General features: G+C 42.6%; 100 protein-coding genes and 1 pseudogene (1 of these 101 running past the window's edge). 31 read left to right on the top strand and 70 right to left on the bottom strand.

The window, feature by feature from the left end; translation table 11 throughout:
* From mrdA to ACHUFI_RS14660, 5 genes are all read right to left on the bottom strand, one after another.
* Nucleotides 1-1550, bottom strand: the 5' portion of a protein-coding gene (gene mrdA, locus ACHUFI_RS14680; protein ID WP_394250376.1) for a penicillin-binding protein 2. 328 nt of this gene lie to the left of the window's left edge; the window shows 1550 of its 1878 coding nt (coding positions 1-1550); it begins with the start codon at nt 1548-1550; its stop codon lies beyond the left edge, outside the window.
* Nucleotides 1551-1773: 223 nt separating this feature from the next.
* Nucleotides 1774-3429: a P-loop domain-containing protein gene (locus tag ACHUFI_RS14675; protein WP_394250374.1), complete on the bottom strand. Its 1656-nt coding sequence runs from the start codon at nt 3427-3429 to the stop codon at nt 1774-1776.
* A gap of 85 nt (nt 3430-3514) precedes the next feature.
* On the bottom strand, nt 3515-5428 hold the full coding sequence (locus ACHUFI_RS14670; protein WP_394250372.1) for a sensor domain-containing phosphodiesterase: 1914 nt from the start codon (nt 5426-5428) through the stop codon (nt 3515-3517).
* 179 nt (nt 5429-5607) lie between these two features.
* Nucleotides 5608-6807 carry an enoyl-ACP reductase FabV gene (gene fabV, locus ACHUFI_RS14665; protein WP_394250370.1) on the bottom strand — a complete coding sequence of 400 codons (1200 nt, stop codon included), beginning with the start codon at nt 6805-6807 and terminating at the stop codon, nt 5608-5610.
* 82 nt (nt 6808-6889) lie between these two features.
* Entirely contained in the window at nt 6890-7495 is a 606-nt protein-coding gene (locus ACHUFI_RS14660) for an arylesterase (RefSeq protein ID WP_394250368.1), read from the bottom strand.
* Between ACHUFI_RS14660 and ACHUFI_RS14655 the strand changes: the two genes are divergently transcribed.
* From ACHUFI_RS14655 to ACHUFI_RS14645, 3 genes are all read left to right on the top strand, one after another.
* On the top strand, nt 7494-8168 hold the full coding sequence (locus ACHUFI_RS14655) for an ABC transporter ATP-binding protein (protein WP_394250366.1): 675 nt from the start codon (nt 7494-7496) through the stop codon (nt 8166-8168). The two genes, ACHUFI_RS14660 and ACHUFI_RS14655, sit on opposite strands and share 2 nt — an antisense overlap.
* A gap of 132 nt (nt 8169-8300) precedes the next feature.
* On the top strand, nt 8301-10601 hold the full coding sequence (locus tag ACHUFI_RS14650) for an ABC transporter permease (RefSeq protein ID WP_394250514.1): 2301 nt from the start codon (nt 8301-8303) through the stop codon (nt 10599-10601).
* A 295-nt stretch (nt 10602-10896) separates the two neighbouring features.
* Nucleotides 10897-12351 carry an FAD-dependent oxidoreductase gene (locus ACHUFI_RS14645; RefSeq protein ID WP_394250364.1) on the top strand — a complete coding sequence of 485 codons (1455 nt, stop codon included), beginning with the start codon at nt 10897-10899 and terminating at the stop codon, nt 12349-12351.
* Between the two features lie 63 nt (nt 12352-12414).
* Here the strand turns inward: ACHUFI_RS14645 and ACHUFI_RS14640 are convergent, their stop codons facing one another.
* Genes ACHUFI_RS14640 through ACHUFI_RS14630 form a run of 3 tightly spaced genes read right to left on the bottom strand, consistent with a single transcriptional unit; the run spans nt 12415 to nt 14836 of the window.
* Entirely contained in the window at nt 12415-13359 is a 945-nt protein-coding gene (locus ACHUFI_RS14640; protein ID WP_394250362.1) for a 5-oxoprolinase subunit C family protein, read from the bottom strand.
* Nucleotides 13352-14080, bottom strand: coding sequence for a 5-oxoprolinase subunit B family protein (locus ACHUFI_RS14635; protein ID WP_394250512.1), 729 nt, complete (start codon nt 14078-14080; stop codon nt 13352-13354). The genes ACHUFI_RS14640 and ACHUFI_RS14635 overlap by 8 nt, the downstream gene beginning before the upstream one ends.
* Nucleotides 14081-14092: 12 nt before the next feature.
* A complete protein-coding gene (locus tag ACHUFI_RS14630; RefSeq protein ID WP_394250360.1) occupies nt 14093-14836 on the bottom strand; it encodes a 5-oxoprolinase subunit PxpA in 744 nt (247 codons plus the stop codon).
* Between the two features lie 168 nt (nt 14837-15004).
* On the opposite strand from ACHUFI_RS14630, the gene ACHUFI_RS14625 reads away from it, so the two are divergent.
* The 4 genes from ACHUFI_RS14625 to galE are packed head-to-tail and all read left to right on the top strand — an operon-like array spanning nt 15005 to nt 20574.
* On the top strand, nt 15005-17020 hold the full coding sequence (locus tag ACHUFI_RS14625) for a TonB-dependent receptor plug domain-containing protein (protein WP_394250358.1): 2016 nt from the start codon (nt 15005-15007) through the stop codon (nt 17018-17020).
* Nucleotides 17010-17522: a YfiR family protein gene (locus tag ACHUFI_RS14620; protein WP_394250357.1), complete on the top strand. Its 513-nt coding sequence runs from the start codon at nt 17010-17012 to the stop codon at nt 17520-17522. The genes ACHUFI_RS14625 and ACHUFI_RS14620 overlap by 11 nt, the downstream gene beginning before the upstream one ends.
* On the top strand, nt 17522-19510 hold the full coding sequence (locus ACHUFI_RS14615; RefSeq protein ID WP_394250356.1) for a sensor domain-containing diguanylate cyclase: 1989 nt from the start codon (nt 17522-17524) through the stop codon (nt 19508-19510). Before ACHUFI_RS14620 ends, ACHUFI_RS14615 begins: the two co-directional genes overlap by 1 nt.
* 50 nt (nt 19511-19560) lie before the next feature.
* Nucleotides 19561-20574, top strand: a complete 1014-nt coding sequence (gene galE / locus ACHUFI_RS14610) for a UDP-glucose 4-epimerase GalE (RefSeq protein ID WP_394250354.1) — start codon at nt 19561-19563, stop codon at nt 20572-20574.
* A gap of 330 nt (nt 20575-20904) precedes the next feature.
* Here galE and ACHUFI_RS14605 read toward each other — a convergent pair whose 3' ends face one another.
* Nucleotides 20905-23034, bottom strand: coding sequence for a TonB-dependent hemoglobin/transferrin/lactoferrin family receptor (locus ACHUFI_RS14605; protein ID WP_394250352.1), 2130 nt, complete (start codon nt 23032-23034; stop codon nt 20905-20907).
* A gap of 239 nt (nt 23035-23273) precedes the next feature.
* Between ACHUFI_RS14605 and ACHUFI_RS14600 the strand changes: the two genes are divergently transcribed.
* Nucleotides 23274-24161 (top strand): LysR family transcriptional regulator, encoded by an 888-nt coding sequence (locus ACHUFI_RS14600; protein ID WP_394250350.1) that lies wholly within the window; start codon nt 23274-23276, stop codon nt 24159-24161.
* Nucleotides 24162-24167: 6 nt separating this feature from the next.
* Here the strand turns inward: ACHUFI_RS14600 and ACHUFI_RS14595 are convergent, their stop codons facing one another.
* A complete protein-coding gene (locus ACHUFI_RS14595; RefSeq protein WP_394250348.1) occupies nt 24168-26855 on the bottom strand; it encodes a bifunctional acetate--CoA ligase family protein/GNAT family N-acetyltransferase in 2688 nt (895 codons plus the stop codon).
* Nucleotides 26856-27072: 217 nt separating this feature from the next.
* Between ACHUFI_RS14595 and ACHUFI_RS14590 the strand changes: the two genes are divergently transcribed.
* Together ACHUFI_RS14590 and ACHUFI_RS14585 are read left to right on the top strand one after the other, a co-directional pair.
* Entirely contained in the window at nt 27073-27645 is a 573-nt protein-coding gene (locus ACHUFI_RS14590) for an SPOR domain-containing protein (protein ID WP_394250346.1), read from the top strand.
* A 166-nt stretch (nt 27646-27811) separates the two neighbouring features.
* Nucleotides 27812-28807 (top strand): D-alanine--D-alanine ligase, encoded by a 996-nt coding sequence (locus ACHUFI_RS14585; protein ID WP_394250344.1) that lies wholly within the window; start codon nt 27812-27814, stop codon nt 28805-28807.
* Here the strand turns inward: ACHUFI_RS14585 and ACHUFI_RS14580 are convergent.
* On the bottom strand, nt 28804-29769 hold the full coding sequence (locus ACHUFI_RS14580; RefSeq protein WP_394250342.1) for a tyrosine-type recombinase/integrase: 966 nt from the start codon (nt 29767-29769) through the stop codon (nt 28804-28806). The genes ACHUFI_RS14585 and ACHUFI_RS14580 overlap by 4 nt on opposite strands.
* Before the next feature lie 100 nt (nt 29770-29869).
* Between ACHUFI_RS14580 and ACHUFI_RS14575 the strand changes: the two genes are divergently transcribed.
* Together ACHUFI_RS14575 and yciH are read left to right on the top strand one after the other, a co-directional pair.
* On the top strand, nt 29870-30238 hold the full coding sequence (locus ACHUFI_RS14575; protein WP_394250340.1) for a DUF3319 domain-containing protein: 369 nt from the start codon (nt 29870-29872) through the stop codon (nt 30236-30238).
* 3 nt (nt 30239-30241) lie between these two features.
* On the top strand, nt 30242-30553 hold the full coding sequence (yciH, locus tag ACHUFI_RS14570) for a stress response translation initiation inhibitor YciH (protein WP_394250338.1): 312 nt from the start codon (nt 30242-30244) through the stop codon (nt 30551-30553).
* 145 nt (nt 30554-30698) lie between these two features.
* Here yciH and ACHUFI_RS14565 read toward each other — a convergent pair.
* Nucleotides 30699-30876: pseudogene (locus ACHUFI_RS14565) on the bottom strand (DUF3693 domain-containing protein); the annotation flags it as partial.
* A gap of 309 nt (nt 30877-31185) precedes the next feature.
* Here ACHUFI_RS14565 and ACHUFI_RS14560 point away from each other — a divergent pair.
* Complete coding sequence (locus ACHUFI_RS14560) at nt 31186-31500, top strand: hypothetical protein (protein WP_394250336.1); 315 nt, start codon at nt 31186-31188, stop codon at nt 31498-31500.
* A gap of 101 nt (nt 31501-31601) precedes the next feature.
* On the opposite strand, the gene ACHUFI_RS14555 is transcribed toward ACHUFI_RS14560, so the two are convergent.
* The 10 genes from ACHUFI_RS14555 to ACHUFI_RS14510 form a co-directional block, all read right to left on the bottom strand.
* Nucleotides 31602-32345 (bottom strand): substrate-binding periplasmic protein, encoded by a 744-nt coding sequence (locus ACHUFI_RS14555; RefSeq protein WP_394250334.1) that lies wholly within the window; start codon nt 32343-32345, stop codon nt 31602-31604.
* Nucleotides 32346-32861: 516 nt separating this feature from the next.
* Entirely contained in the window at nt 32862-33011 is a 150-nt protein-coding gene (locus tag ACHUFI_RS14550; protein WP_394250332.1) for a YoaH family protein, read from the bottom strand.
* 41 nt (nt 33012-33052) lie between these two features.
* Nucleotides 33053-34216 carry a conjugal transfer protein TraF gene (locus ACHUFI_RS14545; protein ID WP_394250331.1) on the bottom strand — a complete coding sequence of 388 codons (1164 nt, stop codon included), beginning with the start codon at nt 34214-34216 and terminating at the stop codon, nt 33053-33055.
* A gap of 51 nt (nt 34217-34267) precedes the next feature.
* Entirely contained in the window at nt 34268-35149 is an 882-nt protein-coding gene (locus ACHUFI_RS14540; protein ID WP_394250329.1) for a DUF2861 family protein, read from the bottom strand.
* Complete coding sequence (gene vxrB / locus ACHUFI_RS14535) at nt 35149-35808, bottom strand: response regulator transcription factor VxrB (protein WP_394250327.1); 660 nt, start codon at nt 35806-35808, stop codon at nt 35149-35151. The genes ACHUFI_RS14540 and vxrB overlap by 1 nt, the downstream gene beginning before the upstream one ends.
* Nucleotides 35783-37258, bottom strand: coding sequence for a sensor histidine kinase VxrA (gene vxrA / locus ACHUFI_RS14530; RefSeq protein ID WP_394250325.1), 1476 nt, complete (start codon nt 37256-37258; stop codon nt 35783-35785). Before vxrA ends, vxrB begins: the two co-directional genes overlap by 26 nt.
* A gap of 152 nt (nt 37259-37410) precedes the next feature.
* Nucleotides 37411-38808 carry a Re/Si-specific NAD(P)(+) transhydrogenase subunit beta gene (pntB, locus tag ACHUFI_RS14525; protein ID WP_394250323.1) on the bottom strand — a complete coding sequence of 466 codons (1398 nt, stop codon included), beginning with the start codon at nt 38806-38808 and terminating at the stop codon, nt 37411-37413.
* A gap of 12 nt (nt 38809-38820) precedes the next feature.
* On the bottom strand, nt 38821-40374 hold the full coding sequence (locus ACHUFI_RS14520; RefSeq protein WP_394250321.1) for a Re/Si-specific NAD(P)(+) transhydrogenase subunit alpha: 1554 nt from the start codon (nt 40372-40374) through the stop codon (nt 38821-38823).
* Between the two features lie 426 nt (nt 40375-40800).
* Nucleotides 40801-41085, bottom strand: coding sequence for an HlyU family transcriptional regulator (locus ACHUFI_RS14515; protein ID WP_394250319.1), 285 nt, complete (start codon nt 41083-41085; stop codon nt 40801-40803).
* Nucleotides 41086-41106: 21 nt separating this feature from the next.
* A complete protein-coding gene (locus tag ACHUFI_RS14510; RefSeq protein ID WP_394250317.1) occupies nt 41107-41475 on the bottom strand; it encodes a late competence development ComFB family protein in 369 nt (122 codons plus the stop codon).
* 229 nt (nt 41476-41704) lie between these two features.
* On the opposite strand from ACHUFI_RS14510, the gene ACHUFI_RS14505 reads away from it, so the two are divergent.
* Complete coding sequence (locus ACHUFI_RS14505) at nt 41705-42949, top strand: GGDEF domain-containing protein (protein ID WP_394250315.1); 1245 nt, start codon at nt 41705-41707, stop codon at nt 42947-42949.
* On the opposite strand, the gene ACHUFI_RS14500 is transcribed toward ACHUFI_RS14505, so the two are convergent.
* Both ACHUFI_RS14500 and ACHUFI_RS14495 read right to left on the bottom strand, forming a co-directional pair.
* Entirely contained in the window at nt 42940-43938 is a 999-nt protein-coding gene (locus ACHUFI_RS14500) for a Solitary outer membrane autotransporter beta-barrel domain (RefSeq protein ID WP_394250313.1), read from the bottom strand. The genes ACHUFI_RS14505 and ACHUFI_RS14500 overlap by 10 nt on opposite strands.
* Nucleotides 43939-43962: 24 nt before the next feature.
* A complete protein-coding gene (locus tag ACHUFI_RS14495) occupies nt 43963-44892 on the bottom strand; it encodes a GGDEF domain-containing response regulator (RefSeq protein WP_394250311.1) in 930 nt (309 codons plus the stop codon).
* A 155-nt stretch (nt 44893-45047) separates the two neighbouring features.
* On the opposite strand from ACHUFI_RS14495, the gene ACHUFI_RS14490 reads away from it, so the two are divergent.
* Nucleotides 45048-45485 carry a DUF3069 domain-containing protein gene (locus tag ACHUFI_RS14490; RefSeq protein WP_394250309.1) on the top strand — a complete coding sequence of 146 codons (438 nt, stop codon included), beginning with the start codon at nt 45048-45050 and terminating at the stop codon, nt 45483-45485.
* Between the two features lie 50 nt (nt 45486-45535).
* On the opposite strand, the gene modC is transcribed toward ACHUFI_RS14490, so the two are convergent.
* From modC to ACHUFI_RS14475, 3 genes are all read right to left on the bottom strand, one after another.
* Nucleotides 45536-46642, bottom strand: a complete 1107-nt coding sequence (gene modC / locus ACHUFI_RS14485) for a molybdenum ABC transporter ATP-binding protein ModC (RefSeq protein WP_394250307.1) — start codon at nt 46640-46642, stop codon at nt 45536-45538.
* Nucleotides 46639-47337, bottom strand: coding sequence for a molybdate ABC transporter permease subunit (gene modB, locus ACHUFI_RS14480; RefSeq protein ID WP_394250510.1), 699 nt, complete (start codon nt 47335-47337; stop codon nt 46639-46641). The genes modC and modB overlap by 4 nt, the downstream gene beginning before the upstream one ends.
* A gap of 95 nt (nt 47338-47432) precedes the next feature.
* Complete coding sequence (locus tag ACHUFI_RS14475) at nt 47433-48896, bottom strand: cobyric acid synthase (protein WP_394250305.1); 1464 nt, start codon at nt 48894-48896, stop codon at nt 47433-47435.
* Between the two features lie 162 nt (nt 48897-49058).
* On the opposite strand from ACHUFI_RS14475, the gene ACHUFI_RS14470 reads away from it, so the two are divergent.
* Nucleotides 49059-49436 carry a YgiW/YdeI family stress tolerance OB fold protein gene (locus ACHUFI_RS14470; RefSeq protein WP_394250303.1) on the top strand — a complete coding sequence of 126 codons (378 nt, stop codon included), beginning with the start codon at nt 49059-49061 and terminating at the stop codon, nt 49434-49436.
* Between the two features lie 105 nt (nt 49437-49541).
* A complete protein-coding gene (locus ACHUFI_RS14465) occupies nt 49542-50078 on the top strand; it encodes a hypothetical protein (protein WP_394250301.1) in 537 nt (178 codons plus the stop codon).
* A 154-nt stretch (nt 50079-50232) separates the two neighbouring features.
* Here the strand turns inward: ACHUFI_RS14465 and ACHUFI_RS14460 are convergent, their stop codons facing one another.
* From ACHUFI_RS14460 to ACHUFI_RS14450, 3 genes are all read right to left on the bottom strand, one after another.
* A complete protein-coding gene (locus ACHUFI_RS14460; protein ID WP_394250299.1) occupies nt 50233-50889 on the bottom strand; it encodes an ATP-dependent zinc protease family protein in 657 nt (218 codons plus the stop codon).
* 11 nt (nt 50890-50900) lie between these two features.
* Nucleotides 50901-52085 carry an amino acid aminotransferase gene (locus ACHUFI_RS14455; protein WP_394250297.1) on the bottom strand — a complete coding sequence of 395 codons (1185 nt, stop codon included), beginning with the start codon at nt 52083-52085 and terminating at the stop codon, nt 50901-50903.
* 168 nt (nt 52086-52253) lie between these two features.
* Nucleotides 52254-53093, bottom strand: a complete 840-nt coding sequence (locus tag ACHUFI_RS14450; protein ID WP_394250508.1) for an AraC family transcriptional regulator — start codon at nt 53091-53093, stop codon at nt 52254-52256.
* 95 nt (nt 53094-53188) lie between these two features.
* On the opposite strand from ACHUFI_RS14450, the gene ACHUFI_RS14445 reads away from it, so the two are divergent.
* The gene (locus tag ACHUFI_RS14445) at nt 53189-54580 is read left to right on the top strand and encodes an MATE family efflux transporter (RefSeq protein ID WP_394250295.1); all 1392 of its coding nucleotides are present in this window, start codon (nt 53189-53191) and stop codon (nt 54578-54580) included.
* A gap of 107 nt (nt 54581-54687) precedes the next feature.
* Here ACHUFI_RS14445 and nrdG read toward each other — a convergent pair whose 3' ends face one another.
* The gene (gene nrdG, locus ACHUFI_RS14440) at nt 54688-55158 is read right to left on the bottom strand and encodes an anaerobic ribonucleoside-triphosphate reductase-activating protein (protein WP_394250293.1); all 471 of its coding nucleotides are present in this window, start codon (nt 55156-55158) and stop codon (nt 54688-54690) included.
* Between the two features lie 16 nt (nt 55159-55174).
* Entirely contained in the window at nt 55175-57295 is a 2121-nt protein-coding gene (gene nrdD, locus ACHUFI_RS14435) for an anaerobic ribonucleoside-triphosphate reductase (RefSeq protein WP_394250291.1), read from the bottom strand.
* Nucleotides 57296-57589: 294 nt separating this feature from the next.
* Here nrdD and ACHUFI_RS14430 point away from each other — a divergent pair, with 294 nt between their 5' ends.
* Nucleotides 57590-58486 (top strand): endonuclease/exonuclease/phosphatase family protein, encoded by an 897-nt coding sequence (locus ACHUFI_RS14430; RefSeq protein WP_394250289.1) that lies wholly within the window; start codon nt 57590-57592, stop codon nt 58484-58486.
* Between the two features lie 84 nt (nt 58487-58570).
* Here ACHUFI_RS14430 and ACHUFI_RS14425 read toward each other — a convergent pair whose 3' ends face one another.
* The 3 genes from ACHUFI_RS14425 to ACHUFI_RS14415 are packed head-to-tail and all read right to left on the bottom strand — an operon-like array spanning nt 58571 to nt 59783.
* Entirely contained in the window at nt 58571-59032 is a 462-nt protein-coding gene (locus tag ACHUFI_RS14425; RefSeq protein ID WP_394250287.1) for a DUF6691 family protein, read from the bottom strand.
* Nucleotides 59033-59455 carry a YeeE/YedE family protein gene (locus ACHUFI_RS14420; protein WP_394250285.1) on the bottom strand — a complete coding sequence of 141 codons (423 nt, stop codon included), beginning with the start codon at nt 59453-59455 and terminating at the stop codon, nt 59033-59035. It lies immediately after the preceding gene.
* Nucleotides 59456-59471: 16 nt separating this feature from the next.
* On the bottom strand, nt 59472-59783 hold the full coding sequence (locus tag ACHUFI_RS14415) for an ArsR/SmtB family transcription factor (protein ID WP_394250283.1): 312 nt from the start codon (nt 59781-59783) through the stop codon (nt 59472-59474).
* A 193-nt stretch (nt 59784-59976) separates the two neighbouring features.
* Here ACHUFI_RS14415 and ACHUFI_RS14410 point away from each other — a divergent pair, with 193 nt between their 5' ends.
* On the top strand, nt 59977-61629 hold the full coding sequence (locus ACHUFI_RS14410; RefSeq protein ID WP_394250281.1) for an FAD-dependent oxidoreductase: 1653 nt from the start codon (nt 59977-59979) through the stop codon (nt 61627-61629).
* Between the two features lie 51 nt (nt 61630-61680).
* On the opposite strand, the gene ACHUFI_RS14405 is transcribed toward ACHUFI_RS14410, so the two are convergent.
* The 3 genes from ACHUFI_RS14405 to ACHUFI_RS14395 form a co-directional block, all read right to left on the bottom strand.
* The gene (locus ACHUFI_RS14405) at nt 61681-62913 is read right to left on the bottom strand and encodes a glycosyltransferase family 4 protein (protein ID WP_394250506.1); all 1233 of its coding nucleotides are present in this window, start codon (nt 62911-62913) and stop codon (nt 61681-61683) included.
* A 99-nt stretch (nt 62914-63012) separates the two neighbouring features.
* Nucleotides 63013-63813: a DsbC family protein gene (locus tag ACHUFI_RS14400; protein WP_394250279.1), complete on the bottom strand. Its 801-nt coding sequence runs from the start codon at nt 63811-63813 to the stop codon at nt 63013-63015.
* Nucleotides 63814-63861: 48 nt separating this feature from the next.
* A complete protein-coding gene (locus ACHUFI_RS14395) occupies nt 63862-64953 on the bottom strand; it encodes a ketoacyl-ACP synthase III (protein WP_394250277.1) in 1092 nt (363 codons plus the stop codon).
* A gap of 124 nt (nt 64954-65077) precedes the next feature.
* Between ACHUFI_RS14395 and trxC the strand changes: the two genes are divergently transcribed.
* Complete coding sequence (trxC, locus tag ACHUFI_RS14390) at nt 65078-65512, top strand: thioredoxin TrxC (protein WP_394250275.1); 435 nt, start codon at nt 65078-65080, stop codon at nt 65510-65512.
* A gap of 160 nt (nt 65513-65672) precedes the next feature.
* Nucleotides 65673-66824: an MFS transporter gene (locus tag ACHUFI_RS14385; RefSeq protein ID WP_394250274.1), complete on the top strand. Its 1152-nt coding sequence runs from the start codon at nt 65673-65675 to the stop codon at nt 66822-66824.
* Nucleotides 66825-66882: 58 nt separating this feature from the next.
* Here ACHUFI_RS14385 and ACHUFI_RS14380 read toward each other — a convergent pair whose 3' ends face one another.
* Together ACHUFI_RS14380 and ACHUFI_RS14375 are read right to left on the bottom strand one after the other, a co-directional pair.
* Nucleotides 66883-68274, bottom strand: coding sequence for a PAS domain-containing protein (locus tag ACHUFI_RS14380; protein ID WP_394250272.1), 1392 nt, complete (start codon nt 68272-68274; stop codon nt 66883-66885).
* Nucleotides 68271-72095, bottom strand: coding sequence for an ATP-binding protein (locus tag ACHUFI_RS14375; protein WP_394250270.1), 3825 nt, complete (start codon nt 72093-72095; stop codon nt 68271-68273). The genes ACHUFI_RS14380 and ACHUFI_RS14375 overlap by 4 nt, the downstream gene beginning before the upstream one ends.
* A 188-nt stretch (nt 72096-72283) precedes the next feature.
* On the opposite strand from ACHUFI_RS14375, the gene ACHUFI_RS14370 reads away from it, so the two are divergent.
* From ACHUFI_RS14370 to ACHUFI_RS14360, 3 genes are all read left to right on the top strand, one after another.
* Nucleotides 72284-73960 carry a response regulator gene (locus ACHUFI_RS14370; RefSeq protein ID WP_394250268.1) on the top strand — a complete coding sequence of 559 codons (1677 nt, stop codon included), beginning with the start codon at nt 72284-72286 and terminating at the stop codon, nt 73958-73960.
* Nucleotide 73961: 1 nt separating this feature from the next.
* Nucleotides 73962-75182 carry an EAL domain-containing response regulator gene (locus ACHUFI_RS14365; protein WP_394250266.1) on the top strand — a complete coding sequence of 407 codons (1221 nt, stop codon included), beginning with the start codon at nt 73962-73964 and terminating at the stop codon, nt 75180-75182.
* An 84-nt stretch (nt 75183-75266) separates the two neighbouring features.
* Nucleotides 75267-75953: a Crp/Fnr family transcriptional regulator gene (locus ACHUFI_RS14360; protein ID WP_394250265.1), complete on the top strand. Its 687-nt coding sequence runs from the start codon at nt 75267-75269 to the stop codon at nt 75951-75953.
* 15 nt (nt 75954-75968) lie between these two features.
* Here ACHUFI_RS14360 and ACHUFI_RS14355 read toward each other — a convergent pair whose 3' ends face one another.
* Nucleotides 75969-76868, bottom strand: a complete 900-nt coding sequence (locus ACHUFI_RS14355) for a helix-turn-helix transcriptional regulator (protein ID WP_394250504.1) — start codon at nt 76866-76868, stop codon at nt 75969-75971.
* Between the two features lie 51 nt (nt 76869-76919).
* Here ACHUFI_RS14355 and ACHUFI_RS14350 point away from each other — a divergent pair, with 51 nt between their 5' ends.
* Nucleotides 76920-78305: an MATE family efflux transporter gene (locus tag ACHUFI_RS14350; RefSeq protein WP_394250263.1), complete on the top strand. Its 1386-nt coding sequence runs from the start codon at nt 76920-76922 to the stop codon at nt 78303-78305.
* Nucleotides 78306-78308: 3 nt separating this feature from the next.
* Here ACHUFI_RS14350 and ACHUFI_RS14345 read toward each other — a convergent pair whose 3' ends face one another.
* Entirely contained in the window at nt 78309-78710 is a 402-nt protein-coding gene (locus tag ACHUFI_RS14345) for a nitrous oxide-stimulated promoter family protein (protein ID WP_394250261.1), read from the bottom strand.
* A complete protein-coding gene (locus ACHUFI_RS14340) occupies nt 78710-79228 on the bottom strand; it encodes a GNAT family N-acetyltransferase (RefSeq protein WP_394250259.1) in 519 nt (172 codons plus the stop codon). The genes ACHUFI_RS14345 and ACHUFI_RS14340 overlap by 1 nt, the downstream gene beginning before the upstream one ends.
* Nucleotides 79229-79324: 96 nt before the next feature.
* On the opposite strand from ACHUFI_RS14340, the gene ACHUFI_RS14335 reads away from it, so the two are divergent.
* Together ACHUFI_RS14335 and ACHUFI_RS14330 are read left to right on the top strand one after the other, a co-directional pair.
* Nucleotides 79325-79516: a DUF2986 domain-containing protein gene (locus tag ACHUFI_RS14335; RefSeq protein ID WP_394250257.1), complete on the top strand. Its 192-nt coding sequence runs from the start codon at nt 79325-79327 to the stop codon at nt 79514-79516.
* Nucleotides 79517-79958: 442 nt separating this feature from the next.
* Nucleotides 79959-80309: a DUF3316 domain-containing protein gene (locus ACHUFI_RS14330; protein WP_394250255.1), complete on the top strand. Its 351-nt coding sequence runs from the start codon at nt 79959-79961 to the stop codon at nt 80307-80309.
* A gap of 249 nt (nt 80310-80558) precedes the next feature.
* Here ACHUFI_RS14330 and nlpI read toward each other — a convergent pair whose 3' ends face one another.
* The 21 genes from nlpI to ACHUFI_RS14225 all read right to left on the bottom strand — a co-directional run bounded on the left by nlpI (nt 80559) and on the right by ACHUFI_RS14225 (nt 99305).
* Nucleotides 80559-81503: a lipoprotein NlpI gene (nlpI, locus tag ACHUFI_RS14325; RefSeq protein ID WP_394250502.1), complete on the bottom strand. Its 945-nt coding sequence runs from the start codon at nt 81501-81503 to the stop codon at nt 80559-80561.
* Nucleotides 81504-81716: 213 nt separating this feature from the next.
* Nucleotides 81717-82598, bottom strand: a complete 882-nt coding sequence (locus tag ACHUFI_RS14320; protein ID WP_394250253.1) for an ABC transporter substrate-binding protein — start codon at nt 82596-82598, stop codon at nt 81717-81719.
* Nucleotides 82599-82600: 2 nt separating this feature from the next.
* Entirely contained in the window at nt 82601-83476 is an 876-nt protein-coding gene (locus ACHUFI_RS14315) for a metal ABC transporter permease (protein ID WP_394250251.1), read from the bottom strand.
* The gene (locus tag ACHUFI_RS14310) at nt 83476-84204 is read right to left on the bottom strand and encodes a metal ABC transporter ATP-binding protein (RefSeq protein WP_394250249.1); all 729 of its coding nucleotides are present in this window, start codon (nt 84202-84204) and stop codon (nt 83476-83478) included. The genes ACHUFI_RS14315 and ACHUFI_RS14310 overlap by 1 nt, the downstream gene beginning before the upstream one ends.
* Nucleotides 84204-85124: a metal ABC transporter solute-binding protein, Zn/Mn family gene (locus tag ACHUFI_RS14305; protein ID WP_394250247.1), complete on the bottom strand. Its 921-nt coding sequence runs from the start codon at nt 85122-85124 to the stop codon at nt 84204-84206. The genes ACHUFI_RS14310 and ACHUFI_RS14305 overlap by 1 nt, the downstream gene beginning before the upstream one ends.
* Nucleotides 85125-85145: 21 nt before the next feature.
* Nucleotides 85146-85730 (bottom strand): DUF6162 family protein, encoded by a 585-nt coding sequence (locus ACHUFI_RS14300; RefSeq protein ID WP_394250245.1) that lies wholly within the window; start codon nt 85728-85730, stop codon nt 85146-85148.
* Nucleotides 85727-86059: a hypothetical protein gene (locus tag ACHUFI_RS14295; RefSeq protein WP_394250243.1), complete on the bottom strand. Its 333-nt coding sequence runs from the start codon at nt 86057-86059 to the stop codon at nt 85727-85729. Before ACHUFI_RS14295 ends, ACHUFI_RS14300 begins: the two co-directional genes overlap by 4 nt.
* Before the next feature lie 69 nt (nt 86060-86128).
* Nucleotides 86129-86965, bottom strand: a complete 837-nt coding sequence (locus tag ACHUFI_RS14290; RefSeq protein ID WP_394250242.1) for a DUF4198 domain-containing protein — start codon at nt 86963-86965, stop codon at nt 86129-86131.
* Between the two features lie 76 nt (nt 86966-87041).
* The gene (locus ACHUFI_RS14285; RefSeq protein ID WP_394250240.1) at nt 87042-87560 is read right to left on the bottom strand and encodes a DUF2271 domain-containing protein; all 519 of its coding nucleotides are present in this window, start codon (nt 87558-87560) and stop codon (nt 87042-87044) included.
* 30 nt (nt 87561-87590) lie between these two features.
* Nucleotides 87591-88217: a PepSY-associated TM helix domain-containing protein gene (locus tag ACHUFI_RS14280; protein WP_394250238.1), complete on the bottom strand. Its 627-nt coding sequence runs from the start codon at nt 88215-88217 to the stop codon at nt 87591-87593.
* 200 nt (nt 88218-88417) lie between these two features.
* On the bottom strand, nt 88418-89161 hold the full coding sequence (locus ACHUFI_RS14275) for a siderophore ferric iron reductase (protein WP_394250236.1): 744 nt from the start codon (nt 89159-89161) through the stop codon (nt 88418-88420).
* A gap of 133 nt (nt 89162-89294) precedes the next feature.
* A complete protein-coding gene (locus ACHUFI_RS14270; RefSeq protein ID WP_394250234.1) occupies nt 89295-90482 on the bottom strand; it encodes a tetratricopeptide repeat protein in 1188 nt (395 codons plus the stop codon).
* A complete protein-coding gene (locus ACHUFI_RS14265; protein ID WP_394250232.1) occupies nt 90479-91099 on the bottom strand; it encodes an energy transducer TonB in 621 nt (206 codons plus the stop codon). Before ACHUFI_RS14265 ends, ACHUFI_RS14270 begins: the two co-directional genes overlap by 4 nt.
* On the bottom strand, nt 91099-91503 hold the full coding sequence (locus tag ACHUFI_RS14260) for an ExbD/TolR family protein (RefSeq protein ID WP_394250230.1): 405 nt from the start codon (nt 91501-91503) through the stop codon (nt 91099-91101). The genes ACHUFI_RS14265 and ACHUFI_RS14260 overlap by 1 nt, the downstream gene beginning before the upstream one ends.
* Complete coding sequence (locus ACHUFI_RS14255; RefSeq protein WP_394250228.1) at nt 91500-92063, bottom strand: MotA/TolQ/ExbB proton channel family protein; 564 nt, start codon at nt 92061-92063, stop codon at nt 91500-91502. The genes ACHUFI_RS14260 and ACHUFI_RS14255 overlap by 4 nt, the downstream gene beginning before the upstream one ends.
* Complete coding sequence (locus ACHUFI_RS14250; RefSeq protein WP_394250226.1) at nt 92063-93427, bottom strand: MotA/TolQ/ExbB proton channel family protein; 1365 nt, start codon at nt 93425-93427, stop codon at nt 92063-92065. The genes ACHUFI_RS14255 and ACHUFI_RS14250 overlap by 1 nt, the downstream gene beginning before the upstream one ends.
* Nucleotides 93427-94194, bottom strand: a complete 768-nt coding sequence (locus ACHUFI_RS14245; RefSeq protein WP_394250224.1) for a DUF3450 domain-containing protein — start codon at nt 94192-94194, stop codon at nt 93427-93429. Before ACHUFI_RS14245 ends, ACHUFI_RS14250 begins: the two co-directional genes overlap by 1 nt.
* Nucleotides 94195-94352: 158 nt before the next feature.
* Nucleotides 94353-96473, bottom strand: a complete 2121-nt coding sequence (locus ACHUFI_RS14240) for a TonB-dependent siderophore receptor (RefSeq protein WP_394250222.1) — start codon at nt 96471-96473, stop codon at nt 94353-94355.
* A 232-nt stretch (nt 96474-96705) separates the two neighbouring features.
* The gene (locus tag ACHUFI_RS14235) at nt 96706-98085 is read right to left on the bottom strand and encodes a histidine kinase sensor domain-containing protein (RefSeq protein WP_394250220.1); all 1380 of its coding nucleotides are present in this window, start codon (nt 98083-98085) and stop codon (nt 96706-96708) included.
* Nucleotides 98086-98751 (bottom strand): response regulator transcription factor, encoded by a 666-nt coding sequence (locus ACHUFI_RS14230; protein ID WP_394250218.1) that lies wholly within the window; start codon nt 98749-98751, stop codon nt 98086-98088. It abuts the gene before it with no gap.
* Between the two features lie 80 nt (nt 98752-98831).
* A complete protein-coding gene (locus ACHUFI_RS14225) occupies nt 98832-99305 on the bottom strand; it encodes a LabA-like NYN domain-containing protein (RefSeq protein WP_394250216.1) in 474 nt (157 codons plus the stop codon).
* Nucleotides 99306-99441: 136 nt separating this feature from the next.
* On the opposite strand from ACHUFI_RS14225, the gene ACHUFI_RS14220 reads away from it, so the two are divergent.
* Nucleotides 99442-99882, top strand: a complete 441-nt coding sequence (locus tag ACHUFI_RS14220; RefSeq protein ID WP_394250214.1) for a DUF4174 domain-containing protein — start codon at nt 99442-99444, stop codon at nt 99880-99882.
* 8 nt (nt 99883-99890) lie between these two features.
* On the opposite strand, the gene cobA is transcribed toward ACHUFI_RS14220, so the two are convergent.
* The 5 genes from cobA to ACHUFI_RS14195 all read right to left on the bottom strand — a co-directional run bounded on the left by cobA (nt 99891) and on the right by ACHUFI_RS14195 (nt 106806).
* A complete protein-coding gene (gene cobA / locus ACHUFI_RS14215; RefSeq protein ID WP_394250212.1) occupies nt 99891-100661 on the bottom strand; it encodes a uroporphyrinogen-III C-methyltransferase in 771 nt (256 codons plus the stop codon).
* Nucleotides 100662-100956: 295 nt separating this feature from the next.
* Nucleotides 100957-101772, bottom strand: a complete 816-nt coding sequence (locus ACHUFI_RS14210; RefSeq protein WP_394250210.1) for a formate/nitrite transporter family protein — start codon at nt 101770-101772, stop codon at nt 100957-100959.
* A gap of 113 nt (nt 101773-101885) precedes the next feature.
* A complete protein-coding gene (gene nirD / locus ACHUFI_RS14205) occupies nt 101886-102209 on the bottom strand; it encodes a nitrite reductase small subunit NirD (RefSeq protein WP_394250208.1) in 324 nt (107 codons plus the stop codon).
* 15 nt (nt 102210-102224) lie between these two features.
* The gene (gene nirB / locus ACHUFI_RS14200) at nt 102225-104783 is read right to left on the bottom strand and encodes a nitrite reductase large subunit NirB (protein WP_394250206.1); all 2559 of its coding nucleotides are present in this window, start codon (nt 104781-104783) and stop codon (nt 102225-102227) included.
* A gap of 391 nt (nt 104784-105174) precedes the next feature.
* Nucleotides 105175-106806 (bottom strand): methyl-accepting chemotaxis protein, encoded by a 1632-nt coding sequence (locus ACHUFI_RS14195; RefSeq protein WP_394250204.1) that lies wholly within the window; start codon nt 106804-106806, stop codon nt 105175-105177.
* Between the two features lie 585 nt (nt 106807-107391).
* Between ACHUFI_RS14195 and ACHUFI_RS14190 the strand changes: the two genes are divergently transcribed.
* Nucleotides 107392-108948, top strand: a complete 1557-nt coding sequence (locus ACHUFI_RS14190; protein WP_394250202.1) for a methyl-accepting chemotaxis protein — start codon at nt 107392-107394, stop codon at nt 108946-108948.
* Nucleotides 108949-109014: 66 nt separating this feature from the next.
* On the opposite strand, the gene ACHUFI_RS14185 is transcribed toward ACHUFI_RS14190, so the two are convergent.
* Nucleotides 109015-111840, bottom strand: coding sequence for a hypothetical protein (locus tag ACHUFI_RS14185; protein ID WP_394250200.1), 2826 nt, complete (start codon nt 111838-111840; stop codon nt 109015-109017).
* 449 nt (nt 111841-112289) lie between these two features.
* On the opposite strand from ACHUFI_RS14185, the gene ACHUFI_RS14180 reads away from it, so the two are divergent.
* Nucleotides 112290-115073 (top strand): TapB family protein, encoded by a 2784-nt coding sequence (locus tag ACHUFI_RS14180; protein WP_394250198.1) that lies wholly within the window; start codon nt 112290-112292, stop codon nt 115071-115073.
* Nucleotides 115074-115343: the final 270 nt, after the last annotated feature.

The raw sequence follows: 115343 nt of genomic DNA, 5'->3' as shown, positions 1-115343 counted from the left end.
TCTTGCACCTCATGAATCGATGGCAGTGGATTAACGGGTATAGCGACCTGCTGATCAAAATCTTCGCCATGATCAAGCGTCGCCTTTAAGATATGTGGAGGCATCACTTTTCCATGATTCACCAGTACTGAAGTAGCTTTAGCTAGCTGCATTGGAGTGGCGGTCCAGTAACCTTGGCCTATCCCGATAGGTACCGTATCACCTTGATACCAAGGAGTTCGATAGCGTGACATTTTCCATTCACGAGTTGGCATGTTCGCATTGCTTTCTTCATAGATATCAATGCCTGTAGGCACACCAAAACCAAAACGATTCATCCACGTCGAAATACGATCAATACCGAGATCGAATGCGGTTTGATAGAAAAATGAGTCCACAGATTCTTCAATCGCCTTAGTCACGTCAACGGGGCCATGACCCCAACGCTTCCAATCCCGCCAAGCTTTAGAATTCGAACGAGAGCCTGGAATTCGCCACACTCCGTGATCGTTTCTTACCGTGCTCTTATCAATCACATGTTCCTGTAAGCCCGCTACCGCCATAAATGGCTTAATAGTTGAAGCTGGTGGGTAGACTCCCAAAGTCGTTCTATTGACTAGCGGCCTAGCAGGGTCATTCAACAAACGTTGATAGTTTCTACTCGAAATCCCATCTACAAATAGGTTTGGATCATAGCTCGGGCTCGAAGCCATTGCTAAAACACTATTATCCTTAGGATCTAATACGACCGCGCTACCAGTGCGATGGTCAAGTTGCTCAAACACATATTTTTGAAGCTCTAGATCAATATTGAGAACAATGTCTTTTCCCGCCACTGGTGGTACATACTCTAAGGTTCTGACGACACGGCCACGACTATTGACTTCAACTTCCTGATAGCCTTTTTGTCCATGGAGAACATCCTCATAATAACGTTCGACACCAAGTTTCCCGATGACTTGAGTTGCTTGATAATTAGCGTCTTTACCTTCTTCTATCAGTCGCTTTAAGTCTCTGTCATTAATGTGTGCGACGTAGCCAAGTACATGTGTGAGCACTTCACCATTTGGGTAAAAGCGCTTAAGGTTAGTATCGATTGACAGGCTAGGGAACTGGTACTGATGAACGGAAAACTTCGCGATTTCAACTTCCGTCAAGTTATCAAGAATAGTCACGGGCTTAAAACGTTTTACTTTACGATACGCACGTTTGAACTTTTTAACTTCGCTAGACGTTAGGGGAATGATGCGGTTCAATTTTTCAAGCATTTGTTCCACATCATGAGTCTGCTCGGGAATCATGGTGAGAGAATAAACAAGCTTATTTTCCGCCAAAAGTTTCCCATTTCGATCGTAAATAAGGCCCCGAGTAGGAGGGATGGGTAGCACTTTGATACGATTGCCGTCAGCACGCGTTTGATAGTTTTCAAAATTGTTAACTTGTAAACGATATAGATTACTAATAAGTACCAGCGTCAGTAATAAGATTCCTGAAAACGCGGCGACTACTCGACCTTTAAATAGCCTTACTTCGCTCTTATGATCACGTAGCTTTACACGTTGATGCTTCACCAGACTCCACCTTGTTACATTTAGTTACACTCGTGAGCCATGACTCTATCTGAATATTTTCAACAGATTGTAAAACTTATGTCAGGTTCACAAGTTTCCTTCCATCTCATCGGTACTAACTAAAAAATTCCAAGGTGTTCAGACAACTGCGGATACTATTATGATCGGTTTAGATACAAAAAAGCCTAGCATCGAGCTAGGCTTTGATAATCAAATCGGTAAATTAGATAGATGGCTTAAACTGAGACTTTCTCATGCGGTTTAAAGCAGCCATTACATCCAGTGTTCGAGGTTTGGCTAAGTCACCGTAGTTAGGCATTTTAGTGTGCCATTCAGTGTCTAACAGCGCTTCCATTTCTTTAGCTGGGTTATTCGACCAACCTGGTAGTTGAGCGAATTGGAACCAAGCCCAACCAATTGCGTTGACTTCAGATACCGATTCAAGCTGCTCTAACGCGGAAAGATCCGCAAATTCTTTACCAAAGCGCAGGGAATCTTTTCCTTTTGCACTGACACGGAACTTACCGTCAGTCAAAATATTCATCAACGCAGCACGGTTAAATGAACGCGGTACAAACGTGCTTAGCTCACTTTCACACTCATTGGTGCGTTGAGTAGGGTGCTGCAGGATCACTTCTTTTGCTTTTTCAGTGACATCTACCGCTTGATAGTCGTGCATTTGAATCACGGTATCAGCAACATCAAGGTAGTCACCAGAACCACCCATTACCACAAGTGTCGAGATTTCCATTGAGTCACGAAGTTGGCCGATACGATCAACAAGTGGAGTGATCGGTTCATCGCCTTTCGCTACCAGTGCTTGCATTCTCTCATCACGAATCATGAAGTTTGTCGCCGATGTATCTTCATCAATAAGTAAAGTTTGGACACCGGCTTCGATCGATTCTTGCAGCCATGCCGCTTGTGATGTTGAACCAGATGCATCTTGAGTCGTGAAGTCACTAGTATCTTTACCCATAGGCAAATGATTAATGTAGTTAGACAGGTTCAAATGGTGAACACAGCGACCATCTTCTGCACGGATCTTCATCGCGTTAATGTTGGTCACAATGCCTTCACGGCCATCGCCTGGAATATGGTTGTAGATAGAGCGCTCTACCGCATTAAGCAGCGTAGATTTGCCGTGGAAGCCACCACCAACAATCAAGGTAATACCTTTAGGAATACCCATGCCTTTAACTTCGCCTTTATTTGGCGCTTTCAAAGTAACAGTCAGTGATTCCGGCGCTTCAAATGCAACCGCATCCTTCATTGGAAGATCACAGTTACCGGCAATACGTGGAAGCACACTGCCATTCGACACAAATGCCGCAAGATTATGTTGTTCTAACTGAGCACGTAGCGCTTCTTGATCTTCAATAACTTGGCAATGTTCCACCAAAGCATCAAAATCCAGTTCTCTTTCCAATGTGGCACGACGAATAAACTTAGGTAGGTAGAAAGTGATAATGTTAATCGCTTTTTTTGCCAAGATGCTACGGCCGTCGGCAGGCAGGTTGATACGGAATCTCAGTTCAATGCCTTCGTCGGTGAAGACAACGGCGGTGTTGTCTAAAACCGTCTGACCGGTTAGAGCAATTGAGACTGTTGATTCTTGCTTGGCAAATTCGGCAAAACTGCGAGCAATAAAATCACGTGCGGCGACTTGATAAGCTTGAGATTTACCTCGAAGCCACTCTAAACCAGTCAGCGACCAAGCGCGCGTAGCACGGAAGCGAGAAGCAGATGCGTATGGGTCACCTTGAATATGGTCAACATGCAATTCGAAATCACCGAAGTCGTACTGACCTTTAATTTGTTGATATGCGCGGTAGTTCTGTTTTTCGAGCTTTTTAAGCTTTGCAGTCAACTGATCCATAACGATGTGTGCCTAATTATAAAAGAGAAAGGCGGCGATTATAGAAACCGCCACCTATAGAGTAAAGAGAAACTGAGGTTAATTTCTAAGTGTAGGCATATTGAGCAGTACCCAGGTAGTTTTGATTGATTAAACTATGCTCAAACTCTTGGCAGGGCATGGGTTTTCCATATAAATAGCCTTGTCCAACTTCACAGCCTTCTTCAATGATAAACTGCTCTTGAGACTCAGATTCAATCCCTTCGATAACTACTTTTAAATCCAGTTTTTTTGCAATTTGAATGATTGAGCGAACGATTTCTACATCATCATCAGATTTATGCATTTGGTCGATAAAGCTCTTATCAATTTTTATCGAATCAAAGGGGAATTTCTTAAGGTAACTAAAGGATGCATAGCCAGTCCCAAAATCATCAAGTGACAATGTCACCCCTATTTCGTGAAGATTTTCAAGCGTGTTCTTAGCGACGACTTCGTCAGCGATTAGGCCACTTTCCGTCACTTCAAGCTCTAAAAAATGAGGCGGTAAGTGATAGGTATCTAAAAGGTGGGTAACTTGTTCAGAGAACTGTGCGTTTTTCAGCTGAATCGCAGAAACGTTAACGGCCATTTTAAAATCATCAACATAATTCGACCACTCTTTGGCTTTTTCAATCGCCGCTCTTAGTACAAAGCTGCCCACTTCAAATATCAATCCATTTTGCTCCGCCATATGGATAAGTGTTTCATTAGAAATGTCGCCAAGTACTGGATGACGCCACCTCAAGAGCGCTTCTGCTCCGATCCACTTGTGAGAAACCGGGCAAACCTTGGGTTGGAAATACAGCATTAAGTCGTCATTTCTTACCGCTTGAAGTAAATAGCTCTCAAGCTGGTTAATATGACTTTGGTTTTCGGTGTGTGATTGAGAATAGTAGGCGTACTTCTGCCCTGAATCTTTGCAAGCAAGCATGGCTTCACTTGAGTTTTGCAGAAGTGATGAGGCTTCTTGCCCTTTATGGCTTACTGCAATGCCGATGAAAGCATGTAAGTGAACTTTGTCGTTATCAATTAAAAATTCAGAATGCCCAATTTCGACAAGATGTTTACATAGCTCATCAAGACGATGCTGTAGGTCTGGTGCGCTGAAGGCAATGGCTAAGTCTACCGAGGTTGGCCGGGCAGTAATGACTTCAATATCATCAATACAGCCTAGGCGTTCACGGTATTCTATCAGTACTTTATCTAGCCCTTCATAACCATACCGTGACTGGATACGTCGCCCATTTGTAAAGCCAATATGAACAACCGCTACTGAGCGATTCGATTTGGTTTGTGACGGTAAAAGCAAGTGATTAAGTTGGCTTTCAAACGCGTTTCGATTAAAAAAACCGGTGCCTAAATCGTGACTTTTTTGGTACGAGATTTTTTGTTCGGCCGCCTTACGTTTATCGATTTCTTGATTTAACGAATAGTTCAAACTGGCAAGATCTTTGGTTCTTGTGTGAACACGGCTTTTAAGTTCGTTATTTAGGTTCTGAAGCTTTGCGTGTTGATAGAGAGTAGTGAGTTGCGATTCTATTGAAATACGAAAGCTTTCAAGCAATTTGATGTAGGTTGGCGTGTAATGATTTTCTTTGTTATCCAAAATACATATGGTGCCAAATGATTCACCATTAGGCCAAAGCAGGGGAATACCACAATATGAAATCATTCCGAGTGCTATATCTGGATTATCTTCCCAATCAGGATCTGATAAAGCGTTAGGGACTTTAAGGCGACTTTTCTCTTCCAGTACGGTTTCACAATATAGACCATTGCCTAAACCTTCCGAATCACCTTGGCTATATGGGTTCCCTTCGCTATTACTTGTTGAAAAGACTTCGATGGACTCAGAATGAACACGCATGATCAATGCGGCTGGGACTTTCGTGATTTGTGCAAGTAAGTCGACAATATTTTCCCAACCTTCCTTCATGTCTTCAGGAATATCTAATTCTATTGTATTAATTTTTGTCATATTAGCTCTCATTCCTTGACGCGATTAAAAACACTTCCTGTGTTGAGTTGCGTAAGATTTAATGACGACGTTGTTCCGTAATAATTTTAGTATAAGAAAGCGAAAACGAAAAAGCCTCAGCAAATTCACCAAGGCTTATAGAGTTTGACAGGGATCTCACTTATGAGACCTTCCACTCCTCAAGGGGTTAGCTTTATAAAACTATCAATATCCACTTCTTGTGAATAATCGACATTAGCCAATCCAAATCCATTGAGTTGCATAAACTCTTTCTTAAAGCCTTCGTAGTCTCCAACATGAGTGAAGTTGCTCTCATCCATCGTTTCAAGCAACTCAGACACATGTTTCTGGATTTCTGGATCAAGCTCCCATTCATCCATACGCAATAAACGCTCGCCATCCAAAGGTACTAGTTCTTGACCATACAGTTTGGTACTAAAGAGTCGCTGCATCTGTTCAATACAGCTCTCGTGTTTGTCTTGAGCTTTCATGACTTTATAAAGCGCGAGAATATAGGGAGATAGAGAAGGGATGAACACGCTTGCTTTTGTCACTAAAGCTTTACAAACCGTAGCGTAAGCGCTGCCATTAAAGTTAGCGAGCTTCAAATTTAAGGCATGACTAGTTTGGTGAAGATCTATTTTTGCACGTCCTAGTGTGCCATCAAGATAAATAGGGTGGGTAATTTCTGGTCCTACATATGAGAAAGCGATAGTTTTACAACCATCCGCAATAGACTCTGAATTGATCAGCTCATCAATCCAATTTTCCCAATCTTCGCCTCCCATGACCTTCTGAGTAGCGAGTTCCTCTTCAAGCGTTGCGGCATTAATTGTTGTTTCGCCCCAAGAATCGTCTTCAAGGGAAATAGTCGCGCCAGTGACAGACTGACCAATCGGCTTGATGGCAGAACGCCAGAACTCTCCCGATTCATCTTTAGGACGCATGCCCGCAGCCAAGCTATAGATGATAAGGTCTACTTCACCTTCAAAATACGTTTCTATCGCTTCTACAACTTGTTCTCGAATATCATTAGCAAAGGCATCACCGACAATATTAACAGCTAGTCTTTGTTCTTTTTCTGCTTCTTGCTTAAAGAAAATATTGTTATACCAGCCCGCACTACCAAATGACTTTTCGCTTGGACCTCTTTCAAAAGAAACCCCAATTGTGTCAGCTTGCGCACCACCAAAAGCTAGAGCAATCCTTGCCGCTAAACCAAAACCAGACGAAGCACCAATGATAAGAACTCTTTTTGGCCCTTGTTTGATTGGGTTGGCATTTTTTACGTATTGGATTTGTTGCTTTACGGCTTCATGACAGCCTACAGGGTGTGCATTCTTTGCGACTACGCCTTTAATTACTGGTTCAATTAGCATAAATAACCTTACATAAAACGGGTGATATGCATCTAGGCTAGCGTAAAGCTATGTAAACTTTATTGAGCTAGACACGTATAACTCAAAGATACTGGTATAATTTTTCTGCCACGAAATCAGCAATCCAAGGTTGAGCCTCTGGCTCAGGGTGAAGTCCGTCACTCATCATCCATTCATCTTTAAGAATAATTTGCTCTAAAAAGAATGGAATTAATGGAGTGCTTGTTTGGTCAGCTATTGATGGAAATACGTTTTCAAACATTTGGTTATAGCGTTTTCCGTAGTTTGGCGGTATACGTATTTGCATTAGCACAGCTTTTGCACCCGATTGCTCAACCTGATGAATGATTTGTTGAAGGTTACTTTCGATAAGCTTAGGTGGGAAACCTCGTAAGCCATCGTTAGCACCAAGTTCAATAAGAACAACGTTAGGTGAGTGTTCTGAAAGTAACTGAGGAAGTCTGGCTAATCCATTACCTGTCGTATCACCTGAAATACTGCCGTTGATCACTTCGACGCTATGGTCATGTTTTTCAAGCGATTTAGGGAGTAATGTCGGCCAACTTTGCTCTAGCTCCATGTTGTAGCCAGCGCTTAGGCTATCACCCAATACCAGAAGTGTTTGCGCTTGTGCAAAAGTATGAGTAGAAAATAATAAAACGAGAAATAAGGAAATCAGTCGCGTCATGCATACATCCATAATAAAAGCCAAATCTGTATCCAAACTAGTTTCCACTAATCAAGAACAATTAACAATCCTAGAAGACGTCAGTTTGGATATTCTTGAAGGGCAAAGCGTTGCGATTGTTGGTACATCCGGAGCAGGTAAATCAACGTTGATGACTTTGCTCGCAGGGCTCGACGTCCCAACTAGCGGAGAAATTAACCTGCTTGGCAAGCCACTCTCATCACTTGATGATGAAGCGCGCGCAGCAATTCGAAGCGAATCCGTAGGTTTTGTATTTCAAAGCTTTTTGTTAATTCCAAGCCTCACCGCCTTACAAAACGTAACGCTTCCTTGTCTGTTAAAAGGCGAAAAAGAAGATACCGCACGAGCAAAGGAGCTACTAGAGTCAGTCGGATTGAAAAATCGAATCGATCACCTCCCATCTCAGTTGTCTGGAGGCGAACAACAACGCGTTGCGCTAGCTCGTGCCTTTATGATCAAGCCTAAAATTTTATTTGCCGACGAACCGACAGGTAACTTGGACCAGCAAACCGCGACTAAAATTATTGAGCTACTTTTTGAACTCAACTCTAAACATGGCACTACGTTAGTGCTGGTCACTCACGATTCCAAGTTAGCCCAGCGTTGCCAACGGACTTTGACGATGCAATCTGGACATTTGGAGGAGTCGTAAATGAACGGACTAAATAAACGACTCTTCTCATGGAGCGTAGAAGAAATACGTCACGGTCAGTTGTGGCCGGTGTCTATCGCATTAACACTTATCATTGCTTGCGTTTTTGCGTTAACGGCACTGGCTGAGCGCATGGAGCAAGTCATCGTGAAGCAGGGTAAAGATGCTCTAACTGCAGACAGCGTTTTTATTTCAGCTAATCCTCTTCCCGAACCTTTACTGGAACTGACGGATCGTTCTTCTCTCAATCAGTCTAAATTAACTCGTTTCTCCACCATGGCATTTAGTGATAGCAGCATGCAGTTGATCACGGTGAAAGCAGTAGATACATCGTATCCACTATTAGGAGAAATGGTGTTAACTAGCCAAAGTGAAGAAAGACACCAAGTCAATGAGGGAGAATTATGGCTAGATGAACGTATATTTGCTCAGTTGGAGGTTAACATTGGTGACAATGTCACAATTGGTGATGCTGACTTTGTTATTTCTGGTCGTATTACTAAGGAGCCTGGGCTTAGCTTTAATCCATTTCAGCAAATGCCATCGGCTTTTATCCACCAAAATGACGTAGAGAAAACCGGTGCGATTCAACTAGGTAGCCGCGTCCAATATCGATTATTCCTAGCAGGGGATGATAATGAAATCCAAACCATTAAGGACACAGTAGAGCTTACTGCAAGTGACCGATGGAGAGATCAAGACTCTGCTAGCCGCACTAACGAAATGTTCGAGAAAACCACACAATACCTTTCTTTGACCGTGGCGATCGTTGTCATTATGGCGGCAACAACTCTTGTGCTGACATGCCAGCATTATGTAGCAAGCCGTAAAAAGACCATCGCTATGCTCAAAAGCTTAGGAGCGAGCAGACAATGGATTATTCGTTGGCTGACGATTCAAGTGCTACTTCTTGTATCAATTGCCGCCATTTTAGGAGTGAGCATTGGTATTGGATTAGAAATACTATTACGCATTCCGTTGGCAGATCTTCTCCCGAGCCCACTGCCAGCTTATGGTTTTCAGCCTGCTTTAATGTCGATTATCTCTAGTATATTGATAGGCATCCCAGCTCTAGGAATCCCATTGATTGGCTTGATCAACACCTCAGCTGCCAGCGTTATCCAGACTGGGCATTCTAATCAAGATAGTAAGTGGAAATATAGCCTGTTACTCGTGCCCACCGTACCGATGCTTTTGGTATACGGTGATAACCTATTAGTTTGGATCGTAATTGGTGGCATTGCGTTGCTCTTTGGTGTTTTGGCTCTAGTAAGTATGCTTCTACTAAGAGGGATAGCCAAACTTCCAGTCTCTACATCAATGCGCTTAGCTCTGAGCAGAATCAACCGTTCGCCTTTTGCCACTAGTATTCAATTTGGTGCCTTAGCGTTGTCTCTCATGCTCCTTTCAATCATTTGGCTGGTAAGAACCGATCTTTTGACTGATTGGCAGCAAACATTGCCGGAAAACGCTCCTAACGCGTTTGCGCTTAACATTGCTACCTATGAAAAAGATAACTACTTGCAAACGTTAGACAGTGCAAACGTCGAACGTTCTGAAGCCTACCCAATTATCCGAGGACGACTCACATCGATTAACGGTGTAGAGGCGGTAGAATATGCGAAGCAAGCGAGCACCAGTGATACAGACGCACTTAAACGCGAAATCAACTTTACGTGGGGCGAAGCTCTCCCAGATTACAATGACCTGTTGTCTGGTGACTGGACTTCAACAAACGGGGTATCAATAGAATCGGAAGTTGCAAGAGAGTTAGGCATTAAGATTGGTGATGAATTGACCTTTACGATCAATAGCCAAAAGTTCACGGCGATCGCTAACTCCATCCGTAAAGTAGAATGGCGAGCAATGAAACCAAACTTCTACTTTATCTTTACACCTGATGTATTAAGTAAAATCCCTTCGACTTGGCTAGTAAGCTTTAGGATAGATGATCAGCACAACAAGTTACTTAACGACTTATCGCGAAATCACCCGACAGTTAGCCTTATGGATATCCGTATTATGGGCAGTAAAATTCAGCAGCTACTACAACAAATCGTTTGGTCGATTACGGTACTTGCGGGGTTAGGAGTAGTCGCTGGCTTACTGCTTATTTTTACTCTACTCAGATTAAGTCTCTCGCAACGTCAACAAGAAATCCGACTATATCGGACTTTAGGCGCGAGTAAGAAACGAATTCTGAACACGGTTTGGGCAGAGTATGGACTAATGGCATTAATTGCAGGCTGCATTGCAAGCTTAGGAGCCGAAGTGAGTGTTGCAAGTGTAATGAAATACGGGTTTGAGTTAACACCATCACTGCACCCAACTCTGTGGATAGTGTTACCAATCTTAACATTTTGTACATTAGCAGCCGTCGTTAACAGCCTTCTAAAACGCCTGCTAGTCCCTGTAAATAAAGACTTTGCGTAAAATCAAAACAACGTTATCAACAGTTATCCACAAAATCGGTGGATAACTTTAGGGATAACTCATTAGTTAAAATTTAAGGCTTCTACGCAAGGCTTTATTCCGCGCCACTTCGGGCAAAATAGGGCATGATTGTATGGTCAAAAATCTGAAATGTTAGGATTGAGTCAAGAAATAAATTCAGTTTTTTTTCACTGGTCTTAGCACTGACAAACTAAGACCTTGAAAAAAATGTGATTTAAATCGTCTTGATTCGAAAGTAGAATACTGGCAGCAAAAAGTTACTGTATAGAAAGCAATGACATCAAAACAACCGGATAAAATTCAACCATCTATCGCAATCGTCGGTGGTGGAATAGCAGGATCGACAAGCGCGATTCATTTTAGCGAGCTAGGGTATCAAGTCACTCTTTTAGAGAAAGGCCCGAGCTTAGTTAATGGGCCGCCTATTTGCCACCTTCACGCTGGGGGCAATCTTTATCGTGATATTTCTGAGCAGCAGTGCTTAGATTTACTGAGGCAATCAATTGATACCGTTCGATTGTATCCGCATTCTTTAAACATCCGCCCAACCATCATTGCCGTTCCTTTGAGCGATGGAGGCTCACCAGAAGAACTCTTGCCTCGTCTTAAAGTCATTTCTGAAGCGTACAAAGCATACACAAAGCTCGATAGCAAAAATAAAGTACTCGGGGAGCCAGAGGACTATTACAAGCTTTACAGTAAAGAGGAGCTTCTTAAGTTAGCTCAACTTTCACAACCTAGATCACCTCAATCTCTCGATGAGTGGACAATCCCATTTGCTCAGCATACTGATTTAGATTCATTAAAATACCCAGTAGTTGTCGTTCAAGAATATGGACTGAGCGTATTCCGTCTATCGGCAACCGCGCAAATGTCACTGGATAAGCTCGTAAATTGTACTGTCCTGACCGAATCCAAACTCCTAAGTGTCGATTCGAGCGATGAAAGGTGGGTTCTGCATTACAGTGATAAAAATTATCAAACCGCTCAACTTGAAGTCGATTACTTAATCAACGCGAGTGGATTTGAAACAGGCATAGTTGACGACATTGTTGGCTCTAAACAGCAACGTCTTGTTGAATTTAAAGCCGCCTACGTCACTCAGTGGACCGAAAATCGAGATCAGTGGCCGGAAGTCATTTTCCACGGGCCGAGAGGCACTCCACAAGGAATGGCTCAGTTAACACCATACGCAGATGGATATTTCCAACTCCATGGTATGACAGAAGGCATCACCTTGTTTGAAGACGGCTTAGTCGCGTCGTGTGATGTATCTTCCCAGCCCAAGCTTCCGCAAAGGCTGATTAAAAAAATTGTTTCTGGCTGGACTCATGAACAATTAAACGAACGCACTTGTGCTGCGATTGACCACATGTCCCAATTCGTTCCAGAGTTTTCTCATGCAAAAGTAGGGGGTAAACCTCTATTTGGCGCGCAGCAGATTCCTGGAGAAGATCCGAGTTTACGTGCCGCCGATGTTTCTTTTTGTGGCTCTCGCTACGCAAGAATTGAAATGGTAAAGGCATCCTCTGCGTTAGAGGCCGCCGGAAAAATTCATTCTCAATGGTTTGGAAATAAAACTTCAAAACAAAGAGATATTGAAAAAACACACCCTGTGACAATGTCACTTGAATTAGCACAAGTTGAAGAACTGGCTATTGCTCTCACAGAAGAAAGAGGCTACCCAAGCGCACTGGCTAAAGTCTCGGGTATTGCACATAGCAATTGATAATTAACACTTAGCCGCGACGCTAGGCGCTGCGGCTAAGTTAGTTTTCCAAATGATGACCAATTAATAACCAAAAAAGTTCGCCCACTGACACCATACATCTTGTAACCCCAGACGATCTCCTTTTACAAATTGTACTTTTTGGCCGGGCTTGGCTTGAGCTAGCCTTGGAAGATCAATACGAGCAACGCATCCAACTTTAGGGTACCCCCCGATCGTTTGCCTATCATTGAGCAATACAATCGGCTGGCCGTCTGCAGGCACCTGAATGGAGCCGAGCGCAATGCCTTCTGACAACATGGTTATTTTTGGGCTCTCCAACTTAGGTCCGTTTAATCGATATCCCATTCGATTGGAATTCTGATCCACTTGATATTCCGAGCCATAAAAAGTGGATTTAGCGTCACTTGAAAACTCATCGCTTTTGTATGACTCTATCACTCTCAGTTTTAGTGGTAGGTTGTAATCAGGTTTGAAACGGAACGTCAGGCTGACTGGTTTATAGTCATTAGGAATAGGATGGTGATGAAAAGCTAACGTCTGCGATGCGGCCAGTGATTTTCCATCTTCGAAACCACCTAAATGATCCCGTGTTACTGTTGAAGAGCTTCCCAAGGTAAGTGGTGTGATAAACCCTCCCTTTACGGCTAAATAAGCTCTTAGCCCATTCTTTGGTAGCCCAAAACTTAGTTCTTGTCCTTTTCGTGCGACAAATGTAGACCAGTTATCGACAGGCAAGCCATCTAGTTTTGCATTCAGATCGCCACCACAAATTGCAAGAATGCAGTCGTGGTTGACCTTAAATGAAACCTGACCGAGTGTTATCTCTACCACCGATTGATTAACAGGGTTATCAAGTAAATGGTTAGCCCAGCTGTACGCGTAGTCATCAACAGGGCCACCTTGTGTGATACCTAAATGACTAAGCCCAAACCGACCAAAATCTTGAATGAGGCTTAATTGACCCGGTTTTACAACCGTTAAAGCAGGACTTATATGACTACCCATTCAATTCTCCTCCTAGCTCGATAAACGTTGCTCTATCTATTGCTTCAAACTTTACTTTATCGCCAATACTAAAAAGAGAGATCGAATCTACAGACTCTTGAGTAGCATTCGATATATCAAACAAAGGAATGGGGCAGTTGCCGATAATATTCCAACCCGCTGGCGATTGTGAGGGGTAAATGGCGGTTTTAGAGTCAGCTATCCCCACACTTCCTTTCGGAACCGACAATCGAGGAGTCGTTAAACGCGGCATTGAAATCGAGTGATCGACATCAGACAAAAAAGCAAAACCTGGAGCAAAGCCAATCGCACTCACACTGTACTCCTGACGAGTATGAGTCTCGATGAGGTTAGAAAGGCTCACACCACGATCAACAAACCTGAATAGATCAAGCGCTGTTTCCTCTGCATAATAGACTGGTAGTGTTATCACGTTGTTCTTCATCATCTTCGAAGAAAACACATTCATGAAACATTGAGACAGTTTATTAAGCTCATTGATAAAGTGGGGTTCTGTCACTCTGTATGGCAGGTAGTCAATTAAGATAGAGTTGTAAGAAGGCGTCACATTCATTATTAAATGACCGAATTCACTGCGTATTCTTGTTGCCAAAGCTCCAATTACCACTGAATTCTCTGCTCTTACCTCCGCTTGATATCTCAGCATCAAACTGCATTCAGCTATTGGTTCTATTGTGATTTTTGCATTCTTCATCGAGATTTCCATATTTGGTTATGCGCTATTCAGTGCCTGGCTAATTTTTTGAATCAATGCGATGGATTGAGGGTTATCACCATGGACACAAACCGTGTCGGCTTCAATAGATAAAACAGTCCCATCTATTGATGTCACGCTGCCAAAATTCGCCAACTGCATCACTTGGTTAAAAATGTCATCCGCGTTGGTCAACACTGAATGCTCTCTGGAACGGGGCACCAGTTTGCCGTCATTCGAATACGCACGATCGGCAAACGCTTCAAAGAGTAAAGGCACGTCATAGTTATCAGCGATATCTAAATATTTTTGATTATCACCAGTCGCTAAGATCATTAAAGGCAAATTAAAAGATGAAACTGACTCGATGACTGCTTTGAATATTTCCATGTTAGCCATCATGTCGTTGTAAAGTGCACCATGAGGTTTTACATATTCAACATCGGTGTTGTGAAATCGGCATAGTGCTATCAGTGCGCCAACCTGATAGGTGACGAGTTCAGTTATTTGCTGAGGCAAGTGGGGAATCGAACGACGACCAAACCCCTGAAGATCTAAATAACCAGGGTGCGCACCGATTTTAGTATTGTAATGTTGTGCTAGTTTGATCGTCTTGGACATCACATGAGGATCGGATGCATGAAAGCCACAAGCGATATTTGCCATATCTACCCATGGCATCACTTGTTCATCTTCACCCATCTTCCAATTGCCAAAACTTTCTCCCATGTCGCAGTTAAGTTGAATTCTCGTGCTAGTCACTTGCTATTTATCCATTAGCTTCTGTAAGTTAAGACATTCTAATAATTATAAGTATTAAACAGTGATCCACTTCTCTATTTTAGTTATAAATACCTAGCAGAATATCATTTCGTATATACTGACTCATTGATTAATAAGGCTAAGACTATCCGCCAAACTGGTTATTTCATGAAATGTCCTCCGTTGCTCCTCGCAATGTCGATTTGCACCTCTCAGTTTGCTAGTGCTGAAGAAGCGTCCCTCGATTTACTCATGTCTATGAGTCTAGAAGAACTGACCATGCTCGACATCGAAATGGGAACCGCAACAAAATCAGCTCAGAAATTGACTGATATACCTTCCTCGGTTTACGTCCTTTCCAATGAACGAATTCAGCGTAGTGGCGTTCGTACCATTGCGGAAGCACTCATGCTTGTTCCTGGCTTAAAGGTCACTAAGTTTAGTGAAACCGAATGGTTTGTGTCGGCGCGAGGTTTCCACGACGGGCTATATAATAAGATGCTTGTCATGATGGATGGTAGAAGCTTGTTTAGCCCAGTCTATGGTGGAACATACTGGACAAACATTGATTACATACTCGCAGACATAGAACGAATTGAGGTGTTAAAAGGGCCTGGTGGTTCGATCTGGGGGGGAAATGCGGTTAATGGTGTCGTCAATATTATTACTAAGTCAGCACCAGAGACTCAAGGTACTTATGTTTCAGGCTTAACATCAGGTAGTGATGATTACGAATTAAGCGTTAGACAAGGCGTACAGTTAAGCGAGACGGTTTCAAGCAGAGCGTTCTATAAACACAAAAAAGAACCTCGATATAACCACGAACAGTCAAGTATCTGGCAAAACGAATCTGCTGGAATTGTTTTAGAAAGTAGTGATGATTGGGTGTTGAGAGTCGGAGGAAACAAAACCTCCTACTATCAAGAGTGGGGCTATTTTACTTACGATCCAAATGGCATCGCTGTTGATTACACGGAAGACAATTTTGATATTGAAAGCCGATCTGCCTACCTCCAGTTTGATAGTACTCGCGATCTCAATGACCAAGCGAGCTTGTCTTACTCAATATGGGCTCAAAATAATGAAGACAATGCACCAGATGCTCCCGGTGAATACACAACTATAAACCTAGATTCCACTGTTACCTATCAAGCTAATGACACCCACATGATCACAATAGGTGGTGGTGTTCGGTACATGAACCTAGATTTTAGTTCTAGCCAAGTCGACGACATTGAAAATGAAGTAGAGTGGTATCGTCGTGCGTACAATATAGAAAAAGCATCTGACTTTATCCTAAATGCTTTCGTCCAATCACAGTATCAATGGACGGAACAATTGAGTACGACTGTCGGTGCAAAAGTTGAACATTTTGAGCAAAACGCGTCGACCGAGCTCTCCCCACAAATTAGAGCGCTTTATAAACTAAACCAACGGCATAGTACATGGTTCGGGGTCAGTCGTTCTGTTGTATCACCTTCCTACATGGATACGAATTCCAGTTTTTTCACGACCTATTATGACCCTACGTGGGGTTATTATTATTGGGAAACAGTTGGAGATTCAAACCTAGAAAATGAAAATGTTGCAACCGTTGAAGCGGGATACCGATATAACCTAGGTAACAATTTCGAACTCGATACTACCGCGTTTTATAGCCAGCACTCCAATGTGAGAGCCATTGACATTGACTACGATCATTCCGTATCACGTTTAAACGATGACTACTCAGTAGAGACTCAAGGAATAGAGGTTGGTGCCAAGTACTCATTACTAGAAAACTTAGAGTCCTACCTTTCATATTCTTACTTAAACTCTAAAGGTAACAAAGAACCTGGGGCCTATTCGACTGAAGAATCCGCCAAATTTTTCGATATTGATCACGAACACATTGCGACACTACAAATCCTCTGGAACATCACGTCAACACTTCAATTTGATGTGTTGAGTAAGTATCACAATGTTCAATATGGTGAGCACAATGCCTATGAGGCGCAATACGGCAACATAGATCCAAACCTCTCGTTCGATGCTCGTTTAGGCTGGAAAAAAAGCAGTTCAGCTCCGTTATTTGAAGTTGTTGTCGAAAACATAGGGGAAGATGAGGGGCATCAAACAGATTGGTCCACCAGCAAAAATGTAAATCAAGAATCTGTGTATGTGAGGGTTTCACATGAGTTCTAGATTGAATTGGCTGCTGCTTGCTTTTCTCTTGTCTACGCTACCGTTCGGGATCAACTCGGCGAATGGAGCGACTTTCAAGCCATATCAGATCAAAGCCGTTTATATTTTTCGTATCGCTAACTTTATAAAATGGGACGATGAGTCTGAAAAGCAATCCTTACGCTTTTGTGTTGAAGGCAGTAACAAGGTAAAAGAAGCGCTGGCATCCATCATTCAAGGTAAAACCATAAGAGCCTTAAACCTAGAACTTTTGGAAACGAGCCACCCCGACGATTGCGACATCATTTATCTTTCAGCCTCCAAATACAAACAAGCGACAATTTATGGCGAGCATAGTGTCACGATTAGCGATCACAAAGGCTTTGTTAGAAAAGGGGGAGTTATTGAGCTTCAAAGCAAAAACAATAAGATAAGGCCACGCATTAATTTAAACAACGCAAACCTAGACGATTATACAATAGGATCTAGCTTACTCCGCATCGCAATCATGGAGGATAAATAATGCTGTCTTCCATCAAGCATATGTCTTTGAAAAATAAGATACTTCTTCCTATATTGCTTTTTATTGGCATTACGTTTATCGCGACGCAACTGTTAAATTACAGTGTCACGTATGAAAGAGAAAAATCCAATCTGATCCAACGCGTTAAAGTGTTAGCAGAAGGGGTCGCGTATAACCTACAAGCTGCTATCTTGTTTGATGACTCAGACTCAGCCAATGAGATTCTTTCAGCTTTCAGTGCAGATAAAGACATCATTCGAGTTAAGTTATACGATCTTGAACGCAACTTATTCGCTATGTATCAAAAGGAAGGTGAGATCCCTCCCGTACCGAATAATGAACAACGAGCTGAGATTACTAAAAACCAATTTTCAATTTCTGCGAATTATATATTTTTGCTGGTTCCTGTCACTTTAGAGCAAGAACCTATCGCATATTTACGAGTAACCATCTCGACAGACAGCTTTAAACAAATCTTATCAACCATTGTTAAGAACAGCGTCATATACCTAGGGTTACTTCTAGTACTTGGTTCATTACTCTACAAACTAGTCCAACGCTTTATCATTGAGCCAGTCTTCGATTTAAATGAAGCGATGCAGTCCTTTGTTGAAAAGCGAGGAAAAACTCCAAAAATCTCCGCCCGCTCAGACGATGAAATTGGCGACTTAGTGAACGCGTTTAATACAATGTTACGCAGACTAGAGCAGCGCGAAAAACAGGTATTTTTCACTCTAGACAAACTCGAGCAAGAGAAGTCTTTCGCTAACGAAGTCGTTGAAACGGTACAACACGCGTTAGTTGTAACGAATGACAAAGGCGACATCATTCACTCAAATGCGACAACCAAAGACGTTTTCCGCTGTACATCAGCGTACTTGGACGGACTGAGAATTCATGAACTGATCCCAACCAAACAAAACGATCTTCTTCAATCAGCGCTAAATTCTGTCATCGATCTTAACGATGAACTGATTGAGTGCACCGACGTATTTGGTAACAAACAACTGTTACAGATTAGTAGCAGGGGGCTTTCTAAACCTGGACAGACATTGTTCGCGATTCAAGATGTCACTGAATTAGAAGCAGCAATGAGTAGACAACGTCTAGCGGCGGGCGTTTTTGAAAATAGCCAAGATGGATTAGTGGTCCTTAATTCTGAAGGCGTTATCACTATGGTGAACCCAGCAGTAAACCAATTACTGGGTTTTGATACAGAGGATCTTGTAGGCCGCTCGCCTCTGGAAGTTTTCGAATGGCGTCAATTTGCATCATTAATGCCTACGATCGTTGACTCGATTAACAATTACGGCCAATGGCAAGGTGAGGTCTGGGAACAGCATAAAGATGGTCATTTAGTGCCAATGTTTGTCAAAGTAAATCGAATCACAACTGACAAACAAAGCAAAGATTACGATATGGTATTAATTCTCTCCGATCTTTCGAATGTCAAAGAGATGGAGAGGCTAGAGCACCTAGCTCACCATGATGCATTAACCGGTCTTGCAAACCGCGCTCAACTTTATCGTTTCTTAGACGAGGTGATTTCATCAAGTCACTATTCCAGCAGCTTATTTGCCATAATATATCTCGACTTAGATGGATTTAAAACGGTCAATGATACCTACGGTCACGACGCTGGCGATGAAGTATTGAAACAGATTTCTAGCCGTATGTTATCTCAAGTGAGAGTCGGTGACTTGGTGGCTCGCCTGTCTGGTGATGAATTTGTCCTCGTTATTCAGCCTACAGACAAAATCATGATCACCAAATTAGCCGAACGATTGTTAGGTCTGATTCAAGAACCTATCATATACAAAGAAAGAGAGTTAAACGTCGGGGCAAGTATAGGCATCAATCTTGTTGAAAATAGTGAACGAGAATTAGACACAATACTTAAAGCGGCTGATGAAGCGATGTACCGTGCGAAAAAATTAGGTAAAGGTCGTTTTGTTTTCTCACTAGATAATTCGGTTGAAACCCTTTAACCTATTGTAAATAAATTATAATTACAGAAATCTTAGATTAAGGCTTAGTAATGAATGTATTAGTCACAGGTGGCATGGGCTACATTGGCAGCCACACTTGTATCCAAATGTTAAAAGCTGGCATGACTCCAGTCATTTTCGATAACTTATACAACAGCAAACCAAGTGTATTAGAACGCGTTGAAAAAGTAGCCGCTCATCGGCCAACCTTTATCGAGGGTGATATCCGCGATCGTAAACTGCTAGTTAAAACTTTAAAAGAAAACCAAATTGAAGCCGTCATTCATTTTGCAGGCCTCAAGGCTGTTGGTGAATCCGTAGAGAAGCCCCTAGAATACTATGACAATAATGTGAATGGCACGTTAGTACTCGTGGATGCAATGCGCGAAGCTAACGTTAAAACACTCGTTTTCAGTTCATCGGCGACTGTATACGGCGATCCAGCAAGTGTACCTATTACTGAAGACTTCCCAACCAGTGCTACCAATCCTTACGGTAGAAGTAAATTGATGGTTGAAGAGTGCTTAACAGATTTCCAAAAAGCCAACCCAGATTGGAGCATCACACTCCTACGATACTTTAACCCAGTCGGTTCACATCCAAGTGGCGAGCTAGGTGAAGACCCTCAGGGTATTCCAAATAACTTGATGCCATTCGTTTCTCAAGTAGCGGTAGGACGTCGTGAGTTCTTATCCGTGTTTGGTAGTGATTATCCGACTAAAGACGGTACTGGCGTACGCGATTATATTCATGTGATGGATTTGTCTGACGGTCATGTTGCCGCACTTGAAAAAGTAGGCAAGAAACAAGGACTACACGTTTACAACCTTGGTACTGGTAACGGGTACAGCGTTTTAGATATGGTTAAAGCGTTTGAGCAGGCGAGTGGTAAACCCGTTCCCTACAAACTCGTAGACCGCCGCCCTGGTGACATCGCCGAATGCTGGGCAGATCCAGCCAAAGCACAAGCCGAGCTAGGTTGGAAAGCAGAACGTACACTTGATGAAATGACACTTGATACGTGGCGTTGGCAGTCTGCAAACCCTAATGGTTTCCCAAGTTAACGATAAGATAATTTTTATCGAAAAAATTTAAAAAGGTGCCTTAGCGCACCTTTTTTGATCTAAATCCAAAAAAAAGTAACAAATCGGTTAAAAAGTATCATTAGAAAATAAACATGTTAGACTACGCACGCTTACATTTTTTTACAGTTAACTTTCTTCGGGGTTGTTCATGGAACTTGGTCTTATCATTGCTTTTATCGTAGCTTCAGCAGTTATGGTTAAGAAAGAAATGGCAAACAAGTAGTTTTCACTTTTCTTCTTTTTACTCATTTTTGAAGTGAATACTAAAAAAGCCAGCACAATGCTGGCTTTTGTTGTTGTTAATATCTATTAAAAGGCTAATTTCGCGGTAATCGCATAGTTTCTCTCAGCCTGAGAATTTGCTTTGTACAACTCATCATCACCACGCACATCATTCCAACGATAGTATTCTTTATCCGCAACATTGAAGATACCAGCTCTGATCGTCAGATCTTTGGTTGGTTTGTAGTAAGCCGTTACATCAATAACTGTCGCACTTGGTAACTCAACTTGGTCAGCATTCCCACCATTGTCTTCATCTAGGTTTATGTCGCTCAGTGATTTATCCGCTGTGTAATTAAATTTAACACTTGTACCCCAGTTAGTACTTGGTGCATCAAAGTTTAATGCAAGTACTGCATTCCACGGGTTAACACTATTTAACGGGTTTCCGTTGCCATCTTCACCTTCAGTATATGATGCAATGAAATTAGTCGATAGGCCACGAGGGGCACCAATCAGACCATCTAACAGTAGTTGGTTAGAAAACTCAGCACCCTTTATCGTAGCGGAATTCATATTAATGTATGAGTAATGACTGACCAGACCCACTTTTTCTGTGACCACTTGCTCGATGAAATCGTCATAGTCACTGTAGTAAACAGAGAACTCAGACGAAGTTGAGGCTGTATTGTGGCGATATCCTAGTTCATAAGATACGCTAGTCTCCGATTTCAAATCTGGGTTAGGGTTATTAACGTAATAATGCGCTGGGTTATCATACGTATAATAAAGCTCATCAAATGACGGAGCTCTGAAACCTTGGCTAATTTGGCCAAACAACGTCCCCGTTTCATTTACCGAATAGTTAGCACCGATTCGACCTGTAACAGCAGAATCAGAAAACTTATCTAAATCTTCGCCAGTATTGTCACCCGGATCAGTAGAGAAATGATCAAAACGAATGCCAGGGGTCAAGATTAAATTTCCACCGGCAAAGCTGATTTCATCTTGCAAAAAGATGCCGAGCTTCTCTTCCTTTGCATCAGGTGTATACACATAAAGTACATCGTCTTTACTGTCGTTATACTCCATATTGGTGTTACTAATATCACTAGTAGAATACGTTGCGCCATAAACAAGGTAATGATTCCCTAGCTCTTTATCTAGCTGTGTTTCTAGCTCAAGCTTATCTTCGGTATAGGTGTAATCTTTACGCTGGTTATTTGCAGCAACTGGCCCGAAGCGGCCCATATATGCAGGGTTGTAACGGTTGGTGACCCCATTTTCATCTTTTGTAAGATAAGATACTTTTGAGGTAATTGAATCTGCAATAGCAGCATCAGCGAACCAAATATGTTTAATTGCATAGCGGTTCTGCTGAGTTTCATCAGCACCAGTATACGTAGGGTAAGTAGAGTGATAAATATCTGAATCTGACGTATCTTCAATGAGCTCGGCTAGGAACTCAACCCGGTGATTTTCGTCAACTTGGTATTGCAACTTAACCAATAAATTGTCCACTTGCGTTTCTTGGCTTTCAACATCGTAGTTTTCAAGTGCGTCAGTATTTCTGAAGTTTTGTACTTCTTCTCCATCACGGCGAGTGTAAGCGACTAACGTTTCCAAGTCTCCAAATCGATTCGCTAGTGCGACGTGCTCGCTGAATGATTTGTCCTCAGATGAATACGTCATCTTTGCCTGACCACCATAATTCGCGCCGTCTTTCAAAAAGTCACTAGGATCTTTGGTTTCAAATGCAACGACACCACCAATCGCATCGCTACCATGTAGGCTTGATGCCGCGCCTTTTATTATTTCGACACTCTTTAGCATATCAGGATCAACCGTAATGCCGCTCGAATTAATAAAGGCGTATGGTCCGCCTGAAAATGCTCCTGGTTGGGAGGAACCATCAACCAGTATTTTTACACGTTTTCCTTCCATGCCACGGATATTGATGGTTTGAGCGCCTTGACGAGCACTGGAATTCATCGTTACACCCGGTGTATATTCAAAGACATCGTTTACATCTTTTACCATGTTTTCTTCAATATCTTTATCAGTTACAACTGAAACTGATGCTGATGTATTGTCTAATGTTTGATTTGTGCGAGTTGCAGAAACAACAACTTCATCGAACGTGGCAAAATCTTCAGCAAATGAAGTACCAGAAAGCGCCAAAAAGACAGCAGTAGAGAGCAACGTTTTTTTATACATTTTTTTGAAACCTTAAAATCCTAATAGGTGACTTGAGCGGATGGCATTCTATTGGATCTAAATGATAATTACTATCGTTATCATTGCACTTATGGTGAATTCATTAACCGAAGGTTTCAAATTTTGAATATAACAATTAATATAAATCAACAACTTGTAATGATTTAACTAATTTTAGAAAGTTAATTTATAAATAACATTACGTGACAAATATCACATAAATTCGCAAGGAGCGTGTTTTGCAAAGTCCGATAACCTTAGAAGCATTACATATACTTGATGCCATCGATCGACGGGGGAGCTTCGCATCTGCGGCAAACGAACTCGATAGAGCACCGTCATCGCTGAGTTATCAAATTCAAAAGTTAGAGCAAGACCTAGACATCATGATATTTGACCGATCCGGCCATAAAGCGAACTTTACTGAGGCAGGCAAACTCATACTCGAGCAAGGTAGGGTGATATTAAGTGCAACAGAACGATTGGTTACTGATGCATCTATCTTGGCAAATGGTTGGGAGCTAGACTTAACGATAGCGTTTGATGGCATCATTCCAGTCGAGAACTTTTTCAACTTGGTGGATGAATTAGGCAAAATCAGTAAAACACGAGTCCGTTTACAAGAAGAAATTCTCGCGGGCTGTTGGGAAGCGTTAACCGATGATAGAGCAGACTTACTTGTTTGCCCTAAAAGTGACTCTATACCAAACGATATTAAAGCTGAAACAATCGGCAAACTTAGCATGATGTGGGTGGCGGCAACTGATCATTATGTTCACAAGCGAGCAGGTGAGTTTGATCAAGCCGCGAGGGAAAGTTACAGGGTAATTGCAATTGCAGATACCGCGAGAGATCAGCCATCTCTGACAGTAAATATCCTTGAAAAGCAGCCAAGGCTTACGGTTACCAATTTCCATACAAAAATTGAAGCACTCAAGTCTGGGTTAGGGATCGGTACGCTGCCAACAACCGTAGCCATACCGCTCATAGAATCTGGTCAACTCAAAGCTATCGAAGGAACGGAGCAACAGTCCATTGATATCATCTTGGCTTGGAGGCGCAATAAGATTGGCGATGCCAAATCTTGGTGTATTCAGCATCTTAAAAAACATTGGACGATGAAATAACAGGAGTTAGCGGCTTTCCAATCGCAATAACATGTCTGCGGTTCCATCTTCAAAACTGACATCTAGTTCAAAACCTAGTTTTTGAGCTAGCGTCAGCATCCCACGGTTTGAAGGCATTGTCATACCCGAGATTTGGGCTGTCTTCTTATTACGGCAGTAATCTATGATTTTCGTCATTAGAATTCTTCCTAAGCCAACGCCTTTCAGGTCCGAACGAATTAGAATCGCAAACTCAGCATCTGTGTTGTCTGGGTTAATTAGTGCTCTAGAAACACCAATAATCGCATCTTCACCGAGCTCTTCTCTGACCGCAACAAACGCGATTTCTCTATCGAAATCAATTTGAGTCAAGTTCGCCAAGGCTTCATGATTGAATTCACCAACATCACTAAAGAACCGTTTGTATAAGTCCTCTTTTGAAACGTTTTGAATAAAGTCGGAATGCAGAGGTTCATCTTCAGGAAGTATTGGCCTAAGCAAAATTGTACTCCCGTCTTTGATCTCGTGAGTTTCTTCCAGCTCAACCGGATAAGGTCGAATAGCCAAACGTTCTTGTGCGTCACCTTGGTATCGTTTGAGTACTATATCAGCATCAAGAATCGTAAATTTATCGCCATTAACTAATAAAGGATGAATATCTAATTCTTCAATCTGCGGACAATCAACGACCATTTGTGAAATTCTAACCAAAAACTCAGACAAACCTTCGATATCAATTGGACTCGGAAGCTTCTGCAGTCGTATTTTTTCACTCTTAATTGCCCTGATGATCAAATAGCGCGCTAACGTCATATTGAGAGGAGGGAACGCGGCGGCGGCATCTAAGCACTCATCCCACTCAGATCCTCCTTGCCCTAGCAATATCACAGGTCCGAATGTAGGGTCTGTCGTAACTTTAATTCGAAGTTCTTGTCCTCCCGCAAGCTTAGCCATGCCCTGAACCAGTAAACCATGAATATGAGCCGTAGGATAAGAGAGCTGAGAACGATCGAGTATCGCCTGGGAGGCACTCGCGACCTCTTGACTGTTGCGCAAATTGAGCATGACACCTTGGACATCTGATTTATGCGCGATGTCCGGAGAGCGAAGTTTAACCGCTACTGGGTATCCTATTTTTTCTGCAATATGGACCGCTTCACTTGGATCGCTCGCAATCCAAGTTGGAAGCAAATCAAGGTTAAAACTATTGAAAAGCTGACGAGTTTGGTGGGTATCGAGCGAAACACAATCTTGTTCAGACAACTGGCTGTCTATCCAACCCTTCGCTTCTTCTAGGTTATCCACATGAACCTTTTCGGCAGTGGTTGGGGTTTCCATAAGTTGACGCTGATTTCGTCGATATTCCACCAAGTGCATGAAAGCAACGACCGAACTTTCCGGCGTGCGGTAAGTTGGGATGCCTGCTTGGGTAAAGAGTTGTCTCGCAGGTTTTGCGGTTAGCTCACCAGACCAATTAGTAAGAATATTAAAGCGCTTATGGCGAGGATGATTTTGAATGGTTTCGATTATTTTATTTGCGGTTTCAGTCGATTGAGCAACAGCAGAAGGGCTATGCATAATAAGAATGGCATCAGTCTCATCACCATCTAATAACGTATTGAGAGTATCAACATAGCGCTGTTGGTTAGCGTCACCAACGATATCAATCGGATTACTGTGTGACCAACTTTCAGGCAATAATGAATCGAGCTTTTGATAAGTATCTTCAGAAAGTTCGGCCAGCTTACCGCCACGCTCAAACAACGTATCCACCGCCATAATAGCGGGACCACCACCATTTGTAATAATCGCTAAGCGCTCGCCCCTTAGCGGGACTGAGTGCGTCAATGTTTCAACCGCAGCAAACAATTCATGCATATTTTTAACACGCAACATCCCACTACGGCGAATAGCTGAATCATAAATAATGTCGAGCGTATCATTACCGCCATTATGGGCTACCGCCGCGACACGTCCACGCGCTGTCCGACCACTTTTTAATACCAATATACGCTTATTACGAGAAGCGGCACGAGCAGCTGAAATGAACCTGCGAGCGTCGGTTATGGTGTCAACATACAACAAAATGGCTTCAGTATGTGAATCACGACTTAAGTAATCAAGTAACTCGGAGAAGTTAATATCACAGCCATTACCAATCGAGATATAAGCAGAGAAACCAATGTTTTTGTCATTTGCCCAATCGAGGATCGTTGTACAAACCGCTGCAGATTGGGATAGAAAAGCGATTTTACCTTTAAGAGCACCAACAGGGGAAAAGGAAGCATTCATTCCAATCCAAGGTAAAATAATTCCTAAACTATTAGGCCCAAGAATGCGGATGTTATGCTCCCTAGCAATTGCTTGACAGCGTTCAATCACCGTCACGCCTTCATCATCTTTTTGATGCATATCCGAAGATAACACCACTACAGCAGGTATTCCTTTTTTCGCAATCTCTTCGAAGAGAGTAATATTACGCGATGCATGGGTACATAAAACGGCGAGGTCGGGCACAATAGGTAAAGCATCGATATTAGCGTAAGCGAACACACCAGAAACGGACTTATACTTCGGAGTAACCGGCATTATTGCGCCAGAGAAACCGCCATTTAGTAGGTTACTCATTACAATATGCCCAGCTCGAAACTCCCTTTGTGATGCGCCAATCACGGCAATAGATTTAGGTTTAAATAAGGAATCTAAATTGTTCATATGCATACCTTTCATATCGATTCTGTTAATCCTACCTTACAATGAGCTAACAAATTGTAGGAGATTTCATCTATTTGATTTTGAATTGCACTCAGAGGTGAAAGTTTGTGAATTGAATCACTTCACATTGGTATATAATGATAAAGTTAGCTTGATTCTAAACGCCGCTATCGGCATGATTTATAGTAATTTATTATTAAGGACTTCTGGGCATTCCATGAAAAAAATTGCAATCGTCAGCATGCCACTGCTTTTAGCTGCATGTGCTTCTGAAACTTACATTACAGATGTAACTTCTGAAAGTTATAAGGAAGAGTTCAAAACGGCTGCAGTAGAAGCGCCTGTGGTATCAAAAACAGAAAGTGTGGCGAGCGGTGTAACTGAAGAGAATGTCGCGGTCAACGTTGTCAAGCTTTCACCAGCGGAAGAGAAGACCGTTGTTAAGTTAAGCCCAGCAACGACAACTAAAGTTACGCCTCCAACGAAAAAGCAAATGGATATGAACCAACGCTTCGGTTATACCATTCAAGTTGTTGCGGTTGGTAGCCAGGCTAAAGTTGACTCATTTGTAAGCAAGCTTCCTCGTACAAGCCAACCTGTGTGGGAGAACTACAAGGTAGTGAATGGCACTAAATGGTTTACTGTTCTTTACGGAGATTACGCTACTCGCTTAGAAGCGAAGAAAGCGATTTCAACTTTATCGACAGAGTTTCAAGATTTACAACCATTTGTCAAAAGTATTGATGATATCAAAAACTCTGATTACCCAACGCTTAACAAGCTAAATTAGATTACATTATTTCAGAAAAAGGGGCTTACGCCCCTTTCTTTTTGCCCAATAGTTAAGCATTCAAACTTCCTCACTCAAATTTTACAATCAAAACACTGTACCTATCTAATGAATTGTTTATGATTAAAATTGAATGTTTATCACGTCTCAAGGACCGATTTCTCCAATGAACAAAATTAAAATACTTTTACTTTGCGGTGGTGGTTCCTCAGAACATGAAGTTTCGATTGTTTCTGCAGGATATTTGTTTGATCAACTCAATTCCGTAGAAGATTTTGATGTCATTCGAGCTGAAATTAAAGAAAATGCTTGGTTCTTAGATTCAGGTGAATCGGTTTACCTCGACATCCATACTAAAGCGCTATGTGGTGAAACAGAGCAGCATAATATCGATTTCATTGTTCCATGCATTCATGGATTCCCTGGAGAAACAGGGGACATACAATCACTATTTGAGCTTGCGAAAATCCCTTACCTAGGTTGTGGGCCTGAAGCGAGTACAAATAGCTTTAACAAAATCACATCCAAACTTTGGTATGACGCCGTCAGCATCCCTAATACACCGTATTTGTTCCTATCTGAAAACTCCCCAAAAGCGCATTGTGAAGCTCGTGAAGCCTTTGAGAAATGGGGTAGAGTATTCGTCAAAGCGGCAAGGCAAGGCTCGTCAGTAGGATGCTATAAAGTCGATGAGTTATCCCAACTAGACAAAGCAATTGATGACGCATTCGGTTATTCAGACCAAGTACTAGTTGAACTAGCCGTTGTTCCGCGTGAACTTGAAGTTTCTGCTTATGAATACGATGGAAAGTTGTTTATCAGTAAACCTGGTGAGGTCATTGCACCCAACGGCGCTTTCTATACCTATGAAGAAAAATATGGAGCGGACAGCCACTCGACCACGGAAGTTGAAGCGAGCAATCTAACTGATGAGCAGAGACAGGTCATCCAAGAGTGCTCTACCAAAGTGTTTAAACAAATGAAGCTTCGTCATTTATCGAGAATTGACTTTTTCCTAACGGAAAAAGGGGATATATACCTAAATGAAGTCAATACATTCCCAGGTATGACACCGATCTCAATGTTCCCTAAAATGGTGGAACATAACGGACATAAATTCAGTGACTTCCTAGAAAATTGCGTACGAACTTCATTAAGTTAATCCCACGCTTTAATTGATCTAAATTTAGTTTTCTCTAGCTCTGCATTGCTATGGTTACCAATATATTGGGTTGGCATTGCAGGGCTTAACCACCTTCCATAATCCTGTATCGCTTTAATATTCATCCCTTGCTTAGATAGCTCTTTAACCGCTCCGACACGCAGTGATTGACCAGAAAACTTCAGGTTTTCAGGTAATTGGAGTAGGGAAGATGCATTTCGAAGTATTCGGTAAATCGAAGAATCATTCATTACGTTACTACTAATATTTCCGTGTCGATCAATAGAGCGAAAAACTGGCCCTTCGTGCACAGGCAAACAATTTAACCACCTTCTCAGATATTCACTCGCATCCTTAGACAACTGGTAAGTTTTGTCACTAAGAATAATGTGCGCCAAACCGTCGTCTTGAAAAACAAACTGCTCAAAACAAAAATGTTTTAGTTCTGAACGCTTCAATGCACATTCAAACATCAAATTATAAATAGCGACATCACGTATAACTTTAGTGCCCTTATCATTGTTAAGTAGCTGGTTTAGTTGTTGTAAGTGCTGAAAGGTAAATGCATTAGTCTGTTTGGCATCCGCACCCTTTAACGCATGCAGCTGGTTCAACGTAAACTTAATCTGTCGATGATTGACTGGATTTGGTAACCCTAGGATTGTGTGCATCAAACTTAACGTTGCAGCGTAACGTTTCAACGATGCAAACTTACGATGATGTGATTCTCGCTCAAGAAAGCGTCGTACAGCAGTAATTGAAGCAGGAAGAACATTAATATGATGAAGATGACAAAACTCAAGATAATGGCGCCAGTCGGAATAAATAGCGAGCAGAGAGTTGTGCGAATATTGAGACTGAGTTAATGCTTGAAGATCCTCTAAATCTGCAGAGATGCTTAACTTACTCACCATTTCTTTTACGACAGTCTGATTTGTGATGACAGGTATTTTTTTTCGCATTCTAGTGCAACATAACCGAATTTATTCGTATTTTATCCTTGATATCATACAAAGTACACTTATGATTAATATAGATAAAACAAAACGATGATAGCAAAGTATGGCAAATTCTATGTATAGAGGCATACCGTTACAATCAACGGATGCTACAAACAAAACTTGGCAAGCGAGACTAAAGAACCGAGTTATACAGGGTAATTTAAATGCTGTTAAGAAAAGTATAGACTGGTGGCTAGACACCGCTTCAATCATAGACCCAAAAGAGTTCAGTTCCCTTAATAAAGAACGTACTGCAGCAGGCCAGAAAGAAGAATTCAATGGTTTTACAATATCGAATGATACAGGCGAGCCGAACGCGTGGTACTGCATGTTCAATGGGCGCTTGATCAAAGGTGGTAAAATCGCAATCCAGAAACATATTGAAGCTTATCTGTTAGCGAAGCAGAAAGCAGAACAACAAAAGAAGTAATAAATGAGCTTAGTATATTCAACAGAGACTGGTCGCATTAAACCAGAAGAAGAAAAAGTACAACGACCTAAAGGTGACGGTATTGTACGTATTCAACGAGAAACAAAAGGACGCAAAGGTAAAGGCGTGTCTGTTGTTACTGGTCTAGATCTTGATGACGCACCTTTGAAGCTAATCGCAGCAGAACTCAAAAAGGTCTGTGGCTGTGGTGGATCTGTTAAAGACGGAAACATCGAGATTCAAGGTGATGCAAGAGATAAAATTAAAGCTCATTTAGAAAAGAAAGGCTTCACGGTTAAGCTAGCTGGCGGTTAGAGCCAGCATAATATCTAGTGTAGAATCGCAGATTGTAAAACTAGATATTAGCTATTTTATGGTAAATACTGATTATCGTTAAATAGACTAATAAGAATGATACCAGGCAAGAGTAGTACTCTTGCCTTATTGCACGAAACGGAATTTAACATAAGATAGATAATACGCACTGAGAGGTTTGGTTTACATATAGGGCTAACGCACCACAAGCCATCGAAATACTTGATAAACCATGCCTTTTCGATGCTGCTCCACAGTGCCTGTGCTTCGTGCGTTTTCGACTTATCCAACGCCAGTCCAACTAAGGCCTTTTTACCTTCACCAAATATGAGCCACTTGTTTACCAAACTGGGTCTAGACAAAGCTCCAGCGTATTCAATAGTTGGCAATGACAGTAACCTAGCGATGATTATGCCAATATACTACGCCGGTTACTAAGCTTCTCCTGATATCTCGGATGATGCCATGTTACAAACTAGGTACTACTGAAATGGTGGTCATTTTCTATATGGCCATACGACCTATTAAAAGTGAATAGATTACGTCATCAAGCGTTGGAAACGAAAATCCACGTAATTCCAAGCATATAACCTATACTTGTTTACATGTAAATAACTGAAATGGTTACTGAGATGTCAGAACAAAGTGTTGGGCAAATATTACAGGCTTTCAATAGCATCGAATCAAAACTACAAGAGCAAAATGGAATGATTCGTGAGTTAACGGCAAAAGTAAGCTTGCTGGAGGGACAAAATAAAAAGATGGAACAGTTACTCCACCAAATACAATCACCATCAAATCAACAAAACACTGAACTCGCGAAAAACAATCATGAGTTTCAAGAAAAAGTCACGCAAAGTTTAAGAGGCTTAGAAGATAAATCCAAAAAGACACTTGAGCTAGTAAAAGAAAACAGTAACAGCAAGAAAAAAAGAGCTTGGCCTTAGTTCATGCCTCTGCGCCAACACCTGGGGCTCTTCTGGCAGATAAAAATAAATTACAACGTAACTCCACAATAAGTTACAGTGCAACTAGCCACTTTCTAGAACTATTTTTCATAAGCTCCACTATCTGATGCTTTTTGATGATGTTGATAGACACCACGCTTTCTAATTTCTAAAATCCCTTTATTGAATGCTTCTATCAAGTAATTAGCGCGAGGGTGTTTTTTAGAAATGATCAAAGAATAAGACATCATACTCAAAAGCTTAGGGTTCATAACTATTAGCTCTTCTGCATCGACTTTAGAAATAAAACGCTCTCCTACTTTCGGATATTCAAACAAAATATCTATACGCCCTGACAGCAGTTTGTGATAGTTACCAAGTTGATTGTCGATCCTCTGAATTGTAAGAACTCCAGCTTCTTCCAAGTCTTTAACACCGTAGTCGTAACCTAAAACACCACCTATCCTATATGGGCCTAAATCTTCTAATTTGTTCCAAGTAACGTTCTCACCCTTGCGATGAAAAACAGCAATCTGGACAGAAAGAATTTCCTCAGAAAACAAGACATACTTTTGTCGCTGTTCGGTGTGAGAATAAACAAACGACCCATCAAGCCGACCAGATCGGACTTCATTGAATCCTCTGGCCCATGGTAAATAGACGAGCTCGACGTCTATCCCAGATACAGCAAACGCGTCTTTTACTATATGAGCGACATAACCACCTTCCCTCAAGCTTTGGGATTGATAAGGGTACCACTCACCAGACGCTAAACGTATGGTTTCACCGGCAGCTAAAGAAACCGAGTGAAGAAAACATAGAATTAATAATACAGCCAATCTCATAGTATTAGACCGTGTTGCCCGACTAGTTAAATTTTAGCACTTGTTCTCGTATGTGGTTCTGTTAGGACGAAGACACCTCTATGGCTTACAAAATATAGAAGTGACAGTGCAACTGACTTTTATATTCGAACTCTAACAGAAAATACTACTAACTATCGGCCACTACATGTTGCCAGAGACAGCGTGAAGCATTAAATGTTCAATATAAACAGCAACTTAAACTAACAACAAATTGAGCGCCACTAAAAATGACACTGATAATTCAACCTTAACGACCTATCTGTACCACTTACAGGTTGTATTGTAATTTAATTACAACCTTTATTATAAAAACCTAACCATCAGAACTTTCCTCTGACATAAGTCACTGTACTTTCTTAACTTAACTATTTACCAGCGTTGATTCTGACTAGATAAACTGAGTTTATGCTCGTCTTAGATAAAAAACCTATTGAATACAAAACTTTAGTTATAGTGCATCAAGGTATTCAGATAAAAAAGAAGGGCTATACAGCCCTACTCTTTCTCTTTTATTTCTTTTCGTATTTCTTCAGCAACAATCTTGATAGCTTCTGCGGTGCTAATCCCTTGAGTCATTAGCTTTTGAATTCTTTCTACTGCTTCTTGCTGTTCGGCGTGGGTTAACGTTGGTAAGTCATCTAACATGTTCTACTCCTAATGTAAGGAGCAGAACTATATAAGGAGTGTTAGTAGCTAGCAAGGAAATTTATTGAAGCGCCCATTGCATTTTCATTGGTATAGTTTGCACTAATATCTAACTGAAATAGATTTAAAGGTGAGATCCCTACCCCGGCAGTGATTGTACCCTCAGAATCTTCATACGCGAGATTTTTATAGTAACCTCCACGTAGTTTCAACTGTCGTAGCAAGTCAATTTCAGTACCCACACGAATCATTTGAGTGTTGTCGTTAAATGAAGCGAACTTATCAGCTTCATTTAAATCATAGTCAACACTTGCTGTGAAGTAATCAGCCACGATACCAGCGCCAACGGTGTATACTGGTCCAAGGCTGTAATCATATGAAGCACCTACTGTTCTTGTCGCTGCGGATTGACTAGAAGATAAGGTTTGCGAAGCAACTTTTGTCTCAATATCTCGACTAACTAAGTTCTTAGCTGAAACGCCGACTCTAAAAGGCCCGTAAAACCAAATTGCACCAGCATCCATGTTAAACATAGTATCAGCGGTTTCGTTTTCTCGAACATCACTCAAATCATAACTACTCGCACTAGCAATATAGTTATAGGTGTAAACACGCTGCAGTTTTGGAGACACACCAAACGCAATATGTTGTCCCATGAAGGTTTGATACTTGGCGATTGAAATACCAACCTCGGCGATCCCAACTGTTACCGCTTTGATAGCGGTTAGCTCTGCATCTTCTACAGAGTTAACACCACCACTAGCGACATCTGGTGTAGCATAGGATTCAGTATAAGCCTTACCAAACACGTTCATTGCTAAGAACTTATTTGGGATACCAAATGCAACTACACCACCTAGCTCTAGTTTCACGTCTGTGCCTTCCAAGGCTGGTAGTGCGGTGTCTAACGCAGCGATATCAGATGCATTAATTGCATCAACGACAGCGTCAAGCTTATCGACAAACTGATCTTCATCGTTATAAGTCACACCGAAACTTGGAGTAATCATGCCCACATCATCATTTCTTCGATAAAGAGCGGTCAGTGCAGGGTTATAGAAAGGAGCGGTAAGGTAACTAGCAGAAACTACGCCTACTCCACCCATCGCGTCACCTCGGGCTTCAATAGAATAGTTACCGCCAGCAAATACTGGTAAGCTTGCCAATGACAAGGAAGCTGCAATTATTTTAGTAGAATTCTTCATGCTGATTATACTTTTTTATATCCTTATCTAAGTTAACGGCACTAGTGTAATTTACTTTAATTCCTCTTCGCTAGATATATCATACGTTTTACTAATACTTTGAGTTTGTTCGATTATAATATCGCCTTGCCACCTTGCATGGTTCATCGAAACGGCTAATACATAACGATCATTAGTAAATTTATTCGTATCTAAAGTTACAGGGTAATCGGATTCATATGTCTTACCCCAAACTTCTTCATACTTACCATCTACGTAATCATACAAACCAACATCCAATGTTGGTAATGGACAATAAGGATTAAGTAGCTCTTTTTTATCGATGATCCACGAATCCTTTGACGCCCACCGCACTTGTTGACGGATAGAGAACTCCCCCAATACGATCCAAGTGCTCCAGCTCTGTGACTTTTCACCTTTAATACTCAAACGATAAAGGCCGGACTCTAGAGAGTTTGCTAAGTTATAACGCTTGTTATAAATCTTGTTGCTGTCCTGAGGTGTGGACTTAATTGTAAATTCACTATCGGTAGAGACTGTTCTATCAACCCATTTAGTCAGCTTAATATCCGATACTAAGTTTTTGGACTCGACATTTATCACTAATCGATAAGTATCACGCCCCGGGCTTTGTATAGAGTGACGACGAACTGTAATGGTGGAAAGCCAATCAGGTATTGAGGGTTTTGATAAGCTTTTTCCACAATCCTTATTTAAGGATTGTGCAAAGAGCTCATTCAAATGATCGCGATTTTGCTTAGACTCACTACTTTGCCAAACTTCAACGAGTGAAGTAAACATAGTTGCTAAGTCATCATCCAAAATATGTTTATGAACTTGGGTTAATGAATCGCTTTCTTTGAACCATTCATTGGCTTGTGCATTGCTACACAAACCAATAAACAAGATAAGTGGGATAGACTTTCTAAGCATTATGCCTTCATCTTATAGCCAACACCGCGTAAAGTTTCGATCTCCAAGCCTGGTAGCTTTTGTCGAAGTTGAAGTACGTGCGTGTCAACAGTACGCGTCGTTGGAAAATGATTATAGCCCCATACATGATCAAGTAGTTCATCACGCGTAAATACTCGACCTAAGTTGCTTGCAAGGAAGAGTAATAGGTCAAACTCGGTACGCGTCAATGTCACCGCTTCTTCATTAAAAAACACTTCGCGGGTTGCTTTATCAATAACTAAATTTTCTGTTGTAACTTTAGCTGAATCTGCTTCTTCTGCATCTGGCAAACGAAGTTGTGCGCGAATACGAGCAAACAGCTCCGCTTCAGCGAATGGTTTGGTTAAATAATCATTCGCGCCAGAGTCTAAACCTGCCACTTTGTCTTTCACTGTCACTAGTGCAGTAAGCAAAATAACCGGTACGTCCTTTTTCTTTTTCCATCCAGCTAAATGTTCAACTGAGTCGCCATCAGGTAACTGCCTATCTAATACGACTAGATCGGCTTGCTCCCAATACGCTTCTACTTCAGAGATTCTTTCAGCATGAAGGCAATCATATCCCGCTTGCTCTAGGCTAACCAAAAGTCCATCAGCTAAGTTTTTATCGTCTTCAACGAGAAGCAGTGTCTGTTTCACAAGGTATCTCCAAAATAAATGTCGTCGGTGGGCCAACAAGGGTCATTTTACCCCCCATTTTCCCAACCATAGATTCTACGATTGTTAGGCCTAACCCTAATCCACTTTTACTCACAAAGGGTTTTCTTAGTTGGCTCCAATCTTTGTGAGACAAGTCTCCATTATCTATTACTTTAAATGTCAGACTCTTGTCAGAAGTATTCAGCTCAAGAGTAACAGGAGCAACGCCATATTTCACTGCGTTGCGTATCAGATTGTCGATGCAGGTACCTAACCAATACACATTCACTTTTGCAGCGATGTCTTGACTAATTATGAATTCAATCCCTGGTTCAAACTCTTCTTCAATTTTGTACTCGAGCCAGTCTTGTACACTCGGGATCCATTCTGTAGCAAGAGGCTGATTATCTGATTGCAAATAGTCTTTACTCGCCTCAGCTAACTGGCGTAAACGCCGAGTATCTTCACATAACCTGCGAAATTCATCGTAAACCGACTCAGGAAGATGCTCAAACTCTCGTCGGAAACCTTCAACCGTTAGAGAAAGGCTAGCAATCGGCGTTCTTAATTCGTGGGTAAGAATCTGAAGTACCAACATGCGACTTTTTAATTCTTGTTTCTTACTGTTCCAACGATACAGTGCCCATCCAATCACCAAAAGAATATTGGCGATCACCAGCACGATCATACTGATCCGAAGGACTTCGGAGTGATCTTCAACATCCCAACAGATATTACCTCGCTGGACAAAGCACGTACTGCCTTGCGACGACAGTGTAAAAGTCAGCCCAGCTATCTCAGCGTTATTTTTCAAAATACTATCGTTGTACAGGTAGTATTTGTCACCACGCCTTAACCAAAGTTCGTCTTGTTCAACAAACATACTCGCACCAGAAATCAAAGCGGTAATCGCCTCGTTATCCATATGCTTAAGGCGACTTAGAAGCTTATCGTTTTCTAGGTTCTGCCTTTCTTGTATGTGCATGAACTTTTTTAGTGATTCAAACTTATCTGGATATTTTTCGACATATCGAGCCGCATATGTACCCCCACCAGGGTGAATGAGACCACTTCTACTGAACCAACGTGTACCAAGCTTGGTGCCTTTACATAGGGCCCGTGTAAACACTAGAGGTTCGGTAATTAGTGGGCTTAATGGCAACTTGCCGCTACAAGACTTGGATAGTTGGTATAAGCGCTGAATGTCTTTTAGAGGGTACTTAGCCGTTTGTGGCAGCATCGATGCTGGGGTCAGCAGCTTGGTTGGAAAATCAGCTTGTAGAATACGAATGTCGTAAGATTCTAATGCGTTTTCAGGTAAGAACTGATTACTAAAGTTATCGATACGTTCTGGCAATGAATCGGCGTTTACATTCGCCGAAAGCAAAATAAGTAGAGCTGTAAAAATCTTGTTTCGCTTAATCGTCACTGCAAACCTGAACCAATTCATACAATTAAATCAAATATATACTATATAAGTTAAAAGTGAAAATTGTTGTTATCTCGCCTATGATTAAGTGTTAGAAATTTAACCACCTTCCAACATATAAAAAGCCCGCTTTCGCGGGCTTTATTAATAAATCTTAGCCAAAATCTATTTGATCAGAGCGCTTTAGAGATCGCATCTACACTTGCTTTTGCATCACCAAATAGCATTTGCGTATTGTCCTTGAAGAATAGTGGGTTTTGTACACCCGCATAACCAGTGTTCATTGAGCGTTTAAACACAATCACGTTCTGAGCATTCCACACTTCTAAAACAGGCATTCCTGCAATTGGGCTGTTAGGATCTTCTAGGGCAGCCGGGTTAACCGTATCATTTGCACCGATAACTAAAACTGTATCGGTTTCACCAAAGTCTTCGTTGATCTCATCCATCTCTAGAACGATGTCATACGGCACTTTGGCTTCTGCAAGTAATACGTTCATATGTCCAGGAAGACGACCCGCTACTGGGTGAATACCAAAGCGAACTTCAATGCCCTGCGCGCGTAGCTTTTCAGTGATCTCATGAACTGGATATTGTGCTTGTGCAACCGCCATACCGTACCCAGGAGTAATGATTACAGACTTTGAGTTTTTAAGCATGTCAGCAACATCTTCTGCGTTGATCTCGCGGTGTTCACCTTGCTCTTCAACTTCACCAGATGATGAAACTTCTTGTCCAAAGCCACCAGCAATTACACTGATAAACGAGCGGTTCATCGCTTTACACATAATGTAAGACAGGATCGCACCTGAAGATCCGACTAATGCACCTGTTACAATCAGAAGATCATTGGCTAACATGAACCCTGCTGCCGCTGCTGCCCAACCTGAATAGGAGTTCAACATAGACACAACAACTGGCATATCCGCACCGCCAATCGACGCAACTAAGTGATAACCAAAGACGAACGCAATTAATGTCATGACAATTAACGCGAACATACTCCCGTCAGAAGAGACAAAGTGGTTCATCAAGAACGCTGACACTACAATCGCCGCCAGATTCCATTTGTGCTTATGAGGAATATTCAAGGCAGACGAAGAAATCACACCTCTTAACTTACCAAAAGCAACAATGGAACCAGTAAAGGTCACTGCACCAATGAATACACCTAAAAATACTTCTACTAGGTGGATAACGTGCTCTGCATGAATATCTGCTGGGTTAACAGAAACCGGCGCCGGAGGAGCGATATAGCTGTTATAGCCAACCAATACCGCTGCCATACCAACAAAACTATGAAGAATTGCCACAAGCTCTGGCATTTCTGTCATTTCAACTTTCTTAGCGTAGTGAATACCAATACCACCACCGATCACCATAGCGATGATGATCCATACCACACCTTGAGAATCTGGGCCGAAAATAGTAGCAAAAAGAGCAATAGCCATACCCGCGATGCCGTAGTAGTTACCTGCTCGTGCAGATTCTTGCTTCGACAATCCAGCTAAACTCATAATAAAGAATACAGCAGCAACGATATAAGCTGCTTGTACTAATCCTGCAGACATGTGTTACTCCTTTTAGTCTTTACGGAACATTTCAAGCATACGTTTGGTAACAGTAAAGCCACCAAATATGTTGATGCTTGCAATCAGAATAGCGATAAACGATAAGAACGTGACAACGCCACTTCCTTGACCTATTTGCAGCAATGCACCGACCACGATGATCCCTGAAATAGCATTCGTTACCGACATTAAAGGAGTATGGAGTGCATGGGTTACATTCCAGACTACGTAATAGCCAACCACACAAGCCAATACGAAAACCGTAAAGTGAGCCAAGAATGCCGCAGGGGCAACAGATGCAACCCAACCAAACGCAACAAGTCCAATACCAAGCCCAACAAGTTTCTTAACGGGAGAAGTTGGCTTTTCTTGAACAGGCTCTGCTTGTTTAGGCGCTTCAACTTTTGCTTGAGGCTGAGCAGATACTTGAATTGGAGGAGCTGGCCAAGTCACTTCACCCTCTTTGATTACCGTAACACCACGTAGAACGACATCTTCAAAGTTAATATCGATATTGCCGTCTTTCTCTTTACACAACAACTTAACCAGATTTACTAGGTTAGTAGCGTACAGTTGAGACGATTGAGTTGGTAAACGTCCTACCATATCGGTGTAACCCACAACTTTGACACCGTTTGCCGTCGTAATGACTTGATCCGCAACTGTGTATTCACAGTTACCACCATTAGCCGCTGCTAGATCGACAATAACGCTACCCGCTTTCATGCTATCGACCATTTCTTTGGTGATAAGCTTAGGTGCAGGTCGACCTGGTATCAGTGCAGTGGTGATGATGATGTCTACGTCTTTAGCTTGAGCCGCATACAGCTCTTCAGCTTTCTTATTAAACTCATCAGACATCTCTTTGGCGTAACCATCGCCAGCACCAGTATCTTCTTGGAAATCGACTTCTAAGAATTCTGCCCCCATCGATTCAACCTGTTCTTTTACTTCAGGTCTTACATCAAATGAGCGAACAATCGCACCAAGGCTACCTGCAGCGCCGATTGCAGCAAGCCCTGCAACACCCGCACCCGCAACAAGTACCTTAGCTGGTGGGACTTTACCCGCAGCGGTAATCTGGCCCGTAAAGAAACGACCGAATTCGTGTGCCGCCTCTACGACTGCACGATAGCCAGCAATGTTAGCCATTGAGCTTAATGCATCTAAGGCTTGTGCTCTCGAAATACGAGGAACAGAGTCCATCGCCATTACGTTAATTTTGTTACTTGAGAGCTGCTCCATCAATTCTGGATTCTGAGCCGGCCAAATAAAACTTACAAGACTTGCGCCCTCCTTTATCAGTTCGATCTCATTGATCCCGTTAGCTTCATCAACTAATGGTGCGTTTACTTTAAAAATTAATTCTGAATCCCATGCTTCTTCTTTTGACACAATTTTTGCGCCAGAAGCTTCATAAGCCGAATCATCAAAACTCGCTAGCGTGCCAGCTTGCGTTTCAACACAAACTTCAAACCCTAACTTCAATAACTGCTCTACAGATTTAGGAGAGGCAGCAACTCGCGTTTCACCCGCGAGGACTTCTCTTGGTACACCAATTTGCACTTCGTACTCCTTGTGAACTATATCTTTGTATAACCTTGGTTGTTGTTCGGTCAAACCTATTAACTAGCAGAGTTCAATCGACCGTACCTATACATATAATTTAGGCATGTAATGACATTACTCGAAGATAGACTAAAGTGGTACTGTTCAGATCAATTTTTCATTAAATGAAATCGATACTTCATATAACCAAAATTTACTTATTAGTTAATGAGTTACGAAGCAAGCGTTTTAAAGGTGGTTAGACCAATTCGAATGTTAAATGAACGTTAACAGCTATTCTCCCATTGTATTCTCAGGATGCCCAGATAAGTGACAATGTCACTTGTTGTGGTCAATTTTATTTAGTGAACGTTTAAAACAAAAAAGCCGCGAGGAACATCACTCGCGGCTTTACCATTACTAAAAAGTTTTAAGAGTTAGATCTTAAATAAAGATATCGTCACCCATTTGGTCGATAAACATCTGAGACTTTTTCAGCATTAACTCATTTGCATCATCTTTATTAGATACGACGTCAGACCTAATGAACCGATGGCTCTTAACCTCTCCATCGATTTCTTTTGTAATACGTCCGGCAACTCTAAATTGTCCTGAATCAGGCATAGCCTCTTGGAAAATTTGGAAACCTTTATACTCAACTGGCTCAACGGCTTCTACTGTCTCTTGTTTTTTATCTTTACCGCCGAACAACATTGAAAATAGTCCCACTTATCTCTCCTTACATTGAACTCATGAATTACGTTGAGTCAACAATGGTTTCTCAAACCACTCTAACTCAACATCATCATCAAAACTTGGGTGCGTAAATATAATAGGTATGTCATCAGAACGGTTTTTACGCCTGTCGTCAACGATCATTGACTCTGCATTTTTGATCGCAATCTCACTATTCTTCTTATACAGCACTAATTTTTCTTCAGGTAAAGCTGATAGGAAGTCGATATCGAAGCGAATATAGATGGGTCTTAACTGGCAAAGTGCCAAACAGGCTAAGTCGGCAAGCTGTTCATTATCGTATTTTTCTACATATTCTTCAGTCGCCAATACATGGCCTACGAGTGTTTCCATATAATTATGTACATCGACACTGATTTGCATTTTGACCTCTCGTCTGTAACTACCTAACACATATATACTATTTAGCTCTCTTAAAGTGTAATAGCAAATGGAAAGTTATATGGATAAAGTTGATGCTTTTTCAAACTTGAACCATATTTTTATTTAGAAATGCAGTAAAAAGCTTGGAAATTTTGATTTTGACCGTATGCTACGTAAGCTTTCTGCAAAAAATTATAAGATTATCAGTTGAGTTAGGCGCTTTATTTAAATGGCATCATCTTTTGTAACATCGAGCTTATTTCGCTTCTTTTTCCCACTTTTGCTTTTGGGAATGATTTTAGGTGGAATGAGCAATGTCATCTTAGTTACTGATGCGAATATTGGAATAGCGAGTAATTTGCCTTACATCCTTCTTCTGGTGGCAGTGATTTTATGCCATAGCTTTAAGCAAGGTCGCATGGCAATGGTTTCGATGACAATGCTCCTCGCATACGTTGTTATCCAGCTTAGACTGCAAACACCTCTCAGCAGTGGAACTACCTTACTAGAGCTCTCTCTACTTGCAGCTTTACTCCCCGTAGCCTGTTTGATTGTCTACCTATTCCCAGACACTGGAGTCAATTCAAAGGGAGTGGCTTTCTACACTTCAATCTTGCTGTTATTCGTATTTTGGTCACACCTCACGGTTACTCACTTTAATGATGGTGGCTTTAAAACTTGGAGCGATGACGTCCTATTCACCATCCCTGCAGTGTCCAAGATACCGTTTGTGCTTGTGTTGTATGGCGTTGCTCTCACTGGAGTCACATCAATACTGGTTCTAGTACAAAACCGCCCAATTGATGTCGTGGTTTATAGCTCTATTCTGTTAGCTTCAACGACCTTTGTATTCTTTGATACACAGTATATTTCTAGCACCATGTTTTCACTTTCGGGCATATTAATCATTGTCTATGTCATGTCAGCAAGCCACGCTATGGCATTCAATGATCAATTGACTAATATTCCAGGCCGTCACGCCCTTGAAGTCGAACTCAAACATCTGGGACGAAAGTACTCTATTGCGATGCTCGATATCGATCACTTCAAACGTTTTAACGATACCTATGGCCACGACACGGGTGACGACGTACTCAAGCTTGTCGCAAGCCGCCTTAAGTTGACCAATGGTGGCGCAAAAGTTTATCGCTATGGTGGTGAAGAGTTCACGATCTTATTTAAGCGTAAATATTCCCATCAAGTAGCGAAGCATCTTGAAGCGCTAATTGAGGATATCGAAAATTACGACATGGTGATCCGAAATAGCCGTGCACGCCCAGACAGTGACGAAGCAGGCATTAAAAAACGTGGAAAGATTGGCAGTAACACAGAAACGGTAAACATTACCGTGAGTATTGGCTTGTCAGATAGCCGTACAAGCCGTGCACCAGAAGAAGTCATCAAATATGCCGATAATGCATTATATGGCGCAAAAGATGCCGGTCGTAATCAATTAGTCGTTCATCAGTCCTGATTAAAGAACATTACCAAACTGCCCCCACGTAACGAGCTACCATAGTTGATGGTAAGACCTACACCCACGTTTTCAATCCAGCTACTTTTGAACCATGGCGTGATAAGCCATCCTAAGCTTGTTTCATAATAATGTTGCGTTCCAAAAGGCTGAGACGTATCGCCACCTAAATCAACTCGTCGTAGACTGGTATACATCGAAGAGACCGAATTCCCCCACCGTGTCACATCGTAGAAAAGCTTTGCTTCATTCGCCAAATACCAGCCTTCAGGACGTCCGATATTCCCATGGTTGGCTTCGCCCCAGCCAACACCATTAAAATAGTGCCAACTGCTCGATAGCTTCCAACGTCCCCAGCTTTGAGGCTGTTCAAATCGAAGTGCAATACTTGGTTCAACAATGTATGCCCACGCATAAGTATTGACGTAAACGCCGTCCAGTTGATCGCGATAAGGGTCTAACATGTCTCCCAAGTAGTTAAACTGACTGTGATAATACGATAGATGATTCCCGATAGTCGTCTTAACACTCCACTTATCATCAAGCTGAGAGGTATTACTGATATCAATATAGCCCGTTACAACCACTTCTCTATGATTATCAGAAACGGTTACATTACCGATTGATACTTCTTGATCCGCTTGCAACGCAGAGAACTTAACAGTTATCTGCTGGCGATTTTTCTCTGAAGCCTCATCAAGTTCAAATGTATAAGGTAAAGTCGACACTGCAATCTGTTTACGCAAGCTTAGTGATTCGCTAGTCCCTATGTTTTCTTGCTCAAGGTTGAACCATTCATTAGGGTCAAAGTCATGAAAGCCGACGGTAAACACATCACTATCGGTTAGAATTACCGAGGTCGAAAAAGCGCGTTCAAGATCTTTTTGAAAGACCGAGGATGCAAAAGAGGATTGCGAAAAGAGAAAGCTAGAGCAAATAGACAGGTAAACCAGTTTCACTGAATTCCCTAATTGAAATGAATGTGCCACGAATAGACTCTCAATTGAGTAATTTTAAACAGATACGAACGTATTACGCCCATTTTGTTTAGCTTGGTATAGCGCCGAATCCACCACTTTATAGACACTGTTAGTGGTTTCATTACCCGTGGGCACAAAGCTATACACTCCTTGTGACACCGTCACAAAATCTGCCACTTGAGAATAGTCATGCTTACAGGCTACTTGTTCAACAATATCTTTTATTCGCTTAGCCTGCTTTAAAGCTTGTTCACTTTCAGTATCACTTAAAACGATGGCAAACTCCTCACCACCGTAGCGCCCCACATACTCACCAGCTCGCCCAAAACTCGTTCTAAAAGCTTCCGCAAGCTTTTGCAGACACTTGTCACCTTCTATGTGCCCATAGTTATCGTTATAGGGTTTAAAAAAATCGACATCGAGTAAGATCAAAGTAAGCGATGCTTTTCTTCTTCCATGCCAACCGATCATTTCCTCTAATTTTTCATCCATATAACGGCGGTTATAGACTTTGGTTAGCCCATCCTCATTGGCTTGGTGTTGCAGTAGAGTGTTAAGTGTCTCAAGCTGAGCTGTGGTTTGTTTTAATTCCCTACGCATGAATGCGATGCGCTGCATGGCAATGAGTTTGGAATTAAGTACGAGTTTATTTACAGGCTTGATTAAGTAGTCATCGCCACCAGCATCAATTGCCTTTGCGATCATTTCAGGCTCTTCATGACTACTTAAGAAAATGATTGGAACCCACTCAGGAAATAGCTTCCGAATTTCATTAGAAACTTCAAACCCATCCATATCCGGCATGCTAATGTCGAGAAGTACCAGTTCTGGGTCAAATGAAGGATAAACGTCAAGCGCTTCTCTACCACTAGCTACAGCCTCAACATTGTGCCCAAGTTGCTTCAGGCGAATGGCAAGCTGCATTCTATCGAGTTGAACATCGTCAACCAGTAGAATTCGCATTGATGATCCTTTCACTGTCATATTCGCCTCATATAAAAGTCGCTAACTAACAAGTAGATATATCAATTATAGTAATTATTCTCGACCTATTTCTCTTATTTTATTGACTTTTTTCCAGATCTTTTTAGCATTGTTTCTTTTTGCAGAGAAATACTATGTCAGACGCGACAAACAACGAACAACAAGTAGTCGATTTAACCACCATTTCACCAGAGCTTCGCCAAGTTATCGAGTTTGATGAAGTACCTGAAGCAATGCATCACATGGTTACATCAATCCACGAAGTGTCTGAAGAAGCTGTACGTGAAGCATGGGACAGCTTGCCAGCAAGCGCACAGAATGTACTGGATAACTTTGAACAATTTCACGCTTTGATTACTGTAAGCCAAGGTTTTGCCGGTGTTAATGTGATGGAAGAGTTCCCAACTCTGAAGCTTCCAGAAGGTATGACAGACGAAGAAAAAGAAGAGTACCGTGCTCAATTGCTTGATCAAGTTCTTCATAACTGTGTTAAAGATATGGTTAAGCAAATTAAGAAAGCTCGTCGTGATGCTATTCTTAAACGTGACTTTAAAGAAGTTTTCGCAAAGTAATTGCCTAAACCTTTAAAAATAATGCCGCTAAGTTAGCGGCATTTTTTATTCTAGTGACTAACGGCAATGTCTCTTTGAGTGACACTTACCCCTTTAACCTGCGCGAAAACCGCTTGCCCAACTTCCAATTTTAGTTCTTCTAGTGCCCAAACCGTAATGGTGGCTGCTAGAATGCAATTTTCCGATAACTCCAATTCAATCGTTGCGCTTTGCTTATCTTTCCCGTGAGATTGGGTTTCAATTCGACGAATCTTTGCTGGAACAATGTTCCTAATCGAGGTCTGATCCGGTTTACTGAGTGTAATGGATACATCATTGGCGCGAACTTGAAGGCGAACCGGAGTACCTATATCACTTTCTATCTTTTGCACCCATAAAGACACATCTTGCGTAAGTTTGAGTTTAGACAACGCATATTGCTCGTTGTGGAGTTCAACATGAGCTTCGAACAAAGAGCTGCGTTCCGAGAATGATTGCCATGGTCTCATCGCCTGTGAAGACCATACTTCTTCGATAGTTCCGGAATTAATTACTTTGCCACCATCAATAATCACAAGATGGTTGGCTAACCTTAAGATCTCATTAATACTATGGGTAACATACAAGATTGGAATATTGACATTTTCCGCGAGCTCTTCAAGAAATGGCATGACCTCACGTTTTCTAGGAAGGTCGAGCGAAGCTAACGGCTCATCCATTAACAAAATAGCCGGTTTAGACAACAGCGCACGTCCTATAGCAACTCTTTGCTTTTCCCCACCCGACAGCGCAGAAGGGTATCGATGCAACAAATTAGTAAGAGCAAGCAGTTCGGTGATTTTCTTAAAATACTCCGCATCAAACTCTTTAATGCCATACTTCAAGTTTCCAATCACACTAAAATGTGGAAACAGTCTAGACTCTTGGAATACATACCCGACATTACGTTTATGTGTCGGTAGATTCACCTGTTTTTCAGAGTCGAACAGTACCTTGCCATTAATTTCTATCGTACCCATAGCAGGCTTGGTCAAGCCTGCGATAACATTAATCAGCGAAGTTTTCCCTGCCCCAGAACGCCCAAAAATGGAGGTAATCCCCTTGTTAGGGAGAGTTAACTTAATGTCAAAATCGGTATCACCTAGTGTTTGTTGGTAATCAATGAGTATTTGGCTCATGCGCTCGCCCCTAGGCGTTTAGCCGATTTCTTTGCTAGCCACTCAGAGAACACAAGCGACGCGAGTGCGATTACGATAGAAATAACACACAAACGCGCAGCTTCCAGTTCTGAGCCCGGAGTCTCGATAAAGGTATACATGGCCAATGGTATTGTTTGAGTCTCACCTGGAATATTTGAAACAAAGCTGATCGTTGCCCCAAACTCCCCTAAGCTTCGAGCAAAAGAAAGCATTGATCCTGTAATAATTCCCGGAATCATTAGCGGTAAGGTAATCGTTAGGAAAACTTTAAATGGTGATGCACCCAATGTAGCGGCAGCTTGCTCAAGTTTGCTATCGACGCTTTCAAGGCTCAATTTAATTGAACGAACCATCAGCGGTAGCGCCACTACCACACACGCAAGAACAGCGCCTTGCCAACTGAAACTAAATACAATGTTAAACGTGTCAGCTAACCAACTTCCAATCACACCCTGTCTTCCCATCACAACAAGCAACAGATAACCAATAACGACAGGAGGCAGTACTAACGGTAGATGTACAACGCTTTCTAGCAAACTTTTCCCATAGAACTGCTTTTTAGCTAGTAACCAAGCAAGTGCAACCCCTAAAGGAATAAGCCATATCATGGCATAGCCTGCTACTTTCAAGCTCAATAGCAAAGCTTGAGCTTCGTAGTCAGACAGGTAAAACATCGACATTCATTAATCCAAGCGTTCAAAATTTCAAAGTCATGTGGTAGCTCGATTAGGGATTCAGCCTAATCGAGCCTAATTGCGCTGAGAGTGATTTATTTGATAAGTTCAGGCCACAATAAACCTAGATCTAGGTACTTCTCGATGGCATCAGCAATTCGGTCAATGCCCTCTTCTTTTAACTGTTCGTGATTTACCTCAGCCACGTCACTTGCTCCGGCCCACTCACATATCAGACTCATACTATCAGAATTATCAAATATACCATGTAGGTAAGTACCAAGGATTTGATTACAATCACTTAGCGCTCCATCCTTTATCCCATCAGATAGCACAATCGGAGATTGATCATTAACGACAGTTTGCCCGACATGAATTTCATAGCCTTTTACGGCAATCGTCTTACCATTGAGTGTCAATTCACCCGTTGTGTTGGTTAGTGTTTTATCACGAGCCAACAGCGTTGTCGTGTCCAACAAACCTAAGCCAATACTATTACCCTTCTCACCTTCAACGCCGTCTGGATCTTCTATTAACTTACCCAACATTTGATAGCCGCCACAAATACCCATTACCTTTCCACCAAACCGTAAATGGCGTTGAATATCTTTGTCCCAACCTTGAGAGCGCAAATACTCTAAATCAGCCCGCACTGACTTACTTCCAGGAAGAATAATTAGGTCTGCATTGCTTAAAGTTTCGCCCTTACCTGCATAGCGCAAATTGATGTCTGGATTTAACCTAAGGACATCGAAATCAGTGTGATTGCTAATACGGGTAAACACTGGGACGACAACGTTCAGTTTCGTTTCCTCCCCTGATACCTGCTCTGCGGTGATTGCATCCTCCGCCTCTAGATTAAACCCATGCAAATAAGGTAAGACTCCAATAACCGGCTTCCCAGTTTTATCTTCTAACCATTCTAAGCCAGATTGCAAAAGCGAGATATCACCGCGAAAACGATTAATCACAAAACCTTTGACTCGTGCTTGCTCCGACTCAGATAACAACGCGAGCGTGCCATATAAATGCGCGAATACTCCGCCACGATCAATATCAGCAACAATGATAACAGGCACATCCGCTTCTTCAGCGAATCCCATGTTTGCGATATCATTTTCACGTAAATTAATCTCCGCCGGGCTTCCCGCCCCTTCAATCATAATGCTCTGATAGCGCTCGGTGAGCTTAGCGAAGGAATCAAGAACCGTATCCATCGCTATCTTTTTATAATCATGGTATCCGGTAGCATCCATATTAGTGACCACTTTTCCCTGTAAGATAACTTGGGCACCGGTATCGGAATTGGGTTTCAAAAGCACAGGGTTCATATGGATGGAGGGAGCTAAATTACAAGCTTGGGCCTGAACAGCCTGCGCACGCCCAATTTCACCGCCATCAGAAGTGACCGCACTATTAAGTGCCATGTTTTGTGGCTTGAAGGGGGCAACTTCTATACCTTTTCTAGCCAGCACGCGGCACAACCCTGCCACCAATACACTTTTGCCTGCATCAGAAGTCGTGCCTTGAACCATCAAAGCTTGAAGTGGAGTTTTCATTATCTAATATCTTCCCTAAATCACGTAGCACCTATAGTAACGACATTAAGAAAGAGATGCTTCTATAAATGAATGGAAAATGAATGTGTTACTCACGCTCCATTCAATCGAATCGTTGTTTAATAGCCTTGTCGATTAAGAATACCAACAAAGGAAAAACTCATGAAAAAGTCTATTATCGCGCTTGCAGCTACTATGATTCTTGCACCTACCATCGCATTAGCAGGTAATGATGATCACAAGGACAAAAATTCATACATTCAATACACCGGCCCTGTAGAATCGGTTTCAGTGGCATCGTTACTGGAAGACAGCAGTATGTTTGCTGAAAAAAATGCTGTCGTGGATGGGAAAATTGTTAAGCAAGTAAATAAAGATAAGTTCATTTTTTCTGATGGACAAAGCGAGATTCAGATTGAGCTAGACGATGATATCAAGCTGGACCAGCCCCTGACCGCTGATACTTCCATTCGCATTTTTGGTGAATACGAAGGTGGAAAAACACCAGAAATCGAAGTTGACCATATTCAATTGTTATAAATTTTATATGTAACAACAAATTAGATAACAAATTCAGAAAATGGCCTGCATATTGCAGGCTTTATTGTATATACTCGCAATATTACATGTTTTTCTGGAGCTCCCATGTTTGGTACTGCAAACAATAAGTTATTACTCGGTTTAGCCGCTTTATTTTCTTTCTCTGCGCAAGCGAATAACTTCAACTACAACGCCCTAGAGATCCGCATGGGATCGAGCCCTAGTACCTTTGGTGGCGAGTTCACCACTTACTTTACTGAAAACACCCATTTTGTCGGACGTTTTGATAGCGGATTCAGTGGAGACTGGGACTTAGCAGGTGGCATCGGTTTTAACGGTCCAGCGGGTCAATTTGCAGATATCTATGGCCAAATGCTACTGCATAACATCAAGTACGAATCTAGCAGTAAACTTGGTGATGAGTTCAAAACTGAGATTAACATAGGTGCTCGTGCATGGTTAATGGATGGAGTAGAAGTCAACATCCGAGGTGGACAGCTAATGGACAATGACGGTACAAGTTCAATCTTTGGTATTGGTGGCCGATTCCACTCAACAGAACAATTGTCTCTAGGCGTAGACCTTCGTAATAATGGCGTCTACGGCCAACAGATCATAATGTCCGCGCGCTTCGGTTTTTAAGGCAACTGCATAAAAAACATTAAATTGAAACGTAATTGCCAAACAGTTAGATGAGTAAGTTCAATTGTTTAACTACTAAAAGAGCTAAAAACCTAACAATCCAATGAACAAAAAGACCTCCATTAAGGAGGTCTTTTTTTACATCCGCATAAGACTATTTAGTGATTTTGTCTTGAACATACTTTTGGCCAACATCAACAACGGCGATATCACGGAAGAAACTACGACCTAGTAATAATGGGAAGGACAGATGGGTACGATCTGCAAGCGTAAACTCGGTTTTTTCTTTAAGATCACCCAATTGGATCCAGGCTTGAACAACCGCTCGTTTCTGGCTGCCATCAGCACTTGATTGTTTGATGTTTACCCAACGTTCTACCGGCAAGCTTAATTCTTTGCTATTTATACCATCGTGCTCAATCTTAAATTTCACCCAATCTTTGCCGTCACGTTCAAATGGAACGATATCAACGGCACTAATTGAAGACGTTGTCGCGCCAGTATCCACACGCGCCTTAAATGTCTCTTTTAAGCCAGGAATGAATACCCATTCTTCTTCACCTAGAATTAATTTGCCGTCAGCCGTTTTTTTCGGAGCCTCTATAACAGGAGGTTCAGGCTTAACCGGTTTCTCAACTTCAGGTTCCGCTGGTTTTTCATCTGGCTTGTCAATTGGTGTTTCAACAACGACTTCTGTAGCGCCTTCTGACGGAGTATTTTGATCTTTACCAGTATCGACTGGCGCAGTGGTTGAACATGCCATCAATCCACCACTCATCATCAGCGCAATCAGTGCCTTTCTTTTATTCATACATCCACCACTTAATTAGAAACTTTTGCAATAGCATTAGCAACATATGGGATATGAGATTCTGAAAGTCCCGCGATATTAATGCGCCCATCGCCAACCCCGTAAATACCATACTCTTCACGAAGCTTGGTCATTTGAGATTCACTGAATCCAAGTACAGTAAACATGCCTTTATGACTTTCAATAAAGTCAAAATGCTCTGTGTTATGTGTGTTTCTCAACTCACTACACAGCGTGTGTCTTAGGTTAAGTAATCGCTGCTGCATTTCACTTAATTCTTGTTTCCAGACTTTAGTGAGCTCTTGATCCTGAAGGATCGTTTTAACTAACGCAGCACCATGATCAGGTGGCATAGTATAAGTAGAACGAGCTAGTGTTAGCAGTTTACCTTTGGCATTGCCCACACTTTCACTGTTCTTACCAATAACAATCGCCGCTCCTGTACGCTCACGGTACAAACCAAAGTTCTTTGAACACGACGTTGTAATAAGCATCTCTTCAACGTTGTCAGCCATGTATTTCAGGCCTTTTGCGTCTTCTTCCAAACCATCACCAAAGCCTTGATAAGCGATGTCAACGAAAGGAATAAAGCCATTTTTCTGAGATAGCTTAGTGATTTCCTGCCACGCTTCAAAGTTGATGTCCGCCCCTGTTGGGTTATGGCAGCAACCGTGAAGCAGCACTACATCACTTGGCCCAGCGGTAGATAAATCAGCCATCATCTTTGTGATATCTACTTGCTTTGTTTCAGGGCTAAAGTAAGAGTAGTACTTAACCTTCAGACCTGCTGCTTCCATCACTGGCTTATGGTTTACATAGCTTGGGTTTGAGATCCAAACAGTTGTATCCGGCTGAGCTACCTTCATCAGATCGCCTAGCATACGTAGCGCCCCACTTGCCCCAGGTGTTTGAATCGCTGCAACACGACCAATAGCAGAAGTGCCAGTTAGAAGTAAATCAACCATGCTTTGGTTAAATTCTTCACACCCTGCTAAACCGACATAAGCTTTGGTTTTTTGAGTTTCAACCACGATGTCTTGAGCCATAGAAACGGCTTTCATGATTGGTGTTTCACCTTGGTTATTACGATATACGCCAATACCTAAATCGACTTTATCAGCGCGATTATCACCTCGGTATGCAACGGAAAGAGAGAGAATAGGATCTAATGTTGGTTTTGGTAGATGTGAAAACATGAAAGTCACAACCCTTTGAAATTCAAGTAATGTGTTCACGTTAACATTATCACAGCAAAATCCGAAACATTTTTTATGACAAGCGTTACGTAACCTTACCTCGTAGACAAAATAGAAAAATCAGCTCAATAACCTCTCAAAGTACCAGCTTTGGTTGAGCCCTAATCGTTACTGTCCATTTTGTTTAAATTGACGTGGCGTCATTCCGCACCATGCTTTAAATCGAGTACTAAAGTTTGCCGCATTTGGGTAACCAACAATTTCACCAATATGTTGAATCGACCAATCACTCGATCGGAGCAACCTAGCGGCATACTCCATTCTCATTCTCATAAGGTGGTGCATTGGGCTATGAGAAAAATACTGCTGACAGAGCCGATGAAAATGTGGTTCTGAACATGGGAAAATTGCGGCGAGCTCTTGGACATTCCACTCTTTGTGAAGCTGTTTTTGAACACTATCGAACACTCGGCGGAGTCTGACCAAGTTGCGAGATTGCTCCTGCGGAGCTGGGGCATTAATCATTGCCTCTATTTGGGCAACACTGTGAATGGCGATTTCCCCTCCTAAATCGATAGGTAAAGAAATACTTCTTAATAGTGTATGGATGCATGAATACATCACATCGGCAGCTGGCGTTAATGTATATTGAATATCTTCACCCACAACCCCTTGCCACTTTTCGCTAGGAGAAAGAAACACCCAAGCAATCTGCCAAGTTTCTTCTTCAATACCAAATCCATTTTCAATGCCAGCCGGCACAACAATTAGGGAACCGGGCTCGAGCGTATATTTACAAATATCACTTTCAAGCCAACCCTTACCCCGAACGGTATATAGCAGCAAGTGTTTTTGTTGATTCTTTCTATGCACAGAAAAGAACTCGCGGCATGTAGCAATACCGCATTGAACAAGCCCTAGTTCTTCAAACGCCAGTACATGTGTTTGGTCGATAAACTCTTGGTGAGTTTTGTCTGAAATATCATAGCGTTCTTGCTTTTCATTCATATTGATAGTTTGGCAAAAGTTTGTGATGAGTTTGAATAATACAATTCTCCCGATTGGGATTACACTCATTGCACATCATCACTAGGAGTTTTGCGATGCTTTCGACATTCCAACATTTAGACACTTCATTCTGGCGAAAGCTCATTTCTATTGGCTTACCGGTTTCTCTTCAGTCAATGCTGTTCTCGTTACTGGGTGTCATTGATATTTTTATGGTCAATCAGCTTGGAGACTCTGCCACGGCCGCCGTGGGTGTAGGTAACCGCATTTTCTTTTTCAATCTCATAATGATCGTAGGAATCAGCGGTGCGGTAAGTGTGCTAGCTTCACAATACTTTGGTGCCAACGACTTCAATGGGATTAAACGAACATTAGCGCAATCTTGGGCACTATCAATTGTCGCGATCTTACCCTTTATATTGCTCTATCTTTTGGCTCCTGCTTCAGTTGTCTCTGTAGTGGCCTCAGATCCTGAATATATCCAACTGGCAACGGATTACCTATGGATTACAGGAGCCAGCCTTCTTGGTACCGCACTTGTTGTGCCTCTTGAGTGCGCATTACGTTCTGTCGGCGAAGCTAGACTCCCAACAGTCGTTAGTATCATCGCAATCTTCTTTAACGCAGCACTCAATGCATTACTTATCTTTGGTTTGTTTGGCTTCCCGGAAATGGGAGTAGCAGGGGCAGCAGTTGGCACATTGCTATCACGAGTATTCCATACAATTTTGCTCTTCGCTCTGGCTATCAAGCGTTACGCTCATCTGTTGCCTAAAGCAGAAAACTGGTTAGAAGGATTAACGCCTAAATACAGAAAGAGGTACTTTTCCGTTGCACTTCCCATGATGATCCATGATACCGCTTGGGCTGGTGGACTCGTGATTTACAACATCATTGTCGGCCAAATGGGTGTTGGGCAACTGGCAATCATCTCTTTGTTGTCACCTGTTGAAAGTATTTTGATCTCTGCCTTTTTAGGCTTTGCTGTGGCAGCTTCAATTATCTTAGGTAACGAGATTGGTGCGAAAAACTATCAACGAGTCGAACAAACAGCATGGGGCTATGTTCTAGTCAGTTGCGGACTTGCAGCACTACTCGCTTTACTGTGTTTTATGGCCAAACCATTGATAGAACAGCTTATTGAACTTACTCATTTAGAATTTAAAGACACTGCCATAAATGTTTGTTTAGTCATGGCATTAGGAATGATCCTGCGAGTCTTCAATATGGTCGGTATCGGTGGAGTGTTAAAAAGTGGCGGCGATATTAACTACAGCATTTTTATCGACTTATCAGGGCAATGGCTTATTGGCATCCCACTAGCCTACTTCACAGCGATCGTACTAGCGTGGCCATTGGAATGGGTATTATTGATTATTCTCGTAGAAGAGTTCGTAAAGATCATTCTAACGAGTCATAGAATTCAATCGAAGAAATGGATCAACAACTTAATTGAAGAACCAAACGCACTAGCCACATCCAGTTAAGTTCGTCCATTCCGATTACATAAAGAACTCACACCAAAAGGGCTTTGTCATTCGCTATTCGCGATGATCAAAGCCCTTTTTTTCGATACGTTACTTGTTAGGTTCAATTAGATATCGGTAAACCTATAAATGATCTGATTCGAACTGCCACGCCACTCTAGACTTGGATCGGCTTGCTCTTGCACAAACTTACCATCAATCAGCGTATCCACCAGCGCTATTACTTCACTTTGTTCTGGCGTCAACTCTTCCAAGGTGTATCCGGTCCAAATCCAAATGTCTTTTCCTGGACACTCTTCTTTCACTCGCTTAACTAACTTGAGGATTTCACTAACATTCGCTGGATGCAATGGGTCTCCCCCCGATAGTGACAAGCCTCTTCGCTTTATTCGCGTGTCGTTAAGATCTGCAATGATGTGATCTTGCAGCTCCTTGGTAAATAGATGACCAGAATCCAATTTTTGAGTGGATTGGTTATAGCAGCCTCGACATTGATGGACGCAACCAGAAACAAAAAGTGTACAGCGCGTTCCTGGCCCGTTAACCACGTCAATTGGATGATACTGATGGTAATTCATAGTGTTTCAATACTAGTTATAAATGCTTAACGCGACGCTTAACTTCTTCTTGCTTACCGAAGTTAAACGGCCTTGCATCTGGGCTACCTAAATAGCCACACACACGTCTTGTCACCGATACTTTAGTTGAGTCATGATTGCCGCATTTCGGACAAGTAAAGCCCTTACTTGTACAATCAAACTCACCGTTGTAACCACATTCGTAACACTCATCGATAGGTGTGTTGGTACCATAATATGGCACCCTCGTGTAGCTGTAATCCCAAACATTCTCTAAAGCTTCGATGTTATTCTGCATGTTAGGGAACTCTCCATAGCAGATAAAGCCACCACTAGAAATTGGAGGGTAAGGTAACTCAAAGTCAATTTTGTCGTATGGGTTAACTTTTTTCTGTACGTCTAAGTGGAAGCTGTTGGTGTAGTAGCCTCGGTCTGTAACCCCTTCAATTACACCAAACTCTTTGGTATCAATTCGACAAAAACGACTACATAAGTTTTCACTCGGTGTGCCATACAAGCTAAATGCATAGCCAGTCTCTTCAGTCCATTCTTGAACCGTTTGCTTCATGTGCTCTACCACTTCTAAAGCCTTCGCACGCATGTCAGCATCATCGTAAAGATGATCTTCTGTGCCAAACAGTGCCGTCATCGCTTCATGAATACCAATGTAACCTAAAGAGATAGAAGCTCGACCATTCTTGAAAATGTCTGCTATTGAGTCGTCCGCTTTCAATCGAACGCCACACGCCCCTTCCATATATAAAATAGGTGCAACACGTGCTTTCACATTTTCCAAGCGAGAAATTCGAGTTTCGAGTGCACGGCGCGCCAGTTTCAGCTTCTCATCAAGTAGCTCATAAAACTCAGCCATGTCCCCATTCGCTTTGATAGCGATGCGAGGTAGGTTCAAACTTACTACGCCTAGGTTATTACGACCTTCATGGACCAATTCACCGTTTTCTTCATAGGTTCCTAAGAAACTACGGCAACCCATTGGCGTTTTAAATGATCCCGTCACTTCAACCACTTTGTCATAGTTAAGAATGTCAGGATACATACGCTTAGAAGCACACTCTAACGCCAGTTGTTTGATGTCATAATTTGGATCTTCTTGCTTGTGGTTTAAGCCATCTTTGATCGCGAATACCAACTTCGGGAACACCGCTGTTTTGCGGTTTTTACCCAAACCAGCAATACGATTTTTAAGGATCGATTGCTGAATCAACTTCGAACCCCAACTTGTACCCAATCCAAACCCAAATGTAACGAATGGCGTTTGCCCATTAGCTGTGTGAAGTGTGTTTACTTCATATTCAAGAGATTGGAAAGCGTCATAACACTCTTTCTCTGTACGAGCGATAGCAAACGCTTCTGGGCTGTGAATATCCCAATCTTTCGCTAATTGAAGGTGCTTTTCGTAACTTGCCTTGACATATGGCTCTAGCACTTCATCAATGCGGTTAATCGTGGTGCCGCCGTAGATATGACTTGCGACCTGAGCAATGATTTGAGCGGTAACCGCAGTAGCAGTTGAAATCGATTTAGGCGTATCAATTTCAGCATTACCCATTTTGAAACCATGCGTAAGCATGCCTTTTAGGTCAATCAGCATACAGTTAAACATTGGGAAAAATGGTGCGTAGTCTAAGTCATGATAGTGGATGTCACCATCTTCATGCGCTTTAACAATATCACGAGGTAAAATGTGTGTTTTAGCATAGTGCTTAGCGACAATACCTGCGAGCAAGTCACGCTGTGTAGGGATTACCTTACCGTCCTTATTGGCATTTTCGTTGATCAAGTCAACGTTGCTTTCTTCAATTAAGCCTTCAATTTCACGGGTTAAGGCGCTTTGCTTTTCGCGCGCGATATCTCTGTCATGACGATATTCAATGTACGAGCGAGCAAGCGACTTATAAGGCCCCTGCATTAACTCATTTTCGACCATGGTTTGGATTTCAGAGATGTGGACTTCATCGTAGTCTTCAAGCTTTAGCTCAACAGCTAATGCAACATTTAATGCATATATTGCAATTTCTTTATCTGCTTGTTCCGATGCTGCTTCAACTGCTGCTTGAATGCGATCCCTGCTAAACGGAGCTCTTGAGCCATCACGTTTGATTACGATTGATTTCACCACTTCTCCTTACCCTACACGTATTCACAGACTTATCCACAAACACACTATATAGAGCGATTTATTGTTCGAATAACACAAGATGTTGTGGCGTATTTAACGAGAAGCACCCTAATCTTGTATTGATCTGGATCAACTAAAATAGGCTGTAGAGCAAGATCAAATCGATCTTATTGCTCAAGCTCCCATTAGAAAAAGAAACAATGAAAATTGCATTTATTGCGTTTATTTCGCTTGAAATTTTTCAACTACTGGTAGGATAAAGGCTTGCACAAAACTAGCTGAGAAATATTAATGAAATGGACCCCGTTCACTCAATTATCCACTGCAATATTCGTCATGGCAATAAGCCAACCAACTTTGGCTCAGTCGCTCAATATTTCGACGTGGAATATCGAATGGTTAACTACTACTCCGGTTTCCAATGTGGATGAAAGTAAAAGAGACAGGTCCGATTTCAAACATCTTGGTAATTACTTTAATCAACTCTCCCCTGATATTCTAGCTTTTCAAGAAGTAGATAGCGAAGCAGCAATCACAAAGGTCACAGGCGCCGATTATCGAATCGTCATGTCTGATCGGGCTCTTCCATATAACAGCAAGCATCAATTCAGTGATATCAATCAATACACTGGGTTTGCGATAAGAAACAACATCGAATTTAAAAGCGTACCCGATTTAAGGCTAGATACAGGAAACTCTAGCAAGCTCAGGTTTGCTAGTTATGTCATTTTAAACCCTAGTGCTCAGCAACCAATACACATGTTGTCAGTACATTTGAAAGCACGCTGCAACAGTGCCTTTAGAAATAATCGCCATTGTAAAACGCTTAAATCTCAAACCAAGTACCTGAACCAATGGATAAAACAACGAGAATCTCAAGGCCACACCTATCTCATTATGGGAGATTTTAATCACAACCTCTCCTACAAAGGTGACTGGATGTGGGAGCAACTTTCCGCTTCCACACATGCAAACCTATCTACTCGTTACGTCCAACCTAAATGCCGCGTCAAATCCAAACGTAATAAAGGGAAAACACGTACGTATCCATCGGTCATTGACCATATTGTTACCAGTCAACAAATCGCCAGTACCCATTCCACCCAACATCTATTTGACGAAAAAGCCGTTCTTAGCCATCGACTCAGTGATCATTGTGCTGTCTCTGCAAGCGTTTCTTTGAAATAAATAAACGCACCAATTTAGTTTATGCTCATCTTTAAACTAAATTGGTGCGGTTCTGTTGGGTTTAAGTAATCGGTTTATCTAACGTTATACTCTACTCACGGAAGATTGACCCCTCTGAAACGGTATCGATACGTGCTTGGCTATTGTCATTCCGACAAGCATCATCATGATGAACACGACAATCTCCATGCTTCCACTACTCAAGCTTGTAATCGCAGGACCAGGGCAAATCCCAGCAATTCCCCAACCAATTCCGAAAACGGAAGAGCCGACAACTAGCTTACTGTCCACTTTAGTATTCGTAACCAGATCAATAGGGTCGCCATTTACCGCCTGTTTACGGCCTTTTATGAATAACTGGTAAAATGGCGCGAACACCATCAAAGCTCCGCCCATCACAAATGCTAAACTAGGATCCCAATCTCCAGTAATATCTAGAAAACCGATCACTTTAGTTGGGTCGACCATGCCAGAGATAATCATACCTGCGCCAAATAGTATTCCAGCTACTAAACTCACAGCTGATTCAATTATCCATCTATTCATTTACAATACTCCCCACGATTGTTTTACGAACACTGTTAACATCGCTGTTCCCATGAACACTAGTGTTGCAAAGATTGAGCGTTTAGACAGCCTGCCCATCCCAACGATACCGTGCCCACTGGTGCATCCATTCGCTAATCTGGTTCCAAACCCAACCAGTAGCCCCGCAAATGCAAGCACTCCAATATTTGACCCAGCTAGATTAGGGGTTGAGAATCCAAAAGGAGAAACCAAGTAAGCACTAAACAGCATGCCAATAACAAACATTAATCGCCACAAATTACGCTTTGAGGGGGCGGATAATAACCCAGACGCAATACCACTTATTCCAGCCACTTTGCCACTCATCAGCATCAATATCGACGCAGAAATACCCAATAACACTCCACCAAATAATGATGTCCAAGGAATCGAAAACTCCATCACTTCACCTCTAAATTTACTCTGCGCAATAAATGCTGTGTAGACAACTGATCAGTTTTGCTGCTTTTGGATCGGATAACGAATAGAACACTTGTTGAGATTCCTTTCGTGCTTTGATTAATCCATGCTTTCTTAACACTGTGAGGTGCTGTGAAAAAGCCGACTGCGTTAAAGCCGAATTACGCTGCAACTCACCGACTCCGATCTCGCGCTCTGTTAATTGGCACAGCACCAGTAGTCTTTCTGCATGCGCCATGATCTTCAGTAAATCTGTCGCTTCATGAACAACACCATGCATTTTTTCGCTATCTAACATTTCAGTTTGCATAACATCCTTACCATTAACTCTTACTTAATTAGAACTTACTAATAGATTTTAAATTAGTCAACCCTAAATTAGAGAAATCACAATTAGATCAATTAACATTAGACAACTCTAATTAAAGGGATTATGGTAACGTTACTTTTCGAGTGAATGAACAGACAGAGCCTCTTTTACAGTAGCGGCTTGAGGATTAGAGATGACTAAGATAGTAATTATTGGTGGTGTCGCCGGTGGCGCTTCAGCAGCAGCGAGAGCTCGTAGGTTGAGTGAAGAAGCCGAAATCATCATGTTTGAGCGCGGTGAGTTTGTATCATTCGCAAATTGTGGTCTTCCCTACCATATTGGTGGTGATATTGTAGATCGCAGTAAACTTCTACTCCAAACACCAGAAAGCTTTTTAGCTCGGTTCAATGTTGATGTACGCGTAATGAATGAAGTCATCAGTATTAATCGTCATCAAAAAACAGTGACGGTCAGAAACCTGATTGATCAAACTGAGTATGAAGAAAGCTATGATTTCTTATTACTCAGTCCTGGCGCATCGCCTGTCGTTCCGTCGATCAGTGGTATCAATAACCCACTCACTCATTCGCTCAGAAACATCCCTGACATGGATAGAATTCTGCACACCCTTAAGCAAAATAAACCAAAACACGCGACGGTTGTTGGTGGCGGCTTTATCGGCTTAGAAATGGTTGAAGCATTTCATCAACTTGGTATTGAAACATCACTTATCGAAATGTCTGAGCAGGTCATGGCCCCTGTTGACCGCGAAATGGCGGGCTTTGTTCATGATGAAATCAGAAACAAAGGGATAGATTTAAGACTGGGGAAAGCTTTAGAGGCAGTACAACATAATTTGGAAAGTTCGTCTCTTACGCTCACTCTCAACAATGGAAAAGAGCTGGAAACTGGGGTGTTGATCATGGCGATCGGCGTGCGCCCTGAAGTTCATTTAGCACGCGAAGCCGTCCTCCAGATAGGTGAACTTGGCGGGATCTACACCAATAGCACACTGCAAACTAGCGACCCATCTATCTATGCGGTTGGTGATGCAATCGAAGAACAAGATTTCGTGACTCAGTCGTCAACATTAGTACCGCTTGCAGGCCCAGCTAACCGTCAAGGCCGCATGGCTGCTGATAACATGTTAGGACGTACTGAGCATTATCAGGGAACACAAGGCACCGCAATTTGTAAAGTTTTCGACCTTGCTGTGGCATCAACAGGACAAAATGAAAAACAATTGAAACAGAATGGCGTTAGCTACGAAAAGGTCTATGTACACACCGCAAGCCATGCCAGCTATTATCCTGGTGCGGAAACCGTATCGTTCAAAATGCTATTTGATCCGAACTCGGGAAAGATCCTTGGTGCTCAAGCGGTAGGTAAAGACGGCATAGACAAACGTATTGACGTGATGTCAGTGGCGCAGCGAGCAGGTATGACAGTCGAACAACTTCAACATTTAGAGCTGACTTACGCCCCTCCATTTGGCAGTGCAAAAGACGTCATTAACCAGGCAGCCTTCGTAGCCAGTAACATCATTAACGGCGATGCGACTCCAATTCATTTCGATGAAATTGAACAACTCAATGACAATCAAGTTCTTTTAGATGTTAGAAACCGAAGCGAACTGAAAAATGTAGGTTACCTCGAAGGCGCGATTAATATCCCGGTGGATCAGCTAAGACAAAGAATGGACGAACTTCCGAAAGATAAAGAGATCATTATCTACTGCCAAGTGGGCTTGCGAGGTAACGTTGCATACCGTCAACTAGTTAACAATGGCTACAAAGCGCGGAACCTTATAGGCGGATATCGAACCTATAAGTTTGCTAAGGCCTAGCTACAGCCGCGCATTTCAATAAAAAAGCACCCTAACTTGGGTGCTTTCCATTTATTGGTGCTTATTCTTTTCAGCAATCCATTGAGACATATATTTCGTACTTGTCATAGTGTGGTGCTTCAACATTGACCCAGTGAAGTTATCTAACCGGTGCGCAGTAAGGTTTGATTCTATCTGAAGCAAACGTCCCACTAATGACTTGCCAAGAGGCTGTGCGTCATAGCTTTTAGTCAATAATTGATGGCAGCGCTCTTGAGCTTGTAACCAGCGTTCTTCATTAGAATAAAGATCGACAGCTTCTTGGACAAACTGATCGACCGATTCAACCGTTGCACCCGGCCATTCATCAGCGTTTTGCGGTAGCATTCCTTCACTGCCAATAGCGGTAGTAACGCTTGGCGTCTGGACTTTCATTGCATCCAAAAGTTTACCTTTGATCCCCGCGCCAAACCTTAAAGGTGCAAGGCATATTCTTGCTTGCTCAACCACTTCTTGAGCATCTTTTGCCCACCCCTTAATATGAAAACCAATTTTAGGGTTGTGAATCGCCGTTGCTTTGGGTGGTGGATAAGAGCCATAGATATGAAGCTCTGCTTCCGGCAACTGTTTGCGAATTTTTGGCCATATCGTCTGAAGTTGTAGTACCGCATCCCAATTTGGCGCATGTCTGAAGTTTCCAATCGTCATAAAGTGCGAGCGTTCATTAAAGCCTAACGAGGTTTGAGGCACAGCATTTAGGTCGACCATGAATGGAAGATGGTGAATCAAAGAAGAGTCAACGTTAAACTCCTGAACCAACAATTCCATTTCATAGCTAGAGATTATTAACGAAAGATCACAACGTAATATTGCCGCTATTTCGCGCTTAGCAAGGTCACCAAACAGATCGGCTTTGGTCATTTCACGATCCGCTTTAACTGCTTGATGCCTAGCGTTACGCAAGCACTGTAAATCTTCAGTGTCTAGAATCTTAACCGCAGTAGGACAACACTTCTCGACTCGCCAGCCAAATTGTTCTTCCATCATAAATCGGTCAAACATCACCATATCGGGCTGAAGCTCAGTCACGTATTCATCAAAGCTATCACAGTTAAGTTGAATGCTTTGGTTTGTAATGCCTTCGCTTGCCAAATCCACCATATGTTCAGTTTCTTGCGCTGGCGTCGCAAACTCTACTTGCCAGCCCTGACTTTTGAATAAACGTAGAATCGACATCATATGGCTGCCAGCAGCAGATGAATTCGGTTCCGGCCAAACGTAACCAATTGCGAGTATTTTTTTCACTAATTCTTTTCCGTTATTCCAAAAAGAAAGGGACTGAGTCATCCCAGTCCCCTTTCATTCTTTCGATTGCTGTTCAGATTAGAACAATCAATGTATCACTTACAGACGTTGTTTCAGTTGAGCTGCTGGAACATAACCGCCAACTTGATGGCCGTCCATTGTAAAGATTGCCGGAGTGCCCGTCACGCCCAACGTTTTGCCAAGCTCGTAATATTTGGCAACCGTTGCTTCACACGCTTGTAACTCATCAGCGCTCAGTCCCGCCTTTCTTTCAGGCTTTGAGTTCGATACTTTTGTCTGGTGCAGTGCGGCCTTTCTGTCTTCAGCACAATAGGTGTTAACCAACATTTCATAGCCCGGACCTTGAGTTCCTGAACGTGGGAATGGCAAATAATGGATATTTATCATTTGTTCTTGGTATTGATCCATTTCACCATGTAACTTTCGGCAGTAACCACAAGTTGGATCGGAAAAAACAATCACGGTATCTGCGTTCTTCGCATCTTTCGCGTCGTAGGCAATGACATCTTTTTCATCAATCGATGCTAGCAACGGAGCGGCGAACAAAGCATCAAAATCTTGAGTAATATAAGAACCTGATTTTAAGTCTAGAATGCTACCGTTTTGGTGAATTAGTAGTGACTCGATATCTTTCATGTAAGTCATGGTGTAACTCCCGTTACCATCACTTAATTTGAACATGTAGTTATCAGAGTCGCTAAGCTGAACCAAACCGTTAATTGAGATTCCAACAGAAGGCAAATTAAACGCCTCTGTCATTTGTTTCTTAAGCGATGCTGTGATTTGTTTTAATTCAGACTGCTCTGGCGCTTTTAACTCAACGGCTGCATTGGCCGTTAGGCTTAAGCCTGCCAACATTGATATTACAAACTTCTTCATTAGACACTCCAAAAAGTAGCGAGGTTAACCGCTACTTTTTTTATTCTTTTACTGGTTATTAGGGCTATTCTTACAGTGCTCAATCGCGTTAGCTAAAAGCTCCAATGCAGTCTTATCTGTCGGTGGTAGTTCTACATCAGACTCACCCAAAGGTGTTACGCGGTCACCCCATTTAATGTGCCCTGCTCCCCACGTTAGGCCTGCGCCAAACGCAGCGGTAAGAATGTTGGCATTAGGTTTAATAAAACCTTGCTCAACGGCTTCACAAAGTGCGATTGGGACAGTAGCCGCAGACGTATTACCATATTGCTGAATGTTGACAAACGCTTTCTCTCGCTCAATTCCTGCCATGTCACATAACGTTTGGATGATTCGAATATTTGCTTGGTGAGGAATCACAACATCAACATCATCCGTTGATAATGCCGATCGGCTTAACACGGAATGAGCCGCTGCCCCCATGCCTTTCACTGCACGTTTAAAGATCTCTTTACCAACAAAGTTGAAATCCCAGTGACCATTATCCGCAGCGAAACGCTCCATTGACGTTCCGAATTTAGGAATTGCCAGAATATCTCGACCTTCTGCATCGCAGCCGATTTGAGCCTGTTGCAATCCAACTTGGTCTTCAGTACGGCTAACCACTACCGCACCGGCACCATCACCGAATAAAACTGCGGTATCACGCTTGGTCCAATCGATGTAGAAAGACAAACGCTCTGCACCAACAACAATCGCATTACGATAGTTACCAGCTTGAATTAAACGCGTCGCAGTTTCTAAACCATATACAAAACCCGTGCACGCCGCATTTAAATCAAAGGCAGCAGCGCCTTTCACGCCAAGTTCTCGTTGTACTTTTGAAGCAATATTAGGTAGCAATGAATCAGCCGAACAACTTGCGATGATGATCAAATCAATATCTTCAGCTGTTACTCCTGCACATGCCATTGCGCGTTTTGCCGCAACCGTCGCTAGATCAGATGTATTTACATGGCTGATACGGCGGTTCTCAATGCCGGTGCGGCTTTTGATCCATTCATCTGAAGTTTCTAGAAAAGTACTTAAATCATCGTTGGAAAGCGTTGCTGGTGGTAGGCATTTTCCCCAGCCAGTAATCTCGGCATAAAAATTTGTCATTATTAACCTATTTATTGTTTGTTTTTATTTGCGTATCTTAAGGCACAGTTCAATTAGTATAAGCGTTCAGCAGTACTCTCGTAAATCGCGAAGGCATGCTGAAGCAAAATAAAAAGAGAAAGTTATGTCTACATTTAATACCCGCTGTTCATCATGTAATGGTGTAAACCGTGTTCCTTCAGAGCGAATCTCAGAAAGCCCAACCTGTGGTAAGTGCAAAGCCCCACTACTTGACGGCTCTCCAGTTGAAGGGACAGACCTGAACTTTCAAGCGCTGCTAAATAGCGATCAGCCTGTCGTCGTCGATTTTTGGGCGACATGGTGTAATCCATGTGTTGGGTTTGCACCAGTGTTCAGTGATGTGGCCAAAGAGCGTTCAGGAGATGTTCGCTTTGTAAAAATTGATACTGAAGCCCAACAACAGCTTGCTGCACAATACCAGATTCGTAGCATTCCAACGGTGATGGTTTTCAAACAAGGTAAACGCGTCGACATGATAAACGGCGCCCTTCCTAAGTCTCAGTTTGACCAATGGCTCAATCAAGCAATTGCCAAATAAGGCTTAATTGTTCCCCTAGAAAAAGGGGAACCAAAACTGAATCGTGGCGATAAAAAATCGTTATCGTCACGAGCAAAATTATTCGATTTACCCTCTCCTCGATTTCATCCATAGTCGCGCCAATTACTTAATTCCACATTAGTTTTTAGAGCCCACGACATTGGAAAACACACGACCAACAACTCGTATAACTGTACCAGTTATTGCGCTATCCCTATATGCCATTGCCTCAGGCTACCTCATGAGCTCAATCCCGCTCATGCTTCCAGCGTATGGACTGAATAGTGAGCTAGCGAGTTGGTTAGCCAGTGCGTTTTATGCCGGTTTACTTTTGGGCACTATTGCAATTGAGCGCTTTGTTGGACATTTCGGTCATAAGCAAGCGTTTGTTATTTGCCTGAGCGTTTTTATCGCTTCAATCTTAGTATTACCAGCACTGCCAATTGACGAAATTTGGCTTCTAGCACGGCTAGTCGCAGGGATTTCGGTTGCGGGGATTTTTGTGATTGTAGAATCATGGTTACTGGTTGGTGATGAATCGCAGCGTGCTAAGCGACTTGGCATTTACATGTGTGCACTTTATGGCGGCACCGCTTTTGGTCAATTAGGCATTGGCTATTTAGGTATTGAGGGTGGCGTTCCTTTCATTGCGATGTTTACTTTGTTATTTGGCGCAGTGATTGTTTTGCTCTTTGGCAACGCAACATCGCCAGAACTTAGCCATTCGGCTTCTTTATCCTTTAAGCAAGTTATGAAGTTGAACCACAGTGCGCTAATTGGCTGCATCGTGTCAGGGCTAACCTTAGGGGCTATTTACGGGTTAATGCCGATCGAGTTGAGTAACAGACAAGTCATGCAAGATTCTATCGGTGGCTTAATGGCGTTGATCGTTTTAGGCGGAATGGTCGTACAGCCAATCGTACCTTGGTTATCTAAGTACATTGGGCACACGTTGTTGATGGCACTATTTTGTTTGCTAGGTGTAGCCGCCATTGGTTTAATCGCGTTAGTTGGCGAGTTTCATGTTTTAGCGGTAAGTTTGTTCTTACTCGGCATGGCAACATTTGCTCTTTATCCAATTGCGATAAACTTGGGGTGCAATAAGATTGACTTGCAATACCTAGTCTCTGTCACACAAGTCATGTTGTTCTGTTACAGCATTGGCTCAGTCGCAGGGCCACTCATCGCAAGCACATTCATGAATAGCAGCGCAGGATTATTAAATTACTTGTTCGCTTTCTTGCTAGCAACCACCATCTATATGTTGATAGCGAGCTTGAAGCGCTCTAGCCTACAAGTTGCTGGAGAATAATAAGAAGGAGGAGAGCTAAGGCTCTCCTTCTTAATCACTAACTCATCGAATTAAGATACTATTTTACCGAGATTCTTCCTTTTAAACGGATAACCACCACACTCGAAGATACGTCTTGATCATCTTTAGTTACTTCGATTGGCTGAACAATCACGTCAGCTGGGTAAACGAACTCCTTACAGATTAAGTTCACTAACTTACATTCTCCACTCACCCTTTCTTTCAACTCATTGCTCTTATAGAGCCAAGTCGTGACATCAGAAGTTTCTGATGAGAGGTTCGATGTAAATAGCTCTAATGGCTGCCCAATTATAAGTGTTTCACACACACCAAACCATTGCCTAGCCGCTGGGTTTGCGTAACAAATCGTTCCCCGAGTATTGACCGTGATAATGATGTCTCCGATAGCATCCACCAGCACTTGACTGAATTGGTTTTGCTGAGACATTGAGATATAGACTTTCTTAAACTTTTCATACACAAGTGCCAGCTCTTGAGGCAGTAATTCATTTAAATCCAAAGAATCAGAACGATTCGCGAGTTTTGATTCTTGGGACATCAAACCGGTAAGCGTATTCATCGGTTTTATTACTCTTCGAGCAAATGACGCCCACAACAAAACCGTAAGCAGAATCACAAGTAGCGCTGATATGGCGGTCAATACAATAGGATTGAAGTAACGATAACTATGATCATGAAAACGAATGAGAAAGTTAGCTGGCTGAACTCGGCCATCGGTCATTGTCACCTGATATTCCGCTTCATAGCCATTTCGCTTTTCTACCACTTGGTGTAAAGAAACGTTAAAGCCTTGATCGTAACTAACCTGCGTCAAACGTAATCCGGCAGAGGTATAATGAAAGTTAAAGTCCTTACCTAGCTTTTGACTAATCGACATCATGATTTCAGAGTCGACCTCTTTCAATGAGGTTAATAATCCAATGGGTTTTGCATGATTCATGATCAGCGTGCTACTGAACATAAAAATGCGCCCTTCAATAAAATTAGTGCCACGCCTTTCCGTTAGTGGGAATGGTTTATGGTCAAAAGGTTCATGCAGCGCTTTAAGGTCTCTCAAGTATTGGTTGCTCGTCCGTCCAATTGAAGAGACTAGCTTGCCAACCATATTTTGCACGACAACAATATCAGCGCCATCTTCTGTCATTGGAATACTACTCCAATCATTAGGACCTACGTTGTCAGTGACAAGGTTTTGTGCAGTAACTGCATTTCGAGCCAGAATTCTGCTCTGTTGTGTAAGCAAATCAAATTGGTTAGTCATTTGTAACACAGCCAACTTTTTGTAGTCTTCCATTTGGTTTGAGCGCCAATAGTCACGCTCAATACCAACCGCGACGATTATCGAGCACACGCAAATCGCCAACGAGAGAATACAATTCTTCAATATTGTTAGGTTTAAAGATTGGGCTATCGATCTTACTTGTTTCATGCGACTTTTAACTCTTCGCAATATTGAGCGATCTCTTCACCTAAAATCGATAGAGCACGAGCAATGAATTCGATTCGACTTTCACTGTTGATCAAACGCGCACTCGCCGCCTCCGCTTCTAACGCTTTCGCGACCGTCGCTATCGGCTCATTACCCAAGTACAAAGCGCTGCCTTTAATACGATGGGCGGTATCCCTTATCGCGCTCGCATCCTGGGACGCACCAACGGATAACAACTCATCAATATCGTTGAGATAGTTATTCAGAAACGTTTCCAGAATATCTAATGCTATGTCTTGGTCATCTCCACTCATTGCCAGAACGTGCGAAGGCTCAAAACTTTCAGTATCAGGCAAACTAAAGTTTGAGTTGGCTACTTCCTCGCTATTCGCGACATTAATACTTTCAATGCCTGTGATCGGATCTAAATCGAATTCATTATGTTCGCCATGACTGCCTGCAAGCCCGCCATGTTCGAGTTCAGAAAAGAAATCGTCGCTCAACTCACCATCTTCTGCGTCCTGAGCAACCGACAATTCAAATTGTGCTAATTCACTTTCAAATAACGCGACTTCATCCAAGTACGCTTGGTTTTGTTCATCTTCTTTTGAGGAATCACTCGTTACGTTTGATGACGCGGTTTGCGCAATTTCGGCCCCCAAGGTTTCATAAGGTTCGAATTTACCGTTGTCATTTTCGCTGTATTTTTGAGAGAGAGAGAATTGCTTATCATCGAGCTCGATATCGGCGATGTTCTGGTGGATTTCCTTCCAATCAAGCCCATCGTCATTCGGTGGTATTTCCACTTCAAACGTCTTTTCATCTTGTAGAAGCTCGTCTAGCTCAGCATCAGGTTCACTTCGTAAATCGGAGCGTTCCAACCAACTTTCCAAACCCGGTTCTTTCTCATTAACGTCTTCAGAAAGTGAATTCTCGTCTAACCAGTTAAGCAGCTCATTCTCTTGTTCAAAGTCTGATTCTTCTACCATGGTGACATTCGCCGCCTGCAAAAGTTTGTTTTCCAATACGTCAAGTGGGCACGGCTTGGAAATATAGTCATCAAAGCCTGCAGACAGGCAGCGTTTAGCAGCCCCACTTAACGCATCAGCCGTGATAGCAATCATCGCAGGCTTGTTGTCTGCAAATTCAGCGGATATGGTTTTGGCCAAAGTAAAACCATCCATTTCTGGCATGTGGCAATCCGACAAAATCACATCGTAAGTCGGGTTCTCCGAATACTTGTCGTAAGCAATACGTCCATTCTCGGCAATATCAAAATTCACCCCTAAACGTTTCAACTGACCGCCAATCACTTTACGGTTCACTGCATTGTCTTCGGCGAACAATACTTTTAACTTACCTAACTGGTTAACTGTCGGCATCGACCCTAAAGCGTCATCGTGCTTGATCACTTTCTCCGCTTTATCCACCAGCAGCGGTAAGGTGATACTAAATAAGCTGCCATGTCCGATAACGGAAGAAACTCGTATTTCTCCCCCCATCTCTGCGACAATTTCGCTACAGATACTCAAACCTAGCCCCGTTCCTCCAAAGCGACGAGTAATATCACCATCGGCTTGAACAAACGGGTCGAACAAGGTCTCTAACTTATCTTTTGCGATACCAATGCCGCTATCACGCACTTGGAATCCAATTAAGTCGTAATATTGCCCATCAGCATTACGCTTGTAGTCTGAGGCGATTAACTGCGCGCTTAGCTCTACAAACCCATCGTTTGTAAACTTAACGGAGTTAGATACCAAGTTATTCAGTACCTGCATCAAGCGTGTTGAATCACAAAGGTAAGCCTTGTTTAAGCTGCGGTCGATGCGGCTATCGAAACCAACTTCTTTAGCATTCGCTTTGTGCTTAAAGTTACCGACTACACTCGACATTAACGACTCTAAGTCGCAATGCACTTGTTCAAGTGTGAGTTTGCCGGCATCCATCTTTGAAAAGTCGAGCACGTCATTAAGTAGCGCCATCAAGTTTCTGGCTGATCCATTAAGAGTGTGTAGCAGATCTTCTTGTTCATTACTCAGCTGTGTAAACGAAAGTGCTTCTGCCATTCCCAATACACCATTCATTGGCGTTCGTATTTCATGACTCATTCGAGCAAGAAAGTCTGATTTGGCAAGCGTCATCTCTTCCGCTTCTTTTTTCGCTGTTTCGGCTTCGTGAAGTGCTTTCTCTAAGGTAGCTTGGACCTCTTTTCGGTTTGCAAGCTGATAACGATAAAACACAAAGCAAAACAGTAAGAACATGATCAATAACCCGCTAGCAAGCATAATCTTTTTATATAGCTCTCTAACACGTTCTGTTTCTTGGCTAAATACTAAGTGTTCTTTCCATTTAACTTGTAGATCTTGCTGAAAGCTTTCACCTAAGTTGTAAAGCCCTAGGTTCAGCAAACTCACCCATTTACTTTCCGACTTTGGTAATGCAATTCTCGGCCAATACTCATTATCGAGATCTTCCGCTTTGTGTAGATTAAGCGTGTACAGCTTGTGCTTGTTAAGCATGTAGGCACTATTGAGTAGCTTGCCGACATACGCATCTGCACGCCCTTCGGCTACCGCACGCATGGCTTCTTCTGCAGTATCTAAGTAAATAATAGGGTTGATTGGCAGTAACTCAGACAGCAACTCGTTTTCGTAAAGCCCTCTAACCAACGCGAGTCGCTTTCCTTTAAGTTGAGAAATAGCGTAATAGTTTTCTTCACTTGCTATCGCTAATACCGTTCTATCGATATCAGACGTAAAACTCAGGCTGCTTAAACGTTGATCTGTTTTATAAATGCCAGGGAAGATATCTACTTCTTGGTTTTTCACGGCGTCTAAGGCATCTTGAAAAGAAGAATAAGGCTTGGCTTCGAACGTCACTCCGAGCTTCTGACTTAAGTTACGCATAACATCCACGATATAGCCTTCCATGAAGAAGCCTTCAGTAATGAAATACGGTTCTTCACCATCAACAATATAGGCGTAACTCTTAACTGGCTTTTCTGCTAGCAGACGTTCTTGGTGGATATTAATGTTTGGTAAATACGTGCCTGAAAGTGGTCGAAAGCTATTGTCTCGCCTTCCCCCAACGCTTAACCACAACTCTTCAGATTGTTTTGAAGAAATAGAGCGAATACCTGAGTTAACTTTAATCATTAGCTCCGCATCTTCGCGTTTGGTCAGCGCCCTGATCGGTAAACCTTTGATGGCCGTTTTCTGGACATAAAACTCGTCTGCCACTCCCGCTTGATCGAGCTCAACTAGAAAGTTTTTTGGTGACCAAGAATAGACATAATTCAACTGGTCAATTTGATTGAGCAGTTTGTTGGATTGAGTACTGTGAACAGTGACAAGGTTCTTCGGATTGAAATCGGCAGGCAACAGTGTTTTTGGCATGTGCAAACCGACACCTCCTCCTTCAATTGAGTCACCAATCCTTTTCACAAGCACACTCTTTGCTTCGATATATGGCAGGCTGTAGCGCACCCATGACGTCAATTTTGGATTGTGTGTCGTGATCGCTAGTATGTCGAGCTGCTCTAACCCCAATAATTCATACAAAGCGTCATATTCACCAAATTTGAACTCGACCTGGTAACCATACTTTTCTCCCCAGAACTTCCAGTATTCAACCAGGTAACGTCTGATCGTGGCCACATCGGAAGGAGCATCATGGTAGGCCCTATCAGGCTCTGACATAGGTATCCCGACAATTAATGTTTGTATGGAATTAGTATGGCTTGGCTTATCGCTAGGTGAACGCTCTTCATCCACAGTGAAGTCTTCAGTTAGTACCGATGCGTGAGCGGAGAACGCCACTAGGCAACATAATGAGAGAAATATTTGCTTTATGAATTTGAGAGCCATTTGCAATTTATCAACTTACACCAATAGGAATTGCATTCAGTATAATTAATAAATTCGCGCAGTTCTGTTCTTTAGGGAACAGACTTCTGTATATAAATTGTAAATAATAGCCATGATTCAATTTATAGCGATGTTAATCCATGCCATTTAAACATATTGATAATTCACGACCGGTACTGATTGTTGACGACAGCTCCATGTACCGAACGGCTGCGAAAGGAATGCTCCAAAAGCTCGGTTATAAGTCCGAACTGCTTCATTTTGCGCAAGACGCCGCCGAAGCTATTTCCCGTTGCCGAATCAATCAATATGGATTGATCTTCTTTGACTACAACCTTGGAGACAAAGCGAACGGCTTCCAACTGATTGATGAACTGCAAACTCGAGGGTTATTGCCTGCGGATTGTGTCAATATCATTGTGACTGGTGATGCTACCACTGGCGTTGTCCGTGGGTTTATGGAATTAAACCCCGATGGCTACCTGTTAAAACCACTTAACTACTCGACTCTCAAAGAGCGTCTGCCTGGATTCATTAGAAAAAAGCACATTCTGTCAGATCTTCTTGTGAGCTTTGACAAAGGCAATCACCAAGACGTCATCACCAAAGTCGACGAAACCTTTTATCAAGAAGACGACATCATTGTCTTAAGTGAACGTATCAAAGCAGAGTCTATGATGGCCTTAAACCAATTAGATGACGCACGAAACGTTCTGATCAATCTACAAGGCAGCAGTGAGAACGGAAAAGTAACGTTGAATCTCGCTCGAATTGCACTTAAGCAAAGGCAATACAAGCAGGGGTTGTTTCTGTTGAAGTCTTTGCATAAAGACCCGTTCCATGCGGCATCTGCTGCTGAGCTAAGCGCACAAATTAACGTCGCCCAGATTCAATTTGACCGCGCACGCGAAGACATTGATCGCGCCATTAAGATCTCACCTAAGATGATTCAGAGACACCGCCTTAAGGTGTATCTCAACATGGCTCTGTTTGACCTGCCAAACGCAATTACTAGCTGCAAAAACATGATACTGGAGTCTCGTCACTCATTTCGAGAATCCGTCGACATGTACCAACTTGGCGCTCAGCTCGTCCTTGACCAAGCGCAATTTTCACCAAGAGATAAGCGTGCGATCCACCTGTCGACATTGAGTAAATGGGCGGAAAGCTGGCGTGCGAAGTTTCCTAGAGCGCAATACAAGTCATTGGAATTATTGATCTTTGCTCGTGGCAATATATTGCGTGGGGATATCATCAAAGGTCGTCAGCTTTTGCAAGAATACCAAAGCTACACCAAAGAGATCGAAGACTACCAACCTGCGCTTTTAGAGCGAATAGAGTTATCACGCGTTTTTCTACTTTTAGGTAAACAGGATGAATACCAAGCGCTTTCTGAAGTGATTAATATCGAGTTGAAAAGTGATCCCTTCACGACTGAAGATAAAGCATTACTCGCCTACCTTTCCCAGTGGCGAAACAAAGTTCAGAGAATGCGCGAAGCGTCTTTGAAGCTCAAGCAAGATGCGCTGCGCCTTATCGAACAAAAAAACTTCGAGAAAGCATCCACATTACTTGCCAGAGCAATGGATACCCAATACACCGATCTCGATATACCGAAACTACTGATCGGGGTATTAACACGTGCATGGCCACAGAATTGGAGCAAGCGAGATGTCATACATTTAGCGATTCGCTGCAAAGATCAAATGCATGACAGTCCATTTATCCAAAGCAAAGAGTTCGCCAATCAAAGCCGAATTCTTGCCCAGCAGCTCGACTATGCTGACTTAGCCGTACCAACGGGGGTCGCCGCTTAATATGAATATCTGCCACATTCTAATCATTGAAGACGACCCTTTTCAAAGAAAGGTACTTACTTCAATGCTCTCGTCCATCTGTAGCGCAAGCATTACCACTGCGACCAATGGTAAAGAAGGGTTAGAGCAAATTTCATTGCAACGCCCCGATGTGATCTTCTGCGACTTGTACATGCCTGAACTTGATGGCGTAGAATTTGCCCGAATACTCGCTTCAAAAAGCATTCAAACGCCTTTGATCTTTACCAGTAGTGCAGCGGAAGACGTACAAAATGCCGTTGTGGATATGTCCAAATCGTACGGCCTTGAGCAAGTTACCAATCTCGTCAAACCGCTAAAGCGTGCTCAAGTAACAGAGCTTGTCGACAAGCTCATTCAAAACAAATTGCTAAAAACATCCCGCTGTCAGCCCCTCTCAAATATCGATGGTCATGAAATTCGACAGGCTTTGACTCATGAGCAATTTGAGCCTTTCTTCCAAGCCCATTTTGATGCGAAAAGTGGAAAAATTGTTGGGGCAGAAGCGTTGATTCGCTGGAATCATCCCACGTTAGGCATACTCACTCCGATCCATTTTTTGGATAAACTTTTATCAATGGGGCTCAGCTACCAGCTAACTTGTCAAATGCTACGCAAATCCATTGAAGTAGCCGCATCTTGGCTAAGTAATGGTTGGCCACTCAATGTTTCGGTTAACGTAACGCCGTCTGATCTTGGTAAACCAGACTTTGCCGATAGAGTCTTACAAATCATCGATGAAGTTCGCTTCCCTCCTCACAGGCTGACTTTAGAAGTGACGGAAACTGAATTGTCCGTTGACTTAGCACGATCTCTTGAAAATACGAGCCGCCTAAGAATGCGTGGGGTGTCGATTTCTATTGATGATTTTGGTACCGGGCACTCGTCTCTCAGCTTATTGATCTCAAGCCCGTTTACCGAACTGAAGATAGACCAATTCTTCGTCAATAAAATGTTAGATAACCACAAGCACCTAGCGGCAATTAAATGCGCTATTGCATTAGGCAAAAGTCTGGATTTGAAAATCGTCGCAGAAGGTGTCGAAACACAAGACCAAGCTAAAAAACTTGTCCAATTAGGCTGTGATGTACTTCAAGGCTATTACCTTGCCAGACCAAAAAGTAGCGACCAATTTTCACAACTGTGCCAACAGCACTTTATAACCAAGGCCAACATCAAACCGAGGAGCTTGCTTACCGCCTAAAATTGCGAGCTATAGAAAGCATCGATTGAATCTCGTTAAGCGCACGCGTTACACTATAGCGAATAATGCAAGGTGAGTAGTTGAGTGAAACGTTTTTCTTACGATATTAAATGGCCATGTGAGTTAAGTGCAGAGATCAAAGCCTTATTGCTTGAATGTGCGATTGAAGTGAATGGCGTACCTAAGCGTAATCCAAATAGTCGCGCACAGCAGGGTGGCGTTTTTTATGTTACGCAAGGGATTATGTCAGTCACCTTCTCTGCAGACAAAACCAATACCATGAATGCCGGGCTAGTTGGGTCTGGCATGTGGTTTGGTGGGACACTGATGTCTTCAGACATCTCGTTTAACGCAACACTTGATGAAATCCTACCGATCAGCTTTCTTTATTTCCCTAAAGAGAAAGTAGATAAACTCGCCCAAGCCAACCATGAAGTCTATAAATGGCTTTACTACAGTACCGTCGAAGTGCAGAAGGACTGGATTCAAGCACAAATTTGCTCTCTGTATGACCGAGAATCTAGAGTCGTATTTTCAATATTACAGATCGCACAGCGCTTACCTTCCGTGCAAGGTAGCCTAATAAAGATCGACATCTCGCAGAAACAACTGAGTCAAATTACTGGAATCTCGCGACCAAGATTAAACGAAGTGCTAAAAGCATTAGAAGCACAAGGTGAAGTGAGCCTAGAAAGGGGCAGTATCCACCTACTAGAGTTAGACGCACTCCAACAAAGAGTCGCAAAGCTCACAACTCACCTTCAAGTTTGAGTACAGGCCAGCCGATCAACTTGATTTTGATAACCGTTTGGTTTTACGGTACTGGCTTGGTGACTGCCCAAAATGCTTACGAAATCGATGAGAGAAATTATACGGATCTTTATAGCCGAGACGTTGGGATATCATCGAAATCGACCATTCTTGCTGGTTAAGTAAGCTCACCGCTTTGTCCATTCGCAAGTGAATCAGTTTACTTCTGGGTGATAATCCAAATAAAGACTTACATATTCGATTGAGCTGCTCTTCACTGATATAGACTTTTCCTGCCATTCCACTGACCGACCAAGGCAAATGCAGCTGACTTTCTACTTCATTGAATAATGCCTGCACCCTTGCCGATGAACCTGTTGATTTTGGTTCGAAACCGCTTAGTAACCGGATAATTTCACTGACAAGTAACTTGCGAAAACTAGTTCGCCCATTGATTTCTGCATGCATGAGATTCAACAGCGACCAAACCTGTTCGGTTTCATTGAATGAGACAATGCATTGTCCAAACTCACGTAAAAATTGCCACTCTTCCGTGTCATAAGGAAGTACCCAAGCCATCTTCCAATGGCCAATCGCAGGGTTAAGCTCAAAACGAAAGGGCGTTTCGGAGGGTAAGATCACCAAACTATACGGTTCGATGAGTTCAACCTTTTCGCTGGTGGTTAGTATCCCGCCGCCCTCTTGCGTAAACAGTAAAGTGTGGACGGAAACACTTTGCCTTTCGACATAATACGTTTCTCTAAGCTCCGCTAATCCACCCATAAAAACATTCTTGGCCAGTAGTTCTGGAATCTCATCGGTGGTTAAGAATCGTTCCTTGCATGACTCCGCCAAAAATACCTCATCATACCACTCTGACTTAGGCCTCATTCGATCAATGACGGATTTGCACAGGTTTTGTTGTTTTTCACACATGTTCATATTTACACCTAGCCACTATATTTTACGGCCAATTGAGGAGCTATTATGGCCACTAACACTATTCCAAAAAACACTAACAACACTCACCAAGAGTCTATTCTAATTAGAATAGTCAAGCTCGGTTTGCCTGTTGCACTGCAAAGCGCGCTTGTGGCTATTCTAGCACTAGCCGATGTTCTCATGGTGAGTGATTTTGGCATGGAGGCAACAGCCGCTGTGGGAATTGCATCAAAATGGCATTTTGTTGCAATCATGATCATGGCTGGCTTAGCGGCAGCAAACGGAACACTCGTTGCGCAATATTGGGGTAAAGGTGATCAACGAAGTGCCAAGACAGTCACCTCTCTTGCACTACGGTTTGGCCTAAAGGTATTACTACCAGTCACTTTAATCATCACCTTAGGCTCAGAATTATTAATGACCTTGCAAACCAGTGATGAAAGCGTCATTTCACTTGGTACGACTTATCTTTGGTATGGCTTCCCTGTTCTACTTCTGACACACCTTGTCATTGTAGTTGAAGCAAGTATGCGCTCATCAGGTGACACGGTTACGCCATTGTTACTTGGTGGTATGACAATAGTGCTGAATATCGCGCTAAATTTCGTACTCATTAAAGGCATGTTTGGCATCCCAGCTATGGGCGTGGCGGGCGCGGCATTAGCCACGACACTTTCTCGTCTGATCCAAGTGTTGCTGATGTATAGCTATATGCGCGCAAAAAAACACTGGTTGATTGTCAGTGAGAGCTCAATGGATCGCCCGTCTCTTTGGCTAGCATATCGACGTTTGGCACTGCCTTTAACGTTAAACGCAGTGTTATGGGCGGTTGGCACTATGGCTTACCAAATGATTTTTGGGCATATGGGAACGACCGAGCTCGCAGTATTCTCGATGCTTGGGCCATTTGAGTCTTTGTGCTATTCCGTATTCTTTGGGATTTCTGTCGCTTGCTCTGTATTACTTGGCCACTCACTCGGGCGAGACGAATTCGTTCAAGCGATGGATATGGCTATGGTATTCATCAAGGCCGTGCTGCTTTTTGGGATTGGTGTCGGTACGATTTTGTTCCTGAATAGAGAGACGATTTTAGATTGGCTTAACCTTAACCAACCTGAGCTTTACGCTCTTGCCTCACCAGCAATGATGATTATGTGTTGCGCTATTTCGATCCGAATGCTCAATATGGTGATAATCAACGGGGTACTGCGTTCAGGTGGTGATAATGCGTTTTGTCTGCGTATGGACTTTATCGCGATGTGGATGATTGGAATTCCAGTGTGTGCTTACTGTGCTTTCATCGCGGGTTGGGATTTCAAATATATTTATGGGCTTATGCTAGTCGAAGAAGTGGTAAAGCTAGGACTGTGTTCGCATCGCTACTTTAGTCGCCACTGGATCAACAACCTTACCGTGACAACTACTGCCTAGCCTTTAGTTATTATATTGATTCATTCTTTGGTGTCTGTTTGAAGCGTGCTTTTCTGGTTTTACTGGAACTGTACGCTTTTCATGAATTAGGTGACGTACCGCTAATATTGGGTGTTTTAAAAGCATACGAGGCCCTGAATAGCGCATCACCAATCGCATGTGTTCTTTCGGCTCAGGCTTATAACAGTGAATCGGGCATTTATTGCATGTTGGCTTTGCTTCACCATATGGGCAGCGATCTAAGCGAGTTTCTGCATATACCAGCAATTCATGGCACTCTTTACAAAGGTTGCCCTCTAAACGCGTCTTTTGATGATGATCTCGACAGTAAATATGAACCATGGCTATCACGGTTTTGTATTCCGTCGCGAGTCCACCTTTTAAAATATCATTGTGTTTGAACATCAAGTGTTTCCTAACGATAACGCATATAAGTTAAGGGTTGTCGTTTCCGAAAGTTTTTCTTCTATTCGTTCGAACCCAAAACCCAACCTTTCAAGCAGGTTGATACTGCGAATGTTATCAGAAGTCGTAATCGCGACTATATGATCAATATCAGGATTATGCTTCGCTTGCTCAATAATTGCCTGACTAGATTCGTAGGCGTATCCCTTCCCATACTCGTTAGGTAGAAAGCCGTAACCTATGTCGTAAGCATCCAAGCTATCACGTTTGATCAAGCCACAAACACCAATAGCTTTGTTGGTCGCGCGCTCTACCACAACAAGTAAACCGACACCTTTACTCGCGTGCATACGAAGGATGTTATTTTGGATATAATCGAGGGCGGCTTGCGGAGTTGAAATACCCTTGTCACCGATGAACTGATAGAAGTCATCACCGCTATATAGCTCATGGATAAAATGGGCATCTTCTTTGGTCGGCATTCTAAGAGTTAATCGTTGTGTCTTAGTCTCGTACATCGTGTTTTTCCTACTAGAAACTTGTTTCAATCATTGAGTTCTAACGCCAAAATGATTATCCTCCTCCGCCTAAACCATTTACAAGGCTATGCAGCAATGAACCGTAAGAAAAAAATCAACGAGATCCTAAAGAAGAAACAAAAGAAAGCGAACTCTAAGCTGCATAAAAGTAACAAACCGCGTTACATTTCCAAAGCCGAACGTGCAAAGATGGAAGCTGAAGAAGCGCAAAATGCTGAACAATTAACAGAAAACACAGACGCTAGTGAGCAAACATCTGCTGATTAACCAGCTAGCCTCACCTGCTCTATCGATTCTAAAGAGATACCAGCCAATTTAATTGCCTGGTATTTTTTTATGTTCAAATAAATTTGGTTTTGTCTCTTAACTTCTTTCCCTACTCTTATTTTTCGTCAAGTATCTAATTATTAATCACTAATTTTTAGTCGCGAAAAAATTTCAAAAAATCATATAATTTTTCCTACTAGTTTAGAAAAACTTTTTATGCAAATGCAAAGTTTCATAGCTTGATATGAATCAATTAAATGCTAACTTTAAAGTGTGATTACAAGTTCATAATGAGCGTCATATCACAACAATTGATGTGGTTTTTTCGCTAAACAAAATAGTTAAGTTGAAATAACTATCAGATCGTTTTCCTGATAATGATCAGTAGGTTCCTCTAAGCTCTTCGTTGTCTCGAACGATACCCAAAGTGTAAGGACATACTATGAAAACATTAATAGCTATAGCGTGTGGTCTACTTGTTGCCTTTAGCATATCTGCAGCGCCCCGCAATACCATACACACAAGCTCTACTTTAATGACTGATGCCTTCAGTTCTAAAGCGGATGCAATGGACGCTGGCTTTAATATGTATGAGTCACTTGAAACTGCGAGTGACAGTGAATTACGTTGGAAATTGAACAAAACTGGTGGTGACATTGTAAGTGGCAGCATGACAATTGATAACGCGAGAGTGAAAATCGAAGAAAATGTCGTATCTCGCGGAAGCATTGAATATCGTGCTGTTGTCGATGTCGACTATCACTATAAAGAGATTGAAAATGGCAACGACTAAGGATTGACAAGAAAGGAGAGATAGAAAACGCCGGTTGTAACTGATATTACCTTAGTGCGATTAATACTTTAATTTTTTAAATCAAGCACATGGACCAAACATCTGGCTAAACAGTTATAGCCAAGTTAAACGAATAAATGAAAACCCTGAACATCGTAAAAATAAAGGTGAATAACTCGTACATGCGCTGGTTATTCACCTTTTGGGTTTATATGTGTTGGAAATACTCGAAGAGAGTAAAGCTGTAACTTAGTTAAAACGAACGTTAACCAAGTTTTGCTCAGATTTTTGAAGGCTTCGACTTGCTTTGTACTCTTTAAAGATTCTATCTAGCTCAATAAATGCGTAGCTATGTTCAACATAATCAAATACGTTCAACGAAATCGCTAGCTTATATACAGACAATGCACGAGCCGTGTCTCCCTCGGCAATATAACGTTTACCTAGATAGAAATACGCTTCCGTTAAACGCTGAGCCATTACTACGTTATTCTGCGTGCTTTCCATGACTCTATTAACCGCCTCTTCCTCAGAGATATCTCCAAGCATAATACCAACAAGCACCCAACCCCAATCGTCATTATGATTCAAGCTTCTCGCTCTTAAGTTCTCAAGTGCGGTTTGCTCATCAAGTTCGCTTTCCATGATTGATAGCCACAACACTCGAAACGGATCATTAGGATCTTGGTTGTAGTGCGTCACCATGTCTTCAAGTGCCAAGGTAGTTCGACCACCATAATAAAGCGCGACTGCACGATTATAGACGGCTTGTTGATTCTGAGGGTCAAGATCTAGAGTTGAGTCAAAAGCTTGATAGGCGGTATCAAACTCGCCAATTTGAGTGAAATAAAGACCAAGTAAATTGAAAATTTCAGGTTGTGCAGGATTAATCTTTAGCGATTGGACAAAATCAATCTTAGCAAGATCTCTCAGCCCAAGTTCGTCGTAGTAACAACCACGCTCATAAAGCGCTTTAGCACGTAATTCATCGTTAATTTCAGGGTGGTGAAGGAGTTGGCTCAACTTTGCTATTTGAACCTCATTCTGAACTCTAGGCTGCAATGGCACGGCCATAGCCGGGTATACTGGATTGTGCTCGTCCTCATGATTTACATCAGTTTTTACCGAGCTAACAGAGCTACATCCTGTCATCGCAACCAGTATACTTACACTAAAAATCTTACGCCATTTCACCATCATATCTCTCCCTTATACTCCTAAAACTTCATATGGAAGGAGTAATTTCAAGCCCCTTTATAGCACACTTTTTAATCAATGCGACATTTATTGACTTTTTTATCATTAAAAGTGAGAGATCAACGAATGTGAAATTCCGTTAGTCGATATTAATAAAAAAGTCGGACAATCCCGATGATATATCCGACTTAACACTATTTGCCCCATTTTTTAGAGATTAATTTGCCAACGTTCAAAAGGCTTAACGCTATCTATACCTTTTGAACCCCAACGATCAATCGGATCAACGACTAAGATTCGATGATTAGGCACGAGTTCAAGCAGTAGTTTCGATGGTTTCCTTGACGTCACGAGCCATAACGTTTCATCTTCAGTGAACTGGGCTTTAAGGTGTTGTTTTTGTGTTTCACTCCATTCCAATTCAGCATCAAAGAAGCGATCAGCGACAAACAGCTGACTTCCAGAAACAAAATCCTCTAGCGTTTCAGAAAGCAATACTACTGAATCAATGTCATTCTCAAATATTGTATCTTGCTGAACATTGATAAGTTCTCGTACTTCTAACATCATTCGTTGAAGATTAGCGTCAATCACAACGAAATGTTCAGGCCAAAGCTTTTTCAGGTCGTCAGCAACAATGGAAGACATTCGTATCAAATTAGTCGGATTCAACCAAGAATACTTAGAAATCGAACCATCATTCAATGACAATGCAGCAACCCCTTGCGCTCTCGGCGTTAATGCTTGAGCGGCATCAATTTCGACAAGACGAATATTCCCTTGCCTCGCATAAATGAACGTCGGATCCGCTTGCCAAACCGAACTAATGCTAATAGCAACAGTGGCACTTTCCCCGGCTTTTGCCACTGTTTTACTGCCTTTGGATTCGAACCAATTAGGGAGCCTTTCGATGCCATAACGTTTTGGCGGAAGGTATTGCGTTGTCACCTCAGTACCTTTCATTAGTTCAGAGGCAATTGCATAAGTGACAGGTGTACTGGTTAATATATCTTTAGCCGCTGTAATTCCACTAAAACCAAACACTGCAATGACAGATATAGCCTTGATGGTCTTCTTCAAAGAACGTTTCATGATTATGCCTTTCTGATGATTCGATACATGGTTGCAGCTAAAAAGAATGTCGCTGAAACAATAATGATTGACGCGCCCGAAGGTACTGGCAGTTCTAATTCCATAGGAAGTACAGTTCCAACTAAACAAGCGATAGTCGCCAGTAAGGCTGACAGTAAAACAAAACTGCCCATCCTTTTGGTTAACAAACGCGCTGTCGCACCGGGAATCAATAACAACGCCCCCACTAATACCGCACCGACAATTTTTACAGCTGCGATAGTGACTAAAGTGATCATCATGACAAACAAATAATCATAGAAGCTGGTGTTATAACCTCTGACTTTCGCGATATCTGGGCTTATGCAGGTCAGCAGGATTCGGTTAAACGTTGGGATAAGTAATAGCACTATGAGTAAACAGCTTAGTGCCAAGATGGCTAAGTCTTGATCTGTCACAGTTAGAATTGAACCAAACAGAACGTTCTCAAGCATGTGAATGTTTATCTTCCGCGCCACATACATAAGTAGTGCGGCTCCAACCGCCAAGGCCAGCGCAAGAAACACCCCAACAAGCGTGTCGTAAGGAACATTAGTTCGATTTCGCACAAAATGGAGCAGCAGTGCGAAGATCATACAAAAACTAAACAAACCAATGATTGGGTTCTCTGGCGGCTCACCAAGCAGTACGCCGATTGCAATACCAGTTAATGCAGCATGTCCTACCGCCTCTGAGAAAAAGGCCAACCGCTTCGCTATCACTAATGTGCCCAAACCACCGAGCAACGGGCCCAACAATAACGCGGCGACTAACGCGTTAACCATAAACGCATATGAAAAACTTTCGCTCAGCAACCCAGCCTCGACGCAGTTCAATGCCATTGATCTCAACCAATCCATTACGCCACCTCCTTCGATGCGACGGCAGCCGACGTGTAATGCTGGAATAAGCTTTCTATCTTTGATGGGTGGAGTACGTCTCGATGATAGCCGCTTTCGACTAAACAACGATTCACCACATGTACATTCGCCTCAAGGCGCCTAACAGCAGACACATCATGGTGCACAGCTAACACCGTTCTGCCTTCCGATACGCACTCAGTGATCAATGACTCTAGATAGCGAACACCTTGTTCATCCATGCCCGTCGTAGGTTCATCGAGTATCAATAAACTTGGGTTATCTAGTAATGCTTGGGCAAACAGTACACGTTGCTGCTCTCCCCCAGAAAGTTGCCCCATACGGCGATCATGACGTGTTGCCATACCAACTCTGTCTAGCTGTTCTAACGCATACTGATGTTGCTTGGTTTGCTTTCGCCAAAATAAAGGCATTCGAGTTTGATTAAGCAACACAAAGTCCATAACGGTAAGTGGTAAGCTTGCTTCAAAGGTTGCCTTTTGAGGCACATAACCGATGCTTGCGTTACTTGGCCAATGAATTTCGACATCTCCTTCGAAAGGCGTGAGTCCCAGAACCGAACGAAGTAGCGAGGTTTTACCTCCTCCATTCGGCCCCATGATCACATGACATTTTCCGGCATCGAAAACTGTAGAGATGCCTTCAAGTATGATGTTGTCATCGTATTTTAGTGTGAGTGCGTTTACCTGAACTGATGGCCCAATCATTACACGTCACCTTGCTTGGTTTGATTTCCAGCGGCGAATTTCATTGCTTCGATCAAAGTGTCCAAGTTGGCTTTCATTTCGACTTCTACTTTCTCTGCTTCATATTCACCATGAGTCATGTGAGAGAAACGGTACAACTGCACACCTGTCTCTGCTTCAATCGTGTCGACAAACCGATTCGGCATGTTGAGTTCGTAGAAAAGTACATCAATACCAGATTGACGGATCTTCTCGATGGTACCTTGTAGTTGGCTGGCGCTTGGTTCAACTCCATGTGCAGGTTCAATAACCGCAGCCACATCAACACCGAACTCTTGTAAAATGTACCCATAAGCATTGTGTGTCGTCGCAACTTTCATTCCTGAAGTGTTCAATTGCCCTAAAGACGCCATCGCATCTCGCTTCATTAGTCGAAACGTCTTCGCGTAACGACGAGCGTTTTTTCGGTAGTATTTGGCGTTATCAGGGTCAATAGCAGACAGCTCATTCGCAATGGTGTAAACCTTTTGGATCGTGGTCGATAACCCTACAAACGTATGCGGGTTCACCGCGCCTTGACCAACAGACTGACCCATTGCCGGCAGTAGTGGCACTTCCTTGTTAGCTTTGATGACGATTAGATCGTCTCGTTGAGAAGCGTCGATCACTTTCAAAGCAAAGTCATCATGACCAATACCATTAACAACAATCAAATCCATCTGGTTAAGACGTTTTAGATCATTTGGTTGAGGTAAATAGTTGTGGGGATTGAAACCAGCATCGACAAGCGGCACTATTTTCGCCTTGTCACCAACGACAGCTTTCACATAGCTGTAGTAAGGCTGTAATGTAATTCCAATTGACAGTTTTTCTTTAGCCACAGCATTCACAGGAAACGCGAACACTGCCAAAAGCGCAGCAAAGTGCAAAATCTTACGCATATAAGGGGTCTCTTATTAGAATTAGTGTGAATGTGTGTCGTTATTGGCCGTCATGACCACTTGCTTCCATCCTTGACGAATCAAGTTACCTTTTTCAAATTCAAACGCGATTAACTGGTTTTCTAGCTGCTCTGAGGCCGACACATTAATCCATATATCGGCAGCCACTTTGCGACTGTCTAGTAATATCGGCTGCGCAGAGTTTAAGTGCGTAGGGAACCCTACATACATTCCAGGTGCGACGTTCTGCCACTCATGTTCACCTTTACGCTTCCAGCTTTGATCTTTAACAAACGGCGCGATCCAATCGGATTGTAACGCTTCAATTACCGGCCAATTTTTATTCTGATCGAAACTCAATTCTTGGGATTCAGCGTATAAGTCCCTAATCTCTTCATGAGCCAAACGTAATTCCGCTATCATCGCGAGGTTTTCTTGTTCAATATCCGTGATCAACAATTGGTGCGCTTCAACCGTTTGCACACCGGAACCCGCTTGATGAAACGGGATAGCGATGGTCGCGAACAATAGAACTGACGCTATGATCAAGCCAACCCATTTCCCTTCACGACTTCCACTGTCTGAGCGAACTCTTTGAATCATCATTTCTCACTGATCTCAACGATATCAACTTCAACAGGGCTTTCGTGTCCCGCATCGAACACCAAATAAAAATCGGTATTTGGATGCTCAAACTCCGCAATAGAACGTTTGTCTGTCATCGTTTTAGCAATGAGGTTATCTTCGTAGTCGAACATTTGAACCGCGTACTCTTCGGCAGAACTGCCGTCTGAATACCCAGCTTCACAGATCACTTTTTCGCTTTCGAACCAGCATCCCATTAGTGGGAAATGTGCAAGCGCAGGAAGCGAAATCATCCCAAACGCCACGCCCATGCTCGCTTGTAGTACCAATGTTTTTTTTGTTTTTTTCATTGTTAAGTTCCAGTGAAAGACAGCAAAGGGCTCAAACCGAGCCCTAATTTGGATTAATTTGAGTGTCGTTTATTGAAGCAAAGCTTCAAATGTTAGATGAACGTTCACACTTGCCTTATCAGCAAGCGGATGATTCTCTAATTCGCCTTTAAAGTTTGCTTTCATCAAGTAACGACCAGCAATGTCTGGCGTGAACGTTACTTCGCCATTTTTGTCACTGATTACGTCGATTTGCTCTTGGTGGTTGCGGTAAAGTGTTCCTTCACGAGTAATTTCAGCGGTCACGCCTTGTTGAGGTTTTCCGTTGTAGAAAAATTGGAATGTCACTTCTTCGCCTTCAATAATGTCTGCCGGGTGAGTCACGGGCTTCATCTCCAACAACTTACCTTCGATCTCCAACGCTTTTTCAGTTGGTTTTCCAACGGTGATGTAGCTTTCTGCACGCGTGTAACTGATCTGCGTTACAATGTCACGAGCCTTTTCTGGCACAATATCAGCACGTTCCGCTTTGTTTGCTTTAACCCACTTCACCGTGTCTCTGCGACCCGCTTTATATTGTGTGTAGTACGTAGGCTCATTATTGATCGCGACTTTATGCGTACCTTCCTCTACAAAGTAGAAGTCAAACATCGAGCGACGCTTACCTTTAACAACAAAGTTCGGACGTTCGTTGCGTCCATCAGGCATTACGACAAAAGCTTTATCACTGCCCGCTGGTTTGTCGAATACGAACGTACCGTGAGAAGCCGTCACATCAAACGTTAACCAATCCCCCCCTTCTTTCGAAACGGTAAAGTGCGAAGGAAGAACCCAGCGCGGATGCGCCTGCGCAGTTGTCGTTGCTGCTAAGCCTAAAGCGACTACGCCAGCTAATGTCAGCGCTTTCAATTGTTTTTGTTTCATCATTTCAATTCCATTATTTATCGCTAGATACCGCACCCTTCCGAGTTTAAAATGCGATTCCAATTCACTAGTGAGCCAGTTACTTAATTTGATAGTCGAGCGTGATGTTCCCTGTTTCATTGGTTGGTTCGATCACATATGAGTTCGCCACTTCAAATAGCGCTATCTTTTGTCTTAGGTAGTCTCGACCACCATGTTCACGAACTACTTCAATATGTAAGGTGTAATCGCCTTGTTCTAAGCGCTCACCGTTATTGTTGGTGCCATCCCATACAAAACGATATTGGCCAGCTGGACGTGTCGCCGAAGTGACTGCATCAACCAATTCACGGTCATAACGACCAACCTTTCTCCACCAGCTACGTAAGTCCTTGAGCCACTCATCTTTTCCTACCCACAGCTCAATCGTTTTAACCGGCTTACGTTTACTGTCCTCAATCCATACCGCAACGTAAGGACGGGCATACATAGACGTTTCAATTTTGGGTAGCTCAAACTGGATATCCAAACGGGCAGAGTCTGGTAAAGGTTTTGCCCACGCCAACAAAGGCGCACAGGAAAGCGCCAACAACGCTTTGCTCAAAGCTGGTATTTTCATTAGTCTTTTCTCATCTTAGGTAATCTGTTGTTATGGAACGGCAACAAAAAATATTGCGAGTGACACTGTCGTTCCTAACAGAGTCCACTTTAGGGAAGTCATTAGGGTTTTCTTTTTTGGTAGTAGTAAGCAGACGCCAGTAAGCACAAAAAAGACCATCAGTAATGCCGTGATATCGATGAACCACTTCCACGCTTCACCACTATTCCGCCCTTTATGAAGATCGTTCAGCAAGGCAACTAGGCCATAATCTGTCGCTTCTACTTCTGCAATCTGCGTGGTCATATCAATGAAAACAGCCGCGTTATAACCCGGAGATTTAAAATCTAGCGCGACTTCCCCTATCACTAACTCTCCATCTTCGTACTCTGTGTAGATATCTAGATTCGAAGGCATACCGGAAACACCCGCTTCACTGAGTGCGTTTAGCAAATGTTGACGATCGGGGGTGATTTTCCCGCCTTCTCGATTAAATACAGAAAGTGGAAGAGTGAACTCAAATTGGTCAATTCGGGGTTGGGTCAATTCAAAAAGTTCTGGCCTATTTAAAGTGACTCCCGTGACAGAAAAAAATAATGTCACCAAGAGTAATGCCATAGAGATGTAGATATGAAGACGGCGAGCCCAAAGCTGTGCAGCTCTGTTTTTTAAGAACATAAACAAGAATACCCAATAAATTATCACGCTAATTTATGTGATAATCATTCGTATTGGCATTTAATTTACATTGTTTACGTTTGTTTCGAATGTAAAAAAACCGCCCTAAATGGCGGCTCATTAAAATTTATTTCTACTCTGATGTTACTAGAACAAGCTGAAGGCCTAGGCATGTTTGTTTGACCAAGATTCAGCCTTTTCTAACATGCATTGGTAAATACCTGCCTATTACTCTCTAATTTAGGGCAATCCCCGCACAGTTCCCTACCTTCACATTTATATACTAAGCAACAACTTGTTCGTACCAGCTGCAAAGTGTTGTTTTGCGGGTTTACCTTCAACCCCTGCAAAGCCGTTACTGGTAAGTTCGCGGCATCGATCCATAGCTTCGCTTGTTGAATCAAATATTCGTTAGGTACATCAGGCTTGAAGTGCTGTATTTTTACAATGCAATTAAGAATGGCATCGGCGAACAGAAAACGAGTAAAACCCGGTCGAATGCGCGTCCAATGCCCAATTTCATCTCTATAAAATTCAAACATGTCATTGAGGTCTTTGGCAGCAAGTTGTATCAGGCTTTCATGACTGCCTTGTCGGTAGCTTTCACTATTAATCTGATAACCTGCAATAAAGTCTCCTTTGATCTGCTGAGTCATCCCCTTTATGTCAGGTAAACCATTACAACCGTATATTGAGATAAACGAAATGTAGATAGGCTGCCAACTTAAAAGATCCCAGGTTCTTGTCAGCCAATAGGCTTGTTTGGCTTCTGGAGAGCATTTTGAAATCGTATCGTACACACCTTTAAGATCGGCACTGCAAGCGTGATCAAACGTAATCGTTGAGGCTAAAGGCTCAGCAATAGAACCTAACTTACCCACTAATGATGGACTAACGGCTTGAGAGTATTCAAAAAGCAGGTCAAAAGAAAAGGACGTATTCATCAATAAAACAATTAGTTATAAATTTTACATAAGATTAAATGATTTAACATTTATTGCAAATGATTATCAGTTAACCGCAAATTTAAAACCCAAAAAAGCCGCTGCAGGAATACCATGCAACGGCTTCAAAGGGTTAGCTGTTAGCGTCGATTGAGCGTAACTGAGTCAGATATTTAATCCACACTTTGGCCTCTTTCGAGGTTTCCAAATTCTCCGCTCGCTTCGCTTGAATTAAAGCACTTTCCAACTGATTAAGCTTATAAAGTGCCCTGACTCTCGCGAGAGCGACATCCGCTTGCTTGCCTTGACCTTTGACCCGATCTAACTCTTTCAATGCTTTCTGGTAGTAACCTTCTTGGACCATTAACTGAGCGACGTTCCAATGATATTTAGGATTAATCTCTGCCGCTTTGGACCATACTGAAATCGACTTATCCCACTCCTTAGCAAGTTGCCAATAAGTCGCTTGCTCAGCTAACAATTGCTCGTCAGAATCCACGTCTTTTAACTCACTCAACTCGATAGCGGCTCGTTCAGGGACCCCGCGTTTTGCGTATAGCTGAGCTAACAGCCTCTTATCAGATTGAGACAATTCCAACCCCTGCAACTTAGCAAGAGAAAGCGTATTTAGAGCCGCTTTATTTCGCTCCAAACGCAGTTGGATACTGACTAACTGTCGCCACCAATTCAGCTTTTCTGGCTGTAGTACAATCAAACGCTCCAACGTAGGAATAGCATTCTTCCATTGTTTTAACTGTAGTTGTGCGCCTAGCTTTAATGATAACGGACCAAGTTCATCTGGGTGGTTATAGGTATCGTAACGTTTCAATGCCGACAGTGTCTTTTTCCACTGCTCTAGCTGATATTGTGACTGAGCGATACGCATCCATAATTCATCTTCTTTTTGAGTCTCAGGGACCGACTTCACTAACTGATAGTAATGCGGCAACGCAGAACGAAACTGTTGCTCATTCAACAGAACATCCGCAAGCATTCTTTGAGTAATCCATGCTTGCTCATCCACCAATAGTCCACTTTCTACGGCATAGGTAAGCTGTTTAATGGCCGACTTTACCTGCCCATCCTGCCAGTAAAATACACCCAACATTCTCGCCACAAACGCTTTATCGTATTCGCGAGAAATATCTAAGCCTTCCAGAGCAGAAATCGCCTCCGAGACTTTTTCATCCTGCGCTAACTGATGCGCTTTTTGTACGCGAACGGCGGTATATTGGCTTAGCTCACTTGCAAACAAAGTATTAATCGATACAAGAATCAGAGTAAAAGCAGTGAATACATTTCTAATTAGTCTGTTTATCATTTCGCTAATTTAAACTCCAATCTAACCGTTTGATTAAGCTGAGCAATCGCTTTTCCATCAATGACTTTTGGCTGATATTTCCACTTTTTCAAAGCTCGAACAGCTTCACGTTCAAACATGCGCCTTGGGTTCGCTTCTAGCACTTCAATATCAATCGGTCTGCCAGTTTCATCAATAGTAAATTCCATTACCACAAAACCTTCAGCTCCTCTTTTCAAAGCTTTAGCTGGATAGCGAGGCTCAACTCGATAAAGTGGCATAGCCTGCTGGTTTGCTCCAAAGTCTGAAAATGTCGGCGCATTGATTGCTAGTCCGTCTATCGAGGTATCCAAACCTAGTGCTGGAACAGATTTCATCGGCGTAAGCGGTGTCACTTCCGCTTTCGACTGCGACAATTTTGCATCTGGTGGCGGCTCAGGCGCCTTTGGCTGTTCTGGCACCGTTCTTTGACGTCGCTGCACTTCCTGCTCAGCTTCAACCATAACCATATTAAACGTTAAAGACTCGCTACTTTCAGGAGCTCGACGGTGTCCATTGTCAACCATCCATGCCATAAACGAAAACAAGGCTAAGCCTAGCGCTCCCGCTAATGGCAAAGCCAGTAAGAACCGAATCATTATCGTTTCTCCGCTGCTAGCGCGATACTTTTCACACCAGCACCTTTCGCAGCATCCATCACTTTAACAACGGTACCATTGTAGGCATGCTCATCAGCTTGAATAACCAAAGACGCATCTGGCTGTTCTAATAATAAGTGTTCTAGCGTTGCTTGAACTCGCTCAACATCAATCATGCGTTTGTCGATATAGATATCATTTGCAGAGGTAATCGCAACGAATATACCCGCATCTTTTTGGCTCACAACATTCGACGCTTGAGGGCGGTTTACCTCTACACCTGATTCTCTTACAAACGAACTCGTCACAATGAAGAAGATCAGCATGATAAACACGATGTCGAGCATGGAAGTTAAATCGATCTGAGCCTCATCATTTTTGCTCTGACGTCTACCGAGTCTCATTGCTGACTCCTTAATGATTTCTCTAATTTCATTTCTAATAAATTACATTTCTTCGCTAAACGAGCGTGAACAAACATCCCGGCAAGTGCAGCGACCATACCCGCCATAGTCGGTAAGGTCGCTAACGAAATGCCAGACGCCATCAACTTAGGATTACTGCTGCCCTGATTAGCCATCACATCAAAAACGGAGATCATGCCAGTGACCGTTCCCAGCAAACCAAGCATTGGACAGATAGCAACAAGCAACTTAATGAAGTTCAAGTTTTGGTTTAGCGCCATGTTGGCTTGCCCTAACCAGCCCTCACGAATGGCTCTCGCATGCCATGATGAATGTTCACTTCTACGACGCCATTGCTCAATCCAACCAGCCCTTAGCTTTGGAAAGTAGAACGCAATGTACAACACGCGCTCTACGACCAAAAACCAGTACACAACAACGACTGCTGCAAGCCACCACAAGACAAAGCCGCCCTGCTCCATAAATTGGGATAATGAAAGCAGCCAGTTTTGTCTCAGCAATTCATTTTCGAATAGCGAAATTGGCAACAATGATTCCATTAAGCCGCCGTCCCTACAGAAGTCACGGTTGCTTTCACGGGCATGTCTTTTTCTGCCTGTTCAGCAATAAGGCCAATACCCTGCTTTTCTAGGATATTACGAATATTTTCAGCTTGTGTACTTAGAATGTTGTGTGCAAGCAATAAAGGCATCGCGGCGACTAGACCCAATACTGTTGTCACTAGTGCCATAGAAATACCACCAGCCATCACTTTAGGATCACCATTACCGAACTGTGTGATTACCTGGAACGTTTCAATCATACCTGTCACGGTACCTAGTAGCCCAAGCATCGGTGCCAATGCTGCAAGAAGTTTGAGCATCGATAGGCCTTTTTCTAAGTGCGTCTGCTCATCAACCACCACCTCTAGTAAGCGCAGTTCTAATGCTTCGACTGAGCGATATTGCTCTTTGTCGTACACAGCTAACACGCGGCCTAGAGGATTGTTTTTCGGTTGAGAAGGGTTCTTCAGCTGTGAGCGTATCTTTTGGCGAGCGATCGCCAACGAAGTTCCACGCACTAAGGCGATAACCAGACCCACTAATAGCAAGCCAAGGATAACTTTACCGACAACACCACCCGCTTGTAATCGTTCTTCGATCGTTGGAGTCAGTGCTAATTGCTCCAACATAATGCCTCGTGATGGATCAACGACTAATGGAGTGATTTCACCATTATTTAGGCGCGCCAAACTATTTAAAACCGGACCATTTTCTGGCTGCTTTAGATAGGCAATTGCGTCATGACGCTTCGCATTCCAGTTCACATAGCCACTTTCCGTAACAAGGCCTAACGAACCAATTCGAGCAGCATCAACGGTTTGTGTATTGCCCTCTCCATCAATAAATTGAATTGGAGTATGGCTCAGTTCACCGCTCGCTTGAATTTGATCCACCATGCTTAGCCACAGAGCGGTAAGCTGAGGCATTGAAGGCAATGATTTGGCATCTATAATGCGATCAACCGATTCTGTGTATTGCCCACGGTCTACACTATTCACTGAAGTATGAAGCTCAGCACCTAGCTCTTTGGCGTTTTGACGAACAACACCAAACAACTCCCCCAAGCTGCCCGTCTCTAAACGTAGCTTTTCTTCCAATCGTGCAAGCTTGTCTTCATTTTCACTGAAAGTTTGAGTGAGCTTATCGGTTTGTTGTTGTAGCTTCGCTCGTTTCGCTTCCAGTTTTGCTTTCTGAGCTTTTAATGCTTTTTCCGTCTGTTTGAACCCGGATTCACGTGCGATATTATGCTGTTGTTGGGTTTTACTTTCTGACGCTGCGCTTTTTACAAGATCAGTCGTGGCATATGAAGAAAAAGACAACGTGGCGGCGCACAGGAACGTTGCTAAAGGTTTGAAGTTCATTATTTAGCCTCTGCAATGTTAAGTGAAACAGGTAAGGTAATTAGGCTTGGTGCGACCTGTTGGCTGGCAATGCTGTACGCTTTGTCCAGTTCTGACTTTAGTTGCTCTTCTAATGGTTGCCATTGATTGGTTACCTGATTCCAAGCCCAATATTTGTCACCACTTAAATTCCTCGCCACTAATGAAACACGTCCAAGGTGTAAGATGTCCGCCTCAATAGATTGAGTATTGCTTAACGCCATGCGTCCTTGGTAAATGCCTAACTTAGTGCCGTAATCCATTTCAATTTGGTACGCCTCTAAAATACGGCGGTATTTTTCTGCGTCACTCACATCAGCACGTGACATCATGGTTTTGAGCTTTTCAACACGAGCTTGACGTTGTTCAAATTTAATTGGCATATCAGCTTCAATAAGCGTTTGAAGGCCATCAATCATGCGATACATCAAAGGGACAACGCCCTGACGGGTATATTTAATTTGGCCGATCTGATCATCAAAGCTTTGCGCTTCTTTGTTTTGGCTTTCTACCAAGGCAGCAAGGTGATCATGGTAAATCTCAAGATTTTTTACTTCTTCTTGTAATTGCTCGATTTCGGCTTTTAGAGCTAACGTAGATTCAGCGCTCTTATCAATGGTTTTCTGGCTTGAAGCTGAAGCATTATGGGTTTTATTTTGAATGGCTTGTGCCTTGTCTAAGCTATTCGCAGAAACAGATACAACCCAGGAGCCAATGATGAAGGCAAGGCTAGTTTTTAGAAGGTTCATAATAATCGTCAATTACGTAAAAAGATTCGAATGAAGTTTATTGATAAAAGCTCTCATTATCAATAAAGCACATCCATTTTATACGTTACTTCCTAAAATAATGAGAAGAAACGCGAATGGGGAAGACAAAATCTTCCCCATTAATTACCAATTATAAGTTAGTATTTTACTTGTAAGGTCGCCATGTAGTTACGGCCTTCGCCTACAACAACACCACTTGTACTGCCACCTTCTAGGTATTCAGTGTCAAACAAGTTCTCGACATTGAAGCGAGCCACGAAATCTAAGTTCTCGTCATATTTAATGGTATGAGCAATACCCATATCTACACGAGTGTACGCATCTTTCTTAAATTCGTTGGCACTCTCAGTGTAACGTTCACCAACATGGTATACACCTAGGTTTACGTCGGTACCCGTATTAAATGAGTAAGTTGACCAAATGCTTGCTGTGAATTCAGGTACATCAGCAGGTGTCTTACCTTCTAATTCTGGGTCGTTCTTGTATTCAGCATCTAAGAACATAGTTGAAGCGCTGATCGAGAATGCATCCGTTACGAAGCCTGTCGCCGCTAACTCAGCACCAGTGTGAACTTGCTCACCAACTTGCGTTGTGCGTGCATCTTTGCCGCCGTTGTTTGCAGGGTCTAAATCTTCCGTTACTTGCATGTTTGATTGAGTGATCTGGAATAACGCACCAGACACAAGTAAGCGTTCATCAAACAATTCCCACTTAGAGCCTAGCTCATAAAGCGTACCTTTCTTCGCTTCTTGAGACTTACCGTAGTTCACATCGTCTTGATCTGTGATTTCGCCTACTGGTTCAAAGCTTTCAGAGTAAACGGCATAAATTGAACCATTTTCTGCAGGTGAATAGATCACTCCAACTTTTGGTAGGATGTTGTTGTAGCTTTCTTCTTTGTCACTGCTGCTGATGGTTTTGTCGTAAGCAAAACGTGCACCAGCTAAAGCTTGCCATTGATCATTGAACGTCACTAGATCTTGAACGTAGAAACCGTAATGTTTGCTTTCTGAGTGCGATACTTCATCATCATTGTGGTAGCTGATGTCAGATGGACGGTCAAAGCCATTGCCACACTCTTTAATAGCATCAGCCTCAGTTGCATTCACACACGCGTAACCAGAATCGTACAGGCGCTTGTAATCGTAATGAAGGCTATTCGCGCCAACTAGAAGTCTGTGGTTCACGCCAAGTGCATCAAAGTCACCAGTAAAATCAACGTAAGCCGTATCAAATGTCCATTCGTCATGACGATCAGACACTTTATAGCCGTATTCATTCGCTGAACGATTAAAATCTACGGTGCTATCCGACTCAGTACGCTGACGCTCGTAGAACTGACGGCTGATCCCTGTCTTTACAGACCATGTATCATTCAAGTTCGCAGTAATCGCGGCGCCGTAATTCGCAACATCGTTATCTGTTTGTGCAAAACGCTGATCGTTAACAATAGACGGGGCGATTGCTTTGCCTGTTGTTGTGTCAATTTTCGAACCGTTGTCTAGGTCGCCTAGCTCTTGTGTACGGTCGTAATGCAGAGAAAGCATGATGTCTTCATTGATATCGTAATCAACAAACAAACCACCAACAAAACGCTCAGTTTCGACGTCAGTACCATCGAAACGTGTACGCCATGAATCTTGATTCTCTTGCGAAACAATCGCACGAGCGCGCAGTGTCTGAGCGTCGTTTAGTGAGCCACTTACATCCGCAGTTGTACGAGTGTAACTGTCTGAACCAACATCTTGGCTGATGTTTACTTTGGTATCATAAGTTGGCTTTTTAGAGATCATATTCACTAAGCCACCCGGTGTAGACTCTCCGTACAGTAGACCTGCAGGGCCTTTTAGTACTTCTACACGCTCTAGTAATTCGATCGGCTGACGATAGTGAGACCAATGCTGAACACCATCTCGTAGGTAGCTTGAACCACTATCCAACGAGAAACCGCGTAGATTGAAACGCTCACGGTTAGTCGACTTAGAACCCGCAGAAATAGATGCATCATTCTTCAGAACATCACCTAGTGTGCTTGCACGCTGCTCGTCGATGATTTGTTCATCGATTACCGATACTTGTCCCGGAGTCTCAAGTTGAGTCGCCTCCATACGCATAGCGGTAGAATTAGTATCAGCCTTATAGCCGTAATCACGACCTTCTACGACCATGTGTTCATCTGTCTTCGATGTTTCAGCTAGTGCTACTGGTGATGCCAATACGGCGCCAATCACTAAAGCCAATGGGCTTTTTGAAAACATTATCCTTTACTCCGACTTATTCTTTTTTATACGAGAGCGTTAATTTAGAAAGCTAAACTTAGTTCTCGCTTGTCCGTTTCCGGTACTACTGAATTATTTCGGAGGTGAATATAAGTGATAACTATTACCATTTGCATTAAATTTACATTCTTTGCATTCGTAAAGTTTTGTAAAGAATCGGTAGAGAAACTAACAACACAGTGGCAGATATAAAAAAAGCGCCCGTAGGCGCTTATTCAATAGGAAAAAGTAAGCTAACCCTTAGCCCGCCATCCTTTCTATTTTCTGCAATTACCTGCCCATTCATCATGAGCATTGCTTCTTTCACGATCGCCAACCCAAGGCCATACCCACCAGACTGCTTATCACGAGCAGACTCTAACCGCGTAAATGGATCAAAGATTCGCTCTAGTTGATCGTCTCTAATACCCGGCCCATCATCTTCGATGGTGATAACACTGTACTCATTCCGTTCGGTTAATTGATACGTGTTCACAACGATATTGGCATGCTCCCCGGCATACTTAATCGCGTTCCCAATCAGATTACCAACGACTCTTAACAGTAACCGCTCATCAGCATGGACCATAGGTGTTAGGCTTGGCAACGCAGCCACTAAGGTTTGACCTGGCTTCAGATCCGCCTGCATTTGCCCTACCTGCATCGAACAATACTGTTCAAGCTGGATTGATGTAAGTTGCGCATCGTATCGGGAATTTTCAAGTCGACTAAATTCGAGTATCTCACCGACTAAGTTATTCATTTCTTCGGTTTCTGACTCTAAACGGTCTAACAACGCTTGTTCAGGTTCCGAGATCTTGTTTCTTAACAGATGTAAGGCTAGATTTTGGCGTGCTAACGGTGTTCTTAGCTCGTGCGAGACATCCCGAATAAGACGACGCTGCTTTTCTGCTAACGAGTGAATCTCGTTAGTCATATGATCAAAGTCTCGCGCTAACTCGTTAAATTCTCGCGTTTTAGAGTTCAGTTCAGAAGTGACGCTAACCGAAAAATCTCCCATTGATAGTCGTCGGCTTGCTTCTCTCAAACGGTCTAATGGTTGCTGTAGACTACGCGCCATAATTAGAGAAAAAAGCGTAAGGATCACCAACGCTATCAACGCTTTGATTAGCGAAAAATAAAGCGGAAAATACTGAGCAGGGTGCACTTGGTGAGGCAGTTGGATGACTAACGTATTCCCTTTTACAAGCTCGATACCGAAGATAGGCTTGTTTACACGCGCATCCAGTTGATGGTCTAGGTTTCTCAAATAACGCAACTTAAACTCAAAGTGCGGGTGCATATCTCGATGTGTGATTGGGTGGTTTTCGCTATCGAGAACGAACAAATAGTAAGGCTGAGCATTTCCCCAATCGGCCAACTCATCCATGTCCCCTTCTTCAATGAGTACATTGGCTTGTTGCGCTAGGCTGAGCATATCAACCTTTACGTGCTCAGGGACTTTGAGCAGCGCTTTCATCAATGCTTTCTCAGCGATCCCCTGAACGATTAGAATAGAAACAAGAATAATCGTCAGGTAACTAAAAAGCTGAAACGCTAAACCATCTTTGCGCTTCGAGATAAATGTAGGGCAACGAAACCAAGACTTCATTTATGCACCTACCGTTTCCATATAGCTGTAGCCTTTACCGCGAACGGTTTTGATATGTTGCTTAGATAACCCAGCCTGCACCAACTTACGTCGAATATTGCTGATGTGCATATCAAGATTTCGGTCAAATGGGCAAAGTTCTTTTTTGAGTACCCGCACTTGCAAATCTGCTTTTGAAACGACTACACCATGGTTCTTGATTAAGTAATCTAGCAGATCGGATTCAGTACCAGTTAGAGGCAGGCGAGATAGCTGCTCATTCAGACCTTGATCGTTATTCGCAATGGACTGCCTTTGTCGTTCTAAACCAACACGTCTTAAGATCACCTTAATTCGGGTAAGCAGTTCAGGCACTTTAAATGGCTTTGCAATATATTGGTCTGCGCCTGCTTGATAGCCATCCAACATGGAAGCTTCGTCATTTAGCGCCGTTAACATAAGAATTGGAGTAGCAAAACGCTGGCAAATACGACGAGCCACTTGAAGCCCATTGAGGTTCGGCAACATCACATCGAGTAAAACTAAATCGACAGGGTTATTTTGGATAAACTCTAAAGCACTTTCGCCGCAGTGAACTGCATGGACGTGATAGCCCTCTTCTACAAGGACTTCACTTAGCAGCTCACACAACTGGATATCATCATCAACAACTAATACACGTGACATGAACACACACCATTAAATAATAATGGTTCGCATTTTAATTATCAGTTATATCAAATACAATTGAATATTACGTATAAACCTTACAAAAGTAAGTCTTTTTCAATTGGAATGAATTTGGTCGCTGAATCGATGAGATTTTGAGCGGTAAGTCCAGGCACGCCAAAGACTTCTACAGGTTTGTTATAACGTTGTTTAATCCGTTCAACCAAGATTTCGAAATCTCCATCACCGGACACTAGAATAATTCGGTCTGCCGTTTCTGCTAATTCGATAGCATCGAGTGCAATACCGACATCCCAATCGCCTTTCGCACTTCCGTCACGACGCTGAATAAAAGGCTTCAGCTTAACTTCAAACCCTACCCCACGAAGAATGTGGTGAAACTGCCTCTGTTTTGGATCTTGGCTAGAAATGGCGTAAGCATTAGCAGCAATCACTTCGCGCCCTTCTGTCGCAATATACCAAAATTGATTGTAATCGAAGTTAGAGCGGTACTTGTCGCGAGTGGTGTAGTAAACGTTTTGAACGTCGACCAAAATTGCTATTTTTTCCATGTGCTTATTCTGCCTTTTTCAAAGTACGCTTACCCTATTCGATTCGCACCATAATTGCGAGTCGCTTTAATCAATTAACTAGGCTCTCATTGACTATGCTTACTATAAGTATGTCTTTTTTAACTCGAGGGTAGTAATGTCGAAATTAGTGCTAGTTGCGCTGGCATTGAGCCTACTGAGCTCGAAAGCGCTCAGTTATCCAGCTTACAGCCATCCTTTACCTCACAGGAGCGTTATCTATTTCGCTCCGACTGAAGATTCGATGGTAAAAGAGTTTCTTAAAGGCGTTTTGATTAACAATTGCCAACTGGACGAACGTGACATTGTCACCATGGTGATTACCGAGGATGGCTTTACCATTCCACCTTGGTTAGTTGAAGAGTTTAATCTAGAAGCAGTCACAACCAACTACAACATTCCAAAAGGGTCGCACACTGCGATCTTAATCGGTAAAGATGGCGAAGAGAAATTTAGGTGGGGTGGCACAACGGATTGGCGTGGATTGACTGACTTAATCGATAAAATGCCAATGAGAAAACTGGAAATGCAGCGGCACAAAAGCCGCTGCAATATCTAAATAGGTCGCTATTTGTTAAACCAATCCAGTTTAGTATGTAAGCTTGTCACACTGCCAACGACTATAAGCGCTGGGCTGACAGCTTGTTTGGCTAACTGTGGCAATTCAGATAAACGACCGTGAAAGACTCGTTGCTCTGGTCGAGTACCATTTTCAATAATTGCACACGAAATATCTGGAGATAAGCCATTATCTAACAGGTTTTGTGTGATAACCGGGCTTTGCTTTAACCCCATGTAAAACACTAAGGTGTTGTTCGCTTGAGCTAGCGATGACCATTCAATTTCTTGCCCATTTTTTTGTAAATGGCCCGTAATAAATTGCACGCTTTGAGCATGGTCTCTGTGCGTGAGAGGAATACCTGCATAAGATGTTGCGCCTGCGGCTGCGGTGATCCCAGGGATCACTTCAAAGCTAACGCCATTTTCTGCCAGCTCTTCTAGTTCTTCACCACCTCGGCCAAAGATAAATGAATCGCCGCCTTTTAGCCTAGCAACATGTTTCCCTTCCAGCGCTTTATCTACTAACACTTGATTGATTTTGTCTTGAGGGACGAAATGGAAATCCAATTTCTTCCCAACATAAATCATTTCGGCATTTTCATTTGCGAGCGCTAAGATTTCTTTTGACACTAAGCGGTCGTATACCACCACATCCGCTTGTTGAATAACACGAGCACCTTTAACGGTCAGTAAATCAGGATCCCCTGGCCCTGCCCCAACTAATGATACAAATCCCTTTTTTACTGCATTCTCATTCGATTGTGACACTTCTGACATGCTGTACTCCGACTGTTGGCTCGATTCATTCGAGCTCTCTATCTGTTTGGCAACCAGCAGCTACTCGCTATCACTGGGATAACTCACTGACTCGTTACTAAAATTCCTACTCTTAAGACTATCAGTTGTTAAAGGGAAAAATCACTTTTAATTCGAACAAAGAAGGAAATAAATATAACAAAACAATCTATTACCAAGCTTTGAGCACAACGACTGATTTTCTGTCTTTGGTAGGACGAATAAAAAAGCCTCAAGTAATAACTTGAGGCTCATGCGTATTCTTTAACGGATTCGCTTATTTAGCATCAAGAGAAGGTGCAGTTTTCGCGTGAGTTAGGTAAAGCGGGATACAAGTCATAATCAGACCGCCAACAATGTTACCTAGGATTGTTGGGATTAGGTTGAAGTTCAACCAAGTCGCAATACCAAAATCAGCGCCTAGAATCATGCCTAGTGGGAATAGGAACATGTTTACTACCGTGTGCTCGAATACCAGTGCGAAGAAGATGAAGATTGGGAACCACATCATTGCAACACGGCCAGGGACTGTACGTGCCGTCATGTTACCGATCACGCCTAGACACACCATTAAGTTACAGAAAATACCGCGAACGAAACAAGTGATCCATCCATCCATGCCCATGTTTTCAAAACCTAAGCTACGACCAGTCGATACTGCAATGAACTTTTGAACAACAGCGTTTGGCTCTAGAGAGAAGTTACCTGTTAGTGACACAGCGACTAAGAATGCAACGATTAGAGAACCGATAAGGTTACCAAGACCTACAATACCCCAACAACGAAAAATGCGGCCCCAAGTAATACCAGGGCGGTTATCGAATTTTGCAAGAGGAGCAAGGCCAAACACACCAGTCACTAAGTCGTAACCCATTACACTCAGAATGACAAAACCAACCGGGAACACTAGTGCGCCAACAATACCAATACCAGTTTGCACAATGGTAGTAATGGCAACGACTACCGCTAGAGAGAGTATGATACCAGCCATAGTACTGCGAATAAGAAGATCGCGAGTGCTTGTTTTAGTTTTCGCCTCACCCACGTCGATCATAGTTTGAACGAATTCAGCTGGTTTAAAATCAGTAGACATAAATTGCCCTTCTTCAAAAGTTATAATTAAAAGTTAAAATTGGATAGGAAAAGGTTCTAGCTGCCTTTAAGGCAATGTGGGCAACTAGAACCCTTGAACTATCGAATCTCAGCTTAAGCCGCGATTTCCACGGTGCCTTTGGTCACACGAGCTTTGTACGCTTTCACGTTGAACTGCTCATCTTCCATACAAACGCCAGATGTCAGGTTGAAACGCTGCTTTTTAAGCGGGCTTGCTACCCAAAGCTCACCTTGATGCTCAACAATCAGACCACGTGATAACACGTTAGACTGGAAGTAAGGGTCGGTGTTGCTAATCGCGAATACTTCTTCAGCCTTAGTTGGGCGGAAGACTGCTACTTGCTCACCACCAACCAACGCACAAACACCTGTACCTGGAATAATGTCTTCGATCTTACAAACTTTGGTAAATGCCATGATGTCGTCTCCCAATTAAACCAGTTCAACGTGAAGGATATCGCCCTTCGCTTCAGGGTGTTTCTCGGTGAATGTCGCAGGGCGGTGTTGTTCACGGCCATCTTCAACAAACACTACGTTTTCGTCACGGTCATCAGCATTGATGAAGTGTGCAAAGCGCTTAAGTTGAGCTTCGTCGTTGATTGTATCTGTCCACTCACAAGCAAAGTTATCCACTAGGCCAGCAATGTCAGTTTCAAGTTGGTCATTGATGCCAAGCTTGTTGTCTACAATCACTTCACGTAGGTAATCAACACCACCTTCTAGGTTGTCCATCCATACCGAAGTACGTTGAAGTGGAGCAGCCGTGCGGATGTAAAACATCATGAAACGGTCGATGTATTTGATCAGCGTTTCTTGGTCTAAGTCGCTTGCAAGCAAGTCTGCGTGACGAGGTTTCATACCACCGTTACCACACACATACATGTTCCAGCCCGCGTCAGTCGCGATGATACCTAAATCTTTACCTTGAGCTTCAGCACACTCACGAGTACAACCAGACACACCAAACTTCATCTTATGAGGAGTACGGATGCCTTTGTAACGGTTCTCGATCATCACACCTAGGCCAACTGAATCTTGAACGCCGTAACGACACCAAGTAGAACCTACACATGTTTTAGCCATACGAAGTGCTTTTGCGTAAGCTTGCCCCGTTTCGTAACCCGCAGCGATTAACTTCTTCCAGATAGCTGGTAAGTCATCTTTCTGAGCACCGAACAGACCGATACGTTGTGCACCCGTGATCTTGGTGTACAGGTTGTATTCTGCAGCAACATCAGCAAGAACGCTTAGTGCTTGAGGTGTTACTTCACCACCCGCCATACGAGGGATTACAGAGTAAGTACCGTCTTTTTGCATGTTACCTAGGAAGTTATCGTTGGTATCGTGCAGTTTCACTAGTTCAGGCTTAAGGATGTGTTCACCCCAGCAAGAAGCAAGGATAGAACCCGCTAGAGGCTTACATACTTCACAGCCGTAGCCTTTACCGTATTTCTCTAGTAACTCATCGAACGTTTTGATTTCTTCGATGCGAATTAGGTGGAAAAGCTCTTGGCGAGAGTAAGCAAAGTGTTCACACACGTCGTTCTTCACTTCAACACCAGCTTTAGCAAGTTCAGCGTTTAGTACTGAAGTCACTAGTGGAATACAACCACCACAACCAGTACCTGCGCCAGTCACGGCTTTAATATCACCGATGGTGTGGTGTCCTTCAGCAACTGCTTGAGCAATCTTGCCTTTCGTTACATCGAAACAAGAACAGATAACGGCAGATTCAGGAAGAGAGTCCGCACCTAGTGTTGGCTTTTCTGCACCAGCGTGAGCTGGAAGAATTAGTGTGTCTGGATGTTCTGGCAAGTCGATTTCATTCAGCATCAGCTGTAGAAGGTCGCCATAATCAGAAGTGTCACCGACCATTACCGCACCAAGCAGTTTCTTGTTGTCTTCAGAAACAATTAGGCGTTTGTAAACTTCTTGCTCTTCGTTTTGGTAAACGTAGCTCTTACAACCTGGAGTACGACCATTAGCATCACCAATCGAACCTACTTTTACGCCTAGAAGCTTAAGCTTCGCTGACATATCGGCACCTTCAAATTGGCTGTCATTCCCTACTAGGTGATCAACCGCTACCGTCGCCATCTTATAGCCAGGAGCTACTAGGCCGTAGAAAGTACGGTTCCAAGAAGCACACTCACCAATCGCATAGATATTCTCATCTGTCGTTTGGCAGTTGTTGTTAATCTCAATTCCGCCACGAGGTGCAATACCCAGACCCATTTGACGAGCAAGTTTGTCTTGTGGGCGAATACCCGCAGAAAAGACGATGAAGTCAGTTTCTAGCTCAGTACCGTCAGCAAAACGCATTACGTTACGCGCTTCTTTGCCTTCAGGAACAATTTCTAGCGTATTTTTGCTTGTATGAACATTTACACCCATGCGTTCGATCTTTTGACGAAGTTGGTTACCACCTGCTTGGTCAAGCTGTTCTGCCATGAGTTTCGGAGCAAATTCGACAACGTGAGTCGTAACACCTAGTGCTTTAAGTGCACCAGCAGCTTCAAGTCCTAAAAGACCACCACCAATTACCACACCAGACTTAGAGTTTTTAGCTGTTGCTTCAATGGCTTTAAGATCTTCAATTGTACGGTACACGAAACAATCTTTGCTTTCGTTGCCTTTGATTGGCGGTACAAATGGGAAAGAACCCGTTGCAAGGATCAGCTTGTCATATTGAATTTCACGGCCAGTGCTAGAGTAAACCACTTGTTTCTCACGGTTAATGTTAATAGCACGTTCGCCAATTAACATATTGATACCGTGCTTCTCGTAGAAGCCCTCTTTCACAAGAGAAAGTTCGTCAGCAGTATGGTGTGAAAAGTATGAAGAAAGGTGGACACGATCGTATGCCACACGAGGTTCTTCACAGAAAACAGTAATGTCCATTTCTGATACATCTGTTTTCTCAACTAAATCTTCGATATAGCGATGGCCGACCATGCCGTTACCGATGATGACTAGCTTCATCTTGCTCATAAGGATTTCCTGAATTGTTATATTTTTCTACTGAGCAAATAATGAATTATGAAAGAAAATGAAAATATGATGTAAATCAATTACGAAATCAAACTACCCTAAAGGGGTAGAACAAAAGAGGTAGAAACGCCTAAAACTCGTACTAAACCTATTAATAGTGTGGATATTGCAGCAATGTTATAAATGTTAGATGCACTTAATTGAGTATCGATTATGTTGCTAACTTACAACCAAGCTCAGTGCAAATGAAATTCAGTAACATTTAGCCATAAATGCGGCTGATATTACAAAAAGTAGAAACTTAATCAAAGAAGAAACGTTTGCACATCAAAATATAAAAAATCACCAGCGATTGCTGGTGATTTCATTGCCAATGAAGTCGTACCGATAGTTATACTTTAAATGAGTTTACTAAGGAGTTTAGATCTTGTGCCATACCACTTAAATGCTCACTAGATTGGCTGGTTTGAGCCGTTCCAATTTCGGTTTGCTCCGCTACAGCAGCGATATTGTCTACGTTTGCACTTATTTCGACAACTTGCTTGGTTTGTTCTTGCGCTGAACTACTGATCTCACCGGCCATCGCAGACAAAGATTCAATGGAACGTTGAATATTCTCTAGTTCACCACCGCAAACAATTGCTTTCTCAATACCTTCGGCAGTATAAGTTTCACAGTCACGCATCACTTGTACTGTCGTGCTCACATCAGCTTGTAGTTCAGAAATAATATTCTGAATGCTGCCTGTCGACTCCTGCGTGCGTGATGCAAGCGTTCTTACTTCATCTGCTACAACCGCAAAACCACGACCTTGATCACCCGCACGCGCAGCCTCAATCGCCGCATTTAATGCAAGTAGATTTGTCTGCTCAGCGATTTGCTTGATGACTTCAATAATGTCGCCGATTTTGTTTGAGGAATCTTCAAGCTTCTCAGCATTTGCTACAGCGCCATTCACTTTAGACGCAACTTCTTCAATGATCTCAATGTTGGCATCAATACTTTGGTTACCGCTTTTCGCAGCTTGAGTTGCAACATCAATTTCTTGCAAGGCAATAGCCGCTTTTTCTGTCACGGTGTTAGATGCATGTTCAAGGTGTTGAACACTCATCGAAACCGCTTCAGTTTGCGCTTTTTGTTCAACGACGCCACCTTGGATTTGCGTGGTGACCGTTGAGAGCTCTTCCGCTTGAGAAGCCAAAGAACTAGTGTTCATATTTATGTTAGTAATCACGCCCTTGATGTTTTTATTCATCTTATTGAAGGCAGCAGCCATTACTGAAAGCTCATCTTTACCTTGGCTCTTCATCTCAATAGTCAGATCTTTATTCTCAGCAATCTCTGACATTGTCTTGGTGATTTTCTGCAGGGGACGAACAATGTTACGAGAGATCACGCTAGAAATCGTTACCAGCACAAGTAAGATCAAACCACTGTTTAACAATGAAGTCAGCAATTGCTCTTTGAACGCTTCTTCAACGTCTGAGTAATATACCCCTGTCCCCACAACCCACGGCAGAGAGGATGTTTTCTTCACGTATGAGATTTTTTTCTCTAATTCGTTACTACCTGGAATTGGCCAATCGTAAGTAACAAAACCCTCTCCATCGCTTTTCGCGACTGCAATGAAATCGCTGAACGCGTTTCTAACGAAAGACTTAGAATTTGCGAGCATATTTTGATCATCCAATTGAGGCTTAATCGGATGCATCACCATTGTTCCGTCTAGATCGTTAATAAAAAAGTAGCCATTCGATGAGTAGCGTACCGATTTAACGATATCTTTGATGCTCTGAACGTTCTTCGCTTCATTGTTACCCGTAGTTGCAATGAAGTCGACTTGAGCCACGATAGTTTCCACTAAAGATTGCGCAGCGTTCATTCTCTCATTCAGTATCTCTTGCTTAAGTTTATAAGCAGATAAGAACTCTAAGCCGATAATAAACAAGCTGGATAGGAGGATAATGAGCCGAATTTTTGATCCGACTTTAATGCGGTTTAATAAGGAATTAATGAACTTCATGACTATTCTTTCAAATGATAACTATTCAGTGAATGTCGCATTCTAGAGACAGCTTATATAAATACAACCACAATATATTTAACGGAATACTACAAAATCCATACGCATTTAATTTAATTGCAACATTTTTCACCTCCATTTATTGCTACTTTCGTTCCACAATAAGAGCATTTAAAACATAGACTTAACAATTACTTCAAATCTGTGACACGTGATTAGCCATATAGAAAACCACACCTAACTCCAATCAAATTTGCATGAGTTATAAGAAATTAAATTAAAATAATTGCGATTGATGTTCAGTATTGCACACGTATAAGTTTCCCTTAGAGCATCCAAGCACAATGTCTTTATTACCTCAGATGCATATTCTAACTATCAGTACAATCACACTTTCCTTGTAACAAAAATGAGACACTGCTTCAAAAAGTACTTTTCTTTGTCTTGATTTCACGAATAGTTATTTTGCATGTATCAATAAGGCAAATACATACAAGCAATTGATTTCCATCATGAATACCAATAATTAGTCGTGTTATTTATAAATATTTCAATAAAACATATAACTAACGAGTGAAAGTAAAAATGAGCACTGAAACCACGGCCAATAAAACGTTTTCTCCAGCTGAAAGCCTAATTTCGACCACAACTCCAGATAGCTATATCACTTACGCTAATGATTCATTTTGCGATATCGCAGGATACACGTCTGGCGAACTTATTGGTGAGCCCCACAATATGGTTAGACACCCTGACATGCCAAAAGCGGCTTTCGAACAAATGTGGTCGTACTTAGCAGCTGGTAAAAGCTGGATGGGGTTAGTGAAGAATAAATGCAAAGGTGAAGAACATTACTGGGTGTCTGCTTTTGTTACAGCCGTTAGAGATAAGAATGGCAACATCATCGAATTTCAATCGGTTCGCTCAAAACCGAGTGAAGCGCAAATCAGCCGAGCCACATCCCTCTACAAAAAGTTATCCAATAATATCAACCCACGTGTTCGCCGTTTTTCTATGACAAAAACAACACTTGGAATTACTATCGCCAATTTGTTCATCTTGCCTATAGTCCTGCTTAGCTCAACCAGTGTCATGCTTCAATTGGGCGTATTAGCTTGTGTGAATTTGCTGTCGTTATTTTGCCTATTGCGTCAACACCAACGTTACAAAACGGTTTGTTCCCTAGCGAAAGCGTCATATGACAATGAATTGATGGAAGTGCCGTACACCGGGCATAAAGACGACTTTTCGCAAATTGAGTTAGCACTTTTAATGAAGAACGCAGAGCTTCGGGCAGTGTCAGCAAGGGCCGAAGACACCACATCTCAAATCCTAGTTTCAGCAGAGGAAGAGTTCGCTACCATCCAATCCATTTCTGAGAGTGTTGATTCACAATGCTCTGAAACAGAACAAGTGGCGGCCGCAGTAGAAGAGCTCACTCATTCCATTAATGAGGTTTCAAGCAGTGCTTCAGCGTCATCAAAACTTACGTCGGAAGCTAGCCTTCAATCTAAGGAAGGGTTAGACAGCATTAGTGATACCATTAACGTGGTCGACTCTTTAGCGATAGAACTTGTCGAATCCCAAAAAGTCATTAATCAGCTTGCGCAAGATAGCCACAAGATTGAAAGTATTCTAGAAGTCATTAGCACAATCTCAGATCAAACCAATTTACTCGCACTTAATGCTGCCATTGAAGCAGCACGAGCAGGTGAAGCTGGGCGCGGATTCGCAGTGGTTGCCGACGAAGTTAGAAATTTAGCGTCTAAAACGGGCTCGTCAGCAAATGAGATCCATTCGATGATCGATCAACTGCAAACGACGGCTAGGAAGGCTGTCCATGCTATGGAAAAAGGCGGACAACTGTCCGAACAATGTAAGCAGCAAGCAGGTCAAACAGGCAAAGTGCTTGAACAAATTTTCGAGAAACTAGAAAAAGTGACTGACAGCAGCCATCAAATTGCCGTCGCCGTAAACGAACAGTCTGATGTGACTCAAGAAGTAAACATGAATGTGGTCAAAATCAGAGAATTAGCGGTTGCCACCGCGGCTACATCCTCACACTCCATAGAGCGCACAAGTAAGCTAGTGTCTGATATTGAGCAGCTTCAACGCCTAATGAAACAGTTCACAAAAGCTTAAAATATCGAATAAAACCCAAACTAAAAAACCAGCCACTTGGCTGGTTTTTTAATCGCTATAACGGGTTTAAAAATCACCAGAGACAGAGAAAAAGAACTGCTCACGACCTAATTTTTCATCCAAACCATTGGCATAACCAAATGTCACGGGAACCGTTAAGTTATAGCCCAACTTCATTTCAAATGTTGTCGATAGGCCAATACCCGTTAAACCTTGATAACTGCCACTTTCTTCCCATGCACTGCCTGAATCAGCAAAAACAGTCGCTGACACATCCCCTAAACCGACCGGCCACAAGCCCAAGTTTCGCTCCACTCGGGCTATCCAAGCGGAAAATTCCAAACGTTGGGTAAAGTAGTGATTACCAGACTGAACCGTTTCATCGTACCCTCTTAACGCTTGGGTCTCCCTACCAAACAAAGCAATTTCATCACTTTTGTCACTTCCACCAACACGAAATCTTTTCGCGGTCACGTCACCGTAACCACCCGCTAGCCTTAAAGAAATAGTACTTCGCCCAGGAAGATCAAAGGTAGCGCGCCATTGCGCTTGGTATTTATTACCTTCATAGTCACTACTTAACAGATCGTTCGTTTCAACAGTCGTATCTAAGTAATGCCCCCAACCAAACCCCAGAACATTTAAGTAACCTTCCCTGTTATCAAAACTAGCGGCTAGGCCAACCAAAGTCTCTTCACGCTCAATATATGGTTCCACCTCGATACTTGGCGCTGCCACTTCGCTCTCTTTTTCCCAGAATAAACCGCCAGACAAAGAAAGCTGGTCTTCAAAAGCAATAAAAATATGATTGCGTTGCAAAAGCGCATTATCACTTTGTTCTATACGCTTAGATTCAACGCCACTACTTTCAAACGTAGAAAAATCATGGCTACGGCTTATCGAGGCAAACCAACGATTGTCATACAGATAACCGACGTTATATTGGCCTAAATCGTTATCGGTGTCCCAAGCCAAGTGGATCATATAATTATGACGCCCCAACGCATCTGAACCATTGGTCAAGAGCCCTGCGCGCGATTGATTTTCATCCAAACTATACCAAGGAACCCAAGTTCTCGGCCGTAAACTTGCCCAAGGTGAGTATTCAGTAGCTGTGCTTTTCGTAACGGAGTCTGGGGCGGGATTCGGATAATCGTACTTACCGGTAACTTGAGATAATTCAATTCGACTCAGCGCGTTCGATTCCATCAGTGAACGTAATGTATAACCCTGACTGTCGTAGCTTTGATAAACCAAACCAAGCTGCGTCGACCACTGTGGAGAAAATGCCCCACCCACTTCGCGTGTTAACTGCTCTGTGTTACCAGTAAGTAGATCGAGGCGGTATATATTGAACACTCCATCATAATCTGCACTATAAAGAATGGTAGTTTCATCAAGATAAGTAGGCGCATTCTCTAACGATCGTGTTTGCGTCAACAGTTCCCAACGTTTCATAGATAGCGAGAATCGTTCTAGGTTCCAACCTTGCTGTGGGCGCTTAACGCTCGCCACCAAACTCTCCCCGTTTGGCGACACATCATATCCACCGATCACAGCATGTTTTTCACCACGCCAAAGCAGTTGCTTATCTTCTGGCGAATTTACATCCATAAGCCAGAGTTCACTAAAACCATCTAGTTTACGGCTAGCGACAAATTGCTCTCCTTTGGGTAGCCAACGAACATTGCGAAAACGCTCGCGCTCTGTCAGTTGCTGCCACTCACCGCCATGAAACCAAAACAAATCCGTGATACCACGCCCATCCGCGTAATGGACAAGACGTGAAGCTAAAATGCCTGAGTCGCCATGGGCATCCATCGCGACAATACCTTTAGTTGGAGTGACTTCCTCAATCGCCCCATCATAACGGTATGCCACAATTTCATTTCGATCCTCGCCATTTCGACGATTGACCAAAACCCCACCATTTGGTTGTGCGGTCAAGACTTGCAGGAAAGGCATAGGATCATTGAGCGCTGCACCCGAAACACGCGCTTTCTCAAGCGTTAAAAGCTCTTTTTCAAATTTCCTCGTTAGATAATCTTGAAACTTTGGCCACTGCTCTTCAAAAGACTGTCCAAATGTATTTTTTGCTGTTCGGTTGAGTAGAAAAAAGGGTAGCAATCGGTGGCTATAGTCGGTGAGAAATTGTTGAACCTTGTCTTCTCCATATTGTTCAACAAGATACTCTACGAAATATGCACCATATAAATATTGGTAACCTAAAGGGAAATGCTTACTGGCAACGACCGCTTCGTTTAAATCTTTCAGTTGGCCAGACGCGACCTCCATACGCATTTCCATTGGGTAAGTAGAACCTTGCAAGCGCCCGTAGCCTAACTCTTTGTTCGTCTCTAAATAGACGGCTAAACCTTCAACAATCATCGAAGGTGTTAAAGCATGTGGGTAAAGTAGAAGGTTACGACCGAAAATTTTTCGTAAGAATTCTGGCGCTCCCCCACCCATTTCTAAGTGCATAATATGCGCGTATTCATGACGAATGAGCAGATGAAGCCATTCGTCATTACTTTCCAAACTATTCACCTCGTCGGGAGGACTCATATAGAGACGAATTTGTGGATAAGGAATGACCGTGGCCCAACCGTTCGAATAGTCAAACTCATCGACCAATACAATTTCAGTTCTCTGGGTAGGGAGGTAGCCGAAAAATGGGGCAAGTTCTTTATGTACTTGTTCCGCTATATCTAATGAGCGCGACGCTTGCTCTTGATGCCCAGACCGGAATTGGATGAGAAAATGTTCTGTCTGTTGGGTTTGCCAAACTTCATTTTGTTGGTCCCAAGCGACGGAAGTGGCATGAGCATCGATAGAAAAAATTGGATATGCCAGTAATGCAGAAATCGATAAAGCCTGTAAGGTTTTTTTCATTACAATGAGGTCCATTCACTGAAATAAGAATTGTTATTTACCTGCCAAATGTACACAGAGTGGTTAATAATTCAATAAGTATAGGATTTACATCCAAAATGTGTTTCCGTTCAGATGGGCTTTCAGTTAAATTCCATCTCGAACCTCCAAGGCTGAATAGCGGGTAAATTCGGCATGCCCAAATTACGCATTTATATAGAACTAAATCTTATAGTGCTCTTACTACTCGCACTCTAAGGAAATAAAAAATCCTCATCTGAAACAAAAAATTACAATAGATATAAAACTCTAAAACATAGGAAACTTGTACCATTTGCGAAACGAATCACATAGTTTGATTCCTTGTAACTACAATATGCCAACTCAATCGCCTTTGTTCTTTAAAGAACCAAAACAATACACTTTAAATTATAAAATTGACCAAATTGATAAATTTGGAGGATATCATTTTGAACAGACTTAATTGTTCGATACCAAGTCTACTTGGGTCAAACACAAGAAATTCCGCGCGAAATGGTTTTATACTGCTGTGCGCCGTTACATTATCTGCCTGCGGTGGCGGAGGTGGTGGCGATAGTAGCAATGGTAATCAAGCGCAAAACGTCGCGCCAAATTCGCCAAACAATTACCTACCGACTTCCACTGATACTAAGTGGCACTACAGCAACAGTACTGATAGCACTTACGCGACTACCACTCAAATAAGTGGAGAAACGGCACAAGTAATCAACTACCCGACCGGAGGCAAAGAGTACTTCATTGCAACTGAAGACAGCGTCTCTTTTGCTGGTTTTTATTCCCCATCGACAAGCGTATCTGGGGTTGGCAATTTTAAAATTGATTTTCGTTTCGATGAATCGGTACAACTACTTGGTAGCGCAACTCAAATGTCGCGATATATATCCTCTACAGGTACCGCCAATATTCAACCAACCTACGGCAATCGATCAATAAACGTCTTCGGTACTAGTTTTGTAAATGGAACAGAAAGCATTACCGTCCCATTTGGTACATTTGATGCCACTCACGTCACTCTTAATCTGTCGATCAGTTCTACGATTGACGGGTATTACTTTGAAGTGCCATGGAATGTTGATCTGTGGTTTGCGGAAGGTGTCGGAATAATACGACGAGTTCAAGATGGTCAAGTTATTGAACTAACCAACTACAGTGCCCCTGATATCGAACCAGACAATAATGGGGCACCAGATAACAGCGGCAATCAAGATGGTTCTGGTGAAGACAATTCAGGCGACAATGGTACTTCACCTACTGAGCCTACTGAGCCTACTGAGCCTACTGAGCCAGCATTAGACACCGATAATGATGGCGTACTAGATATTGATGACCATTACCCTTTAGACCCAACTCGGCACGATAAATTAGCAGCAAACTTATCCAGTCTGAGCCTAAGTCATACGATTGGTTCATCGATAAAAGGCACCCAACAGTTCTCAATTACCGGGACTAATTTAGACTGGTTATTAGTCAGTAACGACACTTGGTTAACCGTTGATCAATACTCAGGAAATGGTTCGTCTTCGATTGAAGTCTCAATCAGTGATTTTAACATGGCTCCTGGCCAGTATGATTCGACCTTAACGCTGATCAACAAACTGGACGGTGCTGAAATTGATATCAAGGTTTCCGCAGATCTAAAACTGCCAAAGTTAACCCTAAGTAAACACAGCTTAGTATTTGATGCATCGGATAAGTGGAAGCGTTTGTCAGACAGCCTTGAAGTAAGTTTAAATACCGGTTCGCATACTTATCCAGTGTCGGTGACGAGTTCCAATAACTTCGATGCTTCAACTGCCTATGCGTCTGCTATCGCCAAACCACTCAATATTTGGCTTGCGTCATCTGCGGATATTTCTGAAGGAGAAAACCATTTTTCTGTCGACGTCTCGGCCAATGTAGAAGGACATATCGTAAGCGAGAGTATAGACATTCAAGTGTTAGCCTCACGTCACGCCCTACTTGTTCCTGATAGAGGGGTCGCGTTAACTAAATTCGTAACCAAGAGTCGACTGTCCGCTGATTTGGATGTTCTTGATAGTTACGATCTGACAAACACGCCATGGGTCGCAACCACAAATGTGGACTGGTTGACGATTACACCTTCAGGCACAACCTCCGACAAATTACGTATTGAAGCGAACGTTGACGGCTTGGCTCATCAAACACTGCATCAGGCGAAAGTTATTGTTAGTGCTTCTAACAACACCATCTTAGATAGTGAGAGCATTAAGGTATCACTTTGGATAGGTGACACCGACCCTGAGTTGAAGACAAACATAGCCGGTGAATACCACAACATCGCGGCTGATCCAGTTAGACCTTATGTTTATGTCAGCGATGCATTACAAGATTCTGCTGAAATAAGCGTCTACAACAGCCACACTCTAGACTATGTGGCAGGCCTTGAACTTGGTGGAACTCACAGATTTGGTGACATCAAAGTCAGTGAAGATGGCCGCTGGCTTTATAGCGGTATTGATAACAACAGCATCGCTATCTTTAACTTAGAGACATTTGCTCTCCATAGTGTTTGGAAAGGTAACGATGACCTCGCTGATATGTTTGATCTCGCAGAACCATCAGGGAAACCATTAATAGTTGCACCTGGTGGCAATGTCTATGATGCTCAATCAGGTAAACGTCTTACTATACGCGGTGACGGACATTGGTATGCATACAGCACATGGTATACTCGTGACCATTACGTTGATGTGAGCTTATTTGGTAATCGTTTCTGTGCAATAAGTTTTTATTTGTCCCCCTACACACTTAATTGCTATGAAATCAACTACAACAGCTATCGTGATGACGTAAATATAAACCACATTGGCACCGCACCACATGGAACGGGTTCCAACGCACGCGCCGTTGCAGTTAATAGCGCCGGCACCATCGTCTATCCCGCTAGCGGTTGGCCATATACTTTCCCTGCGATTGATATCAACAGTATGAAAAAAACTGATTCACTGTCTGCAGACGCTTACCCGAACGGTGTCACTATCGGTGAGAATGATGAGGTTCATGGAATCGTTGAAGCCTATTATGGTCCAAAAGACTTATGGATTTACCAAGCGGACGGCGCTGAACGTTTCAGCGGCTATGCGTCTGGTGGATACAACAGTTTGATATCGAATGCGCTTGCTGTTTCTGGCGATGGTTATCAAACCTATGTATCAGACGGGCAACAGCTCATCATTATGAATACCTATTAAACTACAAACCCAGTCCTTCGACTGGGTTATTTTTTTGATTCCGTCTAACTATAACGCCAATACGAAAAAGCCCCGACATTGCTGTCGGGGCTTCAAATAACTCGATTTATTAAGCATATAACAAGATAAATGCTAGCCGCTTGGTCGCTCTAACATATCACCTTTCAGTTCGTTAGTGAACCACGCTCCTCTAAACTGAGGAAGTAGATGGTGCCCCGGGCCGGACTTGAACCGGCACAGCGCGAACGCCGAGGGATTTTAAATCCCTTG

The organism is Vibrio profundi, from assembly GCF_043642225.1.
Classification (GTDB): domain Bacteria; phylum Pseudomonadota; class Gammaproteobacteria; order Enterobacterales; family Vibrionaceae; genus Vibrio; species Vibrio profundi_A.
This window is presented reverse-complemented; position numbering and strand designations above follow the sequence as displayed.

Bases quoted from the DNA above. Each gene is read 5' to 3' on its own strand.
- ACHUFI_RS14675 (WP_394250374.1), bottom strand. From the start codon at position 3,429: ATGGATCAGTTGACTGCAAAGCTTAAAAAGCTCGAAAAACAGAACTAC.
- ACHUFI_RS14670 (WP_394250372.1), bottom strand. From the start codon at position 5,428: ATGACAAAAATTAATACAATAGAATTAGATATTCCTGAAGACATGAAG.
- fabV (WP_394250370.1), bottom strand. From the start codon at position 6,807: ATGCTAATTGAACCAGTAATTAAAGGCGTAGTCGCAAAGAATGCACAC.
- ACHUFI_RS14655 (WP_394250366.1), top strand. From the start codon at position 7,494: ATGCATACATCCATAATAAAAGCCAAATCTGTATCCAAACTAGTTTCC.
- ACHUFI_RS14660 (WP_394250368.1), bottom strand. From the start codon at position 7,495: ATGACGCGACTGATTTCCTTATTTCTCGTTTTATTATTTTCTACTCAT.
- ACHUFI_RS14650 (WP_394250514.1), top strand. From the start codon at position 8,301: ATGGAGCAAGTCATCGTGAAGCAGGGTAAAGATGCTCTAACTGCAGAC.
- ACHUFI_RS14645 (WP_394250364.1), top strand. From the start codon at position 10,897: ATGACATCAAAACAACCGGATAAAATTCAACCATCTATCGCAATCGTC.
- ACHUFI_RS14640 (WP_394250362.1), bottom strand. From the start codon at position 13,359: ATGGGTAGTCATATAAGTCCTGCTTTAACGGTTGTAAAACCGGGTCAA.
- ACHUFI_RS14625 (WP_394250358.1), top strand. From the start codon at position 15,005: ATGAAATGTCCTCCGTTGCTCCTCGCAATGTCGATTTGCACCTCTCAG.
- ACHUFI_RS14620 (WP_394250357.1), top strand. From the start codon at position 17,010: ATGAGTTCTAGATTGAATTGGCTGCTGCTTGCTTTTCTCTTGTCTACG.
- ACHUFI_RS14615 (WP_394250356.1), top strand. From the start codon at position 17,522: ATGCTGTCTTCCATCAAGCATATGTCTTTGAAAAATAAGATACTTCTT.
- galE (WP_394250354.1), top strand. From the start codon at position 19,561: ATGAATGTATTAGTCACAGGTGGCATGGGCTACATTGGCAGCCACACT.
- ACHUFI_RS14605 (WP_394250352.1), bottom strand. From the start codon at position 23,034: ATGTATAAAAAAACGTTGCTCTCTACTGCTGTCTTTTTGGCGCTTTCT.
- ACHUFI_RS14595 (WP_394250348.1), bottom strand. From the start codon at position 26,855: ATGAACAATTTAGATTCCTTATTTAAACCTAAATCTATTGCCGTGATT.
- ACHUFI_RS14590 (WP_394250346.1), top strand. From the start codon at position 27,073: ATGAAAAAAATTGCAATCGTCAGCATGCCACTGCTTTTAGCTGCATGT.
- ACHUFI_RS14585 (WP_394250344.1), top strand. From the start codon at position 27,812: ATGAACAAAATTAAAATACTTTTACTTTGCGGTGGTGGTTCCTCAGAA.
- ACHUFI_RS14580 (WP_394250342.1), bottom strand. From the start codon at position 29,769: ATGCGAAAAAAAATACCTGTCATCACAAATCAGACTGTCGTAAAAGAA.
- ACHUFI_RS14575 (WP_394250340.1), top strand. From the start codon at position 29,870: ATGGCAAATTCTATGTATAGAGGCATACCGTTACAATCAACGGATGCT.
- yciH (WP_394250338.1), top strand. From the start codon at position 30,242: ATGAGCTTAGTATATTCAACAGAGACTGGTCGCATTAAACCAGAAGAA.
- ACHUFI_RS14560 (WP_394250336.1), top strand. From the start codon at position 31,186: ATGTCAGAACAAAGTGTTGGGCAAATATTACAGGCTTTCAATAGCATC.
- ACHUFI_RS14555 (WP_394250334.1), bottom strand. From the start codon at position 32,345: ATGAGATTGGCTGTATTATTAATTCTATGTTTTCTTCACTCGGTTTCT.
- ACHUFI_RS14550 (WP_394250332.1), bottom strand. From the start codon at position 33,011: ATGTTAGATGACTTACCAACGTTAACCCACGCCGAACAGCAAGAAGCA.
- ACHUFI_RS14545 (WP_394250331.1), bottom strand. From the start codon at position 34,216: ATGAAGAATTCTACTAAAATAATTGCAGCTTCCTTGTCATTGGCAAGC.
- ACHUFI_RS14540 (WP_394250329.1), bottom strand. From the start codon at position 35,149: ATGCTTAGAAAGTCTATCCCACTTATCTTGTTTATTGGTTTGTGTAGC.
- vxrA (WP_394250325.1), bottom strand. From the start codon at position 37,258: ATGAATTGGTTCAGGTTTGCAGTGACGATTAAGCGAAACAAGATTTTT.
- pntB (WP_394250323.1), bottom strand. From the start codon at position 38,808: ATGTCTGCAGGATTAGTACAAGCAGCTTATATCGTTGCTGCTGTATTC.
- ACHUFI_RS14510 (WP_394250317.1), bottom strand. From the start codon at position 41,475: ATGCAAATCAGTGTCGATGTACATAATTATATGGAAACACTCGTAGGC.
- ACHUFI_RS14505 (WP_394250315.1), top strand. From the start codon at position 41,705: ATGGCATCATCTTTTGTAACATCGAGCTTATTTCGCTTCTTTTTCCCA.
- ACHUFI_RS14495 (WP_394250311.1), bottom strand. From the start codon at position 44,892: ATGCGAATTCTACTGGTTGACGATGTTCAACTCGATAGAATGCAGCTT.
- ACHUFI_RS14490 (WP_394250309.1), top strand. From the start codon at position 45,048: ATGTCAGACGCGACAAACAACGAACAACAAGTAGTCGATTTAACCACC.
- modC (WP_394250307.1), bottom strand. From the start codon at position 46,642: ATGAGCCAAATACTCATTGATTACCAACAAACACTAGGTGATACCGAT.
- modB (WP_394250510.1), bottom strand. From the start codon at position 47,337: ATGTTTTACCTGTCTGACTACGAAGCTCAAGCTTTGCTATTGAGCTTG.
- ACHUFI_RS14475 (WP_394250305.1), bottom strand. From the start codon at position 48,896: ATGAAAACTCCACTTCAAGCTTTGATGGTTCAAGGCACGACTTCTGAT.
- ACHUFI_RS14470 (WP_394250303.1), top strand. From the start codon at position 49,059: ATGAAAAAGTCTATTATCGCGCTTGCAGCTACTATGATTCTTGCACCT.
- ACHUFI_RS14465 (WP_394250301.1), top strand. From the start codon at position 49,542: ATGTTTGGTACTGCAAACAATAAGTTATTACTCGGTTTAGCCGCTTTA.
- ACHUFI_RS14460 (WP_394250299.1), bottom strand. From the start codon at position 50,889: ATGAATAAAAGAAAGGCACTGATTGCGCTGATGATGAGTGGTGGATTG.
- ACHUFI_RS14455 (WP_394250297.1), bottom strand. From the start codon at position 52,085: ATGTTTTCACATCTACCAAAACCAACATTAGATCCTATTCTCTCTCTT.
- ACHUFI_RS14450 (WP_394250508.1), bottom strand. From the start codon at position 53,093: ATGAATGAAAAGCAAGAACGCTATGATATTTCAGACAAAACTCACCAA.
- ACHUFI_RS14445 (WP_394250295.1), top strand. From the start codon at position 53,189: ATGCTTTCGACATTCCAACATTTAGACACTTCATTCTGGCGAAAGCTC.
- nrdG (WP_394250293.1), bottom strand. From the start codon at position 55,158: ATGAATTACCATCAGTATCATCCAATTGACGTGGTTAACGGGCCAGGA.
- ACHUFI_RS14430 (WP_394250289.1), top strand. From the start codon at position 57,590: ATGAAATGGACCCCGTTCACTCAATTATCCACTGCAATATTCGTCATG.
- ACHUFI_RS14425 (WP_394250287.1), bottom strand. From the start codon at position 59,032: ATGAATAGATGGATAATTGAATCAGCTGTGAGTTTAGTAGCTGGAATA.
- ACHUFI_RS14420 (WP_394250285.1), bottom strand. From the start codon at position 59,455: ATGGAGTTTTCGATTCCTTGGACATCATTATTTGGTGGAGTGTTATTG.
- ACHUFI_RS14415 (WP_394250283.1), bottom strand. From the start codon at position 59,783: ATGCAAACTGAAATGTTAGATAGCGAAAAAATGCATGGTGTTGTTCAT.
- ACHUFI_RS14410 (WP_394250281.1), top strand. From the start codon at position 59,977: ATGACTAAGATAGTAATTATTGGTGGTGTCGCCGGTGGCGCTTCAGCA.
- ACHUFI_RS14400 (WP_394250279.1), bottom strand. From the start codon at position 63,813: ATGAAGAAGTTTGTAATATCAATGTTGGCAGGCTTAAGCCTAACGGCC.
- ACHUFI_RS14395 (WP_394250277.1), bottom strand. From the start codon at position 64,953: ATGACAAATTTTTATGCCGAGATTACTGGCTGGGGAAAATGCCTACCA.
- trxC (WP_394250275.1), top strand. From the start codon at position 65,078: ATGTCTACATTTAATACCCGCTGTTCATCATGTAATGGTGTAAACCGT.
- ACHUFI_RS14380 (WP_394250272.1), bottom strand. From the start codon at position 68,274: ATGAAACAAGTAAGATCGATAGCCCAATCTTTAAACCTAACAATATTG.
- ACHUFI_RS14370 (WP_394250268.1), top strand. From the start codon at position 72,284: ATGCCATTTAAACATATTGATAATTCACGACCGGTACTGATTGTTGAC.
- ACHUFI_RS14365 (WP_394250266.1), top strand. From the start codon at position 73,962: ATGAATATCTGCCACATTCTAATCATTGAAGACGACCCTTTTCAAAGA.
- ACHUFI_RS14355 (WP_394250504.1), bottom strand. From the start codon at position 76,868: ATGTGTGAAAAACAACAAAACCTGTGCAAATCCGTCATTGATCGAATG.
- ACHUFI_RS14350 (WP_394250263.1), top strand. From the start codon at position 76,920: ATGGCCACTAACACTATTCCAAAAAACACTAACAACACTCACCAAGAG.
- ACHUFI_RS14345 (WP_394250261.1), bottom strand. From the start codon at position 78,710: ATGTTCAAACACAATGATATTTTAAAAGGTGGACTCGCGACGGAATAC.
- ACHUFI_RS14340 (WP_394250259.1), bottom strand. From the start codon at position 79,228: ATGTACGAGACTAAGACACAACGATTAACTCTTAGAATGCCGACCAAA.
- ACHUFI_RS14335 (WP_394250257.1), top strand. From the start codon at position 79,325: ATGAACCGTAAGAAAAAAATCAACGAGATCCTAAAGAAGAAACAAAAG.
- ACHUFI_RS14330 (WP_394250255.1), top strand. From the start codon at position 79,959: ATGAAAACATTAATAGCTATAGCGTGTGGTCTACTTGTTGCCTTTAGC.
- ACHUFI_RS14320 (WP_394250253.1), bottom strand. From the start codon at position 82,598: ATGAAACGTTCTTTGAAGAAGACCATCAAGGCTATATCTGTCATTGCA.
- ACHUFI_RS14315 (WP_394250251.1), bottom strand. From the start codon at position 83,476: ATGGATTGGTTGAGATCAATGGCATTGAACTGCGTCGAGGCTGGGTTG.
- ACHUFI_RS14310 (WP_394250249.1), bottom strand. From the start codon at position 84,204: ATGATTGGGCCATCAGTTCAGGTAAACGCACTCACACTAAAATACGAT.
- ACHUFI_RS14305 (WP_394250247.1), bottom strand. From the start codon at position 85,124: ATGCGTAAGATTTTGCACTTTGCTGCGCTTTTGGCAGTGTTCGCGTTT.
- ACHUFI_RS14300 (WP_394250245.1), bottom strand. From the start codon at position 85,730: ATGATGATTCAAAGAGTTCGCTCAGACAGTGGAAGTCGTGAAGGGAAA.
- ACHUFI_RS14295 (WP_394250243.1), bottom strand. From the start codon at position 86,059: ATGAAAAAAACAAAAAAAACATTGGTACTACAAGCGAGCATGGGCGTG.
- ACHUFI_RS14290 (WP_394250242.1), bottom strand. From the start codon at position 86,965: ATGATGAAACAAAAACAATTGAAAGCGCTGACATTAGCTGGCGTAGTC.
- ACHUFI_RS14285 (WP_394250240.1), bottom strand. From the start codon at position 87,560: ATGAAAATACCAGCTTTGAGCAAAGCGTTGTTGGCGCTTTCCTGTGCG.
- ACHUFI_RS14280 (WP_394250238.1), bottom strand. From the start codon at position 88,217: ATGTTCTTAAAAAACAGAGCTGCACAGCTTTGGGCTCGCCGTCTTCAT.
- ACHUFI_RS14275 (WP_394250236.1), bottom strand. From the start codon at position 89,161: ATGAATACGTCCTTTTCTTTTGACCTGCTTTTTGAATACTCTCAAGCC.
- ACHUFI_RS14270 (WP_394250234.1), bottom strand. From the start codon at position 90,482: ATGATAAACAGACTAATTAGAAATGTATTCACTGCTTTTACTCTGATT.
- ACHUFI_RS14265 (WP_394250232.1), bottom strand. From the start codon at position 91,099: ATGATTCGGTTCTTACTGGCTTTGCCATTAGCGGGAGCGCTAGGCTTA.
- ACHUFI_RS14260 (WP_394250230.1), bottom strand. From the start codon at position 91,503: ATGAGACTCGGTAGACGTCAGAGCAAAAATGATGAGGCTCAGATCGAT.
- ACHUFI_RS14255 (WP_394250228.1), bottom strand. From the start codon at position 92,063: ATGGAATCATTGTTGCCAATTTCGCTATTCGAAAATGAATTGCTGAGA.
- ACHUFI_RS14250 (WP_394250226.1), bottom strand. From the start codon at position 93,427: ATGAACTTCAAACCTTTAGCAACGTTCCTGTGCGCCGCCACGTTGTCT.
- ACHUFI_RS14245 (WP_394250224.1), bottom strand. From the start codon at position 94,194: ATGAACCTTCTAAAAACTAGCCTTGCCTTCATCATTGGCTCCTGGGTT.
- ACHUFI_RS14240 (WP_394250222.1), bottom strand. From the start codon at position 96,473: ATGTTTTCAAAAAGCCCATTGGCTTTAGTGATTGGCGCCGTATTGGCA.
- ACHUFI_RS14235 (WP_394250220.1), bottom strand. From the start codon at position 98,085: ATGAAGTCTTGGTTTCGTTGCCCTACATTTATCTCGAAGCGCAAAGAT.
- ACHUFI_RS14230 (WP_394250218.1), bottom strand. From the start codon at position 98,751: ATGTCACGTGTATTAGTTGTTGATGATGATATCCAGTTGTGTGAGCTG.
- ACHUFI_RS14225 (WP_394250216.1), bottom strand. From the start codon at position 99,305: ATGGAAAAAATAGCAATTTTGGTCGACGTTCAAAACGTTTACTACACC.
- ACHUFI_RS14220 (WP_394250214.1), top strand. From the start codon at position 99,442: ATGTCGAAATTAGTGCTAGTTGCGCTGGCATTGAGCCTACTGAGCTCG.
- cobA (WP_394250212.1), bottom strand. From the start codon at position 100,661: ATGTCAGAAGTGTCACAATCGAATGAGAATGCAGTAAAAAAGGGATTT.
- ACHUFI_RS14210 (WP_394250210.1), bottom strand. From the start codon at position 101,772: ATGTCTACTGATTTTAAACCAGCTGAATTCGTTCAAACTATGATCGAC.
- nirD (WP_394250208.1), bottom strand. From the start codon at position 102,209: ATGGCATTTACCAAAGTTTGTAAGATCGAAGACATTATTCCAGGTACA.
- nirB (WP_394250206.1), bottom strand. From the start codon at position 104,783: ATGAGCAAGATGAAGCTAGTCATCATCGGTAACGGCATGGTCGGCCAT.
- ACHUFI_RS14195 (WP_394250204.1), bottom strand. From the start codon at position 106,806: ATGAAGTTCATTAATTCCTTATTAAACCGCATTAAAGTCGGATCAAAA.
- ACHUFI_RS14190 (WP_394250202.1), top strand. From the start codon at position 107,392: ATGAGCACTGAAACCACGGCCAATAAAACGTTTTCTCCAGCTGAAAGC.
- ACHUFI_RS14185 (WP_394250200.1), bottom strand. From the start codon at position 111,840: ATGAAAAAAACCTTACAGGCTTTATCGATTTCTGCATTACTGGCATAT.